This is a genomic window from Kitasatospora sp. NPDC030952 (genome assembly GCF_055571335.1).
Genome location: NZ_JBVIFM010000010.1, coordinates 1 through 111,496, shown reverse-complemented (window position 1 = coordinate 111,496; position 111,496 = coordinate 1). Strand labels below are relative to the sequence as shown.

The window sequence follows — 111,496 nt, the reverse complement described above, 5'->3', positions numbered from 1 at the left end:
GGCGCTCGACGATCGTGCGCCAGGCGACGGCGGTCTCGTTGGCGTCGGCCGGGCGGACCATTGCCAGGCCCGGGATGGCGCGCAGCGCGGCCATGTGCTCGACCGGCTGGTGGGTCGGGCCGTCCTCGCCGAGGCCGATCGAGTCGTGCGTCCAGACGTAGGTGACCGGCAGCTTCATCAGCGCGGCCAGGCGGACGGCCGGGCGCATGTAGTCGGCGAAGACCAGGAAGGTGCCGCCGTAGACCCGGGTGTTCCCGTGCAGGGCGATGCCGTTCATGGTCGAGCCCATGGCGTGCTCGCGGATGCCGAAGTGGATCGTCCGGCCGTACGGGCTGGCGGACTTCAGCGGGTTGCCCTCGGGGAGGAAGGAGCTGTCCTCGTCGATGGTGGTGAGGTTGGACTCCGCGAGGTCGGCCGAGCCGCCCCACAGCTCCGGGATCACCGCGCCGAGCGCCTTGAGGGTCTCGCCGGAGGCCTTGCGGGTGGCGACGTCCTTGCCGGCCGGGAAGGAGGGGACGGCCTTCTTCCAGCCCTCGGGCAGCTCGCCGGCCTGGATGCGGTCGAACTCGGCGGCCCGGTGCGGGTTGGCGGCGCGCCAGGCCTCGAAGCCCTGCTGCCACTGGTCGCGGGCGGCCTTGCCGCGCTTGATGACCTTGCGGGCGTGCTCGATCACCGACTCGCTGACCTCGAAGGTCTTCTCCGGGTCGAAGCCCAGGACCTTCTTGGTGGCGGCGATCTCGGCGGCGCCGAGCGCGGAGCCGTGCGCCTTGGCGGTGTTCTGGGCGTCCGGGGCCGGCCAGGCGATGATCGTGCGCATCGCGATCATCGACGGACGGGAGGTCTCGGCCTTGGCGGCGGCCAGCGCACCGGCGAGGGCCTCGACGTCGATGTCGCCGTTGGCCTTCGGCGCGACTCGCTGGACGTGCCAGCCGTAGGCCTCGTAGCGCTTGAGGACATCCTCGGAGAAGGCGGTGTCGGTGTCGCCCTCGATCGAGATGTGGTTGTCGTCGTAGAGCGCGACCAGGTTGCCCAGCTTCTGGTGGCCGGCCAGCGAGGAGGCCTCGGCGGAGATGCCCTCCTCCAGGTCGCCGTCGGAGACGATGGCCCAGATGGTGTGGTCGAAGGGGGACTCCCCGGCCGCCGCCTCCGGGTCGAACAGGCCGCGCTCGTAGCGGGCGGCCATCGCCATGCCGACCGCGTTGGCGATGCCCTGGCCCAGCGGGCCGGTGGTGGTCTCCACGCCGGCGGTGTGGCCGTGCTCGGGGTGGCCCGGGGTGCGGCTGCCCGCGACGCGGAAGGCCTTGAGGTCGTCCAGCTCCAGGCCGTAGCCGGAGAAGTACAGCTGGGTGTAGAGCGTCAGGCTGGTGTGCCCGGGGGAGAGGACGAAGCGGTCGCGGCCGACCCAGGCCGGGTCGGTCGGGTCGTGGCGCAGGAAGCGCTGGAAGATCAGGTAGGCAGCGGGGGCCAGCGACATGGCCGTCCCGGGGTGCCCGTTACCGACCTTCTGGACAGCGTCCATCGCCAGGACCCGCGCCGTGTCAACCGTGCGCTCGTCCAGGTCGCTCCACTCGAATGCGTTCTTCGGCGCAGTGCTCACCCTGTCTCAGGGCTCCTTCCATTGTGAAGAGTGACCCCGTGAATGGGGACCGGGTCGGCCACGGCGCTGTGGTCCCGACTGTGGATGGTGCCGGTCACGGAGGGTAGATCCCGCTTCTGCGTGCGAGCCTACCGTCCGGGCCGGGGCTCACCCTCCGTGCCGGGACAACCGGGATTTCCGCATGGTGATTCCCACTAGGGCGTTCTGGCGTCTTTTGTCCCAGGCTCTCCCGTTTTGCCGGGCCGCGCCGCCCGGGTGGTCGGGACGGGTTGCGGGGCCGCTCCGGGGCCGCTTCGTGGCTTCACCCAGGCGGTTCACCCGGGGGTGTGCGATCCGCCTCGCCGAGGGACCCCGGGGCCGGATGGGATATATGGAGCGTCTAAGGTGGCGTGGTACGCGCAGAGCGGACGATTTGGGAGCCTTCGTTCCTGTGGACGCCTGCGAGGATTCATCTTCAGTTGGGGTGTTAGTGACCGCCGTCGAAACCCGTCCCGCCGGGGTCACCGGGGCGACTCCTGCGCACCGGCCCATCGGGGCCCGTGTCGGCGCGTTCGTCGCACTGACCAAGCCGAGGATCATCGAACTGCTGCTGATGAGCACGGTGCCGGTGATGTTCCTGGCCCAGCAGGGCGTGCCGAACATGCTGCTGGTGCTGAAGGTCGTGGTCGGCGGCTACCTGTCGGCGGGCGGCGCCAACGCCCTCAACATGTACATCGACCGCGACATCGACGCGCTGATGACCCGCACCGAGCGGCGACCGATCGTCACCGGGATGGTGTCCCCGCGCGAGGCGCTGGTGTTCGGCATCGCGCTCGGTGTCCTCTCCACCCTGCTGCTCGGCTTCGGCGTCAACTGGCTCTCCGCCGGACTGGCGCTCGGCGCGCTGCTGTTCTACGTGTTCGTCTACACGCTGGGGCTCAAGCGGCGCACCTCGCAGAACATCGTCTGGGGCGGCATCGCCGGCTGCATGCCGGTGCTGATCGGCTGGTCCTCGGTGACCAACTCGGTGTCCTGGGCGGCGATCGCGCTGTTCCTGGTGGTGTTCTTCTGGACGCCGCCGCACACCTGGGTGCTGTCGATGAAGGTCCGCGACGACTACGAGCGGGCCGGCGTGCCGATGCTGCCGGTGGTCAAGGGCAACGTCGCGGTCGGCAAGCAGGTCGTCGCCTACTCCTGGGTGATGGTGGCGGTCTCGCTGGCGGTCTGGCCGCTCGGGCACATGAGCTGGCTGTACCCCGTCGCGGCGGTGCTGCTCGGCGGGTTCTGGCTGCGCGAGGCGCACGCGCTGTACGGGCGGGCCAAGGCCGGGATCGTGGGCGCGAAGCTGAAGGAGATGCGGCTGTTCCACTGGTCGATCACCTACCTGTCGCTGCTGTTCGTGGTGTGCGCGATCGATCCGTTCGTGAAGTAAGGCCTTTCTGACGTCGAAGAGCCCCGGTCCGTTGCGGACCGGGGCTCTTCCGTATTCAGCGAGAGGGGAGTTCGGACGGGCCGACGTGGCCGTCCAGCCAGTCCCTGAGCGGTTGGGAGGCGCGCAGGAAGGCGGTGATCCGGGTGTGGGCGGTGCGGGTGCCCAGCCACTTCGCGGGCTCCCACTCCTGCCAGGCGACCAGGCCCTTGTGGCGGAGCAGTTCGATCCGGGGGTGGTCCTTGGGGTAGCCGCGCGGGGCGGTCTTCAGGGAGTCCCGGCCGTGGACCTTGGGGCCGTCCGCCTCGACTGAGGCGATCACCCGCTCCAGTTCGGCGCCGCTGACGTCCTCGGCGACGGCGGCGCGGTAGCGGTCCAGCTGGTCGGGGGCGAGCTGGTACATGCCGTTGCCGCAGGCCAGGCCGTCGGCGGAGAGCTGGATGTAGCCGCCGGTCTCCAGGTGGGCGCCGATGTGCGTCTTGTACGGGGACTTGTCGGCGCTGAAGCGGACGTCGCGGTTGGGACGGAAGATCTTCCCCGGTCCGAACTCCGGCTCCAGCTCGGCGAGCAGCAGCTCCATGGGCGCCCGTACGGCGTCGTCGTACTGCTCCTTGTGGGCTTGCCAGAAGGTCTTCGAGTTGTCGGCCTCGAGGTGCTCGTAGAAGTCCAGCGCCTCGGCCGGCCAGCCGGAGAATGACATGCCTCCAGTATGTGGCCCGGTGCACAGGGCGCTCCCGTCGCCAGGGCGTCTACCGGTGGGTAGCATGCGGGCATGAGCAGCGCAGAGACCGCCACCGCCGCCACGCCGGACGCCCGCACCGAGCGCCGCGCCAAGCGCATCGCCAAGCACCTGACCAGCTTCGCCCAGCAGCACGGCGGCAACGCCGACGCGGTCGTCGAGTACGTCGGCGCCGTGGCCACCCGGATCGTCGTGGTCGGCGCGGACGGCGCCTGGGGCGACCAGGTCGCCCCCACGTACGCCGTCGGCCGCCGGGCCGCGGAGCTGGCCGGGCTCACCCTGCACGAGAACTTCGAGGGCGAGCTGGGGCTCAAGGTGAAGAGCGGGCCGTACGAGTGGAAGCGGATGGCCGGCATCCAGCTCGGCGGCTGAGTCTTCGAGTGCGGTGATGGCCCGGCTTCCCGTGTGGGGAGCCGGGCCGTCGTCTTCAGCGTGATCTGGCGAGGCACCCCAGGCGTTTGCGCCCGGAAGGAATCGCTTCCCGAGTCCCGGTGGCGCCCCTAGCGACCGGAGCCACGACGGTCGGCAGTTGTTGTGACATGGCGAGGGCCCCCATCCTGCTCGGATGGGGGCCTTCGATGACGCTCAGACTGCGGCAGCCTGCGGGGTTTGGGTGGGGAGTGGGTCGGTGATCTCCTCGGCCTCGCGTACGCGGAGGGCGAGAGGGATGCGGAGGGCGGCGATCCAGGTGAGGCTGGCGCCGAGCATGTGGAGGCCGACCATGAGCTCGGGGGCGTCGGTGAAGTACTGGATGAAGCCGAGGACGCCCTGGAGGAGGAGGACGGCCAGCAGTTCCTTGGTGCGGGCCTTGGCTGCGACCGGAGCCTTGATGGCGGCGAAGACGAAGATCATCGCGACGGTCAGGCCGACCGAGATGAAGGCGAAGTCGGCGTGGAACTGCGCGAGGCGGTCGTAGTCGATCGGGATGCGCGGGACGATCTTGTTGTCCTGTGGGGTGCCCGGGTGGTGGCCGGCGCCGGTGACCAGGGTGCCGGCGGCGACCAGCAGGCCGACGACCGTGACCAGCACGTACGACAGCTGGTGGATGGGGCGGGCGACCGACAGCTTCGTCGGGCCGTCGCCCTCCTTCGACCGCTCCCACATCAGGAGGGCGACCCAGACGAGCGCCATCGCGGCGATCATGTGCAGCGCCACGGTGTACGGGTTGAGGCCCGTGAGGACCGTGATGCCGCCGAGGACGGCGTTGCTCATCACCAGCCAGAACTGGGCCCAGCCGAGCTTGGTCAGGCTGCGCCGCCACGGGCGGTGGCAGCGGGCGGCCAGGATCGCCCAGCCGACCGCGGCGCTCAGCACGTAGGTGAGCATCCGGTTGGTGAACTCGACGATGCCGTGGAAGCCCATCTCGGCCGTGGGCGTCAGGCTCTCGGCGGTGCAGCGGGGCCAGGTCGTACAGCCGAGGCCGGAGGCGGTGAGGCGGACGGCGCCGCCGGTGACGACGATCACCACGCTCATCACCAGCGCGGCGAACGTGGCGCGCCGGACCATCGCGGCGGTGGGCTGCCAGCGCTCGGCGAGCAGGGAGAAGGGGTTCAGCACGGGCTCCATCGTAGGTGGCTTTACGGGTGATCTTGGGGCGGGGCCGAGCCCGCCGCGCCCCGGGAGCAAAGCGGACTGTTCGGGCAAGGCGGTCAATGGTCTTGACCATTCACCCGTTCGGCCGAAAGAGTGCGGATTGGTCCATACCTTTTTCGGGCCTCTCCCACTCCTCCCGCACGCAAGCGGAGATCCTGCACATGCGCATATCCACTTCCGCCGCCGCGCTCGCGGTCGGCGGCTCGCTCGTACTCGCCGGGCTCGCCGGACTCGCCACGCCGGCTGCCCAGGCTGTCGGCATCGACGGGCAGTGCCGCAGCCTCGGGGTCGCCAACCTCTACGGCGAGTTCATCGAGGGCGACGACACCCACACCCCCGACGCCGAGGGTGCCGTCGCGGTCGGCGGCAACGCCGACTTCACCGGGGGCTTCTCGGTCGGCCAGGAGCTGACCGCCGGCGAGGTCGACGCCCTGCCCGGCAAGAACGCGCTGGTCGTGGCCGGCAAGATCACCGGCCAGAACACCCAGGTGATGAAGGGCAACGGCGTCTACGGCTCCAAGGCCGACGGCGCGGTGATCGAAGCGCACCAGGGCAAGATCGCCCAGGGCGCCTCGCCGATCGACTTCAAGGCCGAGTTCGCCAGGCTGCGTGCCGCCGCCACCTCGCTGGCCGCCGTGCCGCAGACCGTTGGGGCCACCGTCCAGGCGGACGGCGCCAAGCTGACCTTCACCGGCGGGGACGCCGAGTACAACAGCTTCACCGTCGACGCCGCGAAGCTCCAGGGCGCCAAGGACGTCTTCGTCAAGGTGCCGGCCGGCTCGGTCACCGTCATCAACGTGACCGGTGGCTCGTACGACATGGCGGCGGCCGGGACCACGGGCTTCCACCTGTGGGACGCCCCCAAGGAGAACTGGGTCCTGGACGACAAGAACCAGAGCGCGGCGGGCGGCGCGATCCGGGCCAAGCTGCTCTGGAACTTCCCCACCGCGACCAAGGTGGTCAAGAACAGCAAGGCCGCCTGGGCCGGTACCGTCCTCGCGCCCAACGCCGCCTTCGACCTCGGTAGCGGCGGCCCGGTCAACGGCTCGGTGATCGCGGCCTCGCTGACCGGCAAGGGCGGCGCCGAGACCCACCACTACCCGTTCACCGGCTGCCTGCCCGGCACCACGGTGCCGACCACCCCGGCCACGCCGCCGGTCACCCCGCCGGTGACGCCGTCCGGCTCGCCGACCACCCCGGTGACGCCGAGCGCCTCGACCGCTCCGTCCGGCTCCCCGAGCGCTCCGGCGACCGGCAGGCCGACTGCGAGCGGCTCGCCGAGCGCGTCCGCCGCCTCCTCCTCTTCCTCGGCGGCCGCGCCGGGTGCCTCGGCCAGCCCGTCCGCCCAGGCGAACGAGGGCGGCAACCTGGCGCACACCGGCTCCGGCCCGGTGCTGCCGCTGGCGATCGGCGGTGCGGTGGTGCTCGCCGCGGGTGGCGGGATCGTGGTGGCGGCCCGGCGGAAGGCGGCCAAGAGGGCCTGACGGGACGGACCGGTCCGAACGTTCGTCGACTGATCGACAAGGCGCCCCTGGTGATTGAACCCGATCACCCGGGGCGCCGTTGTGTTCCTAAGGTGACGAAGTTCATTCAACTTTGCCGGATCCGCGTTCTGCGAGGTGACGGCTGTGATGGGCTGGTCATGCACATCCGGGAACGGACCGACAGACGAAATCCGGTCGCACGGCGGGGTGTGGCGAGGTGTGGAAGTGCCGGTAGAGTCCCCCGGACATGTCGTAGCGGGCCACCGCGAACCACTCCAACCCGCCTGCTGCGCAAGACCGTTCGGAGGGGAACAGGGTAATGGCGCGACAGCAGCGGCACATTCGGATGGGCACGGCGGCACTCGCCGGAACGGCGGCGGCCGGAATTCTGCTGCCGCTGGCGCTGGCCACCAACGCCTCGGCGCACGTGCCGACCTGGTCGACGACCTGCGACAAGGTCGTGATCGACCTGATCAACTACAGCCCCAAGCCTGACGTGAAGAACACCGTCAGCCTCACCATCGGTGACGAGAAGGTCCTGGACGCCAAGGCGTTCCCGGCGGAGTTCCACGGCACCTTCCCGGTGAAGGACCACGACGCCCCGCTCACCGCGCACCTGGTGGTCAAGACCACCGAGACCCCGGCGGAGAAGGGGTGGAGCATCGACGAGACCAAGACCATCGCGCCGTGCCACACCCCGACGCCGACGCCCACCCCGACCCCCACCAAGACCCCCACGCCCACCCCGACTCCCACCCCGACGCCCACCCCCACCAAGACCCCGACCCCGTCGGCGACGCCCACCCCGAGCAAGTCCCCGACGGCCACCCCCACCCCCGGCCAGGCGACCCCGGCCGCCCCGGCCCCGGCGCCCGCCACCAGCGCCCCGGCGCTCGCCCAGACCGGTAGCAGCGACGCCACCCCGATGATCGCGGCGGCCGGCGGCGGCGTGCTGCTGGTCGGTGGCGCGCTGGTGCTGCTCGCCCGCAAGCGCCGTGGCAGCAGCGAGAGCTGACGTCCGACCGACGGAGAACCGCGACGCCCCCGGCCTCGACAGGCCGGGGGCGTCGCGTTGTCGCTGCCGAGGTCACTCCCAGCGGAAGAACCGGGCGGCCGCGGCCAGGCCGAGGACGGCCCAGCCGGCCAGGACACCGAGGTCCGACCAGGGCACCCCGGCGCCGTACTGGAGCACCGAGCGCAGCCCGTCCGAGAGCGCCGAGATCGGGAGCAGTTCCAGCACCGAGCGCACCGCGTCCGGGAACTTGCTCAGCGGCACGATCACCCCGCCGGCCAGCAGCAGCAGGATGAACACCAGGTTGGCGCCGGCCAGGGTGGCCTCGGCCTTGAGGGTGCCGGCCATCAGCAGGCCGAGCCCGGAGAAGGCGGCGGTGCCCAGGACGAGCAGCGCGGCGACGGCCAGGGCCCCCTGCGGTGTGGCCAGTCCGTGCGGCGACCAGCCCAGGGCCAGGGCGATCACCGACAGCAGCGCGACCTGGAGCACCTCGGTGACCAGCACGCAGCCGGTCTTGGCGGTCAGCAGCGTCCAGCGCGGCAGCGGGCTGGCGCCGAGCCGCTTGAGCACGCCGTAGCGGCGTTCGAAGCCGGTGGCGATGGCCTGCCCGGTGAAGGCGGTGGACATCACGGCCAGCGCGAGCAGGCCGGGCGCCAGGAAGTCGACCCGCTTGCCGGGCCCGTCCACGGCGACCATGTCGACGGCGGAGAACAGCACCAGCAGCACGGTCGGGATGACCACGGTGAGCAGCAGCTGCTCACCGTTGCGCAGCAGCATCTTGGTCTCGAAGGCGGTCTGGGCGAGCAGCATCCGGCCGACGGGGGCGGCACCGGGCTTCGGTGCGTAGTCCACAGGGGTCACGAGCGGAGCTCCCGTCCGGTCAGGTCGAGAAAGACGTCTTCGAGGCTGCGGCGCTGCACGGACAGCCGCTCCGGCAGGATGCCGGAGGCCGCGCACCAGCCGGTGACGGTGGCCAGCAGCCGGCTGGGGTCGACGGCCGCCTCGACGCGGTAGCTGCCGGGGGCGGTCTCGGTGGCGGTGGCGCCCGCGGGCAGCTCCTTGAGCAGCGGGCCGAGGTCGAGTCCGGGCGGGCCGTCGAAGCGCAGGGCGTCCTCGGCGCCGCCGCGGCAGAGCTCCTCGGTGGTGCCGTTCGCGATGACCTTGCCGCGGTCGACGACGGCGACGTGGTCGGCGAGCTGTTCGGCCTCGTCCATGTGGTGGGTGGTGACCACCACGGTGACGCCGTCCCGGCGCAGGTCGCGGACCAGCTCCCAGGTGGCGCGGCGGGCCTGCGGGTCGAGGCCGGCGGTGGGCTCGTCCAGGAAGACCAGTTCGGGGCGGCCGACCACGGCCATCGCCAGGGCGAGCCGCTGCTGCTGGCCGCCGGAGAGCCGGCGGTAGGTGGTGCGGCCGCAGGAGCCGAGGCCGAGGCGTTCGACCAGGGCGTCCACGTCCAGCGGGTGGGCGTGCAGCTTGGCGGTGTGCCGCAGCATCTCGACGGCGCGCGCGCCCGCGTACACGCCCCCGGACTGGAGCATGACGCCGATCCGGGGCCGCAGGGCGGCGCTCTGGGCGACCGGGTCGAGGCCGAGGACGCGGACGGTGCCGGCGTCGGGGCGGCGGTAGCCCTCGCAGGTCTCGATGGTGGTGGTCTTGCCGGCGCCGTTGGGGCCGAGGACGGCGGTGATCGCGCCGCGTGCGATGGTGAGGTCGAGGCCGTCCACCGCGGCTTTGTCGCCGTAGCGCTTGACCAGCCCGGCGACCTGGACCGCGGGTTCGGAATGCATACCGGCGAGTCTAAGAGGGCCGAACGGGCAGGCCGGACACCGGCCTTGGTGATCGTTTTCGCAGGCCAGGTAAGGCTTACCTGCGTGACAGATGCCACGGGTGAGGCCTGGATCACGGCTTGTCCTCCCGGAAGTAATTACGCAACACTGGTGTTGTGAAAAACATGCGCGAGCACACCACGCACCCGGAGGCCGAGTCGGCCCCCGACTGCGACGTGCCCGTGACGGCGGCCGAGGTGCTGCTGGAAGGCCACCGGGCCACCCGCGACCGGGTCGCCCGGTCGATCCTGGACCACGGCCCCTCCTCCGCCGCCGACCTGGCGAACCGGCTCGGCCTCACCGCCGCCGCCGTCCGCCGTCACCTGGACGGACTAGCCGCCGCGGGCCTGGTCGAGTCCCGCGAGCAGCGGGTCTACGGCAGCCGCGGCCGCGGCCGCCCGGCCAAGGTGTTCGCCCTCACCGACGGCGGACGGGACGCCTTCTACCAGGCGTACGACCAGCTCGCCGCCGACGCGCTGCGCTGGATCTCGGACGCGGTGGGCGGCGGCAAGGCGGGCGAGGAGGCGGTGGCCGCCTTCGCCCGTGCCCGGTTCGGCAAGCAGGGCGAGAAGTACCGGGAGACCCTGCGGCAGGCCGGGGCCCTGGAGCGCCCGGAGGCCCTCGCCCAGGCGCTGAGCGCGGACGGGTACGCTGCGACGGTGCGGCGTGTCCCGTCGGCCGTGGCCAAGGCCCCGGCGGGCGCCCAGCTCTGCCAGCACCACTGCCCGGTCGCGCACATCGCCGAGCAGTTCCCGCAGCTCTGCGAGGCGGAGACCGAGGTCTTCTCCCAGCTCCTGGGCACCCATGTGCAACGGCTGGCCACCATCGCCCACGGCGACGGGGTCTGCACCACCTATGTGCCGGCACCCGGTGCCGCATCGTCGCCTGTCCAGCCTCCGGCGGGTCGTGGTTCCGGTGCGGTGCCGACTGCCAGTACATCCACCGAAAACTCTGCGTCCACCGAAGATTCAGCGTCCGCGCGTTAGGAAGCTCGCATGACTGACACCGTTTCGCACCCCGAGCTCGAAGGCCTGGGCAATTACGAGTACGGCTGGGCCGACCCGGACACCGCCGGTGCCGCGGCCAAGCGTGGGCTCAGCGAGGAGGTCGTCCGCGACATCTCGGCGAAGAAGAACGAGTCCGAGTGGATGCTGAACCTGCGGCTCAAGGGCCTGAAGCTGTTCGGCAAGAAGCCCATGCCGACCTGGGGCTCCGACCTCACCGGCATCGACTTCGACAACATCAAGTACTTCGTCCGCTCCACCGAGAAGCAGGCCGAGTCCTGGGAGGACCTGCCCGCGGACATCAAGGCCACCTACGACAAGCTGGGCATCCCGGAGGCGGAGAAGCAGCGCCTGGTCGCCGGTGTCGCCGCCCAGTACGAGTCCGAGGTCGTCTACCACCAGATCCGCGAGGACCTGGAGGAGCAGGGCGTCATCTTCCTGGACACCGACACCGCGCTGCGCGAGCACCCGGAGATCTTCAAGGAGTACTTCGGCACCGTCATCCCGGCCGGCGACAACAAGTTCGCCGCGCTGAACACGGCGGTGTGGTCGGGCGGCTCGTTCATCTACGTGCCGAAGGGCGTGCACGTCGACATCCCGCTCCAGGCCTACTTCCGGATCAACACCGAGAACATGGGCCAGTTCGAGCGGACGCTGATCATCGTCGACGAGGACGCCTACGTCCACTACGTCGAGGGCTGCACCGCGCCGATCTACTCCTCCGACTCGCTGCACTCGGCGGTCGTGGAGATCATCGTCAAGAAGGGCGGCCGCTGCCGCTACACGACCATCCAGAACTGGTCGAACAACGTCTACAACCTGGTCACCAAGCGCGCCGTGGCGTACGAGGGCGCGACCATGGAGTGGGTCGACGGCAACATCGGCTCCAAGGTCACCATGAAGTACCCGGCCGTCTACCTGATGGGCGAGCACGCCAAGGGCGAGACCCTGTCGATCGCCTTCGCGGGCGAGGGCCAGCACCAGGACGCCGGCGCCAAGATGGTCCACATGGCGCCGAACACCTCCTCCAACATCGTCTCCAAGTCGGTGGCGCGAGGCGGCGGCCGCACCTCCTACCGCGGTCTGATCGAGATCGGCGAGGGCTCCAAGGGCGCCAAGTCCAACGTGCTCTGCGACGCCCTGCTGGTCGACACCATCTCCCGCTCGGACACCTACCCGTACGTGGACGTCCGCGAGGACGACGTGTCCATGGGCCACGAGGCGACGGTCTCCAAGGTCAGCGAGGACCAGCTCTTCTACCTGATGAGCCGGGGCATGACCGAGTTCGAGGCGATGGCGATGATCGTCCGCGGCTTCGTCGAGCCGATCGCGCGCGAGCTGCCGATGGAGTACGCGCTGGAGCTGAACCGGCTGATCGAGCTGCAGATGGAGGGCTCCGTCGGCTGACGACCGGCCGTCACCGCCGTCCATCCGGAATTTCTGAGGAAGAGAGCACAACGAACAGCCATGGCTGACGTTCAGAACACCACCGGCTCCACCACCGCCGGTTCGATCGAGGTCGGCACCGCCGGCGCCGGCGCGCAGCTCGCCGGCCCCGGCACCGGCCGTACCACCGTCCAGCAGCCGATCGACGCCCGCGTCGCGGTCAAGCCGTCCTTCGACGTGAACGACTTCCCGGTGCCCACCGGCCGCGAGGAGGACTGGCGCTTCACTCCGATGCACCGCCTCGGCGGCCTGCACGACGGCTCGGCCGTCGGTGCCGCGAAGGGCGAGGACAAGGTCGAGCTGGGCCTGCCGGACGGCGTCACCGCCGAGACCGTCGGCCGCGACGACGCCCGCCTGGGCAAGGCCGGCAAGCCGGTCGACCGGGTCGCCGCGCAGGCCTTCAGCGCCTTCGAGCAGGCGCTCGTGGTCACCGTCCCCAAGGACGCGGTGCTGACCGAGCCGGTGAAGATCGACGTGCACGGCGAGGGCGGCACCCGCTTCGCCCACGTGGTGATCGACGTCAAGCCGTTCGCCGAGGCCGTCGTGGTGATCAACCACACCGGCACCGGCACCCGGGCCGCCAACGTCGAGCTGCTGGTCGGCGACGGTGCCAAGCTCACCTTCGTCTCCGTCCAGGACTGGGAGCGGGACGCCGTCCACACCGCCCAGCACAGCGCGCTGGTCGGCCGGGACGCCTCGTTCAAGTCCGTGGTCGTCACCTTCGGCGGCGACCTGGTCCGCCTGCACCCGCGGGTCAACTACGCGGGCCCCGGCGGCGAGGCCGAGCTGTTCGGCCTGTACTTCGCCGACGCCGGCCAGCACCTGGAGCACCGCCTGGTCATCGACCACGACACGCCGCACTGCCGGTCGAACGTGGCGTACAAGGGCGCGCTGCAGGGCCAGGACGCCCACGCGGTCTGGGTCGGCGACGTGCTGATCCGCGCCGCCGCGCTCGGCACCGACACCTACGAGCTCAACCGGAACCTGGTGCTCACCGACGGCGCCCGGGTCGACTCGATCCCGAACCTGGAGATCGAGACCGGCGAGATCGTCGGCGCCGGCCACGCCTCGGCGACCGGCCGCTTCGACGACGAGCAGCTGTTCTACCTGATGGCCCGCGGCATCCCCGCCGACGAGGCGCGCCGCCTGGTGGTCCGCGGCTTCTTCGCCGAGCTGCTCCAGCAGATCGGCGTGGCCGAGGTCCAGGAGCAGCTCATGGAGAAGATCGACGCCGAGCTGGAAGCGGCGGTCTGATCCCGATGAGCTTCCTCCGTGCCTGCGCGCTGACCGACCTCCAGGAGGACGTCCCCAAGCGCGTGGACCTCAACGGCGTGCCGGTCTCGATCGTCCGCACCGACGAGGGGGTGTTCGCGATCAACGACACCTGCTCGCACGCGAACGTCTCGCTCTCGGAGGGCGAGGTCGAGGACTGCATGATCGAGTGCTGGCTGCACGGTTCCAGCTTCGACCTGCGCACCGGCAAGCCCTCCGGCCTGCCCGCCACCAAGCCGGTCGCTGTCTACCCCGTAAAGATCGAAGGGGACGATGTGCTCGTCTCCGTCAACCAGGAGTCCTGAGTACACATGGCAACCCTTGAAATCCGCGACCTGCACGTCTCCGTCGAGGCCGAGAACGGCCCGCGCGAGATCCTGAAGGGCGTCGACCTGACCGTGAAGCAGGGCGAGACCCACGCCATCATGGGTCCGAACGGCTCCGGCAAGTCCACCCTGGCCTACTCGCTGGCCGGCCACCCCAAGTACACCGTCACCGGCGGCACCGTGCTGCTGGACGGCGAGGACGTCCTGGAGATGTCCGTCGACGAGCGCGCCAAGGCCGGTGTCTTCCTGGCCATGCAGTACCCGGTCGAGGTCCCCGGCGTCTCGGTCTCCAACTTCCTGCGCACCGCCGCCACCGCCGTCCGCGGCGAGGCCCCCAAGCTGCGGCTGTGGGTCAAGGAGGTCAAGGAGGCGATGGCCGCCCTGCAGATGGACCCGGCGTTCGCCGAGCGCAACGTCAACGAGGGCTTCTCCGGCGGTGAGAAGAAGCGCCACGAGATCCTCCAGCTGGAGCTGCTCAAGCCGAAGATCGCGATCCTCGACGAGACCGACTCCGGCCTGGACGTCGACGCGCTGCGGATCGTCTCCGAGGGCATCAACCGGGTCCGCTCCACCGGCGAGGTCGGCACCCTGCTGGTGACCCACTACACCCGCATCCTGCGGTACATCAAGCCCGACTACGTCCACGTCTTCGCGGGCGGCCGCATCGTCGAGTCCGGCGGCGCCGAGCTGGCCGACAAGCTGGAGAACGAGGGCTACGAGGCATATGTGAAGGGTGGCGCGTCCGAGTGACCCATACCTTTAGCGGCCTGCTCGACACCGACGCGATCCGCAAGGACTTCCCGGTCCTGCAGCGGCTGCTGCACGAGGACAAGCCGCTGGTCTACCTGGACAACGCGGCCACCTCGCAGAAGCCGCGCCAGGTGCTCGAAGCACTGAACGGCTACTACGAGCGGCACAACGCCAACGTCCACCGCGGCGTGCACGTGCTCGCCGAGGAGGCCACGGCGATGTACGAGGGCGCCCGCGACAAGGTCGCGGCCTTCGTCAACGCGCCGAGCCGGAACGAGGTGATCTTCACCAAGAACGCCTCCGAGTCGCTCAACCTCGTTGCCAACATGCTCGGTTGGGCCGACGAGCCGTACAAGGTCGACGCCGACTCCGAGATCGTGATCACGGAGATGGAGCACCACTCCAACATCGTCCCGTGGCAGCTGCTCTCGCAGCGCACCGGTGCGAAGCTCAAGTGGTTCGGGCTGACCGACGAGGGCCGGCTCGACCTGTCGGACATCGACGAGCTGATCACCGAGAAGACCAAGGTGGTCTCCTTCACCCTGGTCTCCAACCTGCTGGGCACGGTCAACCCGGTCGAGACGATCGTCCGCAAGGCCCAGTCGGTCGGCGCGCTGGTCGTCATCGACGCCTCGCAGGCCGCGCCGCACATGGTGCTGGACGTGCAGGCGCTGGAGGCCGACTTCGTCGCCTTCACCGGCCACAAGATGCTGGCCCCGACCGGCATCGGCGTGCTCTGGGGCCGTCAGGAGCTGCTGGAGGACCTCCCGCCGTTCCTCGGCGGCGGCGAGATGATCGAGACCGTCACCATGGGCTCGTCCACCTACGCCCCGGCGCCGCACAAGTTCGAGGCCGGCACCCCGCCGATCGCCCAGGCGGTCGGGCTCGGCGCGGCCATCGACTACCTGTCGGCGATCGGCATGGACAAGATCGCCGCCCACGAGCACGCGATCACCGAGTACGCGGTGGAGCGCCTGCTGGAGGTCCCCGACCTGCGGATCATCGGCCCGCGCACGGCCGTCGACCGCGGTGCCGCGATCTCCTTCACGCTCGGCGACATCCACCCGCACGACGTGGGCCAGGTGCTGGACGAGCAGGGCATCGCCGTGCGCGTCGGACACCACTGCGCGCGGCCGGTCTGCCTGCGGTACGGAATTCCGGCGACCACGCGGGCGTCGTTCTACCTGTACTCGACGCCGGGCGAGGTCGACGCGCTGATCGACGGCCTGCACCACGTCCGGAACTTCTTCGGCTGACGGGACAGGGCAGGACGACCATGAAGCTCGACTCGATGTACCAGGACATCATCCTGGACCACTACCGCAACCCGCACGGCAAGGGGCTGCGGGACGGCGACGCCGAGGTGCACCACGTCAACCCGACGTGCGGCGACGAGATCACCCTGCGGGTGAAGCTCGACGGCGCGACGGTCACCGACGTCTCGTACGAGTCCCAGGGCTGCTCGATCAGCCAGGCCAGCGCCTCGGTGCTGAACGACCTGGTGGTCGGCAAGACCGTCGGCGAGGCACAGGCCGTCCAGGAGGCCTTCCTGGAGCTGATGCAGAGCAAGGGCCAGGGCGAGGGCGACGAGGAGGTGCTGGAGGACGCGGTCGCGTTCGCCGGCGTCTCCAAGTACCCGGCCCGGGTCAAGTGCGCCCTGCTCAGCTGGATGGCCTGGAAGGACGCCACCGCCCAGGCGCTCGCCCAGCACCCCGCCGTGAACGACTGATCCCGCAGAGGAGGAATGACCATGACTGACGAAACCACCTCCGCTGCGGACACCGCCGCCGGGGAGCAGCCGACCGGCCTCATCGTCGGCACCACCGCCGGCACCGTCTCCGTCGAGGACCTGACCGAGGCCCTGATGGACGTCGTCGACCCCGAACTGGGCATCGACGTCGTCAACCTGGGCCTGATCTACGGCATCCACATCGACGAGTCCGACGTGGCCACCATCGACATGACGCTCACCTCGGCGGCCTGCCCGCTGACCGACGTCATCGAGGACCAGGCCAAGACCGCCACCGACGGCCTGGTCCAGGACCTGCGGATCAACTGGGTCTGGATGCCGCCGTGGGGCCCGGACAAGATCACCGACGACGGCCGCGACCAGCTGCGGGCCCTGGGCTTCAACGTCTGAGGTCGCTCGGCGATCGTTGTTCCGCTGCCGCGCAAACCGCAAGGTTTGCGCGGCAGCGGCGTTTCACCCGCGCGTGAGCTGCTTCGGCGGGCAGGTCCACCGCCGTTCCCCACCGTCCACCCCCCACCCGCCTGCCGGCGGGTGCCCGCCCCGGCCCTGCCCGCGCGCCACCCGGTCGGGTGGCGCGCGGCGCTGATGGAACGTGTCTCAGGCTGCGATGTGTGCAGGCCGACTGCCGGTTACTGCGGAGCGCAGGGCAGTTCGGACTCGGGCGGCACCTGCGGCGGCCACGTCCGCGCCCTTGCGGGCCGTGGGGGTTCGGATGGTCAGGCCGGCGCACGGCCGGCAGATGCCCGGTCGTGGCACGGGGTCGTGGCACTTGGTGCACTCGGCGTACCGGGCCGGTGGCCGTGCAACGGGCCGGGCGGGTGGCATCTTGTGCTCCAGACGGTAGTGGAGCACGGCGGCCGCCGAGTGCATCGGGGTGGGCAGGCCCGGCAGCAGGGCCTGGGCGAGGTCGGCTGAGGTACAGCCGCGCGCCAGCCACTGGGCCACCAAGGGCGCCAACTCCCGGGCCTCGGCCTCGCCCAGGCGTAGCCGGGGCTCGGGCCTGATCGCGCGGAACAGGGTGGCCACCGCTTCCGGGAGCGGCTCACCGTCGGGCGGCGTCTGGTCGCTTTCGTCGGCCGGGCTCGTGGGGAGGGAGGGTTCTTGCTGCTGGTCCTTTACAACAGGGCTGCCAGCACGGCCGGTTGCCGGTCCGCCGGGCGCCGGACGGGTGGCACCCGGTGATGTCAGCTGCGGGGTGTCGTAGACGTGGGTCTCGGTGATGATGGTGCCGTCGGGCAGGCGGATCTTCTCGACCCGGTAGTACCCGGCGTCGGTCAACTCCTTCAACGCCTTGCGGATCGCGCCGCGCCCCTGCGGGCTGGTGTCGGCCATGTGCCGCCCGTCCTCGCGCCAGCCGTCGGGGCGGGAGAGGAGGTCCGCGAGCAGGCCTCGGGCGGTGTAGCTCAACCGCCGGTACTGGAGTAGGGCGTTGGGCAGCACGGTGAAGTTGCGCACGTGGGCGCTACGATGGACTCGCATCGGGAGTTCTGGCTCCTGTTGCCGGACCCCGGAGCGTTGGCGCGCTGCCGGGGTCACCTATTTTCGGTTAGATTACGGAACGTACCACGATGCTTGACGCAGCGTTAGGCGTTTTTGGGGAAATCAGCGTGCTGACGCATCTACCGCTTTGCGGTTACCTGGCGGCGAGGAGATCCCCGCGCTCGACGGCCTCGCGCAGGACGGCTGCGAAGTCCTGGGGCAGGAGGTTGACCGCGTCGAGAGCGTCGGTAGTCAGGGGGATCTCTTCGAGGATGTACTCGCCCCGGCCTCCCTGGCTGAACTCGGGGCCGGTGCGGTCCTCGAAGCTCCACTTCTCGACGGTTGCGAGGTAGAAGTCCTGGCGCTCGTCGTCGGTTTCGGCGGTGTGGAGGAGGCTGACGATCTGAGCTTCGCCGGCGATCTCCTCGCGGACCTCGCGCAGTAGGGCGTCCTCGGGGCCGTCGTCGGTCGGTTCGATCTTGCCACCGACGATCACCCAGTACGGGTCGATGCCGGGACGGATGCGCTTGATGAGCAGCATGGTGTTGTTCGGCGTGAGGAGGACGGCGCGGACACGGTGTTGCATGGTGGTCTGCTTTCTGGTCGGTGGGCTGGGTCGGTCAGTGGAGAAGCCATCCGCCGTCGACGTGCAACGACTGGCCGGTGATGAAGGACGCGTTCGGGCCGGCGAGGAAGGCGACTGCGGCGGCGACGTCCTCGGGACGACCCCGGCGTTGGACACACTGGCGGCGGATCTGGTCTTCGGGTCGGGCGCGGTGGTGGGCGGGCAGGTCGTTCTCCGCCTCGACCTGGATGGCCCCGGGTAGGACAGTGTTCACGCAGATTCCGTCCGGTCCAAGTTCCCTGGCCAGCGACCTGGTGAGGCCGAGCAGTCCGGCCTTGGCGGTGCTGTAGGCGGTGAGGCTGGGGCGCCCGGCGCGGGCATTGACGCTGCCGATGTTGACGATACGCCCCCACCGGCGTTTTGCCATGCCTGGGGTGATGGCTCGGCAAGTGCGGTAGTGAATAGTGAGGTTGGACTCGATGGCGCGGGCCCACTCGTCCTCGCCGAGCTGGTTCCACGGGATGCGGGGGTAGGCGCCGGCGTTGTTGACGAGGATGTCGATCGGACCGAGTTCGGACTCGACCTGGCTCGTCAGCGCGGCGACGGCGTTGGGGTCGATGAGGTCGGCGCTGACCTCGATGCCGGTGCGGCCCTCGCGGCGCACGTCGTCGAGCACGGTGCGGGCCTGGGCGATCTGCGCGAGGTGGTTGACGGCGACACAGGCTCCGGCGGCGGCCAGGGCTCGGCTGATCGCGGCGCCGATCCCGGTGGCTCCGCCGGTGATCAGGGCGACCCTGCCTTGGAGCGGGAGCGCAACGATGGGAAGGTCAAGCGGCGTGAGCGCGGTCATCGTCGGTCCGATCGTCGGGGCTGGTGGCCGGAGCGAGCTGGGTGTGGGTGAAGGTCTCGCCAATGGTTTCGGGCTGCTGGGTCTCGGCGAGCTTGGCCAGCAGCAGGAGCAGATCGTGGCCGGTAAGGCGGCTGGGCGGGATGACGCCCAGCATCCGCAGGGCGAGGAAGTGGCGGATCTGGCTGAGGAATTGGTCCTGGTTGAGGCCGGCGGCCGGGGCGAGGTCGGCTCGTACGCACTTCAGCAGGCGGGTGATCGCCGCGTGGCGCCCGGCGCCGACCGGCCAGGTGTATCGGACTTCCAGGCGGCGGTGGCGCTCGTCGTGGTCGACGTGTTCGAGGCGCGGGGTGGCGATCGGCGGTAGGTGCAGCGGCAGGGTGCGGGCGTACACGTCGGGCTGGTAGGTCGGCACGAGCCAGCCGCCCATGCCGAGGAGGTACCAGAGGAGGATGGCGATCTCACCTGCGAGCGTGTTGCGTCCGGCGTACTCGAAGTCGAGCCAGCACAGCGGGTCGGCGATGTTCGGCTCGGTTGGGTCGCCTTGGGTGAGGGCGGTGGCCCAGGGGCGGCCGGGGTGGAGCGCTTCGCGGGTCTTCCAGATGATGGAGGGCAGGTCGAGCCGCATCGGGATGCCATTGGCGACGAAGATGTGGCCCGTGAGCGCGTGCACAGGCAGCGTCTGGTCTGCGCGCGGGCCCGGGATGGCGAGGTGGCCGGACAGGTACCAGGCGTCGATCCGCCCGCCGGGCCGGATGCGGTCCAGGTAGAGGCCGGGCACGCAGGCCGACAGCGGCTCAGTGCGGCCGCTGTCGGCGACGGCGGCGAGCAGGCTGTCGCAGACCGCATCGATCAGCGCGGTGACCCGGGGTAGGGCGCTCGGATCGCGGTCGGCCGTGGCGATGAGGTCGCCCAGCAGCATGCTGCACCGGCCGGTGGCGAGCACGTTCTCGTAGGCCACCACCTGCTTGCCGGCCGCTTGGCTGCGGCCCAGCAGCCGGGGCACCGGCAGCGTGCGGGCGACGGCCTGCCAGCCCCGGACCTCGGCGTCCGCAGCTGCTGGGGGAAGGAGCTTGCGGAAGGTTGGCGTCGGAGTGGCTTGGGCATTCATGCGCGGCTCGTGGGCAGGGCGATGGTGGAAAGCCAGTGGCTCAGGACGATGTTGGCCAGGTCGACTGCCTTGTCGCGGTGCTCACGGGCCTCGCGACGCAGGGCGGTGTCGGTGGCGGGCTCACGGTCGAGGAAGACGCCCAGCGCGTCGTCGTCCGAGGCGCGTTCGGTGCCCTCGAAGCGGAGCATCACCTTGGCCAGCAGAGCGGTGATCTTGAACAGAGCGCGGAGGTCGGGAGCACCCTTGAGGAGCTGGCGGCGGATCTCGATGGCAGCCTGCACACCGGCCTCGACGCTGGCCGCCACATCGTCGGCCGCGTCCGGGGCGGGCAGGGCCAGGCCCGGGCGGCACCACAGCGGCACGAGGGAGCCGGAGCCGATCAGCATGAGGACGTGCAGCAGGCGGGAGGTGACCGCCCCGGTGCGGCACTCGTCCTGGGTCAGCACGGTCAGGCCGAGCTTGACGCCAGCGAGTTCGGCTTCGAGTTCGGCGAGGGCCTGTCGGAGCCGGGGGAGGCTGTCCTGCTCGGCGACGACGAAGACGTCCAGGTCGGACCAGCCGTGCTGGTACTTGCCGCGCGCTCCGCTGCCGGTCACGGCGAGGAGGTCGATGACGGGCGGCACCAGGACGGTGGTGCGGTCCAGCAGCCCGGACAGGTAGGACTCCAGGTGGACGGGCAGGCCCAGCGTGTTCACCGGCGTGGTGGCCGGCCTGCGCAGCGGCCATCGGCGGGCCAGGGCGATCCCGTCGAGGCGGCGCTCCAGGTGCAGGCGGCCGCGGTTGTTGTCGACGACCTCGTGGGCGAACCCGATGATCCCGGCCGCGCCGCGTCGGGCCTTGACGGCGTCGCGCTCGACCACGTCCTCGGGTCCGGCGGTGCCGCGTTCGGCGCGGATCTCCGGTGTCGCGTCGACGTACACGACGGTCAGCTGCTCGCCGAGCATCCGCCGCAGCTCGGCGGTCCCGTCCTGGTCGTGCAGCGACTCGATGGTGACGTGGTCGAGGAAGTGGTGGGACGCGCAGAACCGGTCGAGGCCGTCGACCAGCAGTTCGGCCCGCATCGAGGCCGGAATCTCGTACGGGTCGACGATGCCGGCGCGCTGGGCGGCGTCCTCGATCAGGTAGCCGATCTTGAGACGGGCGTATCCGTGCCTGACCCGCAGGTACTCGCCCGCCGTGCTCTTGCCGCTCTCCGACATGCCCCCGAGCGCGACCACCCGCAGGCCGGGAAGGGCGCGGGGAGGCACGATCGGGACGATCGGGTGCAGGCGCCGGCGGATCTCGTCCTGGACGGCCACGACCCGGCGCTCCCCGACCACGATGGTCTCCGCCCACCTTTCCTCGGCGACGAGCCGGTGCATCTGCAGGTGGAGGTGTCGCTGGTAGTCCGTGTAGGCCGGGGTGACGTGCCGCTCGTGGGAGAGGCTGAGGGAAGTGCCGATCACCGGGTCGTCGTCGTGAAGGAGCACGATGCCGTACTCGGCCGCCTCGGCGGCCTGGACGTCGGCGGCGTACGGATCGAGGAGCTTGCGGGCCCGATCGGCGGCCTCGTCGGGGCTGAGACGCTCGCGCACCGCGACGGTAGCGGCCAGCGAGGCTTCCAGCATCGGGACGCCCCGGTCCATCAGGCGCACGGGAGCGGTGGCGGTCCTGCGGGAGCGTTCCAGGTAAGAGCTGGCGAGGACATCGGCGACTTCCTCGACCGGGCCGCGCTCGAACCACCAAGCGCCCATGCCCATGGCCTTGATGGCGTCCCAGCGCGGGTCGTAGTCGTCCAGCGGTCCGGTGGCGTGGCCGGCGGGGCCGAGGCGGCGAGCCAGGATGCCGATCTGCTTGGTCTTGCCGACGTTGTCGGGACCGCTGAGTGCGATCGTGACGGGCCGGGAAGGCGTGGGGTCGTGCTCAGGGGAGATGGACACGATTTCCTCCGGATGGTGCACAACGTCTGTGGGGCGGTGGGCGGCCCTCGGCCGGACGCCGCGAGGGCGCCCGGCCGAGGGCCGGATCGGGCTAACGGCCCGGGTACGGCGGCTGCGGGATCGGCGGGGCCGGGGGCGGAGGCGGCGGGGGCGGGGGCGGCTGGGGGGCCTCCAAGATCGGAACGGCGGTTTGCGGCACGGCGAATCTCCCTTCGGCGTGACGGGTTTCCGGCCTGGCGGGTCGCCGAGCCGGCGAATGCGGGCGGCTCCGGCTGCGGGGGTTCACCCGGAGCCGCCGGTCCCGCCTCGGGCCGGTGCGCGGTGAATGCCGAGGCGGGGGTACTGCGGTCAGGCAGGCGGCGGCGTGTCCGGAACCGACGCGGCGGAACCAGTGCAGTCCATGGCGTCCGCCTCGACGTGGTGCTGGATCGGGACCGACAGCAGCCCGAGAACAACGGCGTGGCCGAGTGCCCACAGCGCGGTGAGCGCGGGGCCTGCAGGGTCGCGGTCGGCGCTGCGGCGTTGGCCGCTCACGCCCGGTCCACGGCAATGTCCGCCCACGTCGTCTTGCCGTGCGGCTCCAGGTCGACGCCCCAGGCAACGGCCAAGCGGTCGACCAGGGCCAAGCCGCGGCCGGACTCCGCGTCGTGGGCGGCACGGATCAGGACCGGCAGGGCACAAGAGCCGTCCCGTACGGAGATCCGCATGGCCTGGCTGGCGCGGCTGGTCACTGGGGCGATGCCGACCCGCATCTCGGTCAAGCAGCCGGTCTTGACCGCGTTGGAGACCAGCTCCGTGACGACCAACTCAGCGTCGTCGGCCAGGTGGCCCAGCTCCCAGTCCGCGAGCGCGTCGCGGACCAGCCGACGCGCCGCAGAGGCGGACTGCGGCGTGTACGGCAGCTTTGCCGTCGCAGGGCGTGCGAGTGGTTCCGTTCTGATCAGCATCTCGGTGGTCACGGTCCGCTCCTGGTCGCCAGAGCTGCATGATCCGGACAGCGGGGGCTGTCCGGGTGGCAGCGGTCGGAGTCAGCAGCCCAGGGCTTCCTCGGAGCCGGTATCGACTCTCGACCCGAGCGGCTGACACCAAGTCAACAGGCGCTGCTTCGCCCAAGTCCCTGTCTTGGAGGGTCGGTTGTCTTTACCGTGTTTACCGCCGCCCGGCGCTGAGGAAGGGAGTGGTCATGGCACAGCCTGTGACGAACCACCAGCTCGAAGCGGCCGTTGCTGACGCCGACATGACCTTCGATGCCCTCGCCCGGGGCGTCGTCCGTGTGGCGGCCGAGGTCGGTGTCTACCTGCGGACGAACCCGTCCACGGTCCACAAGTGGCTGCGTGGCGCCGATCCGGAGGGCGATACTCCCGCTTTCATCTGTGAGGCACTGTTCCGCAAGACGGGACGGCTCTACACCCCAGCCGAACTCGGGCTACGGTCGGTGGAAGAATCCGATCCGGGCCTCGGGCTGTCCATCGGCCCCGACCCGGTGGGCGTCCTCGCACGGGTGTGGAGAGCTGACTTGGACCGACGAAAGTTCCTGGCTGCCTCGGCGTACTCCGTTGCCGCGATGCACCTGCCCCTGGAGTACGTCCGCGAGAGCGCCGAACGCACCGCAGCCGTCCGAGGCGGTGCCGTCGCCGGGGCCGCCGAGGTTGCCGCCGTCCGTGACATGATCAGCATGTTCACCGAGATCGATGAGCGCCACGGCGGCCAGCACGGCCGCTCCGCCCTGATTCAGTACCTGCGGTCCGACGTCGCGGCCCTGTGTCGGGGCACCTTCCGCACCCACGAGGACCGCCAGCAGATGCTTTCTGCCGCAGCCGTCGGTGTGCACCTGGCCGGTTGGAAGGCCTACGACGCAGGCGAACAAGGCCTCGCCCAGCGTTACTACCACCAGTCGTACGCCCTCGCCGTCGAGTCCGGGATCGTCGGCCACGACGCCTTCGTCCTACGGACCTTGGCCCAGCAGGGCATGAAGCTCCGCCACCCCTCTCAGACCTTCGCTCTCTCAGAGACCGCGCTGTCGCGGGCCACCGGCCGGGTGGACCCCAGCACCGAGGCCATCTTCACCATCACTCACGCCCACGGCCTCGCTGCCATCAACCAGCGTCGCCCCGCAGTGCAGGCCATCCAGCGCGCTCAGGACCTACTGGAGGCCGCGAACGGAGAGGATGTGCCGTTCTGGGCCCGCTCCTGGGGGCCTGCCCGCGCCATGGTCAACTCCCGTAGCGCCAAGGTCTTCTCCCGGCTCGGCGACCGCAAGGGCGCGGCCGAGAACTACGCGGCGGCGGCAGCCACCCGGCCGGCCACGACCTACGCTCGCATCCTCGCTCTCGATCTGGTGGCCCAGGCCGAGATGGAACTCACCCATGGCGGTATCGAGCAGGCCTGCGGCACCTGGAACCGCGCGCTTGACGCCATGGCCGGCGTGCGGTCCGCCCGTACCCGCCGTGCCGTCCTGGAGATGCGCAAGAGCCTCGCTCAGTTCAAACACCGCGGAGTCTCGGCAGCCCGGGAACTCGACCAGCGGGCAGCCGCCTTCCTGACCTGACCGTCTTCGACCGGCGGGGCGTCGTGCTGCTGGTCTGTCGGCGCGACGACGATACGTTCGGGAGACGCTGGACGAAACCGGGTCGACTGTGTCGTCCGTTGGTAGCCGCCTCCACCCCGTGAAGGGCGTGCTGTGCGAGTAGGTAGCTGTCGAGGCAACCAACGGCGACGCCGTCGAGAACGTCGACGTGATGTGGGTTTCTCGAAACTCGGTGATCCGCTTTATCGACGTCGATACGATTTCCCACCCATCCTGGCCCTCCTGGAGGAGCAGACATGACACAGCAGACTGCGGAGGAACGCCCGGGCATTGCCGCCGCGATCGTGGTCCACGAAGGCCGCGTGCTGATGGTGAGGCGGCGGGTGAGCGAGGGCCAGCTCTCCTGGCAGTTCCCGGCCGGTGAGATCGAGGCCGGCGAGTCGCCCGAGGAGGCGGCTGTCCGTGAGACGGCGGAGGAGACCGGACTGGGTGTGGCCGCCGTCAAGCTCCTGGGTGAGCGGGTGCATCCGAAGACCGGTCGGCTGATGTCGTACACGGCTTGCGAGGCCGTCAGCGGCACCGCCGAGGTGGTCGACACGGAGGAGCTGGACCAGCTCGCGTGGGTGACCCTTGCCGAGATCCCCGAGTACGTGCCGTACGGGCTGTTCGAGCCGGTGCAGGCGTACCTGGACATTGCGCTCAGTGCCTGACCAAGGCCGGGGCCCTATGGGGGCCACCAAAGGCGGGGCGAACTGTGAGCTGAGGGGCGGCGGTTTCGAGCAGGCGTGGCATGCCGGCTGGCAGCACCTGGACGGGGCTCGGTAAGTAGGCTGAGCCTCGTCGTATCGGGAGATTCCTTTCGTCAACCTGATGCCGCGCAAACCGCTCCTTCGAGGGAAATGGTTGTGCGGCAGTGGTATATCTGCGAGCGGGCGGCCAGGCTGGTGCCGCGACCTCGGAGGGAGCGAAGTCATGTCGGTGGTTGCGTTCGCGCAGTTGCTCTTGCCTGACTCGCCGTACGCCATGTGGGTTCGGGGAGAACTAGGCGAGTATCTCCGGCTTCCGGACGACGGCACCCGGGTCGAGGTGATCGGAGGGGAGATCGTCGTGTCACCGGCGCCGGTTTATGCCCATGGGGGAATCCTGTCGGATGTCCAGCGGGGCTTCGAGCGTGCATGGTTCACGGACGACGACTTCCGGTGGCGAGCCGTACAGGCCATCAACCTGGACCTGGTCGAGATCGGGGATGGCTATGTCCCCGACATGGTCGTCGTGCAGAAAGAAATCGACGCGGAGAAGCGTGCGGAGGACGTCCTACACCTTCACCCGAACGATCTGGCGCTGGTAGTCGAGGTGACCTCCTCGTCCAACGCCGGTCACGACCGGCGGCCCATGTTCGGTCGCCAGGTCAAGCCCACCAAGTGGAACGGGTACGCGCGGACAGGGGTGCCGTACTACCTGCTGGTGGACCGTGACCCGCGTCAGCCCGGTGTCACCTTGTTCGGTGAGCCGAACCGAGGCGAGGGGACGTACGAGGTGTTGGGCGAGTGGAAGTTCGGGGAGTCCGTTCGATTGCCGAAGCCGTTCGATGTCGAGATCGTCACTGACGCCTGGAAGCCCTGGAGTTCCTAGGCGAGAACGCCGCTGCCCAGGACTCCTTCGTGGGGGTCCTGGGCAGCGGCGTTCGCGTGGGTGGGGTCAGGCGGTCCTGGGCTTGCGGGCGACGGCGAGGGCCAGGGCGGCGCAGAGGGCGGCGGCGACGGTGGCGAAGCCGCTGATGGCGGGGAGGAGGCCGTAGGTCTTGACCAGGGCGCCGACGATGACGATGGGGAGGGAGCTGCCGAGGTAGACGATGACCCAGAGGGCGCTCAGTTCGGAGCCGCGGCGTTCCGGGTTCATCGCGGCGACCGCCGTCGTGAACAGGGAGCGGAAGGCGACGCCCTGGCAGGCTCCGCCGAGGACGCTGCCGATGAACAGCAGGGCGGGGGTGCCGGTGTAGCCGGCGGCGACGACCAGGGCGAGGCCGGTGGCCAGGCCGGTCATGCCGAGGGCGATGACCGTTCGGTCGGCGGTCGGCGGGACGAGCAGCTGGGCGATCGCGGAGGAGCCGAGCAGCAGGGCCGCGACCACGGCGCCGGTCAGGTGGGAGGGGGTGTGCAGCAGCTTGGCGGAGAAGGCCGGGGCCAGGCTGAGATAGACGCCGAAGACCGCGTAGGAGATGAACCCGGCGGAGGCGGCGAGCAGGAACTCGCGGCGGCCGGTGCGCGGCAGCCGCAGGCGCTGGGGGCGCAGGTGGGCGGGGGTGGTGATGCGCGGCGGGGAGGCCGGCGGGCGGTTGCGGCCGGGCATCCGGGGGTGGACCAGGGCGAGGGGCAGGCAGAGTGCCAGCAGGGCCACGGCGTGCAGCAGGAAGGGCGTCAGCAGCGGGTCGGAGCCGCCGGCCAGCAGGGCGCCGACGACCGGGCCGAGCGCGACGCCGCCCGCGGAGCAGGCCAGGGTGAGCTTGGCGGCCAGGGTCGGGTGGTCGGGAAGGAGGTCACCGAGGGCGGCTCCGGCGGCGCCGGTGGAGAGGCCGACGGCTATGCCCTGGATCGCCCGGCCCGCGGCGAGCTGCCAGAAGCTGGTGGAGGTGGCGAACACGACGTCCCCGGCGGCGGCCAGCGCCACGGCGGGCAGGATCAGGGCGCGTCGGCCGAGGTGGTCGGACCAGTGGCCGACCACGGCCAGGACCGGGACCAGCGCGAAGACGTAGATCGTGAAGAGGATCGTGGTGTCGAGCGGGCCGAGGCCGAGGCGCTGCTGGATCATCGGGTAGATCGGCGTCGCCAGGTTGGCACCGATCAGCATCAGCAGCAGGGCGCCGGCGACCAGGCCGACGCGGATGCCGCGCAGCGCGTTCCAGCGGCTGATCGCGGCGAGCTGGAGCTGGGCGCGGGGCGCGAGCTCCAGGGGAAGCAGGGCCTCCGACAGTCGGCGTCCGTCGAGCTGCGCGGTGCGCAGCGCGGAGCCGGCGGGGGAGAGGTCCGCCATGGCAGGGATCTCCTGTGGCCGGGCACCACCGGGGTCGGCGGGGTGTGCCGGCGCGCCCCTCCGGAGGCGCTGTGGTGGTGGCCGCGGTGCGGGGCTCCCTGGTGGAGCGGGTGAGCTGAGAGAAGGGGCTTCATTGCCCGTGGCCCGCGCGGGGTTGTGCGCGGTACCAATGCGAAGGATAAGGGGTGGGCGCGCGGAAGCGGCGCGCGCCCCTGTGCGCGCCCCTCGAGGCCGGGCATCGGGGGTGCCCGGCCTATACGCTGAGGTGGTAGATCGACACGCGGAGCTGTTCGAGCGGACCGCTGGCTGAGGGAGAGCACACGACGATGGCCGGACGACGTCGGAAGAACGCCGGGGCTTCGGCGGGAGAGGGTGCGGCCGAGGCGGTCCTGCCCGCGGACCTGGAGCTCCAGGACCTTTACGGGGCGTTCGCCGCGCACGGTCTGGACGACGAGGACCTGGACGACGCGGCGGTGCTGGTACCGCCGGTGAAGCTGCCCGCCGAGCGGGAGCTGGCCGAGCAGGCGAAGGCGGTGCCGATGTTCGGCTACGCGCTGGCGCTGGCCCGCTGGGCGGCCCCGCACCGGGTGGTGGACGAGTTCGGAGACCTGGTCCAGGAGGACCGGGCGCCGGTCGCCCGGCTGCTGGGGCTGGCCCCGGCCGAGGGCGAGGTGCCGGAGGAGGCCGAGATCGAGGCGCTGCGGGCCTGGTCGCTGGCCTGTGACCTGGACCTGGTGGAGCTGGGCACGACCAAGGACGGCGAGCACGTCGCGGTGCCCGGCCCGGACCTGGAGCCCGCCGAGGAGGGGGACCCGGAGACCGTCCTGGAGCTGTGGCTGACCGCCGCCGGGATCGTCCGGGAGCTGGCGGTGGAGGCCGACTCGCTGCCGGAGGACGAGGAGGAGGGCGAGGGGCAGGCCGAGGAGGAGGACGAGGACGCCCTGAGCGAGGTCGAGGAGGCCCGGGACGCCGCCGCCGAACTGCTCGACGAGGCGCTCCAGGTGCTGTACGAGACCACCGCCTTCGCCGAGCCGGGCAATGAGACCGTGCCGCTGGGCGTGCTGGCCGCGCTGCTGGTGGTGCCGGAGGGCGAGGAGCCGAGCGAGGAGCTGCTCGGCGACATCACCGACGTGATGGTCTCCCTGGACCCGATGCTGGGCGACCTCGCCGAGCTGGGCCTGCTGGAGTACCGGCCGATCGACCCGGAGCTGTTCGACGAGGAGGAGGGCGAGGAGCCCGCCGTCGTCGGGGAGGCGCCGCTGGACGACGAGGAGTCGGCCCGCTTCGGGCTGGTCCGGCTCACCCCGCTCGGCCAGTACGGCATCCGGCAGTGGCTGCTGGAGGACGGCTACGACGCGCCGCTGGTCGGCGAGCTGGCCCAGGGGGACGCCGCCGAGCTGCTGCGCGGGGTGTGCGAATCGGCCAACGTGCTGCCGGAGGAGGAGTTGCGGGTCTGGGTGGCCGACCGGGAGCCGGAGCAGGCGGCGCGGGAGCTGCTGGCGGCGGCGCGCGGCGACGACGCGTACGGGCCGCTGCGCCGGATGCTGTGCGTCTCGGCGCTGAACCTGCTGGGGGCCGGCGCCGAGCCGGCCGTCCGGGAGGTGCTGGACGACCCGGAGCTGGGCGGTTCGGCGCGGGCCTGGCTGTCGGCGCTGGGCCGGTCGGACGTGCCGGTGCCGGACCGGGCGATGGCGCTGTGGACGGTGGTCGACACCTTCGCCGCCCAGCTGCTGGACAGTGGTGGCGACGCGGCGCTGCTGCGCGAGCTGATCACCGACCTGCCGGTGAAGGGCGATCCGGCGTCCTGGTTCGGTGAGCTGTGGCGGGTCGACCACCCGTACACGGCGGACGTCCTGGAGGCGATCGGGGAGCTGCACACGGACCGGGCGCTGGCCAAGGAGGCGCGCAAGGCGGCCTTCAAGGCGCGGTCCAAGGGCTGAGCCGCCCGGCGGTGTCCGGCGGATCCGGCGGGGATCCGCGGGACACCGCGCTACGGGAGGTCCAGCGAGCCGTCCTCGGTGAAGGGGAAGAACGGGTTGTGGGCCAGCTCCCACAGGTGCCCGTCCGGGTCCTCGAAGTAGCCGGAATAGCCGCCCCAGCTGGTCGGGACCGGCGGCTTGACCACCACGGCGCCGGCCTCGACGGCCGTGCGCAGGGCGGCGTCCACCAGGGCGGGGGACTCCAGGTTCACGGCGAGGGTGACGCCGCGGAAGGAGGGCTCCCCGGTGGCGGGCACGCCCGCGTCGGCGGCCAGCTCCTCGGTGGGGAAGAGGCCCAGCACCGAGTCGGCGGTGCGGAACCAGACGATCTCCGGGCTGGAGGCGGCGGAGCGCTTCCAGCCGAGGTCCTGGTAGAAGCGGGCACTGCGTTCGAGGTCGGTGACGCCGAGGGTGACGATGCTGATCCGGGCGGGGAAGGCGGCCTGCTCCGTATTGTTCTGTGCGGTCATGCGGCCCAGCGTAGGGAGGGCGGCTGACAACCTGGCCGACTGACACGGCCACCGCTCCCGTACGGCAGTCGAGCTGATGACCCGGCAGCTCCGGGCACGTAAGGTGGCGTCAGCGGTGCGGGCGCGAGGACTCGGGGGTGCGGCAGAGGATGGTGCGGGAGAGCGGCGGAAGGCCCCAGGAGTGGGACGCCGAGCGGTCGGGGCCGGAGCGGCCGTCCGGGCAGGACCGTTTCGCCGACCAGGAGGAGTTCTCCCGCCGGACCCTCGCCGCGGTGGACTTCCCGGTGTACGGCGTGGCCGGCCCGGAGGGGCGGGGCGAGGCGCTGGCGGCCTTCGAGACCTGTGGCGGTGAGCTGCGCTGGGTCGAGGTGCAGTGCGGTGACTGGCGCACCGCGGTCGGGCCGTACGTGACGGTGCGCACCTACCGGCCGGGGGCCGACAGCTGCGAGGTGCTGCCCGAGCTGGAGGACGTGGTCGAGGACGAACGGGACCGGGTCTACGAGCAGTTGGGCGTCGACGAGGGCGACGGGCCGGGCCGGGTGCGGGCGCTGCGCGAGTGGATCACGGTGGACGGCGAGCCGTGCGCGGTGGAGGTGCACGAGGACTGGCCGGTGGCCGTCGTCGGTGCGGACGCGGCCGGGGCGGACGCGGTCGGGGCGGCCGGGCCGGTGTGGGCCGGGCGGCTGCGGGTCGGCGACCAGGCCGTCACGGTGTGCGGGCGCGGGCTGCCCCCCGGCGGGGTGGAGCTGGGCGGGATCGGGGACTTCGAGCGCTACCTGCACGGACGCACCGAGCTGCTGCGTGACCTGGCCTCCCGGCGCTCCCGCTACGTGCCGGTCGAGGAGCGCGAACTACCGCCCGTCACCGGGCTGGAGGCACACCGGGAGCTGATCGCCCAGAGCATCGCGGAAGCCGCCGCGATCGAGGCGCAGGTGCGGGTGGGGCGGACGCCGAGGCTGCCGCGCGGGCTGCGCGGTGACGTCTGCGCGGTGCGCTGGGAGGCGGCGGTGCGCCAGCAGATGCGGCTCGCCACGGAGAGCCGGGAGGAGGCCGCGGCGGCGGTGACGTCGATGGTCAACCACCTCAACCGGCTGTCCCAGCAGACGCATTGGCTGGTCGGCACGGCGGAGGGGGAGGCGGCGGTCGAGGAGGTCGTCCGGTACACGGTGTTCGCCAGCGAGGTGGCGAGCCTGCCGGCGCAGCGGGCCTGGGAGCAGCTGTGGCGGGGGCGGCCGGGGGCGGCCGGGGCCGGTGGCTGGGAGGAGCACCGGCTGGTGGAGCAGCTGTGGCTGTCGGCCTGGGAGCACTGGCGGGCGGGGCGGCTGACCGGGCGCGGCTGACCGACTCCGGGTAAAGCGCGGGTCATGGAACAGTCATCGGTTGGCAAATGGTCGCCTCGTGGTGAGGCGGGCGTCATGCCGGGTTCACCCCTGCGGCGGAGTCTCTGCTGGGCGTCGACGACCCGCCTCGACGCCCGTACACCCCTCAGGAGTTGCTGCCATGTCGCTGTCCCGCCGGGACTTCGTCAACCGTTCCACCCTCGTCGGGGCCGGCGTGCTGATCGCCGGCGGTGCCGAGGCGCTGGCCAGCGCCCCCGGTGCGATCGCCGCGCCGGTCGGCGGGGAGGGCCCGGTCGCGGCCGCCGCCGGTGCCGCCGGCGCTGCCGGGACCAACGCGGCGGGCGGCGCCGCGATCGGCTACGGCCCGCTGGTGCCGGACCCGGCCGGGCTGCTGGCGCTGCCCAAGGGCTTCTCGTACCAGGTGCTCAACCGGGCGGGCCGGACCCGGCTGCGCACCGGCGAGTTCACCCCGAGCAACCACGACGGCACCTCCGCCTTCGAGGACGAGCGCGGCGGCAACCTGATGGTGGTCAACCACGAGCTGTCCGGCGCCCGGGCCAACTGGCCGTACCCGGTGCCGCTGACCGAGGGGCACGTCTACGACCCGGGCGCGGCCGGCGGCTGCACCATCGTGCACGCCAAGCGGGACGGCTCGGTGGAGCAGTGGGTCGGCATCGCCGGTACCTCCACCAACTGCGCGGGCGGCGTGACCCCGTGGGGTACCTGGCTGTCCGGCGAGGAGACCGAGGACAAGGCCGGGAAGAACGGCTTCACCAAGGACCACGGCTACATCTTCGAGGTCGACCCCTTCGACGACGACTACAACCGGGACCCGCAGCCGGTGAAGGCCTTCGGCCGGTACGCCCACGAGGCCGTGGTGGTGGACCCGAAGCGCGGCCACGTCTACCTGACCGAGGACGCCTCCAACCCGAACGGCCTGCTGTTCCGCTGGACCCCGCCGGCCGGCTTCAAGCACGGCCGCTTCCAGCTGCGCAAGCTCGCCGCCGACGCCGGTGTGCTGGAGGCCTTCAAGGTCTTCGACGCCCGGGGCGGGTTCGTCGACGACCTCTCCCGCGCCACCGAGGTCGGCACCGTCTACGGCGCCGACTGGGTCAAGGTGCCGGACCGCGACGCCCGGACCGTCTCGGTGCGCAAGCAGTTCAAGGAGGGCGAGGTCACCCGGGCCCGCAAGCTGGAGGGCATGTGGTGGGGGGACGGCGGCTTCTACTTCGTCTCCAGCTACGCCCGTTCGGAGAGCCCGCTGCAGCACGACGGCCAGGTGTGGTTCTACAACCCGGCGCGGCGCACCATCACGCTGAAGGTGCTGCTGGGGGTCAACCAGGACGTCTGGGGCGACCACGACAACTACGACGGCCCGGACAACATCACCGTCTCGCCGTACGGCGGCATCGTGATCGCCGAGGACGGCGAGGGTGTCTCGCACCTGTTCGGCGCCACCGAGGACGGGCTGGTCTACCCGATCGCCCGCAACGAGCTGAACATCGGCAGCGCCGAGAAGCCCGAGTTCAGCGAGTTCACCGGGGTGACCTTCTCGGACGACGGCAGGACCCTGTTCGCCAACATCCAGACCCCCGGCATCCAGCTGGCCGTCAGCGGGCCGTGGCGCCGGCTGAACGAGCACAAGCGTGGCCAGGGGTACGGCGCCTGACGTCACGTCAGGTACGGCGGCTGCCCGCGGGTCACTCGTCCGCGGGCAGCCGCAGTTGCAGCATCGCCAGCAGTCGCTGCTGCGGCTGGGCGAGGTCGATGCCGGTCAACTGCTCGGCGCGGCGCACCCGGTAGCGCAGGGTGTTGGGGTGGATGTGCAGGGCGTCGGCGGCGACCCGGACCTCGCCCAGGGCGTCCAGCCAGGCGAGCACCGACTCGGCGAGCCGGGTGCCGTGCCGGCGGTCGTACGCCGTGAGCGCGGTGAGCCGGGGGTCGCGCAGGCCGCCGCGCTCCTGGAGCAGCGCCAGCATCTCGCTGACCAGCACCTCGGCCTGGACGTCGATCAGCGCCGCGACGTCGAGGTCCACCCCGCCGCGGCCCATCGCGTCCAGGATGCGGTCGGCCTGGGCACGGGAGTCCGGCACCTGGGACAGGCCCTCGACGGTCGAGCCGATCGCGGCCCGTAGCGGGATGCCGAGGTGCTCCCGGGCCGCGGTGACCACCTCGGCGGCCCAGTCGCGCACGGTGGTCATCGGCAGGCCGGCCGGCAGCTCCGGCAGCAGCACGTAGACCCGGGACTCGATCGGGGCGAGCAGCGCGGTGCGGTGCCGCGCCGCGGTGTGCACCGAGATCAGGCCGGTGACGTCGGAGCGGTGCAGCGCCTCGGTGGTGCGGGCGGCGTAGGCGAGCACGGTGGCCGGGCGGCGCAGGTCCAGCCCGAGGTGGGTGGCCAGCGACTGGGGGCCGGTGGAGCCCTCCAGCAGTCCGGTCAGCAGGGTCTGGGTGAGCCGGACGTCGGCGGACAACTCGCGGCGGCGGCGCACCAGTTGGGCGGCCGCGACCCGGGCGGCGCCGACCAGGGCCTGTTCGGCGTGCGGCGCCAGCGGCTGAGCGCCCTCCTGCACCCAGATGGTGCCCAGCGGCTGCGCCCCGGCCCGGATGCCGACCGCGAGGCGCCGGCGCAGGCCCAGCTCGGGGTGCGGCTCGACCGCGATCGGGGCGTCCGAGCTGCGCAGGTGCTGGAAGATGCCCCACTCGCGGAGCTTGGAGAGGTACGGCTCCGGGCCCTGCCAGCCGAGGATGGACAGTCGGCGCAGGTCGTCGACCTCGTCGGAGTCGGAGGAGCGGGAGTAGGCGAGGACCCGGCTGGAGGTGTCCTCGATCGAGACGATGCCGTTGGTGAGCACGGCGACGGTCTGGGCGAGCGAGAAGAGGTCGCCGGCGTTGGGCTCGGGGGCGCCGGGGGAGTCCGGGGCGTCGGGGCCGGCGATGATCGCCCGGGCGAGCGAGTCCAGGTGCTCCCAGCGGGTCTCCCGGCGCACCGAGAGCAGGGCGACGCCCGCGTCGGTGGCGGCCTCGCGCAGGGCGTCGGCCTGGCCGGGGGCGTCCAGCTTGACCGCGACGGCGGCGGCGCCGGCCCGGCCCGCCGCGCGCAGGGCGGGGAGGGCGGCGCGGCCTCGGGCGCCGATGGCGAGGACGAGTTCGCCGGGGGCGGCGGTCGGGGGGTCCTCCGGGTCGAGGATCGCGACGTCGCGCACGGGGACGTCCAGACCCTGGGGGGCGGCCTGGAGTTCGACCAGGGGCTCGCCGAGCGACATCAGCAGCCGGCGGAGCGGGAGGCCGGGGGTGGTCATTCCGGGCCTCCTCCATCCGGTGCGTCCGGGCGGTCCGGTGCGTCCGAGCGTTCGGTTCGTTCGAGCGGCCCGGTTCGTTCGAGCGGCCCGGTTCGTTCGAGCGGCCCGGTTCGTTCGAGCGGCCCGGTTCGTCCCGGGCGTTCGGTTCATCCGGGCGGACAACGGGGTGTGGTTGATTTTAGCCGGGCGGACAGAGTTGTGGGCCGTCCGGCGATGGTTACTCCTGAATAGTTGACTCTGACTATCCGAGAATGGATAGTCAGTACTGACCAAGTGATGAGGAACGTTCTCATGGCGAAGCGACGCAAGGTCTCCAACCCCCTGGCCCTCGCGGTCCTGGCCGAGCTCGGAGCCGAGCCGATGCACCCCTACGAGATGGGGCGCCGGCTCAAGGAGCACGGCAAGGACCGCAACATCAAGTACAACCGCAGCTCGCTCTACATGGTCGTGGAGCAGCTGCGGAAGGCCGGGTTCGTCGCCGAACAGGAGACCGTCCGCGACACCCAGCGACCGGAGCGCACCGTCTACGCCCTCACGCCCGAGGGCCGGACGGAACTCCTCGACTGGATGCGCGAATGGCTCGCCGAACCGCAGGAGGAGTACCCGGCCTTCGGGGTCGCGCTCTGCCTGCTCGTGGTGCTGCCGACCGAGGAGTCGGCCGCCCTGCTCGGCCGGCGGCTGGAGGCGCTGGACGCGCGGATCGACACCTCGCGCGCCCTGCTGCGCAAGGCCGTCGAGACGGACGTCCACCCGATGTTCGTCGTCGAGGAGGAGTACGCCCTGGCGCTGCTGGAGGCCGAGCGCCGCTACACCGAGAACCTCATCGCGCAGATCGGGGAGCCGGAGTTCAACCGGACCCTGCAGGAGTTCATGAGGAGCCTGGAATGAGCACCACCCGTACGTCCGCCACGTCCGCCACGTCCGCTACGTCCGCTACGTCCGCGAAGAAGGCCCTGGTCATCGGCGGCGGCATCGCCGGCCCGGTGATGGCGCTGGCGCTGCGCAAGGCCGGCATCGAGGCGGAGGTCTTCGAGGCCTACGAGACCTCCGCCGAGGGCATCGGCGGAACCTTCATGATCGCCCCCAACGGGCTCGGCGCGCTGGCCGCCGTCGGACTGGAGGCCGAGCTCGGCCGGGTCGGCCAGCCGGTCGGCCCGATGGTGATCGAGGATGGCAAGGGCGGCGTGCTGGCCGAGTTCGCCGGCCTCGCCGACCTGCCGCGCGGGCGGCTGATGCGGCGCGCCGAGATGTACGAAGTGCTGCAGCGGCGACTGGGCGAGACCGGCCTCCAAGTCCGCTACGGCAAGCGGCTGGTGGCCGCCGAGGAGGGCGCCGACGGCATCACCGCGCACTTCGCCGACGGCAGCACCGCCACCGGCGACCTGCTGATCGGCACCGACGGCACCGGCTCCACCGTCCGCACCCTGATCGACCCGGCCGCGCCCGCCGCCAAGTACACCGGCCTGCTCGGCGTCGGCGGCTACAGCCCGTACCGGCTCCCCGGCCGGGCCGGACGCGGAGAGACCGTGCACTTCGCCAACGGCGCCCGGGCCTTCTTCGGCTACTGGGGCCTCGCCGACGGCGGCGGCACCGCCTGGTTCAGCAACATCCCGCAGCCCGAGCAGCTCACCACCGAGCAGGTACGCGCGCTCGGCCAGGAGGAGTGGCTGCGCCGCTGCCGCGAACTGCACGCCGACGACCTGCCCGCCCGCGAGGTGCTGCGGGTCGCCGACGCCGGGACCGTCGAGACCTTCCCCCGGCTGGAGATCATGCCGTCCGTCCCGCACTGGTACCGCGGCCGGATGGTGCTGGTCGGCGACGCGGTGCACGCGCCGTCCAACAGCTCGGGCCAGGGCGTCTCGCTGGCCGTCGAGAGCGCCGTCGAACTCGCCCGCTGCCTGCGCGACCTGCCCGACCACACCGAGGCCTTCGCCGCGTACGAGGCGCTGCGCCGGCCCCGGGTGGAGAAGATCGCCGCCGATGCCGAGCGCACCAACAACCAGAAGTCCTCCGGGCCGGTCGGGCGGCTGGTGTTCCGGCTGGTCGCGCCGATCATGATGCGGACGGTCATGAGCCCGGAGAAGATGCTCCGGCCGGTGCACGGGTACCGGATCGACTGGGAGCGGCGGGTGGTGCCGGTGGGGTCTGCGGGGTCGGCGGGGTCTGCGGGGTCGGCGCGGCGTTCCGGTCGGGCCGCCTGACGGGTGGTCGTGACCGCGGCGTGACCCCTTTCGTCGGGCCGGACAACGCCGTACGGGGGAATTTAGCCGCCCGGCCAATCAAGTGGCCGGGCGGGCAGGAATAGCGTTCGTGCTGTGGCCCGCGTGTGACCCGCGCAGGCAATCCCCCCGCACTTGACGAAGGAGAGCGTGCGCTCTATGGACGCTGTGACCCAGGTCCCCGCGCCGGTGAACGAGCCGGTCCACAGCTACGCCCCCGGCAGCCCGGAACGGGCTCGCCTGGAGGCCAAGCTGAAGGAGCTGGGCGGCCAGGAGCCGGTCCAGCTGACCATGACGATCAACGGTGAGCGCCGGATGGGCGGCGGCACCGAGTTCCACGTCGTCCAGCCGCACAATCACGCGGCTCGGCTCGGCACCCTGCGCAACGCCACCCAGGCCGACGCGCAGGAGGCCATCGACACTGCCCTGGCCGCTGCCCCGGCCTGGCAGGCGCTCTCCTTCGACTCCCGCGCCGCGATCTTCCTCAAGGCCGCCGACCTGCTGGCCGGCCCCTGGCGCGAGACCCTGGCCGCCGCCACCATGCTCGGCCAGTCCAAGACCGCCCAGCAGGCCGAGATCGACACCCCCTGCGAGCTGGTCGACTTCCTGCGCTTCAACGTGCACTTCGCCCGCCAGATCATGGCCGAGCAGCCGATCTCCTCGGACGGCGTGTGGAACCGCAGCGACCACCGCCCGCTGGAGGGCTTCGTCTACGCGATCACCCCGTTCAACTTCACCGCGATCGCCGGCAACCTGCCGACCGCGCCCGCGCTGATGGGCAACGTGGTGCTGTGGAAGCCCTCCCCGACCCAGCAGTTCTCCGCGCACCTGCTGATGCAGCTGCTGGAGGAGGCCGGCCTGCCCAAGGGCGTCATCAACATGGTGACCGGCGACGGCCTGGACGTCTCCGCCGTCGCGCTCAAGCACCCGGCGCTGGCCGGCATCCACTTCACCGGCTCCACCGCCACCTTCCAGCACCTGTGGCGTTCCGTGGGCGAGAACATCGCCGGCTACCGCACCTACCCGCGGATCGTCGGCGAGACCGGCGGCAAGGACTTCCTGGTCGCCCACCCGTCCGCCGACCCGGCCGTGCTGAAGACCGCGATGACCCGCGGCGCCTTCGAGTTCCAGGGCCAGAAGTGCTCGGCGCTCTCCCGGGCCTACGTCCCCGCCTCGATCTGGGCCGGTCTCAAGGACGAGTTCGCCGCCGAGGTCGACGGCCTCACCATGGGCGACGTCACCGACCTGTCCAACTTCATGTCGGCCGTCATCGACGAGCGCGCCTTCGCCAAGAACAAGGCCGCCATCGACCGCGCCCGGGCCGACGACTCCGTCGAGGTCCTCGCCGGCGGCACCTACGACGACTCGGTCGGCTACTTCGTCCGCCCGACCGTCCTGGTCTGCCAGGACCCGGCCTCCGAGTACTTCCGCGACGAGTACTTCGGCCCGATCCTCGCCGTGTACGTCTACGAGGACGAGAAGTACGACGAGATGCTGGCCCAGATGGAGTCCGCGTCGGCCTACGGCCTGACCGGCGCGATCATCGCCCAGGACCGCGCGGCGGCCCAGGACGCGATGCACAAGCTGCGCTTCGCCGCCGGCAACTTCTACATCAACGACAAGCCGACCGGCGCCGTCGTCGGCCAGCAGCCCTTCGGTGGCGGCCGGGCCTCCGGCACCAACGACAAGGCCGGCGCCAAGCAGAACCTGACGCGCTGGACCTCGACCCGCTCGGTCAAGGAGACCTTCGTCCCGCCGACCGACTACCGCTACCCGCACATGGGCTGACCAGCCCGTTCTCGACCGCTCTGCGCCAGTAGCCAACGGTCACCCGCGATGCCCGGCCCCGCAGCCGGGCATCGCCCCGCCGGGGCGGCGGCTCCACCCCCGTACCGCCGCCCCGGCTCTTTCTGCCACCCTTGGAAACACCAGCTCCTGGAGTCACGATGCTCCGTTCCGCCCTTCTCGCGGCCTCCCGGTCCCCCCAGGTCCGCACCGTGGTCGAGAAGTTCCCCCCGACCCACGCGATAGTCGAGCGCTTCGTCGCCGGTGACGTCCTCGACGACGCCGTCACCGCGACCGACGACCTGGTCGCGACCGGCCGCAAGGTCACCCTCGACCACCTCGGCGAGGACACCAAGGACGCCGCCCAGGCGGCCGGCACCGCCGAGGCGTACGAGCACCTGCTCAAGGCCCTCAAGGAGACCGGCCTGGCGGCCGGCGCCGAGGTGTCCGTGAAGCTGTCGGCCGTCGGCCAGTTCCTGCCGGTGGACGGCGAGAAGATCGCGCTGGAGAACGCCCGCCGCATCTGCGAGGCCGCCGCCGACGCGGGCACCACGGTGACCCTCGACATGGAGGACCACACCACCACCGACTCCACCCTCGCCATCGCGCGCGAGCTGCGAGCGGACTACCCCTGGCTGGGTGTCGTCCTCCAGGCCTACCTGCGCCGCACCGAGGCCGACTGCCGCGAGTTCTCCGGCGCCGGCTCCCGGGTGCGGCTGTGCAAGGGCGCCTACAAGGAGCCCGAGTCGGTCGCCTTCCAGGGCAAGCACGAGGTCGACCTCGCGTACGTCCGCGCGCTGAAGATCCTGATGGCCGGCGAGGGCTACCCGATGATCGCCTCGCACGACCCCAACATGATCAAGATCGCCGGCCAGCTGGCCCAGTGGAACAACCGCACCCGGGACTCCTTCGAGTACCAGATGCTGTTCGGCATCCGCCCCGAGGAGCAGCTGCGCCTCGCGGAGGAGGGCAACACCATGCGGGTCTACCTCCCGTACGGCCAGGAGTGGTACGGCTACTTCATGCGCCGTCTCGCCGAGCGCCCGGCCAACCTCACCTTCTTCCTGCGCGCCATGGCCACCCGTAGCTGACCGCGGCGGCAGGTTGGAACGGCCCGCACCCCTGACGGGGGGTGCGGGCCGTTCCGTTTCCTAGGGCCTGTCTTCAAACTCCCGACTGCGGGGCGCTGGCCTGCGACTTCTCGCGGTCGACTGGCATAGGATCCCGGTGCCGGTCAACTGGGCTTTTGATGGGAGGAGTTGGGGATGCTGAAGGAGTTCGCGGGGCTGTCCACGCCGTTGGTGGCGGATGCGTGTGTGCGGCTCGGGGTGGGGGTGCGGGCGGCGCCGGCGGGGGTGGGGGCGGTGGTGGCCGGGGGGCGGGTCGCGGGGCGGGTGCTGCCGGTGCGGCACTACGGGAGTGTGGACGTGTTCCTGGAGGCGTACGGGGCCGCGCTGGACGGGGACGTGCTGGTGATCGACAACGGCGGGCGGACCGACGAGGCCTGCATCGGGGACCTCGCGGTGCTGGAGGCGCGGGCCGCCGGGGTGGCCGGGATCGTGGTGTGGGGGCTGCACCGGGACACGCCGGAGCTGGTGGAGATCGGGCTGCCGGTGTTCAGCTACGGTGCGCTGCCGGTGGGGCCGCTGCGGCTGGACGGGCGGGAGCCGGAGGCGCTGGAGTCGGCGCGGTTCGGGCCGCACCTGGTGGGCGTCGGGGACGTGGTGTTCGCCGACGCCGACGGGGTGCTGTTCGTGCCGGCCGACCGGGCCGGCGAGGTGCTGGCGGCGGCCGCCGGGATCGCCCGGACCGAGCGGGCGCAGGCGGAGCGGATCGTCGCCGGGGACACCCTGCGGAAGCAGACCCGGTTCGAGGAGTACCTGGAGGGGCGGGCCGCCGACCCGTCGTACAGCTTTCGGCAGCACCTGCGGCGGGTCGGCGGGGCGATCGAGGAGTAGTGTCCCTGACGGCGAACTCCCTTACAGCGGGCGGTACATGACGTACAGGCCGACGTAGCCGTCGACCGGGTGGTGGAACGCCTCGGGGACGGTGCCGACGACCTCGAAGCCCAGTGACCGGTAGAGCCGGACGGCGTGGTGGTTGTTGGCGACCACCGCGTTGAACTGCATGGCGCGGAAGCCGGTTCGGCGGGCCCAGTCGAGGGTGTACTCGACCAGGGCCCGCCCGATGCCCTTGCCGTGGTGCGCCGGGTCGACCAGGTAGCTGGCACTGGCGATGTGCGAGCCGTTGCCCTGCTGGTTGCGGTTCATCTTGGCGGTGCCGAGCACCGCGCCGGTGGCCTCGTCGACGGCGACCACCGTGCGGTGCGGGGCGGTGAGCAGCCACCAGGCCTGGCCCTGCTCGAAGTCCAGGTCGAGCGGGAACGTGAACGTCTCGCCGGCGGCGATGACGGTGTGGAAGAACGGCCAGATGGCCGGCCAGTCCTCGGGGGTGGCTTCGCGGATGAGCATCGGGCCAGGATGATCCTCGGCGGCGGGACGCGCCAGTGGTTTTCGGTCAGCCGCCGAGGGCGGTGCTCTCGACCTGGGCGGCGGCGAAGGACTGGCCCTTGGCGTTCGGGTGCACCAGGGCGTACTTGAGCGGTACGACGCTGGTCAGCACGCCGTCCAGCCAGTGGTCGGCGTCGCAGACGCTGTGCCCGGCGGAGCCGGGGTAGAGGTCGACGTAGGTGTCCTGGTGGGCCGAGGACACCTGCTCGATGGCCAGGTTGAGCGGCTCCAGGATGCCGGTGCGGGCCCAGGCGAGGTCGCCGGGGGTGAAGGTGGCGAACTGCAGCAGGTTGCCGTACTGGCAGCGGGCGGTGTCCTCGGGGACCAGGTGCGGGTAGCCGACGGTGATGACCCTGGCGGCCGGGGCCTTCGCCTGGATGGCGGTGAGCATGGCGCCGTAGTCGGTGCGCAACTGGTTGAGGCGGCCGGGAAGTTGGGCGGCGTACTTGTCCTTGCAGGGCGTGCCCTGGCCGAAGTGGGCGGCGCCGAGTTCGATGCAGTCCTTGAGGATCTGGCCGAAGCCGAGGTCGTTGCCGCCGATGCCCACGGTGACCACGTCGCTCGCCGGGTCGACGGCGTCGATCTGCGGCGGGACGGGCGGGTAGGGGGCGTTGGGGTCGCTGCCGAGCGGGGGGAGCGGGCGGCCGAGCGGGCTCTGCTTGTTCACGTGGACGTCCGGGCTGGTGGCGCCGCTGCAGCTGACGTTGTGCAGGTCGACCAGGGAGCCGAGGTCGCGGCGGATCAGCTCGGGGTAGGAGCCGGTGGTGCGGGCGCAGCCGTCCTGCGGCTCGGTGAGGTCGCCGGTGGCCTCGATGACGCCCGCGGTGTAGGAGTCGCCGAGGGCGGCCCACTTCAGGGCGCCGGCGCGGGTGGCGGGCTTGGCGGCGGCGTGGACGGCAGTGGGGGCGGTCAGGCCGAGGGTGAGGGCGACAGCGGTGCCGGCGACGGCGAGGCGGGACGGGAATCGGGGCACGGTCTCTCCTCAACGGGTGCACGGGCGTACGGGTGCAGGACGCGGTGGAGAGTGCGGTTCACCCCCCTGAGAGTCAATCGAGTCGATCCGTGGACGACTTGATGCCCCAGGGGGGTGAAATCGTGGGCGTGGCTTTGACGTTCGGGATGGTGTTCGGTGTGTGCTCGGGGCTGCGTCGGGTGTCGCGTTCGGCGTTGCGTCGGGTGTCGCGTTCGGCGTTGTGCCCGGCGGTGTGCCCGGCGTCAGAGGAGGGCGGCGGACGGTTCGATCATCGCCCGGGCGGTCTTGCCGTCGACGAACTCGCCGAGCGCCGTCATCTCCCACTCGCCGGTGGGGCGGCGGACCAGCTTGCACATCACCACGCCGGTGCGCGCCTCGGAGTGGGTGAGGTCGAAGCGGACCAGCTCCTCCTCGGTGCGGACGTCCACCAGGCGGCAGTAGGCGTTCCGCAGGTCGGTGAACTTCTGGCCGGAGAAGGAGTTCACCACGAACACCAGCGCGTGGACCTCGGCTGGGAGACCCTCCAGGTGGACGGTGATCGCCTCGTCGTCGCCGCCGTCCCCGCCGACCAGGTTGTCGCCGGAGTGGGCGACCGCGCCGTCGAAGACGGTCAGCTTCATGAACCAGGCCGTCTCCAGGCGCTGGTGCTTGGAGTCGAAGGCGAGGCAGGAGGCGTCCAGGTCGATGTCCCGGCCGCGGGCGGCGGACTCCCAGCCGAGGGCCATCCGGACCGAGGAGAGGAAGGGGCGGCCGTTCTTCACCAGGGAGACGGAGCTGCCCTTGACCAGGTTGACCCGCCCCTTGTCCAGGGTGACCTTGGGGCGCTCGGCGGGGGCGGGGGTCGGCGCGGCCGGGGGTGCGGCGGGCATCGAGGGGACGGTGGCGAGGGCGATCCGGGGGTCGACCGGCGGGACCGGCGGGACCGGGGGGACGGGCGGCAGCGGCGGCGCGGCGGGGGAGTGCATCTGGACGGTCGGCGCGCTCGGCGCGGACGGGTCGGCGGCCGGGTGCGCGGTGGCGGCGGCAGACTGCGCGGGGGCGGTCGGCTGCGGGGGCGGCGCCGGGGAGTCGTCGACGCTGACGCCGAAGTCGGTCGCGATGCCCGCCAGGCCGTCCGCGTAGCCCTGGCCGACCGCGCGCACCTTCCAGGCGCCGCCCCGCCGGTAGACCTCGACCACGATGAGCGCGGTCTCCAGGCCCAGCCGGGGCGGGGTGAAGGTGACCAGGACGGCGCCGGTGTCGGCGTCCCGGACGGTGGCGGTGGGCTCGATCCCGGCGAAGGTGGCGGACTGGTCGGCCGGGCTGGCGGTGACTACGATCTTGCTGATGTCGGCGGGGACGGCCGCGGTGTCGACGGTGATCGCGTCCGGTGCGCCGGCGGAGGCCGGGCGGAGGCTGACACCGGGCCCGTGCGGGGCGTTGAAGAAGACGAAGTCGGCGTCCGAGCGGACCTTGCCGGCGTCGGTCAGCAGCAGGCCGGAGACGTCCAGCGCCTTGGGCGCGGTGACCTCGACGGTCACCCGCGCGGCGGTCAGCGGTGCGTTGCCGCCTTGGGTCAGGACGGTGGACAAGGACTCCTCCTCGGGTGCGGAACGACGGCCCGGGCCGGGGCCGGTGGGGCGTCGGGCCGGGTGCTGCCCACAGTAACGAACGAGGGTGCGGGGATGAGCCCATGAGCTGCCTGATCGTCTGACGATCGGATGAGGCGATGGGCGTTCAGTGGGGCGTTCGCCAGGGCGTTCAGCCGGACGTTCAGGGGGACATTCAGTGGGACTGGTGGGCCAACTGCTGGGCGGGCTGCGGCGACAGCGGACCGAAGCCGCCCAGTGCGGCGACCGCCCGGGGGTGCTCGATGCCGAAGGCGGCGGCGTTCCAGCCCTCCGGCGGAGCCGGCTTGCGCACCGATCCGATCGGGCCGGACGGTTCGGCCGGGCGGCTGCCGCGCACCACGAAGCCGTAGCGACCGGGCTTGACGTCGGTGCCGGGCGGGGTGGTGAAGCGGTAGACCAGGGTGCCGCGCTCCTGCTGGGTGGTCACCACGGCGCCCGGCAGATCGGTCCAGGCGGCGCCGCTGCCAGGGGCCAACTCGCCTGCGGCGAGTCGGAATTCCGCTTGCAGGGCGGTGACCGGCTCGGCCACCGAGAGGTCCAGGGCGTGCCGGATGCCGTCGCGGCCGACGGTGGTGGTCAGGCCGGTGCCGGTGAGGGTCCGGTCGGCCTCCGGGGTGGTGGCGTCGGCGTTGTCGGCGCCGTTCCGGCCGGTGGCCGAACTCTTGGGGGCGTCGGTGCTAACGGGGGCGTCGGTGCTAACGGGGGCGTCGGTGCTCCCGGGGCTGCCGGTGCTCTCCGGGGTGCCGGCGTCGGGGGCGTCGGCGCCGGCGGCGCCGACCGGACCGGGCCCCGGGCGGGCCGGGGTGGTCGGCTGGAGCCCGGGCGGGTGCGGGGACTGTCCGGCGCCGGGCTGCCCGGTGGGCGGCGTGGCGGGCGGGGACGGCTGGGCGGAGGGGGAGGCCCCGGCGTCCGCCCGGCCGTCCGTCCCGGCGGCGCCCACGGGGGAACCGCCCACGGGGGAGTCGGTGGCGGGGGAGTCGCCCGCGGACCGCGGGTCGTGCCCGGCGGAGGCCTGCCCGCCGGTCGACGGCACGACCGGGGCCGCCGTCCCGGCACGCAGGCCGGCCGGGGGTGTGGCCGCGGCGTTCGCCGGACCGGACGGGTGGGTCGAGGCGTGCCCCGAGGGCTTCGGGGTGTGCGGACGGCCGGAGGGCGCGGGGGTGTCCTGGGTCCGGTCGGTGGCGGCATCGGCCTGGTCGGTGCCGCTCGGGCTGGGCGGCGGGCTGGTGCCGACCCGGGCGACGCCGGCCCGTCGGCCGATGCCCTGTTGCTCGTTCAGCAGGAGGGTGGTGGCGATGCTGATGCCGACGACGGTGGACATCGCCATCGCGGCGCCGGAGAAACGCAGGGTGGGCAGCCGGAACCGGCCGCCGAACGGGCGTGGTCGGCCGTGCCGACCCTGCCGTGCGGGCTCGTGCTGCACGTCCCGCGTGGTCTCCCCACGCACAGCCACCGGACCCCTCCCTCCCCGAAGTCGCCGTCGCGTCGCCGTATTGTCCCACGCACCACCGCCGGGCCCGGATCCGGCCGTCCGGGGGCCGGTCCCGCGGCGGGCCCGCGTCGGGAGGGGAGAGCGTACCAGCGGGTGGCCGAAGGGCGGACAGCAGCCATAGATCTTACGGACACCCGTACGGAGAAAGGAAGTTGACGGTCAGTCTGATAAGTCTGGTAAGGGGTCGCGGGGCCGGTCGGGGATTATTGCAACCCCCTTGCAACCCTTGCCCGCCCGGCCGCCGGTGGCGCAGGCTGATGGCATCCCGCGCCGTTCCCGGAGAGACCGTCATGCCGCCCGACCCGCTGTCCGCAGCCTCCAGTGCCCCCCTCGCCGCCACCCCCACGGGCGGCGATGGGGGCGGCTCCACCGCCGCTCCGGCGGCGGTGGAGGAGGTCCTGGTGCTGCGGATCTCGCTGGGCGATGAAGTGGTCGGCGAGGTGCGCACCCGGTTCCGCTTCGACGCCGCCCGCCCGTACGAGGTGCTGTTGACCTTCCACGTGGGGCGTCCGGACGAGGCGGACTGGGTGTTCTCCCGCGACCTGCTGCGCGACGGACTGCACACGCTGAGCGGCCAGGGCGACGTCAAGCTGTGGCCGGCCTACTGCCCCTGCCACGGCTCGACGCTGCACCTGGCGCTCGAATCCCCGCACGGCAGCGCCCTGTTGGAGGCCTCCAGGCCCCGGGTGCAGTCCTGGCTGGACCGCACCTACACGCTGGTCTCGGCCGAGGCGGAGCGCGACTGCGGGCCCACCGACGACCAGTTGCTCGCGCTGCTCGCGGGCGGCTGAGGCACCGGCGCCGCGGCGCCCGGCAGCCGGGCCCGGCCCGCCGCCAGCTCGGCCCGCAGCCGTCGGACGGCGGGGGCGACGGAGGAGGGCAGCAGGTCGTACGGGTCCTCCGGCCCCTCCACGGTGACCAGCACCGAGTCGGCGAAGCGGTACGGCCGGTGGGCCAGCAGGCCGCCCAGGTAGCGGCGCAGCCGGGACAGTTCGGCACGGACCGTCACCGTCCGCCCGGCGTCGCCGAACAGCGCCTCGGCGAGCTGCGCCGCGGTGCTGCCGCCGCGGGTGGTGGCGAGCAGCAGCAGCAGTTCGGCGTGGCGCGGGCTGACCGGGTGCGACCAGCTGTCGGCGGCGCCCCGGACGGACAGTTCGGGGCGGTCCGGCCGCCGCAGGTCGAGCAGGATCCGGGCGCCCTCGGCCCGTTCGGCGCTCAGCGTGCCGGAGCCGTCCGGCTCGTCGCCCCCGGCCGGGCGGACCGGGCGCACCAGCCAGCCGTCCGCGAGCGGCTCCAGCACGCACTCGCCGAGCCCCGGCACCCAGTGCACGGCGGCCGGGGCCCAGCCCTCGCTGGGGACGCGCAGCCGGCTGGGCGGCGGCAGCCCGGCGGAGGCGGCGGTCCAGCCGGCCGCGTCCACCACCAGGGCCGGGCCGCCGACCCGGGCGAGCAGCGGGGCGGCGAGGGTGCGCAGCTGGTTCAGCGCCTCCAGCCGGTGGGCGCGCAGTTCGGTCTCGGCGAGCCGGGCGGCGGTGGCGGTGAGCTGCAGCAGGTACGGGCGGACGTTGTGGGCCGGGCCGCTGAGGTTGATCGCGCCGACCAGTCGGCCGGTGGCCGGGTCGTGCACGGGCGCGGCCACGCAGGTCCAGGTGTGGTGGCTGCGCAGGTAGTGCTCGGCGGAGTGGACGTGCATCGGGCGCTGGGCGCGCAGCGCGACGCCGATGCCGTTGGTGCCGACGGTCTCCTCGGTCCAGCGGGCGCCGGTGACGAAGCCGATCCGGTCGGCGCTGCGGCGCAGCCCGCGCTCGCCCTCCTGCCAGAGCACGTGGCCCTCGGCGTCGGCGATGGCGAGGATCAGCGGGGCCTGGGCGACCGGTTCGAGGAGGGTCTCGCGCAGCACCGGCATGACGTTGTCGAGCCCGCTGGCCCGGCGGCGCTGCTCCAGTTCGGCGGGGCCGAGCAGGACGGTGGCGGCGCCGCTGTCGGGGTCGAGGCCGAGGCGGCGCAGCCGGGCCCAGGAGTCGCCGATCTCGGGGCGGGGTTCGAGCCGGTCGGGGCGGCCCGGGCCGGCCGGTCCGCCGGGTCCGCCGGGTCCGCCGGTCTCGGGGAGGGTGAGTTCGCGGGCGGCGGCGGCGTCGAGGGTGCGCTCGTGAACCTTGGCCAGTTCCGCCGCGGTCGGCGGGGTGCGGCGCTCTGGTCGTCGGGACTGCCGTCCGGTCTGCCGCACTCGCGTTGCTCCTCGCCGCCGTTCGAGGACGCGCCGGGGTCGACGCGCTGACGAAAGCGTACGGGTGCGGTGGGCGTGTGGGGATGGGGTCTGCCAAGTCCGCATACCGGTCGGTACGGAAACGGTCCGGTGGCGGTGCGCGGTGTGTCCGGTGGGTCTGCGGCGAGGCCCGGCGGGGCGGATTTCAGCGTTCCGTGCCGGGCTCGTGCTGGGCGGCCTCGACGGTGTGGTGGAGGTCGGCGGTGGCCTCCAGGGTGGCGCCGGTGGTCAGGGCCAGGCAGACGGCCAGGGCGAGGGCGACGGCCCGCAGCCGGGTGGCCGGGGTGGTGGCCGGGCGGGGCTGGAGCAGGGCGGCGACCCGGCGCGGGACCGGGCCGGAGTGGGCGGCGGCGACCAGCGTGGGGCGGGCCGGCCAGGGCGAGCGGCTCGCGGCGAGGGCGGCCCGGCCGACCGCGCGGGCGGTCACGGCGCGGTCGCCGACCCGGGCGGCGGCCACCTCGTCGGCCCAGCGCTCCAGGTGGTACCCGAGGGGCGCGCGCAGGGGGCGGAGCGCCGGGTGGAGGTCGGCGGCGTGCTCGGCGAGGGCGAGGAAGACGTGGTGCCGACCGGTGAGGTGGGCGCGCTCGTGGGCGAGCAGGGCGGAGCGCTCGGGGCCGCTGAGGGCGCGCAGCATCCCGGAGGTGACCACGATCCGGCCCGGCTCCCCGGCCCGGCCGGGGCGGCGCAGGCGGCCGGGGAGGGCGAAGGCGTCGGCGCGGTCGTCGTCCAGCACGGTGAGCGGGTGGTCGGCGGGGTGCCGGAGCCGCTCCAGGGCCCGGCGGAGCCGGGTGGGGGCGGAGCCCGGCAGGAGCCGTACAGTGCCCCGCGCGCTCCGGGTGGCGCGCGCCCCGCGCACGGAGGCGGGCCAGGGGCGCATGTCCGGATGCTGGTCGCCGGCCGTCTCGGCGGGGCTGTGGCCGTGGCCGAGGGCGGGGCCGGGGTCGTGGCCGAGGCCCTGGCTTTCGCTGCCGGTTTCGTAGTGAAGGACCGGGGCCGGCAGGGCGGCCCGGGCGGTGCGTAGTTCCCGCCGGCGGCGGCGGGCGGTGCGGACCGCCAGTGCGGCGAGCGCGGCCAGGGCAAGGCCGGCCGCCGCGGCGGCGAGCGGGGCGCTGGGCGCGGCGGCGGTGAGCCAGGGCAGCGAGAGGTGGCCGAGGGCGGCGACCGGGGGCAGCTGGAGCAGTCCGGCGGTGGCGAGCAGTCCGAGCGAGCAGAGGGTGCCGGCGGCCAGGACGGTGGCGGTGCCGGCCAGCAGCCAGGCGGCGGCGCGGGGGGTCAGCGCCTCGGCGAGGCGGCGGGCCAGCGGGACGGTCAGGAAGGGCAGCAGCAGCGGCGCCCAGACGGCGAGCATCACGGTGCGCCCGCCGATCCCGGCCGGCCGTCGCCTCCGTGGGCTCCGTGGGCTCCATGGACTCCGTGGGTCCCGTGGCCTCCAGGGGTCCCGTGGGCTCCGTCACCTCCGTCGCCGAGCAGGGCGCGCAGCAGTTGCTCGTCCTCGGCGGAGAGGTCGGAGACGAAGCGGGCGAGCACGGTGGAGCGGTCGGCCTCGCGGCCCAGCTCGGTGTGCATCCGGCGGGCGGCGAGGCCCGCGGTGTCCTGGACGGTCGGGGTGTAGGCGTAGGCGCGGCCGGCCCGGGTGCGCTCGACCGTCCCCTTGTCGTGCAGCCGGGCCAGGATCGTCGCGATGGTGGTGCGGGCGAGGTCCCCGCCGAGCGCCGTCTGGACGTCCTGCGGCGTCATCGGTTGCCGGGCCGACCAGAGGGCGGCCAGCACCTCGGCCTCCAGCTCCCCGGCGGGCCGGCGGGCGGACGGTACGTCGGACATGGCGGCGCTTCCTCCAGCTATCGTCTACAGTCATGTAGACCGTCTACGCCACTGTAGACGGTCGAGGTGCGTTCCGCGGCGAACCGCGGCGGGACCGCCCCCCAACGTACGGGAGGTCCGCAAGCCTTGCTCCAGTTCCTTGCCGATCCGGTGTCCCAGCTCGCCGTGGGGTCCCACCTCGCCGGGGGCTCCCACCTCGCGGTGAACCCGCTGGACGCGTCCTCGCTGCTCGCCGCCTTCGGCGCGCTCGGCATCGCCGTCGTGCTGTTCGCCGAGACCGGCCTGCTGGTGGGCTTCTTCCTGCCCGGTGACTCGCTGCTGTTCACCGCGGGCCTGCTCTGCGTGCCCGGCGCCACCAAGGGCCCGCAGCTGCACCTGTGGCAGGTGCTGCCCGCCGCGCTGGTCGGGGCCCTGGCCGGGGCGCAGGTCGGCTACCTGATCGGCCGCCGCGGCGGGCGGGCGCTGCTCTCCCGCACCGAGCGCAAGAGCCTGCTGGAGGGCGTGGCGCGGGCCGAGGAACTGCTGGCCAAGTACGGGCACGGCAAGGCGATCGTGCTGGCCCGGTTCATCCCGGTGGTCCGTACGGTGCTGAATCCGCTCTGCGGCGTACTCGAAGTGCCGGTCCGCTCGTTCACCCTCTGGCAGGTCGTGGGCGGCGTGGTCTGGACGGTCGGCGTGGTGCTGGCCGGGTACGGGCTCGGATCCTCGATTCCCGGGATCGACCAGTATCTGCTGCCGATCATCGGTCTGGTAGTAGTTGTCTCCGTGCTCCCCATTGTTCTTGAACTGTTCCGCGCCCGTAAGGCGCGCCGTCACGGAGGTGACGTGTGATGTCCTCTCGGGCTCTGGCCGTCTACGACGGCAGCGGGATCGACGGCAGCCTCTACACCCGGGTCAACGGGTGGGCGCAGTCGGCCCCGCACTGGCTGGACGACGTGATCAAGGTCTGGTCGGCGATCGGCCTCGGGCTGTTCGCGGTCTTCATGCTCTACGCCTGGTGGCGGGCGCGCGGCGCCGACTCCGTGGTGATGGCCCGGGTGCTGGCCTCGCCGGTGATCGTGGTCGTCGCGTACGGCGTCAACTCCGTGCTCAAGGGCATGGTCGAGGAGCTGCGGCCGTGCGCCCAGATCCCCGGCAGCGTCTCGCTGGAGACCTGCCCGACCGCCGGGGACTGGTCCTTCCCCAGCAACCACTCGGTGATCGCCTTCGCCGCCGCGATCTCGCTCTGGTTCGTCAGCCGCCGACTCGGCGTCGTCGCCACCGTCTTCGCCGCGCTGATGGCCGCCTCCCGGGTCTGGGTCGGCGTGCACTACCCGCACGACGTGGCGGTCGGCGCCCTGGTCGGCATCGTGGCCGCCCTGCTGCTGGCACCGCTGGCCGGACGCTGCGGGCCGCTGGTCGACAAGATGCGCTCAGGCGCGCTGCGCCCGCTGCTCGGGCCCGGCGCGCTGCCGGTGGCGACCCGCGGGTACGCCTCGCACCGGGCGCGGTAGTACCGGGTGCGGTAGTCCCGATTCCCGAGCGGTCCGCCCCTTGTCCGGTTTCGGACGGCGGGTGGAGCATGTGAGCCGGGCGCGGTGCCCTTGATGGGGGCGCCCGCCCGGCTCAGTCGTGCCCGGGGCGCGAAGGCACCGGGCGCCAGCGGAGGGAGTGCCGAATGCCGTACCGACTCGACATCACGCAGGGGGACTGGCCGGGCGACCTGCTGCACAAGGGCGTCGAAGGCCTGCTCGCCGAAGCCATGGTGCTCACCCTCGCCACCGCCGGCCACGAACACGGGCCGCACGCCAACCTGGCCTTCTTCGCCTACGACGAGGACCTCGTCCTGTACTTCGTCAGCGAGCGCTCCACCCGGCACAGCCACCACCTCGCCGAGGAGGCCCGGGCCGCAGCCACCGTCTTCCTGCCGCCGCCCGCCTTCGGCGAACAACTGCGCGGACTCCAGCTGACCGGCAGCGCGAGCGAGGCCTGGGGGCGGCAGGCGGAGGCCGCCCTCGCGGCCTACCAGGGGCGCTACCCGGCCTTCGCCCAGGACGAGGACACCCGGCGGCAGTACCTCACCGGCGGCGGGGCGGCGGCGCTCTACCGGTTCCAGGTCGAGGACCTGACGGCGGTCGACGAGCCCAACTTCGGGCGGCGCAACTACCTGCGGGCGCGGGTCGTGCGGGAGTAGCCGCGAGTGGCTCAGCGCCCGGTGGTCAGAGGGCCCGTTCTCCCGATCTCGCCCCCTCGGCGGAACGGCACCCGGCGCGGGCGGCCGTTGCGGACCACCGCCACACCGAGACCGGCGGTACCGGCCATCAGGAGGGCGTTGACGCCGAGCGCGATGGCCACGTCCCTCGGGAAGTCCACGTTCTCCGGCAGGCGCGCCTCCGCGACGCCCCTGGGGTCGTAGCGGACGGTGAGCCGGTCGCCGACCGCGTGCGAACGCAGACCCGCGAACACCGTGCCGTCCGGGATCGGCACGCCGTTCCCGTCCACGAGGTCGTACGTCGAGTCCGGGTGCTTGCCCTGGGGGAAGTCGCGCGCCGCCGTGACCCGGGCGGTGGTGGTCACCCCGGAGGTACTGAGGATCACCGAATCCCGGGCGGAGTCCACCGACCCCAGCGCCAGCAGCCACAGAACCGCGCCGAACACCGCCATCCAGCAGCCCGCCCCCGCCCCGAGCAGCCGGACCACCCCCACGACCCAGGCAACCCCGATCACCAGCCCGAGCAACACCGCGCTGCCGAAGCCCACGTACGTGCTCACCGCCACCAACCCCACCGTCCCGGCCGGCACCGCCGCCACCAGCCCGACCGTCAGCGCGACCGCCCCGCGTCTACTCGTTTCCCCTGCCATGGCTTCCCCCGCTTCCCGGTACGACGGGCTGGAAGCGTACGCCCGGATCCCGACGGCCCTCGGGCGGGGTGCCCGGTCATCGTCGCTGGCGGCGCAGGCGGCGCCACGAACTCCCGGTGGGAGTAGGAAGTCGGCCGGTCCGACTTCCTGGTCATCGTCGTCGGCGCCGACAGGCGGTGGCGCAGGTGGCGTGGATCAGGGCGACCATGACGGTGCAGGTGATCAGGAGGAAGAGGAGGTTCGCCGCGCCGGGGTGGTCGTGGCGGAGGGGGTGGACGGCGAGTTCGGCGAGGCCGGCGCTCGTCGGGACGGCGAGGGCGGCGCCGAGGAGGGCGAAGGCGGAGGGCCGGGGGCGAGGGGTGCCCCCGGGGTGGTGATCTGCCACTCGGCAGGCGTCATCGTGACGGTCTCGCCGACGGCGGGCACCCACGGGTGCCGCGTCCGCCGGGCGCGGACGCCCTCGCGGATGACGTGGGTGAGCTTGACGACGACGTCGGGTCGGGCGGCGCCGAGGTCGACGAGCACGACGCCGGGGGTCGCCGCGCTGCGCCAATCGACGGTGACGAAGGACAAGACCGGCCCCAACCTCCGGTTCACCGCCGGGGCCTGGCAGAGCATCAAGGCCGGCGAGCTCGGCTAGTTCGGAGCGTGGGCGGCTCCGGCCAGGCCGGAGCCGCCCACGGAATTCAATGCACTTCCTCGTTGTCCAGGGCGTCCAGGGTGGCCGGGTCGAGGGCCGTCGCAGGTTCCGGGGAGAGGTGTTCGTGCCAGAGCTTGATCTGTACCCGGTGGATGCCGAAGTTGAAGGCCCGGCTGTCGTCGTAGAGGACCTCTCCGCCTCGCTCGTACAAGACGATGAGGGGCTCGAAAGGGTCCGGAAGGTCCGGAAGTTGCACCCCCGGTGTTGTCCCGCAGCGTCGCCCGCCGGACGGCCGCGCGGCAGACGAATTCGGCCGAGGCGCCGTCGACGTTCTCCTCGATGTACTTCTCAAGCCGCTCGGCCGTCGCCGGGGCCACCAGGACTTCCGGGGCCAGGGTCCCCGCGATGTCGAAGTAGGGCCACCTCGGTGGACCGCCCAGCACCTCGGCCCAGAATGAGGCTCGGCGGAGGTACTCGACCATCAGTCGGGACCGGGAGGCCGCGTGCGCGTCGTGGCCTGCCCGGTGGGTCCAGTCGATGGCGGCCAGGCGTTCCAGCAGGGTTGTGGTCATGCGTGTGGCGGTCAGCCGCTGTCGGTTGAGGAGTTGGTGCGGGCGGCCAGGGCGCGGAGTTCGGCCCAGCTTCGTTCGTCGAGGGCGTCGAGGGCGGCATCGTCGAGTTCGACGACGGGGATAGGCGACAGGTGGTCGCGCCAGTCGCGGCACGGCACCATGGTCGTGTCGAAGTCGACGAAGCCATTGGCGAACGAGAAGAGGCCACCGCGTTCGTAAACCCGGATCAGGGGTTCAAAGGGGTCAGGCAGCGGGGGGAGGTTCAGTCCGGGGGTGTTGGACAGGGCTGCCCACTGGATGGCGGCTACTGAGGTTTCAGCGGCGTACCACCTGTTCGAGGCGGCTTCGACGAATTCCTCGACATCCGCGATCACCGCCGGGTCGGCCCGTACCTCTGGCGCCACAATGGCCGCCAGATCGAAGATGGGCCAATACATGGTGTCGCCGTAGACGTCGAGCCAGAGCGCGGTACGACGCATGTACTCCTTCATGAGTGCTGCGCGAGAGAAGGACCTTTCGAGCGCTTCCTTGTGGGCCGTCCAATGGATTCCCTTGAGGCGGTCGACCATCAACTGAACAGAATTCATGCTCACTTGATATCATATCCTTTTGCGCGAAGTTGTGGCTTAAGGGCCTCGACCACGATATCAAGGTTCGAGAGGTCCGGGAGGACGGCTTCCGTGGGCGGCGTGAGCCCGTAACGCCACCAGTGGTCGAGCGATCCTTCTGCCGATACCTCCCCCGGATGAAAGCTCCTCGGTGCCAGATTGTGCGCGCCGAAATGCTGGGGGTTGATGGCGAAACTGCCGTCGCTCTTCCAGGCGTCCGGGTGACTGGAAAGGTACGGAAGGCCGGCTTCCATAAGTTTTGCCTCGACATATTCGTGAGCGATTGTGCCTCGAAGGGCGGGAATGGCGTCCCGTTTGATGAATCCACCCACGGCACCGTTCCACGGGGTGGAAATAGCCGCATCCGGCGAGAAATGGACGTCCTTCACCATATTGCCCTCGCCGGGCCCCACCTGGACATCATGGCGGTTGATCATGAGGTTGTCCTTGGCGACCTGGACGATCCGGGGGTCGACGCCGGTCTCCTTGGCGACCTCGATCACATCGTCCGTCCTGGTTCGGTACTTCTCGTAGACTGCCACGGCCCTCCCGTCCGGAGCGTTCTGCGGAGGCGACGCGTAGCGAGAACCGGAGTCCGATATCCAAGGTTCCGGAGGGGAACCCTTCTTGCCGCCCGGCCAGCCGTTCGCCTCGGCCCCGGTGAAGCCGGGGCGGCGCTTCGGAGTGCTCCCGGGCGCAGCCGCGCCGCCGACGGCGCCGAGGACGAGGTCGAGGGGCATGATCGGGCCGGTCTTGAAGGCGGCGTCGTAGCCGTAGCTGAGGCCCGCTCCGGTGATCATGCGGCCGGGCATGGTGTCGGCGGCGCCCGCGACCTTGGCCAGGCCGGCGAGGGCGACGGAGGCGTTCTCGGCGCCCTCGGCGGCGTTGGTGACGACGCGGGCGCCGGCGCCGAGGCCGGACCCGGCGCCGCCCATGATGCCGCCCGTCTCGGCGGAGTCGACCGCCTCGGTGAGGCTGTAGCCGCCGTCGTCGAAGAACTCGACGCGGATGGGCTGGGCGACGGCGAGGTCCACGGTGATGGCCTCGACGGCGCCGAAGGCGGCGCCGACCAGCACCGTGGCGGCGATGGTGGCGATGGCCTCGGAGACGGTCACGCCCAGGCCGGCCGCGGTGGCGACGATGGCGGCGGCGGCGCCTCCGGCGGCGGCTTCGGAGATGCCGGCGGTGAAGAAGGCCAGGGCGGTGCCGACGACCAGGGTGCCGCCGACGATCGCGGCCTCCTCCTCCAGCTTCTTGATCGCCTTGTCGACCTCGTGGGCGAAGTCGCGCAGCGCCTTGGCCAGGGCGCGGCAGGCGTCGGCGGTTTCGGGGAGCCAGCCCTTGCCCTTGCCGGCGCCGTCCTTGCCGCCGTAGTACCGGCCCCAGAACGTGCCGAAGGCGTCGATGGCGGGGCCGTGGTTGTTGGCGACGATGGCGGCGGCGGCCTGGTTGGTGGGGACGGTGACGTTGTCGAGGGCGGTGGCCATCGCCTCCCAGGCGTCGGCGACCGTACGGAGCTTGTCGGGGTCGGCATCGGGCCACCACATGCCGGTGAGCTTCTGGACGGCCTTGGCGACCGTGGACTCACCCACCGGCCGACCCTTCGTCGGAGCTGCGGCGGGTCACGGCAGCAGGTTCTTGGCGTGGTTGTCGGCGCCGGTGTGGTTGTCGGCGTGGGCCTTCAGCCCCTCGCCGATGCTGCCGAGGCCCTTGACCAGGACGTCGAGCGCGGAGAGCACATGGTCGTGCGGGGTGTTGTAGGCCGCCGCGAACTCGTTGCCCTGTTTGTCGCCGCCCCAGGGGCTGCCGGCCGCGGTGAGGCTCTGCTTGAGCTTGTCGAGCGCTTCCTTGAGGGCCTTGCTCTGGTTCTCGAAGGTCGGTGCGGCGTCCTTCAGTTCACCCGGCCGGATCTTGAACTCCGGACCGCCGGCTTTCGCTGCGTCATCACCCACGGCGTCGCCCCCCGTACTGTCCGTTCATCAGAAAAGGTGCGAAGAACAGGACGGAAGGACGGGCGACGGGGTTTCGGCGAGGTGGCGTGAGATGGGTCACGCGTCCGGGGCGGGGTGGGGTCAGCGGCGCCAGAAGGGGCGCTTCTTGGGGGCGGTCAGCTCGATGACGGCGGCGACGAAGAGTTCGTCGACCGGGGAGGGCCCCTGGCCGTGGTTGAGGTGGCCCTGGCTGGTCCACTCGCCGAGGACGGTGCCGGGGGTGCCGTCGAAGGGGTTGATCGCGTGTTCCAGGGTGAGGTAGCGGACGGTCTTGGCGCCCCTGGGGAGGATGACGGCGGCGAAGTAGGCCTCGGTGGAGCCGACCGGGGTGGGCAGGGTGACCAGGAGCAGGCGGTGGCCGTCGGCTTCGAGGTGGCGGCAGTCGAGGCCGTGGCTGGGCAGCCGGTCCTCGGGCGGGACGGTCTCGCCGACGCTGTCCCAGAGTCGGACGAGCTCGGGCAGCAGCTGGTGGCCGTCGGGGGACGGGGTGGTCACCAGCGGTCCCAGTTCCAGGAGTTGGTGGGAGAGCGAGCGGTGCGCGAAACGGTAGTGGTGGGGCCTGGGATCGGTCATGGGAACACGGTAGCGAACGGGCCGGGGCGGGGCGCCGGGGTTTCCGACACTCCGCCCCGGCCGGGGCAAGTGAACTGACGGATCGTCAGTGACCGCCCTTGAGGTTGAGCACGACCACCCCGACGATGATCAGCGCGATCCCCAGGATCTGCAGCTTCCCCAGTGACTCGCCGAAGGCGACCACGCCGATCCCGGCGACGGCCGCGGTGCCGGCCCCGGACCAGACCGCGTAGGCGACCGAGACCGGGATGTGCTTGAGCGCGCGGCCGAGCAGGTAGAAGGACAGCGCGTAGCCGATCCCCACCCCGACGCTGGGCCAGAGGCGGGTGAACCCCTCGGTGAGTTTGAGGCAGCTGGTGGCGCAGACCTCGCTCAGGATGGCGAGGGTGAGCAGAACGTAGGGCATGTCGCCGTCAACCGGCCGGGGCGGTGCAGAGCTTCCCGAGCAGCGCGAGGTCGACCCGCTCCAGGCTGTCCAGCGGGGTGATCCGGTCGCCCTCGGGCATCGGGACGGCGGTGGACGGCACGGCGAGCACCGCGCAGCCGGCCGCGGCGGCGGAGGCGACCCCGGTCGGGGTGTCCTCGACGGCGACGCAGGCGGCCGGGTCGAGGCCGAGCCGTTCGGCGGCGGCCAGGTACGGGTCCGGCGCGGGCTTGGTGCGGGGGGTGTCCTCGGCGGCCAGGGTGACGGCGAACCAGTCGCGGCCGATGGACGAGAGGACGAGGTCCACCACCAGGCGCGGGGAGGCGGAGACCAGCGCGGTGGGCACCCGGGCCTCGCGCAGGGCGGCCAGCAGGGCGAGCGCGCCGGGGCGGGGCACCGTCTCGGCGGCGACCTTGGCGGCGAAGGACTCGCCCAGCCGGGCGGCGAGTTCGGCCTCGGGGCGACCGGTGCCGCTGACCCGGTGCAGGTGGGCGGCGGTGTGCTCGACGGCTTGGCCGAGCACCTCGGGGGCGTCCTGGTCGGTGAGCGGGTGGTCCAGCTCCTCGGCGAGTTCGGCGGCGGCCTTCCACCAGAGCTGCTCGGTGTCGACCAGGGTGCCGTCCATGTCGAAGAGGACCGCGGCGGGCAGGACCGCGGCGGGCAGGGCGTCGGCGGGCAGGACGGAGTCCGGCAGGTCGGGTTCGGACGGGACGGTTTCAGGCATGGCGGTACCTTCGGTGATTCTTCAGTGATTCTTCGGCGGATCCAGCGGTGGGTCCGGCGGCGGTACAGGATCCCAGACGGGCTGCTCAGGCGGCGCGGCGGTCCACCAGGACCGGGCGCTCCGGCAGCGTGAGCTCGGCGCGCGAGCCGGCCGGGAGGGCGGCGGCGGCCTCGGTGGGCAGGTCGGCCTTGACCTCGGTGCCGTCGTCCAGGCGGACGGTGAGCCGGGTGACGGCGCCCAGGAAGGACGCGGTGACCACCAGGGCCGGGCCGTTCTCGGCCGGGGTGAGGTCGACGTTCTCCGGGCGGACCAGCACCTGCAGCTCGCCGTCGGCCGGGGCCTCGCCGTCCACCGCGTGCCGGCGGCCGAGTACCTCGACGCCCTCCGGGGTGCGGGTGCACGGGATGCGGCTCATGGTGCCGACGAACTCGGCGACGAAGGCGGTGGCCGGCCGGCCGTACAGCTCGGACGGGGTGGCGCACTGCTCCAGCTTCCCGGCCCGCAGCACCGCGACCCGGTCGGCCATGGACAGCGCCTCCTCCTGGTCGTGGGTGACGAACAGGGTGGTGATGCCCAGCTCCTGCTGGAGCCGGCGGATCTCCTCGCGCAGTTGGAGGCGGACCTTGGCGTCCAGCGCGGACAGCGGCTCGTCGAGCAGCAGCACGCGCGGCTGGAGGGCGAGCGCGCGGGCCAGCGCGATGCGCTGCTGCTGGCCGCCGGACATCTGGTGCGGGTAGTGCTCGGCGCGGTGCGGCAGGCCGACCAGCTCCAGCAGCTCCCCGGCGCGCTTGCGGCGCTCGGCCTTGCCGGTGCCGCGCATCCGCAGTCCGAAGGCGACGTTGTCCAGCGCCGTCAGGTGCGGGAAGAGGCTGTACGACTGGAACACCATGCCCGCGTCGCGCTTGTGGGCGGGGATCGAGGTGATGTCCTGGCCGTCGACCAGCACCTCGCCGGAGTCGTGCTGCTCGAAGCCGGCCAGGATGCGCAGCGCGGTGGTCTTGCCGCAGCCGGACGGGCCGAGCAGGGCGAGCAGTTCACCGGGCCGGACGGTGAGGTCCAGGCCGTCGAGGGCGGTGGTGGCGCCGAACGCGCGGCGCAGCGAGCGGAACTCGACGGTGGCGCCGCCGGTGGCGGTCGCGGCCCGGGAGGCGGTGGCGGTGGCGGTGGCCGTGGTCATGGCTGGTAACTCCTGGAGAACGTGGGGTGGTTCAGGACCGGGCGGCCTTGCGGCCGCGGCCGACGGCGGACATCAGCAGCAGGACGAGCCAGACGATCAGCAGGCTGAGCATCGACACCGCGACGGACATCTGGCCGTCGCTCTTGCCGTTGGAGTTGATCCACACCGAGAAGGGGGTGAAGCCGAGGATGGAGGCGGTGGTGAACTCGCCGAGCACCAGGGCGACGGTGAGGACGGCGGCGTTCAGCAGCGAGCTGCGCAGGTTCGGCAGGACGACGGTGAACACCGCGCGCAGCCAGCCGGCCCCGCAGTTGCGGGCGGCCTCGACCAGGGTGACGACGTCCACGCCGCGCAGTCCGCCGTCGATGGCCCGGTAGGCGAAGGGCAGGGCCATCAGCACGTACGCGACGATCAGGACGATCGGGAAGTTCGGGTCCTGGATGGCCACGATGGTCTGGAACAGCGGGGTGTCCTGGAGGTAGTCCGGGCCCCAGCGCAGCACCCCGATGATGCCGGTGGTGAGGGCGACGACCGGGACGACCAGCGGCATCGAGCACATGACCTCGATCACCGGGCGCAGCTTCGGCGCGCCGAGCCGGGCGGCGAGCACCGCCGGGACGAGCAGGAGCAGCAGCACCACCACGGTGACGGCGGCCAGTTCCAGGCTGAGCACCAGGCTGTCGGTGAAGCCGGGGGCGTTCAGCAGCTCGGTGTAGGCGCGGAAGGTGGTGCCGCCCTTGTTGTCGTCGACGCTGAACCACAGCGAGGCGGCCATCGGCACCGCGAAGTAGATCCCGCAGATCAGCAGGACCAGGCCGCGGCCGAAACGGATGCGATCGATCAGGCGAGCCACTTGGCACTCCGGCGCTGAAGGGGCAGGTACACGGCCATCACCAGGCAGGCGACCACGATCATGTCGAGGCCGAGGGCGAGGGCGAGGTTGCCCTGGCCGACCAGGACGTTGCCGGACAGCGCGTCGCCGATCTGCATCGAGATCAGCGGCACCGAACTGCCCACCATGGCCTCGGCGGTGGCGTACGCGGCGAACGAGGCGCCGAACAGCAGCACGAAGCCGCCGAGCAGCGAGGGCAGCAGGACCGGCAGGGCCACGTGCCGCCAGTACTGGAGTCCGGTGGCGCCGTTGTTGTACGCGGCCTCGCGCCACTGGGTCTTGAGGCCCTCCAGGGCCGGCGTGATGGTGATGACCATCAGCGGGACGAGGAAGTACAGGTACACCACGGACAGGCCGGTGAAGGTGTAGAGGTTCCAGCCGTGCTTGGTCAGGCCGAACTTCCTGGTGACCTCGCCGGCGTTGCCGAGGGTGGCGACGAACATGAAGGCCAGCGGCACGCCGCCGAAGTTGGCGAGCACGCCGGAGGCGGACATCACGGCCTCGCGGAAGGCGCGGAACCGGGAGGTCGCCACGGCCTGGGCCAGCGGCAGGCCGACCACGGTGGCGATCAGCGCGGTCAGCAGGGAGAGCTTCACGCTGCCCCACAGGGCCGTCCAGTAGGCGCCCTGGAGGGAGCCGGTGAGGTTGTCGGTGGTGAAGGTGCCACCGCCGTCGGGGGCGTCCGAGGAGGTCGTGAACGCGCCGATGGCGATCGCGACGGCCGGCAGGCCGAAGCCGATCACGAAGAAGAGGATCAGGGGGAGGGCGGCGAGCCAGGCGCGGCTGCCGCCGGCCCGGCGGGGGGCCTTGGCCGGGGCGGCCGTGGCGATGGTGGGGGAGGCGGTGGCGGGGCCGGGGGTGCCCCCGCCGCTCTGGGCGGCGGAGGCGTCGGCCGGCACCGGGGTGGGAGCCGTAGTCATCAGTCAGATCAGCCCGAGATCGCCTTGGCCCAGTTCTCCGTCACGACCTTCTTGGCCGCGGTGGTCTGGTCGTCGGTGGGGAAGGTGGTGAAGGGCTTCTCGATGGCCGGGAGCTTGGCGGCGGCGGCCGCGTCCAGGGTGCCCGCGGCCTTCATGGCGTCGAACAGGGCCGGGGTGGCGTAACCGCCCAGGTAGCCGTTCTGGCCCTCCGCGCTGTAGAGGTACTCCTCCCACAGGCGGGCGGCGGCCGGGTGCGGCGCGTCCTTGTTGATGGCCTGGTTGTAGAAGGCGGCGTAGATGCCGTCGGACGGGATGCTGACCTGCCAGTCGATGCCCTTGTCCTTGAACTTGTCGGTGTAGCCGGCGTTCAGGTAGGACCAGTCGACGCTGATCGGGGTCTCGCCCTTCTCGATGGTCGCCGGGGTGACCTCGACCGGGTTGAAGTTCCCGGCCTGCTTCAATTTGCCGAAGAAGTCGATGCCGGGCTGGATGTTGTCCAGCGAACCGCCGTTGGCCAGGGCGGCGGCCATGACGGCGCTGTACGCGGCGTTCGCCTTGGTCGGGTTGCCGTTGAGCGCGACCATGCCCTTGTACTCGGGCTTGAGCAGGTCCGCGAAGGTCTTCGGGCAGGCCGCCACCTTCTTGGCGTCGCAGGCGATCGAGACGTAGCCGCCGTAGTCGTTGTAGCTCAGACCGTTGGCGTCCTTCATGGAGGCCGGGATCTTGTCGAAGTCGGCGACCTTGTAGGGGGCGAACAGGCCCTGCTTGCCGCCGGAGGTGGCGAACGCGGCACCCAGGTCGACCACGTCGGGGGCGCGGTCCTGGCCCTTGCGGGAGGTGATCGCGTTGATCTCGTCCTGGCTGGAGCCGTCCGGGTTCTCGTCCTCGATGTCGATGCCGTACTTCGCCTTGAAGCCGTCCATCAGCTTGCCGTAGTTCGCCCAGTCGCGCGGCAGCGTGATGACGTGCAGCTTGCCTTCCTTCTTGGCGGCGGCGACCAGGGCGTCCATGCCGCCGAAGTCGGCGACCGAGGTGGCGGTCTTGGCGCTCTTGCCGCCCGCGAGGTCGTTGCTGCCGGCCTTGGCGGACGACGAGCCGGCGGAACCGCAGGCGGTGAGGGAGAGCGCGGCGGCGGTCAGGACGGCCGCGAGGGCGGCGGTGCGGGCGCGGTGCACGGACACGGGTCAGTCTCCTGAGAAGGGGGAACTGCAAACGGGTGTCTTGATCGGGGGGATCAGGCGAGCGGCGGTTCGGAGCCGTCCGAGGTGAGTTCGGAACCGTCCGAGTTGACTAGCCAACTTCGCTGACGGGGGTAAGTAACCCGGAGTCCGGTGACGGGAAGGTGAACGGACGGCCCAGCGCCGGGGTCGGCTGCGGGAACGGTGGAATCCGGCCATCGGAGCGTGATCCGTTCGGTGCGATGCTCGAACCGCGCAGCGGGATAGGGTCGGGCTGTCCGCGCCGGCACGGCTGCGCAGGACACCGCCCCTGGAGGGACAATTGAGTGACGTGGCAGTAGAGCCCGGGCGCCCCGTGGAGCGCGAGGCCGGAGCCCTGTACCGCAAGGTGGCCGCCGACCTGCGCGAGGCCATCACCACCGGCGCGTTCGGCGAGGCGGGCCGGCTGCCCGCCGAGGGCGCGCTGGCCGAGCAGTACGGGGTCTCCCGCGGCACCGTCCGCCAGGCACTCGCCGTGCTGCGCTCGGACGGGCTGGTCACCTCCCGCCGCGGTACCCGGCGGGTGGTGCTCGGCGGAGCCCGGGTGCAGAGCTTCTCCGAACTGCTCAGCTTCACCCACTGGGCGTACTCGATGGGCGAGGAGCCCGGCGGCATCCTGGACTCCCTGGTGCGCCGCCCGGCCGACGCCGCCGAGCGCGAGCAACTGCGCCTGGAGCCGGGCGCCGAGGTGTACGTCACCGTCCGGCTGCGCACCCTGTCCGGCACTCCGGTGATGGTCGAGCGCACCGTCTACCCGCCGCGGGTCGGCGAGATCGTCGCCGAGCTGCCGCCGGACGTGGTCTCGCACACCGAGGTGCTGCGCGAGCACGGCATCCTGTTCACCGATGCCGACCACACCATCGACATCGTCGCCGCCAACGCGGAGGACGCCCGGCTGCTCGGCTGCCGCCGGGGCGGCCCGCTGCTGCGCGAGCGGCGGCGGACGACCGACCCGACCGGCACCCCGGTGGAGTGGTCCCAGGACCGCTACCTGCCCGGGACGGTGGCCTTCAGCGTGCACAACTCGCTGGCCACGTCGGCGCTTTCGCGGCACGCCCGGGAGCTGGACTGAGGTTCGCCGCTCCCGGGCGCGCTCCGCTCCTCAGCGCATGAGGGAGGCGAGCAGCGGGCGGTAGTGCTCGAAGTCCGGCGTCTTCGCGTCGGGCTCCTTGGCCTGCTCGTCCCACCGGCGGACGGCCACCGCGTCGACGGCACCCGGGAGTTCGGCGAACGCGGCGGCCTCGTCGGCGTCCATCGGGCCGCCCTGGACGGTGAGGGTGTACTCGGAGGCCTCGGAGAGGCCGGCGCGGTAGCCGGGCTCGACGGCGCACAGGTAGCGCTTGGCGGCGACGTGCAGCCGGACCGGCTCGGTGACCTCCGGGCCGAACCAGCGGGCCAGCCAGTCGGCGCCGCTGTGGCTGTGCCGGTTGTCCTGACCTTCCATCAGATCACGCCCGTGCAGCGGACCTCGGAAGTGGCCGACGTCGTGCAGCAGGGCGGCGGCGACCAGGTGGTCCGGCGCCCCGGCCGCCTCGGCGGCGGCCGCGGCCTGCAGCATGTGCTCGGCCATGGTGACCGCCTCGCCCAGGTACTCCCCGGCGCCCTCGCCCGCGAACAGCTCGGCCAGCTCGTCCAGGGCGGCGGTGCGGCGGTGCAGCACCGCGAGGGTGCTCGCCAGTGAGTCGAGGTCCGCGTAGCAGCCCTGGAGGTGGCGTCGGCCGTCCTGCTCGAAGGCGGTACGGGCGTGCAGCAGACGGGTGTTGTCGAAGATCAGGCAGTCGCCGGGGTCCAGGCGGAAGGTGAGCCGCAACTCGGGGCGAAGGGTGATCGCGGCGAAGCGGCGGTAGGCGGCGTAGAAGGCCTCACGGTCGGTTCCCCGCAGGGTGCCGATCGAGCGGTTGTTGAACCTGACCTCGCGGATCCTTCCCTGTGGGTCCACGTCGATCAGCGGGCGGTCGGCGCGCAGTTCGGTGCGGCGGTCGCGGAAGACGAAGGGGACGGGGGTGCGGGTGAGGGTCGCGAAGGCCATGGGGGACTCGTCCCGCAGCAGGGCCGCCGCCTTGAATCCGTCGACGAGGCCGGAGTCGCCGCCGGTCGCCGAGTTCGCCAGGCAGTGCAGCAACTGGAGGGTGGGGACCGGGTCCCGGTACGGGTTGTCGGTGTGCGGGGCGATGGCCTTGTCCGTGAACGCGAGGTTGTTCGGATCCGGCTCGACCCGGACGTCGAACAGCTCGCCGTAGTTGGTGACCCGCACGTACCCGAAGCTCTCGGCCACCCGCAGCACCTGGCGCTCCACGGCCGGCACCCCGCGCAGCACCGCGAAGCCGCTGCGGCGGACGGCTCCCAGCACCGCCGCCTGCTCGGCAGGGTCGGTGAGGTAGGCCTCCCACTCGGCTTCGGGGATGCCACGGGCGAAGTCGGCGGCCGCCCAGAGCCGCTTGTCCTCTTCCGTCCGCCCGTCGCTCTCGGCCTCCTCGTGCAGCCATGCGAGGGGGTAACGGGAGCGGTGGCCGTCCGACCAGAGCACCTCCAGGTTGCCGTCGATCTCCTTGCTCGCGGCGATGGTGAGGTCCGGCGGCAGGTCGTCGATCCGGAACAGCTTCTGCCCGTTGCGCGGGTCCCGGCAGTCGGCGCAGGGGCAGTTGTCGCGCAGCCAGTAGGGCGGCGGTTGCTCGGTCACGGGTGTCCTCCTAGGCGGGCTCCTCGGGGTGAAGTTGTATAGCCAACTTCACCCGCTGGGCGGGAGCTTGCCTGCCCCCGGTGAGTTCCGCGTGCCGGGCGGGTGAACGCTGCGGGAACTGTGGTGAGGGCTGCCCGCGGCGAGTCATCGGTGGCCGGGAGGTCATGGTGGAGCGGCTCGGACATCTGGATCGTCCGACAGGTTCGGCGTGGTCTGAGCCCAACCGTCGACGGGCCCGTCCCGGGGGTTCCCGGGGCGGGCCCGTGTGGTCCCACCTCTGCCGACCATTTGGGTGAGGGTGCAGGTCAGGGGGTGTTTCGGGGGGCGGTGAGCAGGCGGGGCTGCGGCACTGTCGGGGTGGATTTCCCCTGACACGAGAGGTGGCCGCGCATGGCTCACAGTACGAATACGAGTCCGCCCACCGCAGGGCACAGCGGGCTCAAGCGGGAGGTGGGCCTCGCCGGGCTGCTCTGGGCCTCGGTCGGCGCGATCATCGGCTCGGGCTGGCTGTTCGGGGCGCAGAAGGCGGCGGTGGCGGCGGGCCCGGCCGCCATCGTGTCCTGGGGCATCGGTGCGGTGGCGATCATCCTGCTGGCGCTGATCCACGCCGAGCTGGGCGGGCTGTTCCCGGTGGCGGGCGGCACCGCCCGCTACCCGCACTACGCCTTCGGTGGCTTCGCGGGGATGTCCTTCGGCTGGTTCACCTGGCTGCAGGCCGCGACGATCGCGCCGATCGAGGTGCAGGCGATGATCAACTACGCCCAGCACTGGAGCTGGGCGGACGGCCTGCTGAACAAGGACCTGACCCTGACCGGCTCCGGCTTCGTCGTCGCGGCCGTCCTGCTCGGGGTGTTCGTGGCGATCAACTTCCTCGGCGTCCGGCTGCTCGCCCACACCAACAGCGCGGCCACCGTGTGGAAGGTCGCCATTCCGGTCCTGACCATCTTCGCCTTCGGCCTCACCGAGTTCCACGGCTCCAACTTCGACGTCCACGGCTTCGCGCCGGACGGCGCCAAGGGCGTGCTGGCGGCGATCAGCACCAGCGGGGTGATCTTCGCGCTGCTCGGCTTCGAGCAGGCCATCCAGTGGGCGGGGGAGAGCCGCAACCCCCGGCGGGACATCCCCCGGGCGGTGCTCGGCTCGGTGGTGATCGGGACGGTCGTCTACCTGATGCTCCAGGTGGTGTTCATCGGCGCGCTGCCGCCGGAGACCGTCGCCGGTGGCTGGAGCAAGCTCACCTACCCGGGCATCAGCGGGCCGTTCGCCGGTCTGGCGACCCTGATCGGGCTGGGCTGGCTGGCCACCGTCCTGTTCATCGACGCGGTGATCTCCCCAGCCGGCACCGGGCTGGTCTACATCACCTCCAGCTCCCGCGTCACCTACGGCCTGAGCCGCAACGGCTACGCGCCGCCCGCGCTGCAGTACACCGACCGCAACGCGGTGCCCTGGCTGGGGCTGATCATCGCCTGGGTCGCCGGGGTGCTCTGCTTCCTGCCGTTCCCGAGCTGGCAGCGGCTGGTCGGCTTCATCACCTCGGCCGTGGTGCTGATGTACGCGGGCGCCCCGCTGGCCTTCGGCGTGCTGCGCAAGCGGCTGCCGGGGATGGAGCGTTCGTACCACCTGCCCGGCGGCTCGGTCCTCTCGCCGATCGCCTTCGCGGTGGCGAGCCTGGTCATCTACTGGTCCGGCTGGGACACCCTGTGGCGGCTGGGCCTGGCGATCATCATCGGGTACCTGCTGCTCGGCGGGTACTCCGCCTACGCCGCCTCGAAGGGGGTGCCGAACGCGCCGCGGATGGACTTCAAGGCCGGGCAGTGGCTGCCGGTCTACCTGGTCGGGATGGGGGTCATCTCCTGGCAGGGCACCTTCGGCGTGGGCGCCCAGGGGAACCTGCCGCTGTGGTGGGACATCGCGGTGGTGGTGCTGTTCTCGCTGGTCGTCTACTACTGGGCGCTGGCGGTGGCGCTGCCGGCCGAGGAGATCGAGCGCAACATCCGCGGCGTCGAGGTGGTGGACGCGGGCGGCCACTGAGCAACCGCCCTACGCCGAGCGCCACTTCGCCCCGTCGAGCACCGGCTCGACGGGGCGAAGTGCTGTGCGTCAGTGCTGCTGGTCGGACGGGGCGTTGGTCGGCGGGTTGCTGCCGCTGCCCGTCGCGGTGTTGTTCGGGTCGGGCTTGGGCGTCGGGTCGGGGATGTCGGCCATCGGCAGGGACTGCTTGGGCGTGCCCTTCAGGGCGTCGTCCATGGCGTCCCGCCAGATCGGGCCGGGGCCGTCGGCACCGAACACCTCGGTGTGGGGCGTGCCGTTGATGGTGATGTTGCGCATCTCGACGCCGCCGGCCGGGCCGCCCAGCCAGACGGAGGTGGCGAGTTGGGGGGTGTAGCCGCTGAACCAGGCGGCCTTCTTGTGGTCCGAGGTGCCGGTCTTGCCGGCGATCTGCCGGTTGTCCTTCAGGTGGAGCGCCGCGCCGGTGCCGCTGTTCTCGGTCACGCCGTTCAGGACGGTGTTCATCGCCCGCGCCGTGTCCTCGGAGAACGCCTTCTCGCAGTGGGCGGCCGGGACGGGCACGTCCTTGCCGTCCACGGTGGTGATCCGGCTGATCGCGAGCGGGTCGCAGTGGGTGCCCCCGGCGGCGAAGGTCGCGTAGACGTTCGCCATGGTCAGCGGGCTCATCTCCTCGACGCCCAGGGCCATCGCGGGCACCTCCTCCAGCGGCTTGCCGCTGGCCTTGGCGGTGATGCCGAACTTGTTGGCCATCTGCTTGACCGCGCAGAGGCCGATCTCCTGCTCCATCTGCACGAAGTAGGTGTTGACGGAGAGGGCCATCGCCATCTTCAGCTGGTACGGGCCCTTCTCGCTCGCGGACTCGTTGGGCACCACCGTCTTGGGCCGGGCGTCGTTGCGCCACGTCCCCTCGCAGGTCTTCATGTTCGGGTACGGCATCGAGTTCGGGGCCGAGTACTCCTGGATCGGCGGCAGACCGGCCTCCAGGGCCGCGGCCGCGACGATCGGCTTGAACGTGGAACCGGGCTGGAAGCCGGTGCCGCCGCCCATCGCCAGGTCGACATTGAGGTTGACCACGGTCTGGTTCTTCTCCGTCACCAGACCGTACGGGCGGGTCTGGGCCATGGCGAGGATCTTGCCGGTGCCGGGCTCGACCATGCTCGCGGCGGCGGAGACGGTGTCGGTGACCCTCACGTTGCTGCTCACCGCGTTCTGGGCGGCGGCCTGCTTGTCCGGGTCCAGGGTGGTGTAGATGTTCAGGCCGCCCTTGTCCCAGAAGGCCTTGCGGTCCTCGCTGCTCTTGCCGAAGGCCGGGTCCTGCTTGACCACGTGGCGTACGTAGTCGCAGAAGAAGCCCATGCCCGCCTTGGCGGTGATGCAGCCGTTCTGCGGGTCCTTGTACTTCAGACCCAGCGGGGCGGCCTTCGCCTCCTTCGCCTGGTCGGCGGTGATGTGCTTGTTCTCCAGCATCTTGTCGATGACGGTGTCCCGGCGCTTCTGGGCGGCCGCCGGGTGCAGCTTGGGGTCGTACTGCGACGGGTTCTGGACCAGCCCGGCCAGGGTGGCGGCCTCGGCGATGGTCAGGTCCTTGTTGCTCTTGCTGAAGTAGCGCTGGGACGCGGCCTCCACGCCGTAGGCGCCGTTCCCGTAGAAGGTGATGTTGAGGTAGTTGGTGAGGATCTGCTCCTTGGGCAGGTCCTCCTCCAGCTTGATCGCGACCTTGAGTTCCTGGATCTTGCGGCCCAGGGTCTTGCGCTGGGCCTCCTTGACCGCGTCCTTGTCGTCGCCGGCCTTCTCCACGTTGACGTTCTTCACGTACTGCTGGGTCAGCGTGGACGCGCCCTGGGCGGTGGTGCCGCTCTCCGCGTTCTTGCCGAGCGCGCGCACGATGCCCTTGAGGTCGACGGCGCCGTGCTCGTAGAACCGGGCGTCCTCGATGTCGACCTGGGCCTTCCGCATGAACGGCGACATCTGGTCCGCCGTGATGACGGTGCGGTCGCGCTCGTAGACCTTGGCGATCAGCCCGCCCTTGGCGTCGAAGATCTGGGTGGCCTGGGTGAGCGGCGGCGTCTTGAAATCGGCGGGAATGTCGTCGAAGCTCTCCGCCGTGGCCTTGGCGGTCAGCCCGAAGCCGCCGGCGACGGGCAGGACGAGGCCCGCCAGCAGGACACCGGACACGACGCTCACACCGAGGAAGGTCGCACCGTGGCGGGCCAGCCGGAGCGGCGTGCTCCGGGCGGGGCGGGGGGCCGCGTCGTCGGCGGGGTTCGGTATGCGAGAGCGATGTGAGTCCACATCACGTTGATGTCGTGAGTGTGGAGAAAGGTTGCAGGCGTAGTGCCCGAGATGATCCGGGAGGGCGTTATAGGACGCGATTTCCGTTTTACGGAGGGCACTTGGCCCCGCCGGCCGGTGGCGCGGCGGGGCCAGGCGTCGGCGGGCCAAGCATCGGGCGGGCCAAGCGTCGGCGGGCCAAGCGTCGTCGGGGGTGGGTCGTCGGCGGGGGTGGGCCGTCGGACCTACGCTCCGGCGGTCGCCGCCCAGGCGGCCTCGGCGGCGGCCAGGGCAGGGGCGGCGTCGGCCCCGGTCGCGTCGGCGAGGGCGCTCAGGCAGGCGCGGACGGTCTCCAGCGAGGCCGCCCGGCCGTAGTGGTTGACCCGCAGCATCTCCGCGGCCAGCGCCCCGCCACCGGCCTGGACCGGCAGCGCCGGGTCGAGGGCGGCGGCCAGCTCGGCGGCGTGCAGGCCGGCCGCGGTGCGCAGGGTGGTGGCGACCGGGGCCGCGTGGGCGTCCTGGTGGACGTACGGGCTGAGCGTGCCGAGCGCCCGGGCGCCGGCCCGGGTGGCGGCGGAGGCGGCGCGGTGGCGGGCGATCACGGCGGGCAGGCCGTCGGCGGTGATCCGGTCCAGGCAGGCGCCGAGCGCGAGCATCTCCAACTGGGCCGGGGCGTGCGGGAGTACGGTGCGTCCGGCGTCCGTCCAGCGCTCCTTCCAGTCCAGCAGGGAGAGGTAGGAGCGGCGCGGGGCGGCCGGGTTGGCGGCGATCCGCTCCCAGGCGCGCTCCGAGACGGAGACGGCGGAGACCCCGGCCGGGCCGCCCATCGCCTTCTGGCCGCCGATCACGCACAGGTCGATGCCCCACTCGTCGGTGAGCAGCGGCTCGGCGGCGACCGAGGCGACCGCGTCGAGCATCAGCAGGGCGCCGTGCTCGCGCACCACGGCGGCGATCTCGGTGACCGGGTTGGTGTTGCCGGTGGCGGCCTCGGCGTGCACCAGGGAGACGAAGTCGATCTCCGGGTGGCGGTCGAGGGCCTCGGCGACCTGCGCGGCGGTGACCGCGCTGTCGAAGGGCACCGCGAGGTCGACGACCTTCGCCCCGCAGGAGCGCAGCCAGTTGCCGAAGGTCTGCCCGTACGGACCGGTGACGATGTTGAGCGCGGTGGAGCCCGGGTGCGCGGCGCCGCGGATCGCGGCCTCCAGCGGGAGCAGGGCCTCACCCTGGGTGACGATGACGTCGGCGTCGGTGTGCAGCAGCGCGGCCACCTGGTCCTCGATCGCGGCGAACCCGGCGGCGCTGAGCGGGGGGAGGTCGAGGAAGGGACTCACGGTGTCGGGGCCTTTCGCACGCGGACGGGTGGTGGGTGCGGCAACGAGTCTGCCGCATTCGTCCTCCTTAGACCGACCGGCAAATGGTGGGCGGCGTCGCGACGCCCGGGCTGTCGCCTGGACTGCGTTGTCGTCGGTCGCCGCAGCTCCGCTGCTACTCCCTCCTCCGCCTTGCCAGACTCGGCCCGGACGCCGCTCCTTCCTCCACCCACCATTTGCCGGTCGGTCTTACAGGGAACCCGCCCGTCGGTAGAGTGCCGCCATGAGCGAAGGCGCGGTGCTGCACGTCCGGGGTCGGGTGCTGGTCGGTCCGGAGGAGGTCCGGGACGAACTCTGGGTGGTGGACGGCCGGGTGAGCTTCACCCGCCCGCCGACCGCCGGGGACGTCCGGACGGTCACCGGCTGGGTGCTGCCAGGCCTGGTCGACGCGCACTGCCACGTCGGCCTGGACGCCCACGGCGCCGTGGACGCCGAGACCAGCGAGAAGCAGGCGATCACCGACCGTGACGCCGGCACCCTGCTGATCCGCGACGCCGGCTCGGCCGCCGACACCCGCTGGATCGACGAGCGCGAGGACCTGCCCCGGATCATCCGGGCCGGCCGGCACATCGCCCGCACCCGCCGCTACATCCGCAACTACGCCCACGAGATCGAGCCCGGCGACCTCGCCGCGTACGTGCGGGCCGAGGCCCGGCGCGGCGACGGCTGGGTGAAGCTGGTCGGCGACTGGATCGACCGCGACCGCGGCGACCTCGCCGCCTGCTGGCCCGGCGACGCACTGGCCGAGGCGATCGCGGCGGCGCACGAGGAGGGCGCCCGGGTCACCGCGCACTGCTTCGCGGCCGAGTCGCTGCCGGACCTGCTGGCCGCCGGGATCGACTGCGTCGAGCACGCCACCGGGCTGACCGAGGAGCTGATCCCGGCCTTCGCCGAGCGCGGGGTGGCCATCGTGCCGACGCTGGTCAACATCGCCACCTTCCCCGAGCTGGCGACCGGCGGGGAGGCCAAGTTCCCGGCCTGGGCGGCGCACATGCGGCGGCTGCACGAGCGCCGCTACGCCACCGTCGGCGCCGCGCACGACGCGGGCATCCCGGTGTTCGTCGGCACCGACGCGGGCGGCTCGCTCGCCCACGGGCTGGTCGCGGACGAGGTGGCGGAGCTGGTGAAGGCGGGGCTGAGCCCGGCCGAGGCGCTGTCGGCGGCGAGTTGGGGAGCGCGGGAGTGGCTCGGGCGGCCGGGGCTGGCGGAGGGGGCGCCGGCCGACTTCGTGGTGTACCGGGAGGATCCGCGGGCGGACGTCCGGGTGCTCGCGGACCCGCTGCTGGTGGTGCTGCGCGGGCGGCCGGTGGGCTGATCGGCCGGCGGGGGCGGCGGGGCCGCCGGGGGCCGTCGGGGCGGTCGTTCGCGGTCGGTGGGGCGGTCGTTCGCGGTGGTCATCGGCGGTGACGCCCTGTCGGTATCGGCCGATAGGGTGACGCCCATGGCACCGCGTCCACTGAACGAGATCGTCGAGCCCGGCTGGGCCACCGCCCTGGAACCCGTCGCCGGACGGGTCGCCGCCATGGGCGACTTCCTGCGCGCCGAACTGGCCGCCGGCCGTACGTACCTGCCCTCCGGCCCGAACGTGCTGAGGGCGTTCCAGCAGCCCCTCGCCGACGTGCGGGTGCTGATCGTCGGGCAGGACCCGTACCCCACCCCCGGGCACGCCGTCGGGCTGAGCTTCTCGGTCGGGCCCGAGGTGCGTCCGATCCCGGCGAGCCTGATCAACATCTTCCAGGAGTACGGCACCGACCTCGGCCTGCCGCAGCCCTCCAACGGGGACCTCACGCCGTGGACGAACCAGGGCGTGCTGCTGCTCAACCGGGCCCTGACCACCGCGCCGCGCAAGCCCGCCGCGCACCGGGGCAAGGGCTGGGAGGAGGTCACCGAGCAGGCGATCCGGGCGCTGGTGGCGCGCGGCGGTCCGCTGGTGGCGATCCTGTGGGGGCGCGACGCCCGTAACCTGCGGCCGCTGCTGGGGGACGTCCCGGCGATCGAGTCGGCGCATCCGAGCCCGTACTCGGCGAGCAGCGGGTTCTTCGGCTCGCGGCCGTTCAGCCGGGCGAACGAGCTGCTGGTGCGGCAGGGGGCGCAGCCGGTGGACTGGCGGCTGCCGTAGGGCAGTTGGCTCCCGTAGCAGATCCGGGTCAGCGTGGAACGTCAATCTCACTCCTACGGGTGAAATGACGTTCCGTGTTGCTCATGTGACGGATCGTTCGAGAAGACTGGCGGCTCATCGTTTCATCTGTGTGGGGGTACCGCCTTGTCTCCGTCGTCCCGTCTGTCTTCCCGTTCGCCCCTTTCGTCGCGCCGAATCGTTTCCGCAGCCGCCGTGGTGCTGGCGAGCACCGCGCTCACCGCCGGGCCCGTCCAGGCCGCGCCGTCGGCGGCTCCGGCTCCGGCCTCATCGCCGGGGAAGGCGCGTGCCGTCACGGCCGAACTCGCCCTGGATGTCAGCCTGTTGAACAAGACGGTGGACGTCCCGGTGGACATCGCGCTGAACAAGGTGGAATCCCCGGCCCAGCGCGAGGGGTCCGTCCTGACCGCCAAGGTGGCGGGCGTCGACCAGGCCGGACCGGTCGAGCTGGTCAAGGCCGACATCGGCAAGTCCGTCACCCGGGTCGACGCCAAGGGCGCCGCCGCCTCCGTCAAGCTGGTCAACGCCGATGTGCACGCCCCCGGGCTGCCCGCCACCGCGCTGCTCGGGCTGGAGGCGATGAGCGCCGAGGCCACCTGCCCGGTCGACGGGCAGCCGACCGCGGACGTGGTCGCGCCCGCCAAGCTGACCGTGCTGGGCAAGCCCGTCACCGTCGGGCTGTACGGCCCCACCAAGGTGGACGTGCCGCTGGTCGGCAGCGTGTCGGTGGAGCTCTCCAAGAAGACCACCACCACGACCACCGCCGCCGCCTCCGCCCTGGAGGTGCAGGTGGAGGTGAACCCGCTCAACCTGAACGTCGCCAAGGTCACCGGGAAGATCACCGTCGCCTCGGTGAGCTGCGAGAAGCCCACCGGCCCGGCCGCCACCTCCGGCCCCACCGGCACCCCGAGCGCCGCGCCCACCAGCGCCCCCGCCGCCCAGCCGGTCGCCGACACCACCAGCTCGCGCGCGGCGGTGCCGCAGGCGGCGGTGGACAAGCCGGAGCGGCTCGCCACCACCGGCGGCAGCAGCGCCACCGCCCCGCTCGCCGCCGGCGCGGCCGCCCTGGTCGCGGGCGGTGCCGCCGCGCTGTGGGCCACCCGGCGCCGCCGGGCCACGCACGCCCGCCGGGGCTAGGCACTCCGCGGCTGGGCATTCCGCCGCTGGGCACTCCACGGTGCGGGAGTGCCGCGCCCGGCACTCCCGTACCGTGACCGTGCCAACGCGGACGGTTGGTTCACATGCGCGTTACATGAGAGGAACAACCGGGAAACGGCGGCTTGCGACGCTACGCGGGCACCCACCACCCAGCAATGCGAGGGACCAGCCGTGGCAATCAAGGCCGAGTACATCTGGATCGACGGCACCAAGCCGACCGCGAAGCTCCGTTCCAAGACTCGCGTCCTGCCCAACGCCGACAAGATCCCGACCTGGGGCTTCGACGGTTCCTCGACCAACCAGGCCGAGGGCCACGCCTCGGACCGCGTGCTGGAGCCGGTGAAGGTCTGCAAGGACCCGATCCGCGGTGGTGACAACATCCTCGTCCTGTGCGAGGTCCTGGAGACGAACGGTACCCCGCACGAGTCCAACACCCGCGCCCTGCTGCGCGAGGTCGAGGAGAAGTACACCGCGCAGGAGTCGATCTTCGGCATCGAGCAGGAGTACACCTTCTTCAAGGGCTCCCGCCCGCTCGGCTTCCCGGAGGGCGGCTTCCCGGCCCCGCAGGGCGGCTACTACTGCGGCGTCGGCGCCGAGGAGGTCTTCGGCCGCGAGATCGTCGAGCTGCACCTGGACCGCTGCATCGACGCCGGCCTGGCCATCTGCGGCATCAACGCCGAGGTCATGCCCGGCCAGTGGGAGTTCCAGATCGGCCCGGTCGACGCGCTGACCGTCTCCGACGACCTGTGGATCGCCCGCTACCTGCTCTACCGCACCGCCGAGGAGTTCGGCATCGACGCCACCCTGGACGCCAAGCCGGCCCGGGGTGACTGGAACGGCGCGGGCGCCCACACCAACTTCTCCACCAGGGCGATGCGCGAGGGCTACGACGCCATCATCACCGCCTGCGAGTCGCTCGGCACCTCGCAGGAGAAGGTGCTGGAGCACGTCACCCAGTACGGCGCCGACATCGAGTCCCGCCTGACCGGCAAGCACGAGACCGCCCCGTGGAACGTCTACAGCTACGGCGTCTCCAACCGCGGCGCGTCGGTCCGCATCCCGTGGCAGGTCGAGGTGGAGCAGAAGGGCTACATCGAGGACCGTCGCCCGAACGCCAACGTCGACCCCTACGTCGTCACCCGCCTGCTGATCAACACCTGCTGCGAGGCCCTGGAGAAGGCCGGCCAGGTCTGATCCCCGCCTCCCACACGCCCGCAGGCCCTTCCCCGCACACCGGGGCAGGGCCTGCGGGCGTTGTGGCTCAGGCGTTGTGGGTCGGTCGCCGCGGGTCGGGCAAATCGCTGGTCAATTCCGTTTGGCCACCGGACAATTCACGGCATGACCCGACAGCCGCTGCTCCTCCTCGACGTGGACGGACCCCTCAACCCCTTCGCCGCGCCCAGGTTCCGGCAGCCGGACGGCTACCGCACCCATGACCTGATGCCCAGCTGGTGGGCCGAGCGGCAGAGCCGGCGGGCCGCCGAGGGGGAGGAGGCGAAGCCGCTGCGGGTGTGGCTGAACCCCTCGCACGGACCGGAGTTGCTGGCGCTGCCGTACGAACTGGTGTGGGCCACCACCTGGATGGCCGAGGCGAACGCGCTGATCGGCCCCCATCTCGGGCTTCCCGAACTCCCGTACATCCCCTGGACGGACCTCTTCGGGGAGGATCCGGACGGGCTGCACTGGAAGACCAGGGACGTGGTGGCCTGGGCGGACGGGCGGCCGTTCGTCTGGGTGGACGACGAGCTCGGGCCGCAGGACACCGCGTGGATCGCCGCCCACCACCCCGGCCCGGCGCTCACCCTGCACGTCAACCCCCGGAAGGGCATGCGCGCCGGGGACTTCGCGACCCTGCTGGAGTGGGCGGCCGCCGCATGACCGGCCGCCCGCTGCTCCTGATCGACGTGGACGGACCGCTCAACCCGTACGCCGCGCCCGACACCGACTGCCCCGACGGCTACGGCACCCACCGGCTGCTGCCCGAGTCCTGGGTGGCCCGGCACGCGCCGCAACCGCGGGAGGAGGTCGCGCCGCTGCGGGTGTGGCTGAATCCGTCGCACGGGCCGGAGTTGCTGGCGCTGCCGTACGAACTGGTGTGGGCCACCACCTGGATGGCCGAGGCGAACGCCCTCATCGGTCCGCGCATCGGGCTGCCCGAACTCCCGTACATCCCCTGGACGAACCTGTTCGGCGAGGACCCGGACGGGCTGCACTGGAAGACCAGGGATCTGGTGGCCTGGGCGGACGGGCGGCCGTTCGTCTGGCTGGACGACGAACTCGGACCGCAGGACATCGAGTGGATCGCGGCGAACCACCCGGCCGAGGCGCTGCCGCTCTGGGTGGACCCCCGGGCGGGGCTGCGGGAGCTGCACTTCGCGGCGCTGCGGGAATGGGCGGAGGAGGAGCCGGCGTGCTGATCGGCAGGATCGAACGGCTGCGCCGCTACCCGGTCAAGTCGCTGCTGGGGGAGGAGCTTTCGGCGGTCGAGGTGTCCGCGCGGGGCCTGGCCGGGGACCGCGGGCGGGCCCTGCTGGACGTGGCGAGCGGGCGGGTGGCCAGTGCCAAGAACCCCCACCGGTGGGCCGGACTGCTCGGCTACTCGGCGACGACCGCGGCGGACGGTCGGGTGTCCGTCACCGGCCCGGACGGGCGGGCCGCCGGTGAGGCGGAACTGTCCGAGGCCTTCGGCCGCGAACTCGTCCTGATCGCCGAGCGCCCGCCCGGCGCGACGGTCGAGCGAGCCGTGCCGGAGGAGGTGCTGGCGCGCGGGATCGAGGCGGAAGTCCCGGTGACGGTCAGCGAGTTGGGGCGGGCCGCGACGGAGGGCGGGTTCTTCGACTTCGCCCCGCTGCACCTGATCAGCAGCTCCACGCTGCGCGCCGTCGGCGTCGGCGTCGGGGTCGGTGTCGGGGTCGGCGTCGGGGTCGGTGTCGGTGCCGAGGCCGAGGTCGAGGCCGAGCGCTACCGGCCCAACCTGGTGATCCACACCGAGGGCGAGGGTTTCGTCGAGAACGCCTGGGTGGGACGGGAGTTGACCGTCGGGGCGGATCTGCGACTGCGCATCGTGGCCCCCACCCCGCGCTGCGCCGTCCCCACCCTGCGGCACGGCGGCCTGCCCCGCCGGACGGAGGCGCTGCGCGGGCCCGCCGAACGCAACCGGCTGGTCCCGTTGGAGGGCATGCCGGCGCTGCCCTGCGCGGGGGTGTACGCCCAGGTGCTGGCGCCGGGGTCGATCCGTACCGGCGACCCGGTCAGGCTGGAGCCGGCGCCGAACTCAGCACCTTCTCCAGGGCATTGAGGAAGCGGTCGGTGGTCTCCTCGTCCCGGACGGCGATCCGCAGCCAGTCCTCGCCGAGGCCGGGGAAGGTGTCCCCGCGTCGGACGGCGAAGCCGTGCTCGCGCAGCCGCTCGCGGACCGCCGCCGCGCCCGGCAGTCGGACCAGGACGAAGGAGGCGGCCGGTTCGCCGTACACCCGCAGCGTCGGGAAGGCGGCCAGCCCCTTCAGCAAGTAGTCGCGCCACAGGGCGAGTTCGGCGGCTGCCCGGTCCGCCTCGGCCAGTGCCGACGGGCCACTGCAGGCCTCGGCGGCGGCCAGCGCCGGGGTGGAGACCGGCCAGAGCGGCTGGGCGGCGCCGAGGGCGGCGATCAGCGGTGCCGGTCCGAGGGCGTAGCCGATCCGCAGGCCCGCCAGACCCCAGGTCTTGGTGAGGCTGCGCAGCACGACGACCTGTCCGGGCAGGTCCCGGATGGCGGCGAGGGACTCCCGTTCGCCCGGCACGGTGTCCATGAACGCCTCGTCCACCACCAGGGTGCGCCCGGGTCGGGCGAGTGCGGCGACGGCCTCGGCGGGGTGCAGGACGGAGGTCGGGTTGGTCGGGTTGCCGAGGACGACCAGGTCCGCCTCGTCCGGGACGGTGCCCAGCCGGAATCCGTCGTCGGGGGAGAGTAGTACCCGGTGCACCCGGTGTCCGGCGTCCCGCAGGGCCGCCTCCGGCTCGGTGAACTGCGGGTGCACCACGATGATGTGATGAGCCGTCAGAACACGGGCGAGCAGCACGAAGGCCTCGGCCGCTCCGGAGGTGAGCAGCACCTCCTCGACCGGGCGCCGGTGCCGGGCGGCCACCGCGGCGCGGGCGGCGCCCTGGTCGGGGTAGGCGGCCAGCGTGCCGAGGGTGGCGGCGAGGTGTTCGCGCAACCAGGCCGGGGGAGTGCCGGTGCGGACGTTGACGGCGAGGTCGACCAGCTCGCGTCCGTCGGCGCGCACCTCGGCGTCGCCGTGGTGGCGCAGGTCGGGTTCGTGGGTGGTCATGCGGTCGCTCCCTCGCCGGTCTGTGCGGGCTCGCAGGGTTCGCCGGTCCGAGCGGGCTCCTCGGACGGGCCGGACTCCTCGGACGGGCCGGGCTCCTCGGGCGGGCCGGACTCCTCGGGCGGGACGGGCAGGCCGGGCACCCGCAGGACGTCGTACGCGCCGGGCGGCACGGTGAGCCCCGAGCCGTCGCCGAGGGCCACCAGGGCGACGGCGTGCCCGTGCGCGGCCAGGGTGACGGCCGCCCCGGTGTGGTCGACGACCCGTCCGGCACGGTCCGTGGCCACCCCGGCCCAGTCCAGCACCTCGCCACGGGTGTTCCGCACCGTCCCGGGCTCCGGCACCGCGACCCGGCGCGTCCCCGGCCGGAGCAGCGCGGCCACCGCCTCGACGGCCTCCGGCCGGCCCACCACCACCGAGGCGCGCCGCAGTTCGGCCAGTGCGCGCGGCACCAGCAGGTCGTGGGCGCCCGGCCCGAGGCCGACCAGCGCCAGCCGTCCGCGCACCGCGGCGCGGGCGATCGCCACCGTGGCCGTCGCCGACTTCCGCTTGGCGACGACGAGTTCACCGCCGTCCGCACTGGCCAGTGCCGCCGCCTCGGCGACGCTCGCGGTGCCGACCGCCGCGCCGACGGCCTCGGACGGGTTCGGCACGGTGCGCCGCGCCAGCTCCTCCGCCGGGTGCTCGTCCACCGGCACGTGCAGGCAGCGCGCGGCCCAGCGCACCGCCGGGTGGTCGGCCTTGCCGGCCACGGTGGCGATCCGGGCGATCGCCGAGCGCAGGTAGCCGGTCTCCTTCAGGACGTCCGTCAACAGCCGCATGGCGTCGGCCGGTTCGGTGCCGCTGCCGGCGCCGATGCCGACCACCAGGGTGCGCGGGATGACCAGGAGGTCGCTGCCGCCGGGGTCCTCCCGGTCGGTGATCCGCAGCGCGGGGGCGTCCTCGGGGGCGTCCGGCCGGATGGTGGGCGGCAGTGCGGGCAGCGGGTACGGCACCTCGCCGACCAGCCGGACCGGGCGGCCGTCCGCCACCGCCCGGTCCACCTCGCGGGCGCCGGGGCGGTAGAGGCGGGTGGCGTGCGGGACGAGCAGGTCGAGCGGGGCCTCCGGGTCCGGCGGCGGGCCGGTGAACACCGGGGTGACCCCGAGGGCGGCCGCCACCTCCCGGGCCAGCTCCTCGGCGGAGTCGGCGTGGGTCAGCGGGATCACCCAGCGCCGCCCCGGGTCCAGGCAGAGCACCTCGGCCCCGCGCGGGACCGCGACCCGGTCATCGCTCAGCAGTCCGACGACGGAGCCCAGCGAGCCGACGGCGATCACCTGGCGGTGCTCGGTGAGCGCGAACCGCATCGCCTCCGGCCCCTGGAAGCAGTTGCCGTGCGAGGCCCGGTAGACGTGGGTGGCCTCCGGCCAGAGGTCGTGCAGTTCGCCGGCCAGCGGGCGGCCGGGCCCGTAGAGGGCGACCAGTCCGATCACGTTCCCGCACTCCTTGCCGTTCCCGGGCCCTGCGCTCCCGGGCCCCCGTGATCCCACCACGCAAGGCCGAAACGGGTCAATCGCGGCGCATGTGACGTCCGCCGCCGTCCGCCGCCGTCCGCCGCCGTCCGCCGCCGTCCGCGGGCCGTCCGTGGTCGGTACGTACGGGGACGGCCTCGCAGCTGTTCTTCTGTTCTTCATTTTCCTTGTGCCGTACACGTCACGCGGCGATCCTACTGTTCTCGGCGCTCCCGCCCCGGAAGCCCCGACACCCGGAGGACCCCATGGCCTTCGCACGACTCCGCACCCCCGGCACCCCCACCCCCGCCGCGGGCCCGCGCCCCGCCCGTCGCCGCAGGCTCCGCCCGATCACCGCCCTCGCCACCGGCCTCGGCCTGGTCGCCGGCTCGCTCGGCCTGTGGGCCGCGGGCGGCAGTGCCGCCGCCGACACCGCGGCCGGCCTGCCCAGCCCCGACCACGTCATCGTCGTCATGCTGGAGAACCACGCGTACTCGCAGGTCATCGGCAGCTCCAAGGCGCCGTACATCAACGGCACGCTGGCCGCCGGCGGCGCGACGCTGACCCAGTCCTTCGCGCTCACCCACCCCAGCCAGCCCAACTACTACATGCTGTTCTCCGGCAGCGCCCAGGGCGTCACCGACGACAGCTGCGTGGACGTCGGCGCGCTCCAGCAGCCCAACCTGGCCTCCGAGCTGCTCGCCGCCAACCAGACCTGGGCCAGCTACAACGAGGGCCTGCCCGGCGTCGGCGCCACCGACTGCAGCAGCGGCAACTACGCCCAGAAGCACAACCCGTGGTTCGGCTTCGGCAACGTCCCCACCTCCAGCGCCTACGGGATGGACGCCTTCCCGACCGACTTCACCACCCTGCCCAAGGTCTCCTTCGTCATCCCCGACCTCTGCGACGACATGCACGACTGTTCGGTCGGCACCGGCGACTCCTGGCTGCGGAGCAACCTCGACGCGTACGCGCAGTGGGCCAAGAGCAACAACAGCCTGCTGGTGGTGACCTTCGACGAGGACAACAGGCTGGCCGGCAACCGCATCCCGACCGTGGTCTACGGCGCCCACGTCGCCCCCGGCAGCTCCACCGCCACCACCTACAACCACTACGACGTGCTGCACACCCTGGAGGACCTGGCCGGCGTCAACGCCCACGCCGGCAACTCCGCCAACGCCTCCGACATCACCGGCATCTGGAACTGACGCCCGTGTACGTCGCGGACTCCCGCAGCTCGAAGGCCCCCGTCGCACCGGCCACCGGCCAGGTGCGGCGGGGCGCCGCCCTGCGCTCAGTGCCGGGGGCGGTCCTCGCCCTCGGCGCCGTCAGCATGGTCACCGACATCTCCTCCGAGATGGTCAACGCCGTGCTGCCGCTCTACCTGCTCACCGGACTCGGCCTCTCCCCGCTCGGCTTCGGCCTGCTCGACGGCATCCAGAACGGCTTCAGCGCCCTGGTCCGGCTCGCCGGCGGCCACCTCGCCGACCGCCGAGGCCGCGACGGCGCCGCCCGGCACAAGACCGTCGCGGCCATCGGCTACGGGCTCTCCGCGCTCTGCCGGCCGCTGCTGCTGCTCGTCCACACCGTGCCGCTGATCGGCGCCGTCATCGCCGCCGACCGCACCGGCAAGGGCCTGCGCACCGCGCCCCGGGACGCCATGATCTCGCTGGCCACCGAACCCGCCCACCGCGGACGGGCGTTCGGCGTGCACCGGGCGATGGACACGGCCGGCGCGCTGCTCGGCCCGCTCACCGCCTTCCTGGTGCTGCGGCTGGCCGGCGGCCCGCTGCTCGCCGACGGCGGCGAACGGCACGGCTACGACGCGGTGTTCACCGTCAGCGCCTGTGTCGCCGCGCTGGGCGTGCTGATCCTGCTGCTGTTCGTGCCCAACCGGCAGGTCGGTGACGACCCGTCAGGCTCCGTGCCCACACTGCGTAGCAGCCTCACCCTGCTGCGACTGCCCGGACTGCGCCGGCTCACCCTGTGCGCCGTGCTGCTCGGGCTGACCACCGTCAGCGACTCCTTCCTCTACCTGCTGATCCAGCGCCGACTCGGCCTGTCCGTCAACCTGTTCCCGCTGCTGCCGCTCGGCACCGCGGCCGCCTTCCTGCTGCTCGCCGTCCCGCTGGGCTCGCTCGCCGACCGGATCGGACGCCGTCGGCTCTTCCTGCTCGGACACGGCGTCCTGCTGCTCGCGTACGGGCTGCTGCTCTCGCCGCTGCGCGGGCTGCCCGCGGTGATCTGCGTGCTGGTGCTGCACGGGTCCTTCTACGCCGCCACCGACGGCGTGCTCGCCGCGGCCGCGGCCGACGCGGTGCCCGCCGAGCAGCGCGGCGCCGGGCTCGCCCTGGTCGGCACCGGGCAGGCGCTGGCCCGGTTCGCCTGCTCGCTGCTGTTCGGCGCGCTGTGGAGCGCGGTCGGCGGGCCGGGCGCGCTGGCCTGGTCGGCGGGTGCGCTGGCGCTGTGCGTGGCCGGCGCGGCGATGGTGCTGCGGGCGCCGGAGCCGGTGGCTGCGGAATCGGTTGCCGCGGAGGAGAGTTCGTGAGCGTCGTCGAGGAGAGACCGTGAACCTGCAGAACAACCGCAGCCGGGTGATCGTGCTGCTGCTCGCCGTCCTGGTACTCGGTGCGGTCGGCACCGGCGCCGTCCTGTACGCCGCCGACCGCACCGCCGAGCGCGACCGCACCCAGGCGGGCGGGCCGGCCGTCGAACCCGGCCCGGTCTCGCTCCAAGTGCCCTCGAAGGGCCGCCAGTTGCTCTTCCGCAACATGGCCTGGGGCCCGCACCGGGACGAGATCACCACCGTCCCCGCCGACCACCCCGACGGCCCGCGCACCTCATCCGGCACCCAGTGCCTGCGCTTCCACGCCGCCGCCGGCACCGGCATCTGCCTCCAGGCCCAGCACGGCGCGCTGGACGACACCTACCGCGCCGTCGTCCTGGACGACCACCTGCACGAACGGCGCTCCTTCCCCGCCGCCGGCATCCCCACCCGCGCCCGGGTCTCCCCGTCCGGACACCTCGCCGCCTGGACGGTCTTCGTCAGCGGAGACTCCTACGCGGGCAGCGACTTCTCGACCCGCAGCTCGATCGTCGACGTCCGGGACTGGAACCTCCGGGAGAACCTGGAGGACTTCGCGGTCATCAAGGACGGCCACCCGTACCAGGCGCACGACATCAACATCTGGGGCGTGACCTTCGCCGACGACAACACCTTCTACGCCACCCTGGCCAGCGCCGGGCAGACCCACCTGGTCCGCGGCGACCTCGCCGCCCGCACCCTCACCACCGTGCACGACAACGTCGAGTGCCCCTCGCTCTCCCCCGACGGCACCCGCGTCGCGTACAAGAAGCGCGTTCCCGGCCTGTCGCCCGACGCCCCCTGGCGGCTGTACGTCCTCGACCTGGCGACCGGGACGGAGACCGCCACCGCCGAGCAGCGCAACATCGACGACCAGGCGCTCTGGTCCGACGACGGGACGCTGCTCTACGCCCTCCCCGGGGACTACGGCGCCGACCTGTGGACCGTCCCGGCCGACGGCTCCGGCGCCGCCCGGCTGGTCACCAAGGCGGCCGTCGCCCCCGCCTACCTGGGCTGAGGAACTCTCCGCTAGCGTCCCACTTTGAGCAGAGAGTGACGTCCCGGCCGAATGTGCCGGCCGGACGTCCTGATCGAAGCGGGGGAGCGAGCGAACCGTGGACGGCATTCCACCCGAGCGGATGGTCACCGACTCCTGGCCGGCCCTGCACGGCCGACCCGTGCTGCGGCGAACCGTCGCCGTCGGCCTGGTGCTGTGCGTGTCGGCCGGCGCCGCCCTGGTGGTGCGCGGCGTCAACGCGCTCACCGTCGGCCGGGCCGGGCGGGAGACCGACCGGGACCGCGCCGAACGCCTGGCCGGCCTCCACCCCTCCCAGCACCCCGGCGCCGGCCGCTACTACGTCCCGGTCGGCGCGGTCTACACCCGCACCTCCGACGGCGCGCCCATCGCCTACCTCCACTACCGGCTCGGCGGCGGCCGGGAACCCGGCCTCGGCGACTTCCTGCGCACCTACGACCTCCCCGAGCCCGGGCCCGCCGCCCCGCTACCACCGGACCTCGCCGCCGCCCTCGGGGGCGACGAGCCGGCCGAGGCCCCGGAGCTGCCGGAGGGGGCGGCCGGGGCAGCCGGGGTGGCCGGGTCCGGGGCGTCGGCCTCGCCGTCCGTCGCCACCCCGGAGGTCACGGAACCAGGGTCCGGGGCGACCTCTGCGCCGCCGGCCATCGCGGCGGAGCCGACCCCGACCCCGACTCTGGCCGCGGCCCCGACCCCGACCCCGACCGATGCCGACCCGGACGCCGACGACGACGCCGGCGAGCCCACCGTGGACGGCGGGGCGGGCGGCTCCACGAGCGTGACCGGTGACGGTGAGCCGGAGGACGGCGTGCCCGACCCGAGCCCGAGCCCGAGCCCGACCCCGACCTTGAGCCCGACCCCGACCCCGACCCCGACCCCGACCCCGACCCTGAGCCCGACCCCGACCCTGAGCCCGACCCCGACCTGGACACCCACCGCGACCCCGTCCGCCGTCCCCACCCACGTCCCCAGCGCCCGCCGGATCTACGTCGCCACCATCCCGGGCGGGCTGCCGGGCGCCGCCGACATCTACGTCCGCGCCACCGGCTGAGCCCCCCAACGGCTCCGCCCCGCCCGGGTCGGTGACCGGGGCGGGGCGGAGGCGGCGGCGGGGCGGCGGCGGGGGCCGTCAGCGGGCGGTCGCCGGCTGGGGTGCGGGTACGGCGGCCGCTGTGGGGGCGGCCGGGGCGGTGCGCCGGGCCGGGGCCTGGCCGACCAGCATGGCGCCGAGTGCCAGCAGCAGTCCCAGCACCTGCCACGCGGTGAGCGTCTGGCCGAGCACGACCAGGCCGCCGACCGTGGCCACCACCGGGTTGATCAGCCCCAGGAACGACACCGGTCCGGCGCCCAGCCGCTCGATGCCGCGGAACCACAGCACGTACCCGAGCGCGGTGCTGAGCAGCCCGAGGTAGGCGAAGCCCGCCAGGTTGGAGGCGCTCAGGGCCGGCGGCGCGCCCTCGACGAGCGCCGCGAGCGGGACCAGGAACAGCGAGCCGGCGAGCAGCTGCCACGCGGTGAGGTCGACCATGGTGGCGCCCTCCGGGCGGCCCCAGCGGCGGGTGAGGACGGTGCCCATGGCCATCAGCCCGATCGCGGTGACCATGGCGGCGATCCCGACGCCGTCCAGGGTCGCCCCGCTCTTGAGCACCAGCAGGGCCACGCCGCCGACTCCGGCCAGCCCGGCGAGCAGCGCCCGGCGCCCGGGCCGGACCCGGAGCACGCCGATCGAGAACCCGGCGACCAGCAGCGGCTGGATCGCCCCGATGGTGGCCGCGACGCCGCCGGGCAGGCGGTAGGCGCCGACGAAGGTGAGCGGGAAGAACAGTCCGATGTTGAGCATCCCGAGCACCGCCGCGCGCCCCCACCAGCGGCCCTTGGGCAGCTTGCGGCCGATCAGCAGCAGGAGCAGTCCGGCGGGCAGCGCCCGCAGTGCGGCGAGCAGCAGCGGGCGGCCTTCGGGCAGCAGCTGGGTGGTGACCAGGTAGGTGGTGCCCCAGGCGGCCGGGGCGAGTGCGGCGGTGGCGGCGATCCCTGCGCGCTTGCGGTCCATGGTGATCCCAATCCCCTCAACGTTGATTATCTGAACGTTGAGATATTTCTACGCCCGGGATCGGCGAACGTCAAGTATATGAATGTTAAGATATCTGCGACCGACCGGTGGACCGGCAGGCCGTGGACCGGCGGACCGGTTGACCAGCAGCCACGAGGGAGATGACAGGCCATGCAGCAGCGCGACACCGTCGACGACATCGCCGAGCAGTGGGCCAGGAACCGCCCCGACCTGCCGCTGGAGGCGATGGCCCTGATCGGCCGGCTGCGGCGGCTCAACGTCCGGGTCGACAACGCCCTGCGCGACTACTTCCTCACCTGCGGCCTGGACTCCTCCGAGTTCGACGTCCTCGCCACCCTCCGCCGCTCCGGCGAACCCTACGAGCTCAACGCCCGCGCCCTGCTCAAGTCCGCCATGGTCACCTCCGGCGCCATCACCAACCGCGTCGACAAGCTCTCCGCCAAGGGCCTGGTCGAACGCAACCCCTGCCCGACCGACCGCCGCGCCGTCCTGGTCCGCCTCACCCCGGCCGGCAAGGAGCTCATCGACGCCGCCCTGCCCGGCCACATCCGCAACGAGGAACGCATCCTCACCGCCCTCGACGCCGACGAGCGCGCCCAGCTCGACACCCTGCTGCGCAAGCTCCTCGTCGCCCACGGCGACACCGAACCGCTGGGCTGACGGTCGGGTCGTTCGGGCTGACGGCCGGGTCGTTCGCGTGACCACCACCTCCCGGCCGCGTTAACCCATCGGGACGCCGCACCGGAGGAGGGGCCCGATGAGCCGCAAGACCCCCAGGGACATCGCCGTCGACGACCAGCTGCGGGCCGCCGGGGCGGAGGGCGCCCAGTGGCTCGCCGCCGCCGGCTGGGGCCCGCCGGTCAAGGTGCCGCTGCAGAACGCGGCCAAGTGGCAGCGGGAGACCCGGGAGCGGATGCTCGCCTCGCAGCGGGACGAGTCCTGCACCTGGTGCGACCACCTGCTCCACGGCGGCCCCCAGCCCGTCGTCGTGCACGCCGAGCACCCCACCCATCTGATCTGCCGGGCCTGCTCGGTCAACGCCCGCCCCCATCGCCGCTGCCTGGAGTGCGGCGGCCCGGCCGGCTCCCTCTCCCCGCTCGACGGCCGCGAGGACGTCTGCATGGGCACGGTGGCGATCTACACCCGCCTCCGCTGCCCCGCCTGCTTCCTCGGCGACCCGCTCAACGGGACCTTCGGCAGCGGTTCGTAGTCCTTCGCTACACCTCGGCGACCAGCGCGTAGCGTTCGTCGGCCACCGGGCCGCCCCACAGCGCCGCGTCCCCGCTGAGCGGCTCCACGCGCAATGCCGCCACCAACGGCCGTACCGCCGCCGCGAGTTGCTCCGCCCCGACACCCCCGCCCCACGGCAGGTGCCCCGCCCCGGCGACGTACGGCGCCGACGGCTCGCCCGCCTCGCGCCACCGCCCCTCGACCAGCACCAGCCGCCCGCCGGGCCGCAGCAGCCGCACCCAGGCGCGCAGCGCCCGCTCCGGGTCGGGCAGCGTCCAGACCAGATGGCGCGACAGCACCACGTCGAAGCCGCCCTCCCGCACCGGCGGCGCGCCCGCGTCCCCCACCAGGAACCGCCCCGCCAGCCCGGCCGCCGCCAGCTTCGCCCGCGCCCGCGCGACCATCCGCGGCGCCAGGTCCACCCCCGTCACCCGATGCCCGCCCGCCGCCACCAGCTCCGCCAACGACCCCGTCCCACAGCCGACATCGAGCACATCCACCGCCCCCGCCGGCAACCACCCCCGCACCCGCCCCGCCCACGCCGCCCGCGTCGGTCCGGCCCGCAACCCGTGATCCGCCTCCTCATCGAAGGCCGCAGCGGCCGCGTCCCAGTAGTCGGCAATGGCCCTGCTGGAGTCACCCATGCCCCCATCCTCCCCGCCACCACCGACATCCCGTCGGGCCTGGCCGGTCACTCGGGTGCAGCAAAGGCGATTGACTTCGGAACGTATTCCGAATTAGCGTCGAGGCATGTCGACTCCCACCGTGTCCTTCTCCGACCTGTCGAAGAACTCCAAGCGCGTCGCGGACACCGTGGGGCGTGTCCAGCGCGTGCACGTCACACGACGGGACGGCGATGACCTCTACCTCACGACCGAGCGCCACGACCGCCAGCGTGAGGAGACCGCCGATGTCACCGCACGCCTGTTCGCCGCGCTGATCGGCAGCGATGAGGGCGCGCGAGCTGTGCTTCTGGCACTTCCCGCCGTCTTCCCGTGGGTCAGACACCTCTCTGCGGAGGAGGTGCGGGAGTTCGTCGTCGACCTCGTCGACGCGACGCGCGACGTCGTGGAGCTCGACGTGCACGCCAACCTGCACCGCGTGATAGGGGATTGGCGCGCCACCGCCAGAATTCTCGCCGACCCGGAGCTGACCGCCGAGCTCACCAGGCCCCTTCCCGGTGACGACCACGGCGAGGTGGTCCAGCCGTGAGCCCGAAGCGCGGGGACGATGTCGCGCCGCCGCCGGTCGGCGATGAGTGGCGGGTGCGGTTCGGCACCAGCGAGGCCGCGAAGGGGTGGGGCGAGCTGCGTGCCGAGGTACCCGGTAACGCCCGCCGGTGCTTCGAGGCGTTGCGGGCGAATCCGCTCGCGAGGACGGATCTGGACCGGCGGCATCGACTCCGGGGCCGCTTGGCGACCCGGGTCTTCGGGGGCGTCGAGCTGCCCCAGTGGGAGTACGAGGTGACGGCCGGCGGTCGGGTGCGATACGTGGTGGACGAGAAGGCCCGCACGGTTCACGTCCTCCATGCCTCGCCCCGGCATCCGAAGGACACCGAGGCGTAGCCCGGGGCCGGAGGGTGTCCGGGCTGTGATCGTCCCGATCGCCGTCTGGCGGGGCGTGGCGGGACCCGGCCTCAGGCCCCGGGGCGGAGGGTCGGTGGCTGCCAGTCGTAGATGGCGCTGGAGCGGCTGAGGAGGGCGCGGGTGGGGAGGAGGCCGGCCAGGGTGAGGGCGGTGGTGCGCAGGAGGGTGGCGGCGGGGGAGCGGAGGGCGACGAGGGCGCCGGCGCGGCGGGAGGCGGTCACGACGGCGGTGGTGCGGGGGAGGCGGGCGGCGGTGTAGCCGGGGAGGGTGGCGGCCGGGTCGGTGGCGGGGGTGAGGGGGGAGGCGAGGACGAGGGCGTCCTCGATGGCCTGGCAGGCGCCCTGGCCGAGGAAGGGGCACATGGCGTGGGCGGCGTCGCCGAGGAGGGCGACCCGGCCGCGGTGGTGGGCGGGCAGCGGGTCGGCGAGTTCCCAGACGTCGTTGCGCAGGATCCGGTCGGGCTCGGCGAGGGCGAACAGCTGGGGGACGGGCGCGCACCAGTCGCCGTAGAGCCGCTGGAGTTCGGCGTGTTCGTCGGCGGCCCGGGCACCCGCCGGGGCGAGGGCGGCGCCGTAGACGTAGACCCGGCCGTCGGCCAGCGGGACGATCCCGGCGAGTCGGCCGGGGCCCCAGACCTCGCCGGCGGCGGCCGGGTGGCGGCCGGGGGTGACGATGGCCCGCCAGGTGGTGAAGCCGCTGTAGCGGGGGCCGGGGTGGTGGGGGAAGAGCAGGCCGCGGGTGGCGGAGCGGATGCCGTCGGCGGCGACGACGAGGGCGGCGGTCCGGTCGCCGTCGGCGGTGCGGACGACGGCGGGCCGCCGGTCGTCGCCGGGGTCGGCGACGGTGGCCGGGGAGTCGGTGCGGACGGTGCCTTCGGGGAGGGCGTCGGCCAGGGTGGAGATGACGTCGGCGCGGGCGACGGCGGCGACCGGGTCGCCGAAGTGGGCTTCGACGGCGGCGGTGCTGGTGCGGGCGAGCCAGCGGCCGGAGGGGTGGCGTACGCCGACGGCGGGGTGGGCGGTGGCGAGGGCGCGCAGTCGGGCGCCGACGCCGAGCCGGTCGAGGGCGCGGAGGGCGTTGGGGGCGAGGGCGAGTCCGGCGCCGACGGGTTCCAGGGCGACGGCGCGCTCGTGGACGGTGACGGGGACGCCCTGCCGGTGGAGGGCGAGGGCGGCGGTGAGGCCGCCGATGCCGCCGCCGATGACGATCGCCTGGTGCTGGCCCATGAGGGGGTCCTCTTCTCGTCTTCTCGCACGGTTTCCCATGCGATCCGTCCGGTCGCTCGCGACCCGTTCACTACAGGTGTAGTGGACCGGGCTGCCTCAGCACCGTACTACACCTGTAGTGACCCGTAAACTACGGCTGTAGTGAGTTGGGGGAGCCCGCGCGGACAGGCCATGATCGGACCCATGACGCTGACGCCCCCGCGCCCGACCCTGATCGCCGACGCCGCCATCGACCTGATCGCCGACGCCGGTCTGCGCGGGCTCACCCACCGCGCCGTGGACGACGCGTCCGGCCTGCCCGCCGGCTCGACCTCCAACCTGGCCCGGACCAGGGCCGCCCTGCTGGAACTGGTGCTCACCCGGATCGTCGAGCGGGAGACCGCCGACTACCCGGTCTTCGCCGACGGCGGCCGCCCGGCCTCCGCCGCCTCGGCCCGCGGCCTGCTGGCCGAGGTCGGCGCCGAGGCGCTGTTCCAGGCGCTCACCACCGGCCGCAGGCTCACCCTGGCCCGCCTGGAACTCGCCCTGGAAGCCACCCGTCGGCCCGAACTGCGCGGCGTCTACGACCGCCTGGGCGCGCGCTTCGCCGACCGCGCCGCCGATCTCCTCGCCCGCGCCGGCTCCCCCGACCCGGAGGCGGACGCCCGCCGGCTGATCCGCTGGTGCGACGGCGTGCTGTTCAACGCCACGGCCGGCAGCGGGCATTGGCACGTGCCGATGCCGGAGGAACTGCGCGCGGAGATCGACCGCTACCTCGGCGCACTGCTGGACGGGCCGGACTGACCCCCGCGGCCGCCCCCCTATACTCCGTGTGCTCGATCAGGCAGGGGGAAGCATGCTGGACTTGCTCGAAATGGCGCTACTGATCATGGTCGTCGCGGCGCTGGTGCTGCGGCTGGCGTCGCTGCCGGTGCTGGTGCGCGCTCAGACCGCCACCCGCCGACGGGCCTTGGCGGCCACGGGGGCTGATGCTGCCGCCGGGGCACCGGGCGGCACCGGGGCGACGGTCGGCGAGCTGGCGGTGGGTCTGGTGGCCGCCGTCGTACCGGTCGTCCTGGTGTACTTCATGGACCTCTCCAGCTACTTCGTGCTGGGGCGGCCGTACGACCTTCTCAACTCCCGCTACATCGCCCGCGCATGGCACCTTCCGCTCCACGAGGCGGACACCTGGTACATCGGCCTGTTCGTCGGGTTCCTGCTGCTGTGGCTGGCGCTCTGGTACCTGACCCAGCGCAAGCTGCTGACCACCGGCCTGCCCCGGGAGGCCTGGGCGTCCGGCCGGACCCAGGGCCGACTGATCGCCCTGGTGGCCCTGCGCGCGCTGATCGGCGTGTTCCTGCTGCCGGTCGGCCTGGTCGTCGTCGCCGCGGTGTACCAGCTCGTCGGCCTGCTCGTGAGCCGCAAGCCCAAGCCGGTCGGCGCGGGGGCGTCGGCGGTGCCGGGGGCGTCGGGGGCGGAGGCGGCCCAGGCCGCCGAAGCGTTCCAGGCCTTCCTGGCCGCGCAGAACCCGTACGCGCCCACCGCCAGCCCGCAGGCCCCGCACACCCCGCAGCAACCGGTCGCGCCGTCGCAGCCGCCCGCCGCCCCGTCGCAACCGCCGTACGTGCCCACGCAGTTCACCCCGCCCACCCCGCCCGCCCCGCCGATGGTGTCGACCCCGCCCATCGGCAGCCCGCTCAGCGCCCATGAGCCCCGGACGATCGGCGGCTACCAGCTCCTCGGCCGGATCGGCTCCGGCGGCATGGGCACGGTCTACCTCGCCCGGCGCCAGGGCTCCGCCACCCAGGTCGCGCTGAAGACCATCAACCTCGAACTCCTCGACGACGCCGACCTGTTGCGCCGCTTCCAGCGCGAGTCCGAGGTGCTGTCGATGGTCCCCGGCGCCTACACCGCCCGGGTGCTCGACACCGGCGTGGACGCCGGACGCCCGTACCTGGCCATGGAGTTGCTGGACGGCCGCCCGCTGGACGCCCATCTGCGCGAGCAGGGGCCGATCCGCTCGGCCGAGGCCTTGCGCGCCCTCGCGCTGGCGCTGGCCGTGGCGCTGTCCGGGGTGCACCGGCTCGGGCTGGTCCACCGGGACCTCAAGCCCGCCAACATCATGCTGACCACGGCCGGTCCGCGCCTGTTGGACTTCGGCATCGCGGCGATCGTGGACGGCACCCGGCTGACCGCCACCGGCGGCGGTCCGGGCACCCTGACGTACATGGCGCCGGAGCAGTTCGGCGACGAGCGGGTCGGTGCGGCGGCCGACGTGTGGGCCTGGGCGTGCTGCGTGGTCTGCGCGGCGCACGGCGCGAGCCCGTTCGCCGCGACCAACACGGGCGCGGTGATCCGCCGGATCGTGGACACCGGGCCCGAGCCGGCCGCCCTGGCGGCGGTCGAGGCCCTCGACCCGACGCTCGCCGCCGTGGTCCGCCGCGCCCTGGCCGTCGACCCGGCCCAGCGCCCGGCGGACGGCACCGGCCTGCTGGCGGCACTGGCGGCGGCCCAGCCGACGGCCCCGGACCCGACGGCCGTCCACGAGCAGATCACCCGGGGCTGGCAGACCCTCGCGCTCTGACCAAACCGACCCGACCGACCCGACCGGTCCGACCGGTCCGACCGGTCCGACCGGTCCGACCGACCCGACCGATCCGACGAGATCCGCCGGACCCGCCCTACCCCGCGACCGCCACCGTCACCTCGGCTTCGTGCCGCACCGGGAAGTCGACCGAGTTGGCGATGAAGCAGCCCCGGTTCGCCGCCGTGTGCAGGGCGAGCGCCCGCTCCACCATGCCCGGCTCGGCGACCTCGACCCGGGGGCGCAGCACCGCCGAGGTGAAGCGCCCGCCCTCCGGCGTCACGGCCATGGTGCCCGTCGGCCGGTCGACGTACGAGGTCACCACGACCCCGTTCACCGCGCACTGGTGCAGGTACGAGAGCAGGTGGCACTGGGAGAGCGAGACCAGCAGCAGCTGCTCCGGGTTCCAGCGGGCCGGGTCGCCGCGGAAGGCGGGGTCGGCGGAGCCGGGGATGCCCGGCAGGCCTTCGGCGGAGACCTCGACGTCGCGGGCGTAGGCGCGGTAGTCGCTGGTGCCGGTGCCCCGGTTGCCGGTCCATTCGATCTCGGCGGTGTACTCGTGCTGCCTGGCCATGGGCTTGCCTCCGTGGGAATGGGGTGTGCTGCCGGACAGTCAACCGCAGGAGGCCGCCAGGGCGGGGCTCAACCCCGTTCGGGCAGCCGCGCGAGGATCGCATCGGCGCAGTCCGCCACCGAGGCCCGTGAGGTGTCGACGACCAGGTCGTACGTGACGCCCCGGTGCACCGCCGAGGCCTGGGCGGCGGCCATCCCGGCGACCCGGTCGCCGCGCGCGGCCTCCCGGGCCGCGGCCACCGCCGGGTCGCAGCGCACGCCGACCCAGAGCACGTCCAGGCCCGCCAGCGCCGTGCGCCAGCGCTGCTGGGAGGCGGCTCCGCCGAGGAACACCTCGTCCACCAGGACCGGCGCTCCGGCCCGGGCCATCGCCGCCACCCCGGCCGACCAGGCGGCGTCCAGCCGGGCGAAGGCCGGCCCGACGGCCACCGTGCCGTCCCCGTCGCTCAGTCCGCCGATGCCCTCCCCGCCGCCGAGCAGCCACGGCGGCAGTGCCTCCACCATGGTGTCCGCCCCGAGGTGCAGCCAGGGCTCCGGCAGCAGCTCCTGCAGGCGCCGGGCGATGCTCGACTTGCCGGAGCTGGAGCCGCCGTTGAGGACGATCACGTGCACGGGTGCGTCCCGGCATCGAACGCCGCCGCGGCCCCCGCGAACGACGACGCCAGCGCGGGCGCCCCGGCCCAGTGCAGGTGCAGGTACGAGGCGTGCACGTTCCCGGCGGCGAAGCCCTCGGTGCGCGGCCCGGTCGGCAGGCGCCAGCCCCAGGCGGGGTGTTCGCCGGCGCCGGGTTCGCAGACCGTGCGGTGGAACTCGTGCCCGCGCAGCCGGGTGCCGGCCGGGGCGAGCGGGGAGTCGTGCAGGGCGACGGCCTCCCGGTAGCCGAGGGTGAGCCGTTCGGTCATCCGGGCGGTGGTGTCCAGCGCTCCGCACATCGGCAGGCCGTCCAACTCCCGCCCCAGGTAGAGCAGTCCGGCGCACTCGGCGGCGATCGGCCCACCCGCCGCCGCGAACTCGGCGATGGCCCGCCGCAGTTCGGCGTTCCCGCTCAACTCCCGTACGTACAGCTCCGGGAACCCGCCGCCGATGACCAGTCCGGCGGTGCCCGCAGGCAGCGCCGAGGCGTGCAGCGGGTCGAAGGGGACGACCTCCGCGCCCGCCGCGCCGAGCAGTTCGGCGTTCTCGGCGTACGAGAAGGAGAACGCGGCGCCACCCGCCACCGCGATCCGCGGGCGCCCGGCGACCGGCGCCACCTCGGCCGACGGGTCCCACGGTTCGGCGTTCAACTCGGGTGCCGTGCGGGCGAGTTCCAGTACCGCGTCCAGGTCGACCGAGGCCGCGACCAACTCGCCCATGTCCGCGACGGCCTTCAGCGCCTCCGCCGAGCGCTCCACCGCCGGGATCAGCCCGAGGTGCCGGGAGGGGGTGGCCACCGCCGCCGAGCGGCGCAGTGCGCCCAGCACGGGCACCCCGGAGCCCTCCTCCAGGGCCTCGCGCAGGAGGTGCTCGTGCCGGTCGGAGGCGACCCGGTTGAGGATCACCCCGGCGAGGCGCACCTGAGGGTCCCAGGACGCGAAGCCGTGCACCAGCGCGGCCACCGAGCGGGACTGCGAACTGCCGTCCACCACCAGCACCACCGGCGCCCGCAGCAGCTTGGCGACGTGTGCGGTGGACGCCAGCTCCCCGCGCCCGGAGGCCCCGTCGAAGAGGCCCATGACGCCCTCGACCACCGCGACGTCCGCCCCCGCCGCGCCGTGCAGGAACAGCGGCGCGATCCGCTCCGGCCCGCACATGAAGGCGTCCAGGTTGCGGCCCGGGCGCCCGGCGGCGAGCGCGTGGTAGCCCGGGTCGATGTAGTCCGGACCGACCTTGTGCGGCGAGACCGCCAGCCCGCGTGCGGCGAGCGCCGCGATCAGGCCGGTGGCGACGGTGGTCTTGCCGGCGCCCGAGGAGGGCGCGGCGACGACGAGGCGTGGGACGGTGCTCAACGGCCTACCACTCGATACCGCGCTGGCCCTTGCGGCCGGCGTCCATGGGGTGCTTGACCTTGGTCATCTCGGTGACCAGGTCGGCGACTTCGGTCAGCGCCTCGGGCGCGTACCGGCCGGTGATGACGACGTGCTGGCTGCCCGGACGGTCCTTGAGCACGGCCACCACCTCCGCCGGGTCGATCCACCCCCAGTGCATCGGGTAGGTGAACTCGTCCAGCACGTAGAAGCGGTAGGTCTCGGCCGCGAGGTCGCGCTTGACCTGCTCCCAGCCCTCCTTGGCCGCCTCCTCGCTGGTCATCTCCTGCTCGGCGGAGCGCTGGATCCAGGACCAGCCGGAGCCCATCTTGTGCCAGTCGACGCTGCCGCCCTCGCCGGAGGCGCCGAGCACGCGCAGCGCGTTCTCCTCGCCGACCTTCCACTTGGCGGACTTCACGAACTGGAACACCCCGACCGACCAGCCCTGGTTCCAGGCCCGCAGCGCCATGCCGAAGGCGGCCGTGGACTTGCCCTTCCCGGGGCCGGTGTGCACGGCGGTGATCGGCTGGGTACGGCGCTGGCGGGTGGTCAGGCCGTCGTCGGGAACGCTCTCGGGGACACCCTTGGGCATGTCGGCTCAGGCCGCCTTTCGCATCGAAGTGGAGACAGGTCGGTTCGCGCGGACCAGCGAGGCCACACCCTCCGCGCGCAGCTCGTCCAGGCTGACGGCGTTGCCGCCGAGCAGCCCGGCCAGGGTGCGGGCCAGGCCCAGCCGGACCGGGCCGGACTCGCAGTCCAGCACCACGCTCGCGGTGCCCTGGGCGGCGAACAGCGTGGCCGCGCGCTGGGAGCGGGCGAGCGCGTCGCGGCCGCCGGTGGCCCGGCCGTCGGTGACCACGACCAGCAGCGGGCGCCGGTTCGGGTCGCGCAGCCGCTCCACCCGCAGCACCTCGTGGGCGCGCAGCAGGCCGGCGGCCAGCGGGGTGCGGCCGCCGGTGGGCAGGGTCTCCAGCCGGGCGGCGCCGACCTCCACCGAGGAGGTGGGCGGCAGCGCCAGTTCGGCGTCCGCGCCGCGGAAGGTGATCATGCCGATCTTGTCCCGGCGCTGGTAGGCGTCCATCAGCAGCGACAGCACCGCACCCTTGACGGCGGTCATCCGCTGCCGGGCGGCCATCGAGCCGGAGGCGTCCACCACGAACAGCACCAGGTTGGACTCCCGTCCCTGGCGCACCTGTTCGCGGAAGTCGTCCTTGTGCAGCACCAGCGCCCGGCCGGACCGCCCGCGCGCCACCTGGTGCGGGGCGGCGGCCTGCAGGGTCGCGGTCAGGTGCAGCCGGCTCAGCGTGCCCTGCGGGCGGCGGGCCCGGATGGTGTGCCCGCCGGTGGTCTCGGCGGGGGAGCGGCGGCCCTGGGCGCCGTGGCCGGTGCCCTGCACGGTGAACAGCCGGGTCCGGTACGGATCCCCGGCCGCGACCGGGGCGGACTCCCGTGCGGGGGCGGGGTGTTGGGCCGGTACGGGCTGCGGGGCGGGCGCTTCGCCGTCCGCTCCGCTCGGCTCGGGGGCGGACGCCTCCGGGGCGCCGCCGTCGTCGGAGGGCTCGGGCGCACCGCCGCCGCCCGGACCGCCGTCACCGCCGCCGTCCGGGCCGTCCCCGTCCGGACCGCCGTCCCCGTCCGGGCCGTCACCCTCCGGCTCCTGCGAAGACTCCTCCGAGAGCGCCTCGGGCTCGTCCTGCTGGGCGTGCTCCTCCAGCGTCCGGTCCAGCTTCTCCTCGTCCAGCCCCGGGGCGTCGAACGGGTTGCGCCGCCGCCGGTGCGGCAGGGCCAGCTGGGCGGCCTTGCGGACGTCCTCCTCCAGCACCTCCGTCCGCCCCGCCCAGGCGGCCAGCGCGACCGCGGTGCGGGCCATCACGATGTCCGCGCGCAGTCCGTCCACCTCGAACGCCGCGCACACGGCGGTGATCTGACGCAGCGCCACATCGTTCAGCTCGACCTTGGAGAGCAAGTCCCTCGCCGTGGTGATGCGTTCGGCGAGCGCTCGCTCCTCCTCGGCGAACCGGGCGGCGAACGAGGCCGGGTCGGCGTCGTAGGCGAGCCGGCGCCGGACCACCTCGGCGCGCTCGGCCGGGTCCCGGGTGGCGGCGATCTCGACGGTCAGGCCGAAGCGGTCGAGCAGCTGCGGCCGCAGCTCGCCCTCCTCCGGGTTCATCGTGCCGACCAGCAGGAACCGCGCCGCGTGCCGCACCGACACGCCCTCGCGCTCGACGTACGAGCGGCCCATCGCGGCGGCGTCCAGCAGCAGGTCCACCACGTGGTCCTGGAGCAGGTTCACCTCGTCGATGTACAGCACGCCGCGGTGCGCCTTGGCGAGCAGCCCCGGCTCGTACGCCTTGACGCCCTCGGCCAGCGCGCGCTCCAGGTCGAGCGAGCCGACGATCCGGTCCTCGGCCACGCCGACCGGCAACTCGACCAGCTGGGAAGGCCGTTCACGGCTCCCGGCGGTGGCGTGAGGGCCGTCCGGGCACTGCGGGTCCGGCGCGGCCGGGTCGCAGGCGAAGCGGCAGTCGTCCACGACGGCGATGGCGGGCAGCAGCCCGGCCAGTGCGCGCACCATGGTCGACTTCGCGGTGCCCTTCTCGCCGCGCACCAGCACGCCGCCCACGGCCGGGGAGACCGCGTTCAGCAGCAGCCCGAGCCGCAGGTCGGCCATGCCGACGATCGCGGTGAACGGATAGCGGACGTCACTCATGCGTCACTCCCAGGTGCCCCGGGCGGGAGGAACGGCAGCGTTCCGGCCGCCGGCACCCCGCCCTCGATCAGCTTCCACAGCGCGTCGGTGTCCGCGTGTTCCTCGATCAGGTCGCCCAGCCGGTCCAGCCGGGCCTCGCGCGCCGCGGCGAACGAGGTGTCCGGCGCCGGCACGAACGCCCGGCCGGCCAACTCGGCGATCTCGCGCATGAGTTCGCGGCGGAAGCCGTCGTTCTCCAGCGCGCCGTGCCAGGTGGTGCCCCAGACCGAGCCGACCCGGCAGCCCTCCAGGCCCTGCCCGATGCCATCGGAGAAGAACGGAGCGCCACCCTCCATCGCCACCACCCCGTGGTGGATCTCGTAGCCCTCGACCCGCTGCCCGTACGCCTCGCCGACCGGCCGCGCCAGCACCTTCTCGACGCCGAACCGCACCCGGGTCGGCAGCAGCCCGAGGCCGTCGACCGCACCCGCCTTGGACTCCACCTCGTCCTCGATCGAGCGGGCCAGCATCTGGTAGCCGCCGCACACCCCGAGGATCGGCAGCCCGGACGCCGCCCGCGCCTTCAGCGCCGGCTCCAGCCCGCGCTCACGCAGCCAGGCGAGGTCCGCGACGGTGGCCCGGGTGCCGGGCAGCACCACCAGGTCGGCGTCGGCCAGCTCCTCCGGCCGGGTCGCCCAGCGCACCAGCACGCCGGGCTCCTGGGCCAGCGCGTCCAGGTCGGTGAAGTTGGACAGCCGGGGGAAGCGCACCACGGCGACCCGCAGCACGTCCGCCCCCAGCGGCCCGGGCCCGTCCGCCCGGTCCACCACGGTGGACAGGTCCAGCGAGTCCTCGGCGTCCAGCCACAGGCCCGGCAGCATCGGCAGGGTGCCCAGCACCGGACGGCCGGTCAGCTCGTGCAGCATCTCCAGCCCGGGCGCCAGCAGCCGGGCGTCGCCGCGGAACTTGTTGACGAACCAGCCCGCGACGTGCCGCTGGTCCTCCGCCGAGAGCAGCGCCAGCGTCCCGTACATCGCCGCGAAGACCCCGCCGCGGTCGATGTCCCCGACCACCACCACGGGCAGCGCGGCGGCCGTGGCCAGGCCCATGTTGGCGATGTCCCGGTCGCGCAGGTTGATCTCGGCGGGCGAGCCGGCGCCCTCGCACACCACCACGTCGTAGCGGGCGCGCAGGTCCGCCAGGCACTCCAGGGCGCGCTCCAGCAGGACGGGCTTGCGCTCCCGGTAGTCCAGCGCCCCCACCTCGGCGACCGGCCGGCCGAGCAGCACCACCTGGCTGCGGCCGTCCGCCCCGGGCTTCAGCAGCACCGGGTTCATCGCCGCCTCCGGCTCCACCCGGGCGGCCTGCGCCTGCATCGCCTGGGCGCGGCCGATCTCGGCGCCGTCGGCGGTGACGAAGGAGTTCAGCGACATGTTCTGCGCCTTGAACGGCGCCACCCGGACACCCTGGCGGACCAGCCACCGGCAGATCCCGGCCGTCACCACGCTCTTGCCCGCGTCCGAGGTCGTCCCCGCGACCAGCAGTGCGTTGCTCATGCCCTACCCCTCCTCATCCACAGGCGGACCACCAGATGCCCCGCGACCGACGTACCCAGCGCCAGCGCGCCCACCCGCCGGGACAGCGTGCAGGCCCGCTCGATGTCGTCCACCGTCACCGGCCGGAACTCCGCCCCCAACACCGGCCGGTGCTCCACCCGCGACTGTGGCTCCGCACCCGCCCCCGGGCGCTCGTGACCCGGAGCCGACGCGCCCTTCGGCTCGTGCGGGTACCGAAGACTCCCGCCCAGCCGCACGCCGACCGCCCCCGCGAAGGCCGACTCGGCCTGGCCCGCGTTGGGGCTCGGGTGCGCGGAGCCGTCCCGGCGCCAGACCCGCCAGGCGGTACGGGGTTCGGGCGCGGCGGCCACCGTCAGCAGCGCCGTCAGCCGGGCGCCCGGCCAGCCCGCCAGGTCGTCCAGCCGGGCCGAGGCCCAGCCGAACCGGGCGTAGCGGGGCGAGCGGTGGCCGACCATGGCGTCCAGGGTGTTCACCGCGCGGAAGGCCAGCAGGCCCGGGGTGCCGGCCAGGGCGCCCCAGGTCAGCGCGTTCACCACGGCGTCGGCGGTGTTCTCGGCCACCGACTCGACCACCGCCCGGGCGATATGCTGCTCGTCCAGCGCGCTCGGATCCCGCCCGCACAGGTGCGGCAGCCGCTCCCGGGCCGCCGTCAGGTCGCCCGCGGCGAGCGAGCGTCCGATGGTGCGCGCCTCCCGGGTCAGCGAGGTCCCGCCGAGCACCGTCCAGGTCGCCGCGGCCGCCAGCGCCGCCCGGCCCAGCGGACGCCGCCCGACCGTACGGTCCAGGACGAGCGCCCCAGCCGCGACCGCGCCCACGCACAGCGCGGTGTACCCGGCCCCGGCGGCCCGGTGGTCGCGCCACAGGCGCCGCTCCAGCCGGATCGCGGCGCTGCCGAACAGGGCGACGGGATGGCCGCGGCGCGGGTCGGCGAAACGGGTGTCGGCGGCGTAGCCCGCGACGGCGCCCAGCGCGAAGGCGGCGGCGCGGGTCAGCGGGCGCACGGCAGCGGGCGGCTAGGCCCTGTCCGGGGGTCCGTCTTCGGTGGGGCAGCCTGCATCGCGTGGGTGTCCTCACTCAGGGTCCGCGCCCTGGATCGACGTACCGGTGGCGAGAGTCTCCTGGCTTCCGGGTCGGACGCACCCACGGGCCTTCCAGCGGCTCCTGACGACCCGCCGTGGCGATTCCGAGGGTGCTCCCCGGTGACAGTGGCGGGACCGCGCCGGACTCGCACCGGCTTCCTCTCCATGCCTCCGTTTGGCCCCAGGATCCCATCACGCGCCCGAACCGGGAGTCAACCGAGGTCACGGAGGGGTTGGTCACACGACGTACACGCGCCCGCCCTGTGCGATCGCCCAGCGCGGAGCAGCGCCGACCGGCCCCGCTTCGTGCGTTCGGCGGCTGGGGACGCGCCGCCGGCCGCACCTACGTTCGGTGCCATGCGCCGCAGAAAGCCACCCGCCGCCACCCCCGCCCCGGTGCCGTTCTCGCCAGGAGCCGCCCGCGCCCACCGGGCCGGCCTCGGGCTGACCCCCGAGCAGGTCGCCGAGGGCATGGCCGCGCACGGCGTACGGCTGCTCCCCAGCCACGTGCTCGCCTGGGAGAACGGCGAGCTGCGGCCCGGCGAAGCCGAGTTCATCGCCCTGGCCCGCGCCCTCTGGTGCCCGGCCGACCAGTTGATGGACGGCCGCCCGGTGACCCTGCGGGACCACCGCCTGTCCCGGGAACTCCCCCAGGAGACCGTCGCCGAACGGATCGGAATGCCACTCCCCACCTACCGGCAGGCCGAACTGACCGGCCACTGGGACGGCGACCCTGACCAGACCCACGCCCTCGCCCAGGTACTCGGCCTGCGACTGACCGAACTGGTCGAGGCCACCGGCCGCCGCGAAGCCCTCGACCGACTGCTCCGCCAGTGCGTGGCCGGCCGCTGGCAGCCCCACCTGCGCCCACTCGCCCGACTGGTCCCCGTCCCGGAAGCCGACCTCGCCGCCGTCCTCCCCCTCCTCCAACAGGAACACCACATCCCCACCCACTGGGGCGCCACCACCCAGCCCCGCACCCCCACCCCACCCCTCACCCCCCGCTTCTGGCACCTCCTCAGCACCCACCACCCCACCATCCCCATCTGACCGGCCCACACCTCCACACCCACCCCCATCGGGCGCGCAGGGCAAAGCCCGCGCGCCCGCAACACCCCCACCCCCAGCAACTACCCCCACCCACCCCCTCACCCCCAGCACCCACCCACCCACCTCACCCCCTCCCCCTCCCCACCCGACCAAGGCGAGAGGGACGCGCTGCGGGAGGGGGCGGTGGAGGGGGTGGGTGCGGAGAGGGGCGTGACGGGTGATTTTCAGACCGCCCACGGCGCCCAACCCCCCACCACGAGGGTCGGCAGTCGGAAAATCATCCAGCCCCCGGAGCGCCCACCCCCGGAACCGCCCCCGGCCACCCACCCTCCCGAAAGCCCACCCCCCAACAACAGCCCCGCGCAGCGGCCCCCCGTCCCCCAGACAGCCCAGCCCAGTGGCCAGCCCCCCACCCCCCCGATGGACTGTTCCTCGAACACCGTCCGGTCCGCGCAGCGGACCCGTGCAAAAGAGCGGGGAACGAAATGCGTTGGGGAACCGCAGCCATCGTGGCGGCCGCCGCCGTGGGGGCCGCCGTCCTGGTGGTCGGCCGCCGCGCCTCCGAGCGGATGGTCCGTCCGGGGGCGGGGCCCGGCCCCGCCGCCGTCGGGCCGGACGCCGGGCCCGTGCTGGTGCGGAGCCTGGCCGCCGGCCGGGTCACCTTCAGCCGCCGTCCGGAGAGCCTGCGCCCCGGCCGCTGGGCGGTCGAGTGGGAGGGCGGCGGCCACGCGGTGGTCGAGGAGATCCTGCACCGGGACGAGCAGGGGGTCACCCGCCGGCTGGTCCGGGCCGACCGGGGCACCCTGACGCCCGGCACGGAGGTCCGTTTCACCCCGCGCGTGTACCTGGGCGATCCCACCGCCGCGTTCGGCCTGACCTTCATCGAGACCGCCGCCGACGGCGAGCTGGGCGCGCTGCCCGCCTGGTGGCTGGGCGGCAAGCGCGGCACCTGGGTGATCCTGGTGCACGGCCCGGAGGCCGACCGCCGGCAGACCCTTCCTGTCCTGCCGGTCCTGCACCGCCTGGGCCTGCCCGCACTGGCGGTCACCTACCGCGGCGACGAGGGCGCCCCGGCCTCCCCGGACGGCTACAGCCACTTCGGCGAGACCGAGTGGCGGGACGTCGAGGCGGCGGTGCGGCTGGCGCTGGACAACGGCGCGGGCCGGGTGATCCTCTACGGCTGGTCGGTGGGCGCCACCACGGTGCTGCAGACGGCGGCCCGTTCCGCCTGGGCGCACGCGATCAGCGGGATCGTCCTCGACTCGCCGGTCCTGGATCTGCCGGCAGCGGCGCGCCGGGACGCCGTCCGGGCCGGTTTCACCGGGGTCGCCGCCGAGCTGGGTGCGCTGGCCGCGGAGGGCCGCACCGGCGTCGACCTGGCTGACTTCTCCCGCCTCGCCGAGGGCGCGGACCTACGGGTGCCGACCCTGGTCCTGCACAGCCCCGACGACCGGATCGCGCCCTTCGAGAAGGCGGAGCGCCTGGCCGCTGCCCGTCACGACGTGGTGAACCTCCAGCGCTTCCCCGGGGCCGAGCACGCCGCGCTCTGGAACTCGGCCCCGGACCACTACACCGAACTCCTCCGGCGCTGGCTCACCCCGCTGCTCTGACCAAGCCGTCCCGCACCACAACCCACCCGCACCACAACCCACCCACACCACAACACCCCGCACCAGAAGTCGGCCAGTCCGACTTCCAGTGCACCGCCACGTGCCCTCCCCCCGTCGCCGACTGGCCGGATTCCAGCCCTCCGCTTCCATCGCGAGCCACCCCGGCCACCCCGCCGCACCCGTGCCAGATGCCCCGCGAAACCCCGCGAAACCACGGACAGTGACCATTCGGACGGGAAGCGCAACGCCCCACCGCCACCCTGACATGCCCCCGCCACCCGTTTCCGGCCAGGCGGTTTGCCGCTGTTGCCCGATCTTGCGGAGGTGCCGTCCCCGGTCGCGCGGGCGTACGGACAACCGGATGTGACAGAAGGCCCATGCAAGGGGAAGACTGCTGGACGTGACGTCTCGGAACCCGCGCGACCGTGATGCCCCGCTCCCGCCGACAATCGGTACCGGTGCGACGGTGACCCGTCTCCCCGGTACGGCCCACCGGCCATCCGGTGGCAGGCCGGGCGGGGCCGGTGTACCCCGGCGACGAGGGCCCGCGCCGGCGCCCGGTCGGGGCCGGGTTCCGGTGCCCGAGGGTTTCCCCGCGCCGGCCGAGCTGGCGCCGCTGGCCCGTCGGATGCTGGTGGATGCCGTCCGGATCGCCCGTTGGGCCGGGGAGCTGGCGGAGGTCGACAAGCGCGGCGAGCTGCTCCCGGACGATGCCCGGGCGGCCGGCCGCGCCCTGGCCATGACGGTCGGCGCGGCGGCCAAGGCATGGGGCCAGGCGCTGCTGGTGGGCCTGGTGGAGGCCCGGGACGGCGGAGCCGGCCCCGGGTGGCGCCTGCACGCCTGGGAGCACGACGACGAGGCCGTGGTGCGCGGCTGGTCCGGGCTGTTCGACGCCTGGACGCTGCTCGCCCCGGTGCCGCCCGCCGCGCTGCGCGGGGTGTTCGCCGTCCTGGCCGGCCAGGCGGTGGACCAGGCCCCGCAGCTGCTGTCCTTCCTGCACCTGGTGGACGGCCCGGTGGCCGAGAGCGAGCTGCTGGAGCTGCTGCGCCGCGGTCTGGACGAGCGCCGGGTCGGCGCCGCCCTCGGCGGCCCGGGCCTGTCGCCGGTGCCGCACGCCGCCTCGGCGGTCTCCGCCGTGCGCGGCACCTGCCGCGCGCCGCAGATCGACACCCCGGCCGCGCCCTCCGACGTGGCCGCCGTGCTGGACTGGATGCTGGACGGCCTGGCGGCGGTCGGCGCCGTGCTGCGCCGCGACGCCGCCGCCGAGCTGTCCCCGCTGGGCCACTGGGCGGTCCGGGCGAAGCTGGAGGAGATCTGCACGGTCGCGCAGACCGCGGCCGGGCACATCGAGCAGAGCGCCTTCGAGCTGCTGAACGCCTGCGCGGACTACTCGCCGGGCCCGGCCCGGGCGGAGTTCCGGGCCTGGGTGGCGGCCCGCCCGGCGGACCGCGCGGTGGCCGAGCTGCTGGACGCGGCCCGGGGCGACGACGCGCTGGTGCGCGGGCTGGCCTTCGAGGCGCTGCGGGTGGCCGGCGGGCCGGCCGAGCAGGCGGTGCGGGCGGCGGTGGACGCGCCGGTGCTGCGCCCGTACGCGCTGCTGTGGCTGGCCGAGCGCGCCGACGAGGGGGTCTCCCCGGCGGACGTGCTGGGTGCCGAGGACGCGGCCTGGCTGTGGGTGGACACCGCGGCCGCGGTGCTGGACCACGGTGAGACGGAGCTGCTGGTGGGCCATGTCGAGGGTGCCTCGGCGGGCGACCCGGTACGGCTGTTCGCCCGGGCCCGGCAGTCGGGGCACCCGCGGGCGGCCTCGGTGCTGACGGCGGTCTCCGGCGTGCACCCGGACCCGGGCGTGGCCCGGGCGGCCCGCCGTTCGGCCTTCAGCGTCCACACCGGCGGCGCATAGCCCCCGCCCCAGCCGAACGAGGAAGAGCCGGAGCTCCAGCCAACAGCCAAATCCAAACGAGGAAGGGCCCGGAACCACCAGGTTCCGGGCCCTTCCTCGTACAGCGAGACCTCAGCCGAGCCGCGACTCCGCCCGCCGGGCGCGGACGTCGCCGACCTTCTGCCCGACCTTGCGTCGGATGACCAGCAGCGGCGCCATCGCGGCGAGCGTGATCTGGGCGAACGCGCCCACGTGCATCAGGGTGTCGCCACCGGGCAGCCCGGTCGCCCAGGCGGCCAGGCAGCCGATCGCCACCACGACCCAGCAGAGCGTGGCGGTGGCCAGCAGCCCCTGCGGCTTGGGGTACTCGATCCGGCTGACCATGAGGTACGCGGCGCCGAAGATGGCGAGCAGACCGGGCAGGAACGGCGGGTCGAGCAGCACGATGGCGATGACCGTCATCGCGCCCATCGGGCAGGGCATGCCCTGGAACACCCCGGGCCGCATCTTGACGGCCGAGAAGCGGGCCAGCCGCAGCACCACCGCGAGCAGCACGGTCAGCGCGATCAGCGCCGACAGCTTGGTGTTGGAGCCCTGGGAGACCATGCCCCAGACCGCGACGAAGTAGGCCGGCGCGATGCCGAAGCTGATCAGGTCGGCCAGGTTGTCCAGTTCCGCTCCGAGGGCGGAGGAGCGGAGCTTGCGCGCCACCAGTCCGTCGAAGAGGTCGCACATCGAGCCGATCAGCAGCAGCGTCACCGCGGTGGCGGCGCTGTGCCGGTCCGGAGCGGCGTCCGGGTTGGTGATGTGCGGGACCAGGACCCCGGTGGTGATCGAGTAGATCGCCAGGAAGCCGCAGACGGCGTTCCCCAGGGTCAGGAAGTCGGCGGTGGACAGGTGTTGGGGGGAGCGCGGGGCCCGCAGTTCGCGGTCGCGCGCCCAGCGGCGGCGGCGCAGGGCCGTCTCCTCGTCGTCCAGGCCGACGATTGTTTCAGGATCAGTCACGGTCAAGGCGTGTCACCCCGGCTGTGGTCTTCTGGCCGACCTCGACGCCGACCTCGACGCCGGCCGGCAGGTAGGTGTCGACCCGGGAGCCGAACCGGATCAGGCCGATCCGGTCGCCCTGCTCGACCTTGGTTCCGGCGGCCACGTACGGCACGATGCGACGGGCCACGGCCCCCGCGATCTGCACCATCTCGATGTCGCCGAGTTCGGTGTCGAAGTGCCAGACGACCCGCTCGTTCTGGTCGCTGTCCTTGTTGAACGCCGGGACGAAGCCGCCCGCGACGTGCTCGACCGACGTCACCGTGCCCGGCAGGGGCGCGCGGTTGACGTGGACGTTCAGCGGGCTCATGAAGATCGCGACCCGGGTGCGGCCGTCCGGCCAGGCGTCGATGCTCTGGACCACGCCGTCGGCGGGGGAGATGACTCTGCCGGTGCCGATCTCACGCTCGGGGTCGCGGAAGAACCACAGCATGCCCGCGCCGAGCGCGCAGGCCGGTACCGCGGCCAGGGCCCACTTGCCGTTGCGCCGGGTGAGGGCGGTGGTCAGGGCGGCCGTGGCGAGGGTGGGGACGAACCAGGGGGTGGCTCCGCGCGCGATGGTCACGCGGGGTCGCCGACCGGCCGTCGGGGCTGCGAGGGCATCGCGGTCCGTGACGGAGGTGTGAGGGGACGGGCTGATGGGCATCGAAAACCTTTGTCGCGGGGGATCATGGCCGCTGGACGGGGGCCACCGCGGGATCGGTAATAGAGGGACGGCTTGCTGTCCCGGTGGATGCTATCGGGAGCACACGGTGGGTGGGCAACCCGCCTGCTCGTTCATGTGTCCGGTGGGAGTGCCTGTACGCATCCCGCTTCTACGACCGTAGCTCGCCCCGGTCCGGTTCCCAAGGGACCGGACGAGGCTGGTGACTCTTGTCTCAGCAGTCGGGCGGCCGGAACCCGTTGGGGGACACGGGCCGTACGGGGTGGAAGAAGGTGTACGGAAGCGGCCGCAGGGCGCGTCGCTGCAGCTGTACGCCCTGCGGCCGCTTTCCGGAGGCCGTGCCGGACCCAGGCGGACCAGGCCGGGTCCGTGACGTGGCACGGCGCTCTGCCGGGACGGGCCCGCACGCCCGTCGACCGGCGGTTCGGAGGGGGCCGCCCGTCAATCGGGGCGGCCCCGCAATCACTCGGCGGTCCCCCGGGCCGGGGCCGGGGGCCGGCCGGTCACTCGGCGATCCGGTACTCCTCCAGGAGCCGGCGTCCGACGATCATCTTCTGGATCTCCGCAGTTCCTTCACCGATGAGCAGCATCGGGGCCTCGCGGTAGAGGCGCTCGATCTCGTACTCCTTGGAGAAGCCGTAGCCGCCGTGGATCCGGAAGGCGTCCTCGACGACCTCCTTGCAGTACTCCGAGGCCAGGTACTTGGCCATGCCGGCCTCGAGGTCGTTGCGCTCTCCGCTGTCCTTCTTGCGGGCGGCCATGACCATCATCTGGTGGGCGGCCTCGACCTTGGTGGCCATCTCGGCGAGCTTGAACTGGATCGCCTGGTGCTCGGCGATCTTCTTGCCGAAGGTGGAGCGCTGCTGGGCGTAGGAGATGCCAAGCTCGAAGGCGCGGCGGGCGACGCCGCAGCCGCGGGCGGCGACGTTGACCCGGCCGACCTCGACGCCGTCCATCATCTGGTAGAAGCCGCGGCCCGGGACGCCGCCGAGGACGCGGTCGGCCGGGATCCGCACGTCCTGCAGCACCAGCTCGGTGGTGTCGACGCCCTTGTAGCCCATCTTCTCGATCTTCCCGGGCACGGTGAGTCCGGGGACGGTCGGGTTCGGACCGAAGCCCGCCGTCTTCTCGATCAGGAAGGTGGTCATGTTCTTGTACGGGCTGCTGCCGCCCTCGTCGGTCTTGCACAGGACCGCGACCAGGGTGGAGGTGCCGCCGTTGGTGAGCCACATCTTCTGGCCGTTGAGGACGTAGAAGTCCCCGTCCTTGACGCCCTTGGTGGAGATGGCCGAAACGTCGGAGCCGAGGCCGGGCTCGGACATCGAGAAGGCGCCGCGGATTTCGCCGGCGGCCATCTTCGGCAGGAAGTAGTCCTTCTGCTCCTGGGTGCCGTGGGCGTTGATCATGTGCGCCACGATGAAGTGGGTGTTGACGATGCCGGAGACCGACATCCAGCCGCGGGCGATCTCCTCGACCACCAGGGCGTAGGTGAGCAGGGACTCGCCCAGGCCCCCGTACTCCTCGGGGATGGTGAGGCCGAACAGCCCGAGCTGCTTCATCCCCTCGACGATGGCGGTCGGGTACTCGTCCTTGTGCTCCAGCTCGGTCGCGACCGGAATGATCTCCTTGTCGACGAAATCCCGCACGGTGGCGAGGATGTCCCGCTGGATCTCGGTGAGGCCGTCGGTCTGTGCGAGGCGTCCCATCGTGCGGCTCCGGAATGTCTGAAAGGGCGGGGGGGGGGGGATTTTCGGGGGCCCTGCCGGCGTGGCTGCGGCAGCAGGGCCCCCGACCGGGTGGGGGTCGGCCGATGACGGCGGCCTCCCCGTCCGGGGTCTTTCGGGGTGCTCCCCTTTCTATAGGGGTGGTCCCTATGGAAAGGGGAGCGTTCAGGGGGCGGTTCAGGAGAGCGGCTCGGGGCGGCCGGGCTGCTCGCCGCCGCGCTCCTTGATGTAGGTCTCGGTCGGCACCATCACCTTGCGGCGGAAGATGCAGACGACCGTGCCGTCCTGCTTGTACCCCTTGGTCTCGACGTGGACGATGCCGCGGTCGTCCTTGGACTTGGACGGCCACTTGTCCAGGACGGTCGTCTCGCCGTAGATGGTGTCGCCGTGGAAGGTCGGCGCGATGTGGCGCAGCGACTCGATCTCCAGGTTGGCGATCGCCTTGCCGGAGACGTCCGGGACGGACATGCCGAGCAGCAGCGAGTAGACGTAGTTGCCCACCACGACGTTCCGGCCGAAGTCGGTCGTCTTCTCCGCGTAGTTGGTGTCCAGGTGGAGCGGGTGGTGGTTCATGGTGAGCAGGCAGAAGAGGTGGTCGTCGTACTCGGTGACGGTCTTCCCGGGCCAGTGCTTGTAGACCGCGCCGACCTCGAACTCCTCGTAGGTGCGTCCGAATTGCATGGCCTTACGCCTCCGCCTTCTTCTCGGATCCGGGCAGTTCGAACTTGGTGGTGCGCTGCATGCCGGCGGCCCGGCCCTTGCCGGAGATGACCAGGGCCATCTTGCGGCTGGCCTCGTCGATCATCTCGTCGCCCAGCATCGCGGAGCCCTTGGCGCCGCCCGCCTCGGAGGTGCAGTAGTCGTAGGCGTCGAGGATCAGCTCGGCGTGGTCGTAGTCCTCCTGCGAGGGCGAGTAGACCTCGTTGGCGATGGCGACCTGGTCCGGGTGCAGCACCCACTTGCCGTCGAAGCCGAGGGCGGCGGAGCGGCCGGCGACCTCGCGGTAGCCGTCGGCGTTGCGGATCTGCAGGTACGGGCCGTCGATCGCCTGGAGGTCGTTGGCGCGGGCGGCCATCAGGATGCGCATCAGGATGTAGTGGTAGGCGTCGGCGTTGTAGCCGGGCGGCTGCTCGCCGACCACCAGGGACTTCATGTTGATCGAGGCCATGAAGTCGGCGGGGCCGAAGATGATGGTCTCCAGCCGGGGCGAGGCCTCGGCGATGGCGTCGACGTTGATCAGGCCCTTGGCGTTCTCGATCTGCGCCTCGATGCCGATCTTGCCGACCTCGAAGCCCATGGTCTTCTCGATCTGGGTGAGCAGCAGGTCGAGCGCCTTGACCTGCTCGGCGTCCTGGACCTTGGGCAGCATGATGCAGTCGAGGTTGGGGCCGGCGCCCTCGACCACGGTGATCACGTCGCGGTAGGTCCAGTGGGTGGTCCAGTCGTTGACCCGCACGACGCGGGTCTTGCCGCCCCAGTCGCCGTTGTTCAGCGCGTCGACGATGTGGTGGCGGGCGCTCTCCTTGACCAGCGGGGCGCAGGCGTCCTCGAGGTCGAGGAAGACCTGGTCGGCCGGGAGGCCCTGGGCCTTCTCCAGGAAGCGCGGGTTGCTGCCCGGTACGGCGAGGCAGGAGCGGCGGGGGCGAAGCCGGTTGACGTTGCTCATGAGGGTGGTTCTGTTCCTTCCCAGTGGTCAGCTGGTCAGCTGGTCAGTTCGTGGCCGTGGTCGGTGCGGGCGTCCACGGCTGGAGCCGGTTGGCCAGCCGGATCTCGTCCACGATCCGGCCGATGATGGTGGTGATGCCGAAGTCCTTCGGGGTGAACACGGCGGCGACGCCGACGGCCTTGAGGGCCTCGCCGTCCGCTGCCGGGATGATGCCACCCACGATCACCGGGACATCCTCCACCCCGGCGCGGCGCAGCCGCTTCAGGACGTCGGGCACCAGCTCGGTGTGCGCGCCGGAGAGGATCGACAGGCCCACGCAGTGCACGTCCTCCGCCACCGCGGCGGAGACGATCTGCTCCGGGGTCAGCCGGATGCCCTGGTAGACCACCTCGAACCCGGCGTCGCGGGCCCGGACGGCGATCTGCTCGGCACCGTTGGAGTGCCCGTCCAGGCCGGGCTTGCCGACCAGCAGGCGCAGCTTGCCGGCGCCCAGCTCCTCGGCGGTGGCGGCGACGGCGGCGCGGACCTGCTCCAGTTCCCCGCCGGGCTCGGCGGTGACCGCGACGGGTGCGCCGCCCACGCCGGTGGGGGCGCGGTACTCGCCGAACACCTCGCGCAGGGCGAAGGACCACTCGCCGGTGGTGACCCCGGCCCGGGCGCAGGCGAGGGTGGCCGGCATCAGGTTGGCCCCGGTGGCGGCGACGGCCTTGAGCTCGGCCAGCGACTCCTGGGCGGCGGCCTCGTCGCGCTGTCCGCGCCAGGCCTCCAGGGCGGTGAGCACGGACTGCTCGGAGGCCGGGTCGACCACCATGATCGCGGTGTCGAGGTCGGCGGTGAGCGGGCTGGGCTCGGTGGTGTCGAAGCAGTTGACGCCGATGATCTTGTCCTCACCGGACTCGATCCGGGCCCGGCGGGCGGCGTGCGAGGCGACCAGGTTGGACTTGAGGTAGCCGGACTCGACGGCCGGAATCACCCCGCCCATCTCCAGCACCTTGGCGATCTCCGCCTCGGCGCCGGCCAGCAGCGCGGCGGTCTTGGCCTCGATCACCTCGGAGCCGTTGAAGATGTCGCCGTACTCCAGCAGGTCCGACTCGTAGGCCAGCACCTGCTGGATCCGCAGCGACCACTGCTGGTCCCAGGGTCGGGGCAAGCCCAACGCCTCGTTCCAGGCCGGGAGTTGGACGGCCCGGGCGCGGGCGTCCTTGGACAGGGTGACGGCCAGCATCTCCAGCACGATCCGCTGGACGTTGTTCTCCGGCTGCGCCTCGGTCAGCCCGAGCGAGTTGACCTGGACGCCGTAGCGGAAGCGCCGCTGCTTGGGGTCGCTGACGCCGTAGCGCTCCAGCGTGACCTTCTCCCAGAGCCGGGCGAAGGCGCGCATCTTGCACATCTCCTCGACGAAGCGCACCCCGGCGTTGACGAAGAAGGAGATCCGGGCGACCACGTCGCCCATCCGCTCGGCGGGGACCTGCCCGGAGTCGCGGACGGCGTCGAGCACCGAGATGGCGGTGCACATCGCGTAGGCGATCTCCTGGACGGGCGTGGCCCCGGCCTCCTGCAGGTGGTAGCTGCAGATGTTGATCGGGTTCCACTTGGGGATGTTGCCGACCGTGTAGGCGATCATGTCGGTGATCAGGCGCACCGACGGGCCGGGCGGGAAGACGTGCGTCCCGCGCGACAGGTACTCCTTGACGATGTCGTTCTGGGTGGTGCCGGTGAGCTTGGCGATGTCGGCGCCCTGCTCCTCGGCGACCACCTGGTAGAGCGCCAGCAGCCACATCGCGGTGGCGTTGATCGTCATGGAGGTGTTGGTCTGTTCGAGCGGGATGCCGTCGAACAGGGTGCGCATGTCGCCGACGTGGCCGACCGGGACACCGACCCGGCCCACCTCGCCGCGGGCGAGGATGTGGTCGGAGTCGTAGCCGGTCTGGGTCGGCAGGTCGAAGGCGACGGACAGGCCGGTCTGGCCCTTCGCCAGGTTCCGCCGGTAGAGCGCGTTGGAGTCGCTCGCGGTGGAGTGCCCGGCGTAGGTGCGCATCAGCCAGGGCCGGTCGCGCTTCTGGGGCTCGGTCATCGGAGGCGCCTCAGATGTTGCGGAAGCGGTTGATGGCGGGCAGGTGCTTCTCGCGCAGTTCGGCGTTCTGGACGCCGAGGCCCTCCTCGGGGGCCAGGCAGAGCACGCCGACCT

105 protein-coding genes and 1 riboswitch (1 of these 106 cut by a window edge) are annotated in these 111,496 nt (G+C 72.7%); of the genes, 50 read left to right on the top strand and 55 right to left on the bottom strand.

All coding sequences use genetic code 11. The annotated features are described in order from the left end of the window. A protein-coding gene (tkt, locus tag ACZ47G_RS19310; protein WP_465744167.1) for a transketolase crosses the window boundary here: on the bottom strand, nucleotides 1-1,597 show its 5' portion. 503 nt of this gene lie to the left of the window's left edge; 1,597 of the gene's 2,100 nt are visible here — the first part of the coding sequence; its start codon is at nucleotides 1,595-1,597; its stop codon lies off the left edge, out of view. A gap of 463 nt (nucleotides 1,598-2,060) precedes the next feature. On the opposite strand from tkt, the gene ACZ47G_RS19305 reads away from it, so the two are divergent. After that, nucleotides 2,061-3,008, top strand: coding sequence for a heme o synthase (locus ACZ47G_RS19305; protein WP_465744165.1), 948 nt, complete (start codon nucleotides 2,061-2,063; stop codon nucleotides 3,006-3,008). 55 nt (nucleotides 3,009-3,063) lie between these two features. Here ACZ47G_RS19305 and ACZ47G_RS19300 read toward each other — a convergent pair whose 3' ends face one another. After that, entirely contained in the window at nucleotides 3,064-3,705 is a 642-nt protein-coding gene (locus ACZ47G_RS19300) for a DUF2461 domain-containing protein (RefSeq protein WP_465744163.1), read from the bottom strand. Nucleotides 3,706-3,777: 72 nt separating this feature from the next. Here ACZ47G_RS19300 and ACZ47G_RS19295 point away from each other — a divergent pair, with 72 nt between their 5' ends. Further along, nucleotides 3,778-4,116 carry a hypothetical protein gene (locus tag ACZ47G_RS19295; protein WP_465744161.1) on the top strand — a complete coding sequence of 113 codons (339 nt, stop codon included), beginning with the start codon at nucleotides 3,778-3,780 and terminating at the stop codon, nucleotides 4,114-4,116. 213 nt (nucleotides 4,117-4,329) lie between these two features. Here ACZ47G_RS19295 and ACZ47G_RS19290 read toward each other — a convergent pair whose 3' ends face one another. Then, a complete protein-coding gene (locus ACZ47G_RS19290; RefSeq protein WP_465744159.1) occupies nucleotides 4,330-5,310 on the bottom strand; it encodes a COX15/CtaA family protein in 981 nt (326 codons plus the stop codon). 188 nt (nucleotides 5,311-5,498) lie between these two features. Here ACZ47G_RS19290 and ACZ47G_RS19285 point away from each other — a divergent pair, with 188 nt between their 5' ends. Then, nucleotides 5,499-6,821 (top strand): choice-of-anchor A family protein, encoded by a 1,323-nt coding sequence (locus ACZ47G_RS19285; protein ID WP_465744157.1) that lies wholly within the window; start codon nucleotides 5,499-5,501, stop codon nucleotides 6,819-6,821. Between the two features lie 319 nt (nucleotides 6,822-7,140). Continuing rightward, nucleotides 7,141-7,836, top strand: a complete 696-nt coding sequence (locus ACZ47G_RS19280) for an LAETG motif-containing sortase-dependent surface protein (RefSeq protein WP_465744155.1) — start codon at nucleotides 7,141-7,143, stop codon at nucleotides 7,834-7,836. A gap of 72 nt (nucleotides 7,837-7,908) precedes the next feature. On the opposite strand, the gene ACZ47G_RS19275 is transcribed toward ACZ47G_RS19280, so the two are convergent. Continuing rightward, a complete protein-coding gene (locus tag ACZ47G_RS19275; protein WP_465744410.1) occupies nucleotides 7,909-8,643 on the bottom strand; it encodes an ABC transporter permease in 735 nt (244 codons plus the stop codon). A 47-nt stretch (nucleotides 8,644-8,690) separates the two neighbouring features. Beyond that, complete coding sequence (locus ACZ47G_RS19270; RefSeq protein WP_380462297.1) at nucleotides 8,691-9,620, bottom strand: ABC transporter ATP-binding protein; 930 nt, start codon at nucleotides 9,618-9,620, stop codon at nucleotides 8,691-8,693. Between the two features lie 164 nt (nucleotides 9,621-9,784). Here ACZ47G_RS19270 and ACZ47G_RS19265 point away from each other — a divergent pair, with 164 nt between their 5' ends. The 8 genes from ACZ47G_RS19265 to ACZ47G_RS19230 are packed head-to-tail and all read left to right on the top strand — an operon-like array spanning nucleotide 9,785 to nucleotide 16,597. Then, complete coding sequence (locus tag ACZ47G_RS19265) at nucleotides 9,785-10,645, top strand: helix-turn-helix transcriptional regulator (RefSeq protein WP_465744153.1); 861 nt, start codon at nucleotides 9,785-9,787, stop codon at nucleotides 10,643-10,645. Nucleotides 10,646-10,654: 9 nt separating this feature from the next. Beyond that, nucleotides 10,655-12,070, top strand: coding sequence for a Fe-S cluster assembly protein SufB (gene sufB / locus ACZ47G_RS19260; RefSeq protein WP_380462299.1), 1,416 nt, complete (start codon nucleotides 10,655-10,657; stop codon nucleotides 12,068-12,070). A 60-nt stretch (nucleotides 12,071-12,130) separates the two neighbouring features. Then, complete coding sequence (sufD, locus tag ACZ47G_RS19255) at nucleotides 12,131-13,363, top strand: Fe-S cluster assembly protein SufD (protein ID WP_380462300.1); 1,233 nt, start codon at nucleotides 12,131-12,133, stop codon at nucleotides 13,361-13,363. 5 nt (nucleotides 13,364-13,368) lie between these two features. After that, nucleotides 13,369-13,686 carry a bifunctional 3-phenylpropionate/cinnamic acid dioxygenase ferredoxin subunit gene (locus ACZ47G_RS19250; protein WP_465744150.1) on the top strand — a complete coding sequence of 106 codons (318 nt, stop codon included), beginning with the start codon at nucleotides 13,369-13,371 and terminating at the stop codon, nucleotides 13,684-13,686. 6 nt (nucleotides 13,687-13,692) lie between these two features. Continuing rightward, nucleotides 13,693-14,457: a Fe-S cluster assembly ATPase SufC gene (gene sufC / locus ACZ47G_RS19245; RefSeq protein WP_188303623.1), complete on the top strand. Its 765-nt coding sequence runs from the start codon at nucleotides 13,693-13,695 to the stop codon at nucleotides 14,455-14,457. Continuing rightward, on the top strand, nucleotides 14,454-15,713 hold the full coding sequence (locus ACZ47G_RS19240; RefSeq protein WP_465744148.1) for a cysteine desulfurase: 1,260 nt from the start codon (nucleotides 14,454-14,456) through the stop codon (nucleotides 15,711-15,713). Before sufC ends, ACZ47G_RS19240 begins: the two co-directional genes overlap by 4 nt. A gap of 20 nt (nucleotides 15,714-15,733) precedes the next feature. Further along, nucleotides 15,734-16,186, top strand: a complete 453-nt coding sequence (sufU, locus tag ACZ47G_RS19235; RefSeq protein WP_188303625.1) for a Fe-S cluster assembly sulfur transfer protein SufU — start codon at nucleotides 15,734-15,736, stop codon at nucleotides 16,184-16,186. A 21-nt stretch (nucleotides 16,187-16,207) separates the two neighbouring features. Beyond that, nucleotides 16,208-16,597, top strand: coding sequence for a metal-sulfur cluster assembly factor (locus ACZ47G_RS19230; RefSeq protein ID WP_465744146.1), 390 nt, complete (start codon nucleotides 16,208-16,210; stop codon nucleotides 16,595-16,597). A gap of 207 nt (nucleotides 16,598-16,804) precedes the next feature. Here the strand turns inward: ACZ47G_RS19230 and ACZ47G_RS19225 are convergent, their stop codons facing one another. From ACZ47G_RS19225 to ACZ47G_RS19200, 6 genes are all read right to left on the bottom strand, one after another. Next, entirely contained in the window at nucleotides 16,805-17,686 is an 882-nt protein-coding gene (locus ACZ47G_RS19225) for a hypothetical protein (RefSeq protein ID WP_465744144.1), read from the bottom strand. 154 nt (nucleotides 17,687-17,840) lie between these two features. Continuing rightward, on the bottom strand, nucleotides 17,841-18,272 hold the full coding sequence (locus ACZ47G_RS19220) for an NUDIX hydrolase (protein WP_465744142.1): 432 nt from the start codon (nucleotides 18,270-18,272) through the stop codon (nucleotides 17,841-17,843). Nucleotides 18,273-18,306: 34 nt separating this feature from the next. Next, nucleotides 18,307-19,101 (bottom strand): SDR family NAD(P)-dependent oxidoreductase, encoded by a 795-nt coding sequence (locus ACZ47G_RS19215; protein ID WP_465744140.1) that lies wholly within the window; start codon nucleotides 19,099-19,101, stop codon nucleotides 18,307-18,309. Next, nucleotides 19,079-20,209: a hypothetical protein gene (locus tag ACZ47G_RS19210; RefSeq protein ID WP_465744138.1), complete on the bottom strand. Its 1,131-nt coding sequence runs from the start codon at nucleotides 20,207-20,209 to the stop codon at nucleotides 19,079-19,081. The genes ACZ47G_RS19215 and ACZ47G_RS19210 overlap by 23 nt, the downstream gene beginning before the upstream one ends. Beyond that, nucleotides 20,206-22,128: a nucleotidyltransferase domain-containing protein gene (locus ACZ47G_RS19205; RefSeq protein WP_465744136.1), complete on the bottom strand. Its 1,923-nt coding sequence runs from the start codon at nucleotides 22,126-22,128 to the stop codon at nucleotides 20,206-20,208. The genes ACZ47G_RS19210 and ACZ47G_RS19205 overlap by 4 nt, the downstream gene beginning before the upstream one ends. Nucleotides 22,129-22,658: 530 nt before the next feature. After that, nucleotides 22,659-23,087: an ATP-binding protein gene (locus tag ACZ47G_RS19200; RefSeq protein WP_465744134.1), complete on the bottom strand. Its 429-nt coding sequence runs from the start codon at nucleotides 23,085-23,087 to the stop codon at nucleotides 22,659-22,661. 224 nt (nucleotides 23,088-23,311) lie between these two features. On the opposite strand from ACZ47G_RS19200, the gene ACZ47G_RS19195 reads away from it, so the two are divergent. The 3 genes from ACZ47G_RS19195 to ACZ47G_RS19185 all read left to right on the top strand — a co-directional run bounded on the left by ACZ47G_RS19195 (nucleotide 23,312) and on the right by ACZ47G_RS19185 (nucleotide 26,287). Next, a complete protein-coding gene (locus ACZ47G_RS19195) occupies nucleotides 23,312-24,676 on the top strand; it encodes a hypothetical protein (RefSeq protein WP_465744132.1) in 1,365 nt (454 codons plus the stop codon). 275 nt (nucleotides 24,677-24,951) lie between these two features. Continuing rightward, nucleotides 24,952-25,365, top strand: coding sequence for an NUDIX hydrolase (locus tag ACZ47G_RS19190; protein ID WP_465744130.1), 414 nt, complete (start codon nucleotides 24,952-24,954; stop codon nucleotides 25,363-25,365). Nucleotides 25,366-25,627: 262 nt separating this feature from the next. Next, the gene (locus tag ACZ47G_RS19185) at nucleotides 25,628-26,287 is read left to right on the top strand and encodes a Uma2 family endonuclease (RefSeq protein WP_465744128.1); all 660 of its coding nucleotides are present in this window, start codon (nucleotides 25,628-25,630) and stop codon (nucleotides 26,285-26,287) included. A gap of 66 nt (nucleotides 26,288-26,353) precedes the next feature. Here ACZ47G_RS19185 and ACZ47G_RS19180 read toward each other — a convergent pair whose 3' ends face one another. Continuing rightward, entirely contained in the window at nucleotides 26,354-27,685 is a 1,332-nt protein-coding gene (locus ACZ47G_RS19180; protein ID WP_465744126.1) for an MFS transporter, read from the bottom strand. Nucleotides 27,686-28,011: 326 nt separating this feature from the next. Here ACZ47G_RS19180 and ACZ47G_RS19175 point away from each other — a divergent pair, with 326 nt between their 5' ends. Beyond that, a complete protein-coding gene (locus ACZ47G_RS19175; RefSeq protein ID WP_465744124.1) occupies nucleotides 28,012-29,625 on the top strand; it encodes a hypothetical protein in 1,614 nt (537 codons plus the stop codon). 50 nt (nucleotides 29,626-29,675) lie between these two features. Here the strand turns inward: ACZ47G_RS19175 and ACZ47G_RS19170 are convergent, their stop codons facing one another. Continuing rightward, nucleotides 29,676-30,134 carry a VOC family protein gene (locus ACZ47G_RS19170; RefSeq protein ID WP_465744122.1) on the bottom strand — a complete coding sequence of 153 codons (459 nt, stop codon included), beginning with the start codon at nucleotides 30,132-30,134 and terminating at the stop codon, nucleotides 29,676-29,678. A gap of 137 nt (nucleotides 30,135-30,271) precedes the next feature. Here ACZ47G_RS19170 and ACZ47G_RS19165 point away from each other — a divergent pair, with 137 nt between their 5' ends. After that, nucleotides 30,272-31,474 carry a hypothetical protein gene (locus ACZ47G_RS19165; RefSeq protein WP_465744120.1) on the top strand — a complete coding sequence of 401 codons (1,203 nt, stop codon included), beginning with the start codon at nucleotides 30,272-30,274 and terminating at the stop codon, nucleotides 31,472-31,474. Nucleotides 31,475-31,634: 160 nt separating this feature from the next. Beyond that, nucleotides 31,635-33,143 (top strand): alkaline phosphatase PhoX, encoded by a 1,509-nt coding sequence (locus ACZ47G_RS19160; protein ID WP_465744118.1) that lies wholly within the window; start codon nucleotides 31,635-31,637, stop codon nucleotides 33,141-33,143. A 31-nt stretch (nucleotides 33,144-33,174) separates the two neighbouring features. On the opposite strand, the gene ACZ47G_RS19155 is transcribed toward ACZ47G_RS19160, so the two are convergent. Further along, nucleotides 33,175-34,776: a PucR family transcriptional regulator gene (locus tag ACZ47G_RS19155; RefSeq protein ID WP_380461785.1), complete on the bottom strand. Its 1,602-nt coding sequence runs from the start codon at nucleotides 34,774-34,776 to the stop codon at nucleotides 33,175-33,177. Between the two features lie 291 nt (nucleotides 34,777-35,067). Here ACZ47G_RS19155 and ACZ47G_RS19150 point away from each other — a divergent pair, with 291 nt between their 5' ends. From ACZ47G_RS19150 to ACZ47G_RS19130, 5 genes are all read left to right on the top strand, one after another. Further along, a complete protein-coding gene (locus tag ACZ47G_RS19150; protein ID WP_465744115.1) occupies nucleotides 35,068-35,664 on the top strand; it encodes a PadR family transcriptional regulator in 597 nt (198 codons plus the stop codon). Continuing rightward, nucleotides 35,661-36,977, top strand: coding sequence for an FAD-dependent oxidoreductase (locus ACZ47G_RS19145; RefSeq protein WP_465744114.1), 1,317 nt, complete (start codon nucleotides 35,661-35,663; stop codon nucleotides 36,975-36,977). Before ACZ47G_RS19150 ends, ACZ47G_RS19145 begins: the two co-directional genes overlap by 4 nt. A 177-nt stretch (nucleotides 36,978-37,154) precedes the next feature. Beyond that, a complete protein-coding gene (gene pruA, locus ACZ47G_RS19140; protein WP_465744112.1) occupies nucleotides 37,155-38,783 on the top strand; it encodes an L-glutamate gamma-semialdehyde dehydrogenase in 1,629 nt (542 codons plus the stop codon). A gap of 158 nt (nucleotides 38,784-38,941) precedes the next feature. Next, a complete protein-coding gene (locus tag ACZ47G_RS19135) occupies nucleotides 38,942-39,871 on the top strand; it encodes a proline dehydrogenase family protein (RefSeq protein WP_465744110.1) in 930 nt (309 codons plus the stop codon). Between the two features lie 174 nt (nucleotides 39,872-40,045). Continuing rightward, a complete protein-coding gene (locus ACZ47G_RS19130; protein ID WP_465744109.1) occupies nucleotides 40,046-40,738 on the top strand; it encodes an RraA family protein in 693 nt (230 codons plus the stop codon). Nucleotides 40,739-40,759: 21 nt separating this feature from the next. On the opposite strand, the gene ACZ47G_RS19125 is transcribed toward ACZ47G_RS19130, so the two are convergent. The 4 genes from ACZ47G_RS19125 to ACZ47G_RS19110 form a co-directional block, all read right to left on the bottom strand. After that, complete coding sequence (locus tag ACZ47G_RS19125; RefSeq protein WP_465744108.1) at nucleotides 40,760-41,251, bottom strand: GNAT family N-acetyltransferase; 492 nt, start codon at nucleotides 41,249-41,251, stop codon at nucleotides 40,760-40,762. 46 nt (nucleotides 41,252-41,297) lie between these two features. Continuing rightward, a complete protein-coding gene (locus tag ACZ47G_RS19120) occupies nucleotides 41,298-42,263 on the bottom strand; it encodes an SGNH/GDSL hydrolase family protein (RefSeq protein WP_465744106.1) in 966 nt (321 codons plus the stop codon). Nucleotides 42,264-42,505: 242 nt separating this feature from the next. Then, entirely contained in the window at nucleotides 42,506-43,822 is a 1,317-nt protein-coding gene (locus ACZ47G_RS19115) for a TerD family protein (RefSeq protein WP_465744409.1), read from the bottom strand. Between the two features lie 205 nt (nucleotides 43,823-44,027). Continuing rightward, nucleotides 44,028-45,326, bottom strand: coding sequence for a hypothetical protein (locus tag ACZ47G_RS19110; RefSeq protein WP_465744104.1), 1,299 nt, complete (start codon nucleotides 45,324-45,326; stop codon nucleotides 44,028-44,030). Between the two features lie 329 nt (nucleotides 45,327-45,655). Here ACZ47G_RS19110 and ACZ47G_RS19105 point away from each other — a divergent pair, with 329 nt between their 5' ends. Then, nucleotides 45,656-46,156 carry an SsgA family sporulation/cell division regulator gene (locus tag ACZ47G_RS19105; protein ID WP_465744102.1) on the top strand — a complete coding sequence of 167 codons (501 nt, stop codon included), beginning with the start codon at nucleotides 45,656-45,658 and terminating at the stop codon, nucleotides 46,154-46,156. On the opposite strand, the gene ACZ47G_RS19100 is transcribed toward ACZ47G_RS19105, so the two are convergent. The 3 genes from ACZ47G_RS19100 to ACZ47G_RS19090 all read right to left on the bottom strand — a co-directional run bounded on the left by ACZ47G_RS19100 (nucleotide 46,075) and on the right by ACZ47G_RS19090 (nucleotide 49,452). Continuing rightward, on the bottom strand, nucleotides 46,075-47,592 hold the full coding sequence (locus ACZ47G_RS19100) for a GAF domain-containing protein (RefSeq protein WP_465744100.1): 1,518 nt from the start codon (nucleotides 47,590-47,592) through the stop codon (nucleotides 46,075-46,077). The two genes, ACZ47G_RS19105 and ACZ47G_RS19100, sit on opposite strands and share 82 nt — an antisense overlap. Before the next feature lie 184 nt (nucleotides 47,593-47,776). Continuing rightward, complete coding sequence (locus ACZ47G_RS19095; RefSeq protein ID WP_465744408.1) at nucleotides 47,777-48,979, bottom strand: M56 family metallopeptidase; 1,203 nt, start codon at nucleotides 48,977-48,979, stop codon at nucleotides 47,777-47,779. Beyond that, nucleotides 48,979-49,452, bottom strand: coding sequence for a BlaI/MecI/CopY family transcriptional regulator (locus ACZ47G_RS19090; RefSeq protein WP_465744098.1), 474 nt, complete (start codon nucleotides 49,450-49,452; stop codon nucleotides 48,979-48,981). The genes ACZ47G_RS19095 and ACZ47G_RS19090 overlap by 1 nt, the downstream gene beginning before the upstream one ends. 165 nt (nucleotides 49,453-49,617) lie before the next feature. Between ACZ47G_RS19090 and ACZ47G_RS19085 the strand changes: the two genes are divergently transcribed. From ACZ47G_RS19085 to ACZ47G_RS19075, 3 genes are all read left to right on the top strand, one after another. Continuing rightward, nucleotides 49,618-50,283 (top strand): DedA family protein, encoded by a 666-nt coding sequence (locus ACZ47G_RS19085; protein ID WP_465744406.1) that lies wholly within the window; start codon nucleotides 49,618-49,620, stop codon nucleotides 50,281-50,283. Then, complete coding sequence (locus ACZ47G_RS19080; protein ID WP_465744096.1) at nucleotides 50,283-50,945, top strand: phosphatase PAP2 family protein; 663 nt, start codon at nucleotides 50,283-50,285, stop codon at nucleotides 50,943-50,945. Before ACZ47G_RS19085 ends, ACZ47G_RS19080 begins: the two co-directional genes overlap by 1 nt. A 164-nt stretch (nucleotides 50,946-51,109) precedes the next feature. Then, nucleotides 51,110-51,625, top strand: coding sequence for a pyridoxamine 5'-phosphate oxidase family protein (locus tag ACZ47G_RS19075; protein WP_465744094.1), 516 nt, complete (start codon nucleotides 51,110-51,112; stop codon nucleotides 51,623-51,625). 11 nt (nucleotides 51,626-51,636) lie between these two features. On the opposite strand, the gene ACZ47G_RS19070 is transcribed toward ACZ47G_RS19075, so the two are convergent. Together ACZ47G_RS19070 and ACZ47G_RS19065 are read right to left on the bottom strand one after the other, a co-directional pair. Further along, complete coding sequence (locus ACZ47G_RS19070; protein WP_465744092.1) at nucleotides 51,637-52,293, bottom strand: hypothetical protein; 657 nt, start codon at nucleotides 52,291-52,293, stop codon at nucleotides 51,637-51,639. 151 nt (nucleotides 52,294-52,444) lie between these two features. Beyond that, a complete protein-coding gene (locus tag ACZ47G_RS19065) occupies nucleotides 52,445-52,678 on the bottom strand; it encodes a hypothetical protein (protein WP_465744090.1) in 234 nt (77 codons plus the stop codon). A gap of 90 nt (nucleotides 52,679-52,768) precedes the next feature. Between ACZ47G_RS19065 and ACZ47G_RS19060 the strand changes: the two genes are divergently transcribed. Then, nucleotides 52,769-52,933 (top strand): hypothetical protein, encoded by a 165-nt coding sequence (locus ACZ47G_RS19060; RefSeq protein WP_465744088.1) that lies wholly within the window; start codon nucleotides 52,769-52,771, stop codon nucleotides 52,931-52,933. A 46-nt stretch (nucleotides 52,934-52,979) separates the two neighbouring features. Here ACZ47G_RS19060 and ACZ47G_RS19055 read toward each other — a convergent pair whose 3' ends face one another. The 11 genes from ACZ47G_RS19055 to ACZ47G_RS19005 form a co-directional block, all read right to left on the bottom strand. Further along, on the bottom strand, nucleotides 52,980-53,144 hold the full coding sequence (locus ACZ47G_RS19055) for a hypothetical protein (RefSeq protein ID WP_465744086.1): 165 nt from the start codon (nucleotides 53,142-53,144) through the stop codon (nucleotides 52,980-52,982). A gap of 372 nt (nucleotides 53,145-53,516) precedes the next feature. Then, nucleotides 53,517-54,092 carry a hypothetical protein gene (locus ACZ47G_RS19050; protein WP_465744084.1) on the bottom strand — a complete coding sequence of 192 codons (576 nt, stop codon included), beginning with the start codon at nucleotides 54,090-54,092 and terminating at the stop codon, nucleotides 53,517-53,519. A 2-nt stretch (nucleotides 54,093-54,094) separates the two neighbouring features. Further along, nucleotides 54,095-55,705, bottom strand: coding sequence for a WXG100-like domain-containing protein (locus tag ACZ47G_RS19045; RefSeq protein ID WP_465744083.1), 1,611 nt, complete (start codon nucleotides 55,703-55,705; stop codon nucleotides 54,095-54,097). 30 nt (nucleotides 55,706-55,735) lie between these two features. Next, nucleotides 55,736-56,065, bottom strand: a complete 330-nt coding sequence (locus ACZ47G_RS19040; protein WP_380458935.1) for a WXG100 family type VII secretion target — start codon at nucleotides 56,063-56,065, stop codon at nucleotides 55,736-55,738. 120 nt (nucleotides 56,066-56,185) lie between these two features. Further along, a complete protein-coding gene (locus ACZ47G_RS19035) occupies nucleotides 56,186-56,677 on the bottom strand; it encodes a hypothetical protein (RefSeq protein WP_465744081.1) in 492 nt (163 codons plus the stop codon). A gap of 85 nt (nucleotides 56,678-56,762) precedes the next feature. Continuing rightward, nucleotides 56,763-57,083, bottom strand: coding sequence for a DMT family transporter (locus ACZ47G_RS19030; protein WP_465744079.1), 321 nt, complete (start codon nucleotides 57,081-57,083; stop codon nucleotides 56,763-56,765). A 7-nt stretch (nucleotides 57,084-57,090) separates the two neighbouring features. Then, nucleotides 57,091-57,825 carry an HAD family hydrolase gene (locus tag ACZ47G_RS19025; RefSeq protein ID WP_465744077.1) on the bottom strand — a complete coding sequence of 245 codons (735 nt, stop codon included), beginning with the start codon at nucleotides 57,823-57,825 and terminating at the stop codon, nucleotides 57,091-57,093. Nucleotides 57,826-57,910: 85 nt separating this feature from the next. Further along, a complete protein-coding gene (locus tag ACZ47G_RS19020; protein ID WP_465744075.1) occupies nucleotides 57,911-59,002 on the bottom strand; it encodes an ABC transporter ATP-binding protein in 1,092 nt (363 codons plus the stop codon). A 31-nt stretch (nucleotides 59,003-59,033) separates the two neighbouring features. Further along, complete coding sequence (locus tag ACZ47G_RS19015; protein WP_465744404.1) at nucleotides 59,034-59,843, bottom strand: ABC transporter permease; 810 nt, start codon at nucleotides 59,841-59,843, stop codon at nucleotides 59,034-59,036. Next, nucleotides 59,843-60,814 carry an ABC transporter permease gene (locus ACZ47G_RS19010; RefSeq protein WP_465744073.1) on the bottom strand — a complete coding sequence of 324 codons (972 nt, stop codon included), beginning with the start codon at nucleotides 60,812-60,814 and terminating at the stop codon, nucleotides 59,843-59,845. Before ACZ47G_RS19010 ends, ACZ47G_RS19015 begins: the two co-directional genes overlap by 1 nt. An 8-nt stretch (nucleotides 60,815-60,822) precedes the next feature. Then, nucleotides 60,823-61,995, bottom strand: a complete 1,173-nt coding sequence (locus ACZ47G_RS19005; RefSeq protein WP_465744071.1) for an ABC transporter substrate-binding protein — start codon at nucleotides 61,993-61,995, stop codon at nucleotides 60,823-60,825. Between the two features lie 328 nt (nucleotides 61,996-62,323). Between ACZ47G_RS19005 and ACZ47G_RS19000 the strand changes: the two genes are divergently transcribed. Further along, nucleotides 62,324-63,103: a GntR family transcriptional regulator gene (locus ACZ47G_RS19000; RefSeq protein ID WP_465744070.1), complete on the top strand. Its 780-nt coding sequence runs from the start codon at nucleotides 62,324-62,326 to the stop codon at nucleotides 63,101-63,103. A 30-nt stretch (nucleotides 63,104-63,133) separates the two neighbouring features. Here ACZ47G_RS19000 and tmpA read toward each other — a convergent pair whose 3' ends face one another. Next, complete coding sequence (gene tmpA / locus ACZ47G_RS18995; RefSeq protein WP_465744069.1) at nucleotides 63,134-64,711, bottom strand: 2-trimethylaminoethylphosphonate dioxygenase; 1,578 nt, start codon at nucleotides 64,709-64,711, stop codon at nucleotides 63,134-63,136. 390 nt (nucleotides 64,712-65,101) lie between these two features. Between tmpA and ACZ47G_RS18990 the strand changes: the two genes are divergently transcribed. Then, nucleotides 65,102-66,742, top strand: coding sequence for an APC family permease (locus tag ACZ47G_RS18990; RefSeq protein WP_465744067.1), 1,641 nt, complete (start codon nucleotides 65,102-65,104; stop codon nucleotides 66,740-66,742). Nucleotides 66,743-66,811: 69 nt separating this feature from the next. Here ACZ47G_RS18990 and ACZ47G_RS18985 read toward each other — a convergent pair whose 3' ends face one another. Beyond that, nucleotides 66,812-68,905: a transglycosylase domain-containing protein gene (locus ACZ47G_RS18985; RefSeq protein WP_465744065.1), complete on the bottom strand. Its 2,094-nt coding sequence runs from the start codon at nucleotides 68,903-68,905 to the stop codon at nucleotides 66,812-66,814. 332 nt (nucleotides 68,906-69,237) lie between these two features. Next, nucleotides 69,238-70,323 carry a pyridoxal-phosphate-dependent aminotransferase family protein gene (locus ACZ47G_RS18980; RefSeq protein ID WP_465744063.1) on the bottom strand — a complete coding sequence of 362 codons (1,086 nt, stop codon included), beginning with the start codon at nucleotides 70,321-70,323 and terminating at the stop codon, nucleotides 69,238-69,240. A 262-nt stretch (nucleotides 70,324-70,585) separates the two neighbouring features. On the opposite strand from ACZ47G_RS18980, the gene ACZ47G_RS18975 reads away from it, so the two are divergent. From ACZ47G_RS18975 to ACZ47G_RS18945, 7 genes are all read left to right on the top strand, one after another. Next, nucleotides 70,586-71,677 carry an amidohydrolase family protein gene (locus ACZ47G_RS18975; protein ID WP_465744061.1) on the top strand — a complete coding sequence of 364 codons (1,092 nt, stop codon included), beginning with the start codon at nucleotides 70,586-70,588 and terminating at the stop codon, nucleotides 71,675-71,677. Nucleotides 71,678-71,803: 126 nt separating this feature from the next. Further along, nucleotides 71,804-72,481: a uracil-DNA glycosylase gene (locus ACZ47G_RS18970; protein WP_270143187.1), complete on the top strand. Its 678-nt coding sequence runs from the start codon at nucleotides 71,804-71,806 to the stop codon at nucleotides 72,479-72,481. Between the two features lie 213 nt (nucleotides 72,482-72,694). Further along, a complete protein-coding gene (locus tag ACZ47G_RS18965) occupies nucleotides 72,695-73,636 on the top strand; it encodes an SCO1860 family LAETG-anchored protein (RefSeq protein WP_465744059.1) in 942 nt (313 codons plus the stop codon). Nucleotides 73,637-73,828: 192 nt separating this feature from the next. After that, entirely contained in the window at nucleotides 73,829-74,851 is a 1,023-nt protein-coding gene (glnII, locus tag ACZ47G_RS18960) for a glutamine synthetase (RefSeq protein WP_465744057.1), read from the top strand. Between the two features lie 144 nt (nucleotides 74,852-74,995). Next, on the top strand, nucleotides 74,996-75,535 hold the full coding sequence (locus tag ACZ47G_RS18955; RefSeq protein WP_465744055.1) for a hypothetical protein: 540 nt from the start codon (nucleotides 74,996-74,998) through the stop codon (nucleotides 75,533-75,535). Then, a complete protein-coding gene (locus ACZ47G_RS18950; protein ID WP_465744053.1) occupies nucleotides 75,532-76,074 on the top strand; it encodes a hypothetical protein in 543 nt (180 codons plus the stop codon). The genes ACZ47G_RS18955 and ACZ47G_RS18950 overlap by 4 nt, the downstream gene beginning before the upstream one ends. Further along, entirely contained in the window at nucleotides 76,068-76,955 is an 888-nt protein-coding gene (locus tag ACZ47G_RS18945) for an MOSC domain-containing protein (protein ID WP_465744051.1), read from the top strand. Before ACZ47G_RS18950 ends, ACZ47G_RS18945 begins: the two co-directional genes overlap by 7 nt. On the opposite strand, the gene cobC is transcribed toward ACZ47G_RS18945, so the two are convergent. Together cobC and ACZ47G_RS18935 are read right to left on the bottom strand one after the other, a co-directional pair. Then, nucleotides 76,909-77,967, bottom strand: a complete 1,059-nt coding sequence (gene cobC / locus ACZ47G_RS18940; protein WP_465744049.1) for an Rv2231c family pyridoxal phosphate-dependent protein CobC — start codon at nucleotides 77,965-77,967, stop codon at nucleotides 76,909-76,911. The genes ACZ47G_RS18945 and cobC overlap by 47 nt on opposite strands. After that, nucleotides 77,964-79,436, bottom strand: coding sequence for a cobalamin biosynthesis protein (locus ACZ47G_RS18935; RefSeq protein ID WP_465744047.1), 1,473 nt, complete (start codon nucleotides 79,434-79,436; stop codon nucleotides 77,964-77,966). The genes cobC and ACZ47G_RS18935 overlap by 4 nt, the downstream gene beginning before the upstream one ends. A gap of 284 nt (nucleotides 79,437-79,720) precedes the next feature. On the opposite strand from ACZ47G_RS18935, the gene ACZ47G_RS18930 reads away from it, so the two are divergent. The 4 genes from ACZ47G_RS18930 (at nucleotide 79,721) to ACZ47G_RS18915 (ending at nucleotide 84,122) form a co-directional block, all read left to right on the top strand. Beyond that, entirely contained in the window at nucleotides 79,721-80,662 is a 942-nt protein-coding gene (locus ACZ47G_RS18930; protein WP_465744045.1) for an alkaline phosphatase family protein, read from the top strand. Nucleotides 80,663-80,667: 5 nt separating this feature from the next. Then, nucleotides 80,668-82,002, top strand: coding sequence for an MFS transporter (locus ACZ47G_RS18925; protein ID WP_465744043.1), 1,335 nt, complete (start codon nucleotides 80,668-80,670; stop codon nucleotides 82,000-82,002). Between the two features lie 19 nt (nucleotides 82,003-82,021). After that, nucleotides 82,022-83,056, top strand: a complete 1,035-nt coding sequence (locus ACZ47G_RS18920; RefSeq protein WP_465744041.1) for a TolB-like translocation protein — start codon at nucleotides 82,022-82,024, stop codon at nucleotides 83,054-83,056. Nucleotides 83,057-83,153: 97 nt separating this feature from the next. After that, nucleotides 83,154-84,122, top strand: coding sequence for a hypothetical protein (locus ACZ47G_RS18915; RefSeq protein ID WP_465744039.1), 969 nt, complete (start codon nucleotides 83,154-83,156; stop codon nucleotides 84,120-84,122). A 78-nt stretch (nucleotides 84,123-84,200) separates the two neighbouring features. Here the strand turns inward: ACZ47G_RS18915 and ACZ47G_RS18910 are convergent, their stop codons facing one another. Further along, nucleotides 84,201-85,121: an EamA family transporter gene (locus ACZ47G_RS18910; protein ID WP_465744037.1), complete on the bottom strand. Its 921-nt coding sequence runs from the start codon at nucleotides 85,119-85,121 to the stop codon at nucleotides 84,201-84,203. Nucleotides 85,122-85,292: 171 nt separating this feature from the next. Between ACZ47G_RS18910 and ACZ47G_RS18905 the strand changes: the two genes are divergently transcribed. Further along, on the top strand, nucleotides 85,293-85,802 hold the full coding sequence (locus tag ACZ47G_RS18905; RefSeq protein WP_465744035.1) for a MarR family winged helix-turn-helix transcriptional regulator: 510 nt from the start codon (nucleotides 85,293-85,295) through the stop codon (nucleotides 85,800-85,802). 97 nt (nucleotides 85,803-85,899) lie between these two features. After that, complete coding sequence (locus ACZ47G_RS18900; RefSeq protein WP_465744033.1) at nucleotides 85,900-86,352, top strand: hypothetical protein; 453 nt, start codon at nucleotides 85,900-85,902, stop codon at nucleotides 86,350-86,352. A gap of 7 nt (nucleotides 86,353-86,359) precedes the next feature. Here ACZ47G_RS18900 and ACZ47G_RS18895 read toward each other — a convergent pair whose 3' ends face one another. Continuing rightward, nucleotides 86,360-87,016, bottom strand: a complete 657-nt coding sequence (locus tag ACZ47G_RS18895) for a class I SAM-dependent methyltransferase (RefSeq protein WP_465744031.1) — start codon at nucleotides 87,014-87,016, stop codon at nucleotides 86,360-86,362. A gap of 106 nt (nucleotides 87,017-87,122) precedes the next feature. On the opposite strand from ACZ47G_RS18895, the gene ACZ47G_RS18890 reads away from it, so the two are divergent. Then, nucleotides 87,123-87,584 (top strand): prevent-host-death family protein, encoded by a 462-nt coding sequence (locus ACZ47G_RS18890; protein WP_465744029.1) that lies wholly within the window; start codon nucleotides 87,123-87,125, stop codon nucleotides 87,582-87,584. Further along, the gene (locus ACZ47G_RS18885; RefSeq protein WP_465744027.1) at nucleotides 87,581-87,937 is read left to right on the top strand and encodes a hypothetical protein; all 357 of its coding nucleotides are present in this window, start codon (nucleotides 87,581-87,583) and stop codon (nucleotides 87,935-87,937) included. Before ACZ47G_RS18890 ends, ACZ47G_RS18885 begins: the two co-directional genes overlap by 4 nt. 71 nt (nucleotides 87,938-88,008) lie before the next feature. On the opposite strand, the gene ACZ47G_RS18880 is transcribed toward ACZ47G_RS18885, so the two are convergent. After that, nucleotides 88,009-89,184 carry an FAD-dependent monooxygenase gene (locus ACZ47G_RS18880; RefSeq protein ID WP_465744025.1) on the bottom strand — a complete coding sequence of 392 codons (1,176 nt, stop codon included), beginning with the start codon at nucleotides 89,182-89,184 and terminating at the stop codon, nucleotides 88,009-88,011. A gap of 183 nt (nucleotides 89,185-89,367) precedes the next feature. On the opposite strand from ACZ47G_RS18880, the gene ACZ47G_RS18875 reads away from it, so the two are divergent. Further along, nucleotides 89,368-89,967 (top strand): TetR/AcrR family transcriptional regulator, encoded by a 600-nt coding sequence (locus ACZ47G_RS18875; protein WP_465744023.1) that lies wholly within the window; start codon nucleotides 89,368-89,370, stop codon nucleotides 89,965-89,967. Nucleotides 89,968-90,019: 52 nt separating this feature from the next. Further along, complete coding sequence (locus ACZ47G_RS18870; protein WP_465744021.1) at nucleotides 90,020-91,747, top strand: serine/threonine-protein kinase; 1,728 nt, start codon at nucleotides 90,020-90,022, stop codon at nucleotides 91,745-91,747. 97 nt (nucleotides 91,748-91,844) lie between these two features. Here ACZ47G_RS18870 and ACZ47G_RS18865 read toward each other — a convergent pair whose 3' ends face one another. From ACZ47G_RS18865 to ACZ47G_RS18835, 7 genes are all read right to left on the bottom strand, one after another. Continuing rightward, on the bottom strand, nucleotides 91,845-92,321 hold the full coding sequence (locus ACZ47G_RS18865; protein WP_465744019.1) for an OsmC family protein: 477 nt from the start codon (nucleotides 92,319-92,321) through the stop codon (nucleotides 91,845-91,847). Nucleotides 92,322-92,389: 68 nt separating this feature from the next. Further along, nucleotides 92,390-92,926, bottom strand: coding sequence for a chloramphenicol phosphotransferase CPT (gene cpt, locus ACZ47G_RS18860; RefSeq protein WP_465744402.1), 537 nt, complete (start codon nucleotides 92,924-92,926; stop codon nucleotides 92,390-92,392). Continuing rightward, nucleotides 92,923-94,305 (bottom strand): cobyrinate a,c-diamide synthase, encoded by a 1,383-nt coding sequence (locus tag ACZ47G_RS18855; RefSeq protein WP_465744017.1) that lies wholly within the window; start codon nucleotides 94,303-94,305, stop codon nucleotides 92,923-92,925. The genes cpt and ACZ47G_RS18855 overlap by 4 nt, the downstream gene beginning before the upstream one ends. Nucleotides 94,306-94,309: 4 nt before the next feature. After that, nucleotides 94,310-94,915, bottom strand: a complete 606-nt coding sequence (gene cobO, locus ACZ47G_RS18850) for a cob(I)yrinic acid a,c-diamide adenosyltransferase (protein WP_380459016.1) — start codon at nucleotides 94,913-94,915, stop codon at nucleotides 94,310-94,312. 6 nt (nucleotides 94,916-94,921) lie between these two features. Beyond that, on the bottom strand, nucleotides 94,922-97,033 hold the full coding sequence (locus ACZ47G_RS18845) for a putative cobaltochelatase (protein WP_465744015.1): 2,112 nt from the start codon (nucleotides 97,031-97,033) through the stop codon (nucleotides 94,922-94,924). Continuing rightward, nucleotides 97,030-98,568, bottom strand: a complete 1,539-nt coding sequence (locus ACZ47G_RS18840; protein WP_465744013.1) for a cobyric acid synthase — start codon at nucleotides 98,566-98,568, stop codon at nucleotides 97,030-97,032. The genes ACZ47G_RS18845 and ACZ47G_RS18840 overlap by 4 nt, the downstream gene beginning before the upstream one ends. Further along, on the bottom strand, nucleotides 98,565-99,590 hold the full coding sequence (locus tag ACZ47G_RS18835) for a cobalamin biosynthesis protein (protein WP_465744011.1): 1,026 nt from the start codon (nucleotides 99,588-99,590) through the stop codon (nucleotides 98,565-98,567). The genes ACZ47G_RS18840 and ACZ47G_RS18835 overlap by 4 nt, the downstream gene beginning before the upstream one ends. 111 nt (nucleotides 99,591-99,701) lie before the next feature. Further along, a riboswitch (cobalamin riboswitch) is annotated at nucleotides 99,702-99,829 on the bottom strand. Nucleotides 99,830-100,025: 196 nt separating this feature from the next. Here ACZ47G_RS18835 and ACZ47G_RS18830 point away from each other — a divergent pair. The 3 genes from ACZ47G_RS18830 to ACZ47G_RS18820 all read left to right on the top strand — a co-directional run bounded on the left by ACZ47G_RS18830 (nucleotide 100,026) and on the right by ACZ47G_RS18820 (nucleotide 104,231). After that, nucleotides 100,026-100,718 carry a helix-turn-helix domain-containing protein gene (locus tag ACZ47G_RS18830; protein WP_465744009.1) on the top strand — a complete coding sequence of 231 codons (693 nt, stop codon included), beginning with the start codon at nucleotides 100,026-100,028 and terminating at the stop codon, nucleotides 100,716-100,718. A 485-nt stretch (nucleotides 100,719-101,203) separates the two neighbouring features. Next, nucleotides 101,204-102,328, top strand: coding sequence for an alpha/beta hydrolase family protein (locus tag ACZ47G_RS18825; protein WP_465744007.1), 1,125 nt, complete (start codon nucleotides 101,204-101,206; stop codon nucleotides 102,326-102,328). Nucleotides 102,329-102,905: 577 nt separating this feature from the next. Then, nucleotides 102,906-104,231 carry a hypothetical protein gene (locus ACZ47G_RS18820; RefSeq protein ID WP_465744005.1) on the top strand — a complete coding sequence of 442 codons (1,326 nt, stop codon included), beginning with the start codon at nucleotides 102,906-102,908 and terminating at the stop codon, nucleotides 104,229-104,231. Nucleotides 104,232-104,342: 111 nt separating this feature from the next. On the opposite strand, the gene ACZ47G_RS18815 is transcribed toward ACZ47G_RS18820, so the two are convergent. The 6 genes from ACZ47G_RS18815 to ACZ47G_RS18790 form a co-directional block, all read right to left on the bottom strand. Continuing rightward, nucleotides 104,343-105,221 carry a CDP-alcohol phosphatidyltransferase family protein gene (locus ACZ47G_RS18815; RefSeq protein WP_380463542.1) on the bottom strand — a complete coding sequence of 293 codons (879 nt, stop codon included), beginning with the start codon at nucleotides 105,219-105,221 and terminating at the stop codon, nucleotides 104,343-104,345. Then, nucleotides 105,208-105,900: a phosphatidylserine decarboxylase gene (locus ACZ47G_RS18810; protein ID WP_380463540.1), complete on the bottom strand. Its 693-nt coding sequence runs from the start codon at nucleotides 105,898-105,900 to the stop codon at nucleotides 105,208-105,210. The genes ACZ47G_RS18815 and ACZ47G_RS18810 overlap by 14 nt, the downstream gene beginning before the upstream one ends. A 521-nt stretch (nucleotides 105,901-106,421) precedes the next feature. Continuing rightward, nucleotides 106,422-107,624, bottom strand: coding sequence for an acyl-CoA dehydrogenase family protein (locus ACZ47G_RS18805; RefSeq protein ID WP_380463539.1), 1,203 nt, complete (start codon nucleotides 107,622-107,624; stop codon nucleotides 106,422-106,424). Nucleotides 107,625-107,819: 195 nt separating this feature from the next. Next, the gene (locus tag ACZ47G_RS18800) at nucleotides 107,820-108,323 is read right to left on the bottom strand and encodes a MaoC family dehydratase (RefSeq protein ID WP_465744002.1); all 504 of its coding nucleotides are present in this window, start codon (nucleotides 108,321-108,323) and stop codon (nucleotides 107,820-107,822) included. A gap of 4 nt (nucleotides 108,324-108,327) precedes the next feature. Beyond that, nucleotides 108,328-109,308: an HpcH/HpaI aldolase/citrate lyase family protein gene (locus ACZ47G_RS18795; protein ID WP_465744000.1), complete on the bottom strand. Its 981-nt coding sequence runs from the start codon at nucleotides 109,306-109,308 to the stop codon at nucleotides 108,328-108,330. A gap of 43 nt (nucleotides 109,309-109,351) precedes the next feature. Next, nucleotides 109,352-111,382, bottom strand: coding sequence for a protein meaA (locus tag ACZ47G_RS18790; protein ID WP_465743998.1), 2,031 nt, complete (start codon nucleotides 111,380-111,382; stop codon nucleotides 109,352-109,354). Nucleotides 111,383-111,496 lie beyond the last annotated feature (114 nt).

Coding starts and splice junctions, on each gene's coding strand:
- ACZ47G_RS19300 (WP_465744163.1), bottom strand. CDS start 3,705: ATGTCATTCTCCGGCTGGCCGGCCGAGGCGCTGGACTTCTACGAGCAC.
- ACZ47G_RS19295 (WP_465744161.1), top strand. CDS start 3,778: ATGAGCAGCGCAGAGACCGCCACCGCCGCCACGCCGGACGCCCGCACC.
- ACZ47G_RS19290 (WP_465744159.1), bottom strand. CDS start 5,310: ATGGAGCCCGTGCTGAACCCCTTCTCCCTGCTCGCCGAGCGCTGGCAG.
- ACZ47G_RS19285 (WP_465744157.1), top strand. CDS start 5,499: ATGCGCATATCCACTTCCGCCGCCGCGCTCGCGGTCGGCGGCTCGCTC.
- ACZ47G_RS19280 (WP_465744155.1), top strand. CDS start 7,141: ATGGCGCGACAGCAGCGGCACATTCGGATGGGCACGGCGGCACTCGCC.
- ACZ47G_RS19275 (WP_465744410.1), bottom strand. CDS start 8,643: ATGCTGCTCGCCCAGACCGCCTTCGAGACCAAGATGCTGCTGCGCAAC.
- ACZ47G_RS19270 (WP_380462297.1), bottom strand. CDS start 9,620: ATGCATTCCGAACCCGCGGTCCAGGTCGCCGGGCTGGTCAAGCGCTAC.
- ACZ47G_RS19265 (WP_465744153.1), top strand. CDS start 9,785: ATGCGCGAGCACACCACGCACCCGGAGGCCGAGTCGGCCCCCGACTGC.
- sufB (WP_380462299.1), top strand. CDS start 10,655: ATGACTGACACCGTTTCGCACCCCGAGCTCGAAGGCCTGGGCAATTAC.
- sufD (WP_380462300.1), top strand. CDS start 12,131: ATGGCTGACGTTCAGAACACCACCGGCTCCACCACCGCCGGTTCGATC.
- ACZ47G_RS19250 (WP_465744150.1), top strand. CDS start 13,369: ATGAGCTTCCTCCGTGCCTGCGCGCTGACCGACCTCCAGGAGGACGTC.
- sufC (WP_188303623.1), top strand. CDS start 13,693: ATGGCAACCCTTGAAATCCGCGACCTGCACGTCTCCGTCGAGGCCGAG.
- sufU (WP_188303625.1), top strand. CDS start 15,734: ATGAAGCTCGACTCGATGTACCAGGACATCATCCTGGACCACTACCGC.
- ACZ47G_RS19230 (WP_465744146.1), top strand. CDS start 16,208: ATGACTGACGAAACCACCTCCGCTGCGGACACCGCCGCCGGGGAGCAG.
- ACZ47G_RS19225 (WP_465744144.1), bottom strand. CDS start 17,686: ATGCGAGTCCATCGTAGCGCCCACGTGCGCAACTTCACCGTGCTGCCC.
- ACZ47G_RS19220 (WP_465744142.1), bottom strand. CDS start 18,272: ATGCAACACCGTGTCCGCGCCGTCCTCCTCACGCCGAACAACACCATG.
- ACZ47G_RS19215 (WP_465744140.1), bottom strand. CDS start 19,101: ATGACCGCGCTCACGCCGCTTGACCTTCCCATCGTTGCGCTCCCGCTC.
- ACZ47G_RS19210 (WP_465744138.1), bottom strand. CDS start 20,209: ATGAATGCCCAAGCCACTCCGACGCCAACCTTCCGCAAGCTCCTTCCC.
- ACZ47G_RS19195 (WP_465744132.1), top strand. CDS start 23,312: ATGGCACAGCCTGTGACGAACCACCAGCTCGAAGCGGCCGTTGCTGAC.
- ACZ47G_RS19190 (WP_465744130.1), top strand. CDS start 24,952: ATGACACAGCAGACTGCGGAGGAACGCCCGGGCATTGCCGCCGCGATC.
- ACZ47G_RS19185 (WP_465744128.1), top strand. CDS start 25,628: ATGTCGGTGGTTGCGTTCGCGCAGTTGCTCTTGCCTGACTCGCCGTAC.
- ACZ47G_RS19180 (WP_465744126.1), bottom strand. CDS start 27,685: ATGGCGGACCTCTCCCCCGCCGGCTCCGCGCTGCGCACCGCGCAGCTC.
- ACZ47G_RS19175 (WP_465744124.1), top strand. CDS start 28,012: ATGGCCGGACGACGTCGGAAGAACGCCGGGGCTTCGGCGGGAGAGGGT.
- ACZ47G_RS19170 (WP_465744122.1), bottom strand. CDS start 30,134: ATGACCGCACAGAACAATACGGAGCAGGCCGCCTTCCCCGCCCGGATC.
- ACZ47G_RS19160 (WP_465744118.1), top strand. CDS start 31,635: ATGTCGCTGTCCCGCCGGGACTTCGTCAACCGTTCCACCCTCGTCGGG.
- ACZ47G_RS19155 (WP_380461785.1), bottom strand. CDS start 34,776: ATGACCACCCCCGGCCTCCCGCTCCGCCGGCTGCTGATGTCGCTCGGC.
- ACZ47G_RS19150 (WP_465744115.1), top strand. CDS start 35,068: ATGGCGAAGCGACGCAAGGTCTCCAACCCCCTGGCCCTCGCGGTCCTG.
- ACZ47G_RS19145 (WP_465744114.1), top strand. CDS start 35,661: ATGAGCACCACCCGTACGTCCGCCACGTCCGCCACGTCCGCTACGTCC.
- pruA (WP_465744112.1), top strand. CDS start 37,155: ATGGACGCTGTGACCCAGGTCCCCGCGCCGGTGAACGAGCCGGTCCAC.
- ACZ47G_RS19135 (WP_465744110.1), top strand. CDS start 38,942: ATGCTCCGTTCCGCCCTTCTCGCGGCCTCCCGGTCCCCCCAGGTCCGC.
- ACZ47G_RS19130 (WP_465744109.1), top strand. CDS start 40,046: ATGCTGAAGGAGTTCGCGGGGCTGTCCACGCCGTTGGTGGCGGATGCG.
- ACZ47G_RS19125 (WP_465744108.1), bottom strand. CDS start 41,251: ATGCTCATCCGCGAAGCCACCCCCGAGGACTGGCCGGCCATCTGGCCG.
- ACZ47G_RS19105 (WP_465744102.1), top strand. CDS start 45,656: ATGCCGCCCGACCCGCTGTCCGCAGCCTCCAGTGCCCCCCTCGCCGCC.
- ACZ47G_RS19095 (WP_465744408.1), bottom strand. CDS start 48,979: ATGCTCGCCGTCTGGGCGCCGCTGCTGCTGCCCTTCCTGACCGTCCCG.
- ACZ47G_RS19090 (WP_465744098.1), bottom strand. CDS start 49,452: ATGTCCGACGTACCGTCCGCCCGCCGGCCCGCCGGGGAGCTGGAGGCC.
- ACZ47G_RS19080 (WP_465744096.1), top strand. CDS start 50,283: ATGTCCTCTCGGGCTCTGGCCGTCTACGACGGCAGCGGGATCGACGGC.
- ACZ47G_RS19075 (WP_465744094.1), top strand. CDS start 51,110: ATGCCGTACCGACTCGACATCACGCAGGGGGACTGGCCGGGCGACCTG.
- ACZ47G_RS19070 (WP_465744092.1), bottom strand. CDS start 52,293: ATGGCAGGGGAAACGAGTAGACGCGGGGCGGTCGCGCTGACGGTCGGG.
- ACZ47G_RS19050 (WP_465744084.1), bottom strand. CDS start 54,092: ATGAATTCTGTTCAGTTGATGGTCGACCGCCTCAAGGGAATCCATTGG.
- ACZ47G_RS19035 (WP_465744081.1), bottom strand. CDS start 56,677: ATGACCGATCCCAGGCCCCACCACTACCGTTTCGCGCACCGCTCGCTC.
- ACZ47G_RS19030 (WP_465744079.1), bottom strand. CDS start 57,083: ATGCCCTACGTTCTGCTCACCCTCGCCATCCTGAGCGAGGTCTGCGCC.
- ACZ47G_RS19025 (WP_465744077.1), bottom strand. CDS start 57,825: ATGCCTGAAACCGTCCCGTCCGAACCCGACCTGCCGGACTCCGTCCTG.
- ACZ47G_RS19020 (WP_465744075.1), bottom strand. CDS start 59,002: ATGACCACGGCCACCGCCACCGCCACCGCCTCCCGGGCCGCGACCGCC.
- ACZ47G_RS19010 (WP_465744073.1), bottom strand. CDS start 60,814: ATGACTACGGCTCCCACCCCGGTGCCGGCCGACGCCTCCGCCGCCCAG.
- ACZ47G_RS18990 (WP_465744067.1), top strand. CDS start 65,102: ATGGCTCACAGTACGAATACGAGTCCGCCCACCGCAGGGCACAGCGGG.
- ACZ47G_RS18975 (WP_465744061.1), top strand. CDS start 70,586: ATGAGCGAAGGCGCGGTGCTGCACGTCCGGGGTCGGGTGCTGGTCGGT.
- ACZ47G_RS18970 (WP_270143187.1), top strand. CDS start 71,804: ATGGCACCGCGTCCACTGAACGAGATCGTCGAGCCCGGCTGGGCCACC.
- ACZ47G_RS18955 (WP_465744055.1), top strand. CDS start 74,996: ATGACCCGACAGCCGCTGCTCCTCCTCGACGTGGACGGACCCCTCAAC.
- ACZ47G_RS18950 (WP_465744053.1), top strand. CDS start 75,532: ATGACCGGCCGCCCGCTGCTCCTGATCGACGTGGACGGACCGCTCAAC.
- cobC (WP_465744049.1), bottom strand. CDS start 77,967: ATGACCACCCACGAACCCGACCTGCGCCACCACGGCGACGCCGAGGTG.
- ACZ47G_RS18930 (WP_465744045.1), top strand. CDS start 79,721: ATGGCCTTCGCACGACTCCGCACCCCCGGCACCCCCACCCCCGCCGCG.
- ACZ47G_RS18910 (WP_465744037.1), bottom strand. CDS start 85,121: ATGGACCGCAAGCGCGCAGGGATCGCCGCCACCGCCGCACTCGCCCCG.
- ACZ47G_RS18905 (WP_465744035.1), top strand. CDS start 85,293: ATGCAGCAGCGCGACACCGTCGACGACATCGCCGAGCAGTGGGCCAGG.
- ACZ47G_RS18900 (WP_465744033.1), top strand. CDS start 85,900: ATGAGCCGCAAGACCCCCAGGGACATCGCCGTCGACGACCAGCTGCGG.
- ACZ47G_RS18895 (WP_465744031.1), bottom strand. CDS start 87,016: ATGGGTGACTCCAGCAGGGCCATTGCCGACTACTGGGACGCGGCCGCT.
- ACZ47G_RS18890 (WP_465744029.1), top strand. CDS start 87,123: ATGTCGACTCCCACCGTGTCCTTCTCCGACCTGTCGAAGAACTCCAAG.
- ACZ47G_RS18880 (WP_465744025.1), bottom strand. CDS start 89,184: ATGGGCCAGCACCAGGCGATCGTCATCGGCGGCGGCATCGGCGGCCTC.
- ACZ47G_RS18875 (WP_465744023.1), top strand. CDS start 89,368: ATGACGCTGACGCCCCCGCGCCCGACCCTGATCGCCGACGCCGCCATC.
- ACZ47G_RS18870 (WP_465744021.1), top strand. CDS start 90,020: ATGCTGGACTTGCTCGAAATGGCGCTACTGATCATGGTCGTCGCGGCG.
- ACZ47G_RS18865 (WP_465744019.1), bottom strand. CDS start 92,321: ATGGCCAGGCAGCACGAGTACACCGCCGAGATCGAATGGACCGGCAAC.
- cobO (WP_380459016.1), bottom strand. CDS start 94,915: ATGCCCAAGGGTGTCCCCGAGAGCGTTCCCGACGACGGCCTGACCACC.
- ACZ47G_RS18845 (WP_465744015.1), bottom strand. CDS start 97,033: ATGAGTGACGTCCGCTATCCGTTCACCGCGATCGTCGGCATGGCCGAC.
- ACZ47G_RS18840 (WP_465744013.1), bottom strand. CDS start 98,568: ATGAGCAACGCACTGCTGGTCGCGGGGACGACCTCGGACGCGGGCAAG.
- ACZ47G_RS18830 (WP_465744009.1), top strand. CDS start 100,026: ATGCGCCGCAGAAAGCCACCCGCCGCCACCCCCGCCCCGGTGCCGTTC.
- ACZ47G_RS18825 (WP_465744007.1), top strand. CDS start 101,204: ATGCGTTGGGGAACCGCAGCCATCGTGGCGGCCGCCGCCGTGGGGGCC.
- ACZ47G_RS18810 (WP_380463540.1), bottom strand. CDS start 105,900: ATGCCCATCAGCCCGTCCCCTCACACCTCCGTCACGGACCGCGATGCC.
- ACZ47G_RS18805 (WP_380463539.1), bottom strand. CDS start 107,624: ATGGGACGCCTCGCACAGACCGACGGCCTCACCGAGATCCAGCGGGAC.
- ACZ47G_RS18800 (WP_465744002.1), bottom strand. CDS start 108,323: ATGCAATTCGGACGCACCTACGAGGAGTTCGAGGTCGGCGCGGTCTAC.
- ACZ47G_RS18795 (WP_465744000.1), bottom strand. CDS start 109,308: ATGAGCAACGTCAACCGGCTTCGCCCCCGCCGCTCCTGCCTCGCCGTA.
- ACZ47G_RS18790 (WP_465743998.1), bottom strand. CDS start 111,382: ATGACCGAGCCCCAGAAGCGCGACCGGCCCTGGCTGATGCGCACCTAC.